This window comes from Corynebacterium sp. USCH3, from assembly GCF_037619475.1.
GTDB lineage: Bacteria > Actinomycetota > Actinomycetes > Mycobacteriales > Mycobacteriaceae > Corynebacterium.
The window spans coordinates 230,687-344,677 of the sequence record NZ_JAQPZT010000005.1; the positions used below are offsets into that span (position 1 = coordinate 230,687).

The 113,991-nt window shown below is 67.7% G+C and carries 104 protein-coding genes and 1 pseudogene (2 of these 105 only partly in view); 53 read left to right on the forward strand and 52 right to left on the reverse strand.

What is annotated here, in order from left to right:
* Together PQI66_RS12140 and PQI66_RS12145 are read right to left on the reverse strand one after the other, a co-directional pair.
* Positions 1-1,058 carry the 5' portion of a flavin-containing monooxygenase gene (locus tag PQI66_RS12140; protein WP_339998629.1) on the reverse strand. Its footprint begins 385 nt before the window's first position, so only the first 1,058 of its 1,443 coding nucleotides appear in the window; the start codon lies at positions 1,056-1,058; its stop codon lies off the left edge, out of view.
* A 38-nt stretch (positions 1,059-1,096) separates the two neighbouring features.
* Positions 1,097-1,516 (reverse strand): hypothetical protein, encoded by a 420-nt coding sequence (locus PQI66_RS12145; protein WP_339998631.1) that lies wholly within the window; start codon positions 1,514-1,516, stop codon positions 1,097-1,099.
* Positions 1,517-1,728: 212 nt separating this feature from the next.
* Between PQI66_RS12145 and PQI66_RS12150 the strand changes: the two genes are divergently transcribed.
* Positions 1,729-3,012, forward strand: coding sequence for a DUF3500 domain-containing protein (locus PQI66_RS12150; RefSeq protein WP_339998633.1), 1,284 nt, complete (start codon positions 1,729-1,731; stop codon positions 3,010-3,012).
* 304 nt (positions 3,013-3,316) lie between these two features.
* Entirely contained in the window at positions 3,317-4,750 is a 1,434-nt protein-coding gene (locus tag PQI66_RS12155; protein WP_339998635.1) for an MFS transporter, read from the forward strand.
* Positions 4,751-4,898: 148 nt separating this feature from the next.
* Here PQI66_RS12155 and PQI66_RS12160 read toward each other — a convergent pair whose 3' ends face one another.
* From PQI66_RS12160 to PQI66_RS12170, 3 genes are all read right to left on the reverse strand, one after another.
* Positions 4,899-5,471, reverse strand: coding sequence for a PIN domain-containing protein (locus PQI66_RS12160; protein WP_339998636.1), 573 nt, complete (start codon positions 5,469-5,471; stop codon positions 4,899-4,901).
* Positions 5,472-5,572: 101 nt separating this feature from the next.
* Positions 5,573-6,013 (reverse strand): helix-turn-helix domain-containing protein, encoded by a 441-nt coding sequence (locus tag PQI66_RS12165; protein WP_339998638.1) that lies wholly within the window; start codon positions 6,011-6,013, stop codon positions 5,573-5,575.
* Positions 6,014-6,218: 205 nt separating this feature from the next.
* Positions 6,219-7,046, reverse strand: coding sequence for a PhzF family phenazine biosynthesis protein (locus tag PQI66_RS12170; protein ID WP_339998640.1), 828 nt, complete (start codon positions 7,044-7,046; stop codon positions 6,219-6,221).
* Positions 7,047-7,207: 161 nt separating this feature from the next.
* Between PQI66_RS12170 and PQI66_RS12175 the strand changes: the two genes are divergently transcribed.
* A complete protein-coding gene (locus PQI66_RS12175; RefSeq protein ID WP_339998641.1) occupies positions 7,208-8,476 on the forward strand; it encodes a glutaminase in 1,269 nt (422 codons plus the stop codon).
* Between the two features lie 62 nt (positions 8,477-8,538).
* Here PQI66_RS12175 and PQI66_RS12180 read toward each other — a convergent pair whose 3' ends face one another.
* The 5 genes from PQI66_RS12180 to PQI66_RS12200 form a co-directional block, all read right to left on the reverse strand.
* Positions 8,539-8,886: a hypothetical protein gene (locus tag PQI66_RS12180; RefSeq protein WP_339998643.1), complete on the reverse strand. Its 348-nt coding sequence runs from the start codon at positions 8,884-8,886 to the stop codon at positions 8,539-8,541.
* Positions 8,887-9,131: 245 nt separating this feature from the next.
* Complete coding sequence (locus PQI66_RS12185) at positions 9,132-9,716, reverse strand: nitroreductase family protein (RefSeq protein WP_339998645.1); 585 nt, start codon at positions 9,714-9,716, stop codon at positions 9,132-9,134.
* Between the two features lie 50 nt (positions 9,717-9,766).
* On the reverse strand, positions 9,767-12,832 hold the full coding sequence (locus tag PQI66_RS12190) for an FAD/NAD(P)-binding protein (RefSeq protein ID WP_339998647.1): 3,066 nt from the start codon (positions 12,830-12,832) through the stop codon (positions 9,767-9,769).
* The gene (locus tag PQI66_RS12195; protein ID WP_339998648.1) at positions 12,823-13,818 is read right to left on the reverse strand and encodes a pyridoxal-phosphate dependent enzyme; all 996 of its coding nucleotides are present in this window, start codon (positions 13,816-13,818) and stop codon (positions 12,823-12,825) included. Before PQI66_RS12195 ends, PQI66_RS12190 begins: the two co-directional genes overlap by 10 nt.
* A 27-nt stretch (positions 13,819-13,845) precedes the next feature.
* The gene (locus PQI66_RS12200) at positions 13,846-15,246 is read right to left on the reverse strand and encodes a glutamate decarboxylase (RefSeq protein ID WP_339998649.1); all 1,401 of its coding nucleotides are present in this window, start codon (positions 15,244-15,246) and stop codon (positions 13,846-13,848) included.
* A 106-nt stretch (positions 15,247-15,352) separates the two neighbouring features.
* Here PQI66_RS12200 and PQI66_RS12205 point away from each other — a divergent pair, with 106 nt between their 5' ends.
* The 4 genes from PQI66_RS12205 to trhA all read left to right on the forward strand — a co-directional run bounded on the left by PQI66_RS12205 (position 15,353) and on the right by trhA (position 17,605).
* Positions 15,353-15,766: a YidH family protein gene (locus tag PQI66_RS12205; RefSeq protein ID WP_339998650.1), complete on the forward strand. Its 414-nt coding sequence runs from the start codon at positions 15,353-15,355 to the stop codon at positions 15,764-15,766.
* The gene (locus PQI66_RS12210) at positions 15,763-16,140 is read left to right on the forward strand and encodes a DUF202 domain-containing protein (protein WP_339998651.1); all 378 of its coding nucleotides are present in this window, start codon (positions 15,763-15,765) and stop codon (positions 16,138-16,140) included. The genes PQI66_RS12205 and PQI66_RS12210 overlap by 4 nt, the downstream gene beginning before the upstream one ends.
* A 195-nt stretch (positions 16,141-16,335) precedes the next feature.
* A complete protein-coding gene (locus PQI66_RS12215; RefSeq protein ID WP_339998653.1) occupies positions 16,336-16,911 on the forward strand; it encodes a 1-acyl-sn-glycerol-3-phosphate acyltransferase in 576 nt (191 codons plus the stop codon).
* Positions 16,904-17,605: a PAQR family membrane homeostasis protein TrhA gene (trhA, locus tag PQI66_RS12220; RefSeq protein WP_339998654.1), complete on the forward strand. Its 702-nt coding sequence runs from the start codon at positions 16,904-16,906 to the stop codon at positions 17,603-17,605. Before PQI66_RS12215 ends, trhA begins: the two co-directional genes overlap by 8 nt.
* 97 nt (positions 17,606-17,702) lie before the next feature.
* On the opposite strand, the gene PQI66_RS12225 is transcribed toward trhA, so the two are convergent.
* The 6 genes from PQI66_RS12225 to PQI66_RS12250 form a co-directional block, all read right to left on the reverse strand.
* Positions 17,703-17,906, reverse strand: coding sequence for a cold-shock protein (locus PQI66_RS12225; RefSeq protein ID WP_244803188.1), 204 nt, complete (start codon positions 17,904-17,906; stop codon positions 17,703-17,705).
* A 228-nt stretch (positions 17,907-18,134) separates the two neighbouring features.
* Positions 18,135-18,743, reverse strand: coding sequence for a methylated-DNA--[protein]-cysteine S-methyltransferase (locus tag PQI66_RS12230; protein ID WP_339998657.1), 609 nt, complete (start codon positions 18,741-18,743; stop codon positions 18,135-18,137).
* Entirely contained in the window at positions 18,740-19,225 is a 486-nt protein-coding gene (locus PQI66_RS12235; protein WP_339998659.1) for an RNA polymerase sigma factor, read from the reverse strand. The genes PQI66_RS12230 and PQI66_RS12235 overlap by 4 nt, the downstream gene beginning before the upstream one ends.
* Before the next feature lie 61 nt (positions 19,226-19,286).
* The gene (locus PQI66_RS12240) at positions 19,287-20,585 is read right to left on the reverse strand and encodes a replication-associated recombination protein A (protein ID WP_339998660.1); all 1,299 of its coding nucleotides are present in this window, start codon (positions 20,583-20,585) and stop codon (positions 19,287-19,289) included.
* A 39-nt stretch (positions 20,586-20,624) separates the two neighbouring features.
* Positions 20,625-21,662 carry an alcohol dehydrogenase catalytic domain-containing protein gene (locus tag PQI66_RS12245; RefSeq protein ID WP_339998662.1) on the reverse strand — a complete coding sequence of 346 codons (1,038 nt, stop codon included), beginning with the start codon at positions 21,660-21,662 and terminating at the stop codon, positions 20,625-20,627.
* An 80-nt stretch (positions 21,663-21,742) separates the two neighbouring features.
* Positions 21,743-22,255 carry a methylated-DNA--[protein]-cysteine S-methyltransferase gene (locus tag PQI66_RS12250; protein ID WP_339998664.1) on the reverse strand — a complete coding sequence of 171 codons (513 nt, stop codon included), beginning with the start codon at positions 22,253-22,255 and terminating at the stop codon, positions 21,743-21,745.
* Positions 22,256-22,394: 139 nt separating this feature from the next.
* Between PQI66_RS12250 and PQI66_RS12255 the strand changes: the two genes are divergently transcribed.
* From PQI66_RS12255 to PQI66_RS12270, 4 genes are all read left to right on the forward strand, one after another.
* The gene (locus PQI66_RS12255; RefSeq protein ID WP_339998665.1) at positions 22,395-23,105 is read left to right on the forward strand and encodes a YoaK family protein; all 711 of its coding nucleotides are present in this window, start codon (positions 22,395-22,397) and stop codon (positions 23,103-23,105) included.
* A 148-nt stretch (positions 23,106-23,253) separates the two neighbouring features.
* A complete protein-coding gene (locus PQI66_RS12260) occupies positions 23,254-24,804 on the forward strand; it encodes a hypothetical protein (protein WP_339998666.1) in 1,551 nt (516 codons plus the stop codon).
* Between the two features lie 15 nt (positions 24,805-24,819).
* Positions 24,820-26,187, forward strand: coding sequence for a hypothetical protein (locus PQI66_RS12265; RefSeq protein WP_339998667.1), 1,368 nt, complete (start codon positions 24,820-24,822; stop codon positions 26,185-26,187).
* A gap of 152 nt (positions 26,188-26,339) precedes the next feature.
* A complete protein-coding gene (locus PQI66_RS12270; protein ID WP_339998668.1) occupies positions 26,340-26,924 on the forward strand; it encodes an AAA family ATPase in 585 nt (194 codons plus the stop codon).
* 135 nt (positions 26,925-27,059) lie between these two features.
* Here the strand turns inward: PQI66_RS12270 and PQI66_RS12275 are convergent, their stop codons facing one another.
* The 3 genes from PQI66_RS12275 to PQI66_RS12285 form a co-directional block, all read right to left on the reverse strand.
* Positions 27,060-28,319, reverse strand: coding sequence for a hypothetical protein (locus tag PQI66_RS12275; protein ID WP_339998669.1), 1,260 nt, complete (start codon positions 28,317-28,319; stop codon positions 27,060-27,062).
* A gap of 5 nt (positions 28,320-28,324) precedes the next feature.
* Positions 28,325-29,725: a condensation domain-containing protein gene (locus tag PQI66_RS12280; protein ID WP_339998670.1), complete on the reverse strand. Its 1,401-nt coding sequence runs from the start codon at positions 29,723-29,725 to the stop codon at positions 28,325-28,327.
* Between the two features lie 74 nt (positions 29,726-29,799).
* Positions 29,800-30,291 (reverse strand): GNAT family N-acetyltransferase, encoded by a 492-nt coding sequence (locus tag PQI66_RS12285; protein ID WP_339998671.1) that lies wholly within the window; start codon positions 30,289-30,291, stop codon positions 29,800-29,802.
* Positions 30,292-30,329: 38 nt separating this feature from the next.
* Between PQI66_RS12285 and PQI66_RS12290 the strand changes: the two genes are divergently transcribed.
* Together PQI66_RS12290 and PQI66_RS12295 are read left to right on the forward strand one after the other, a co-directional pair.
* Entirely contained in the window at positions 30,330-30,914 is a 585-nt protein-coding gene (locus PQI66_RS12290; protein WP_339998672.1) for a TetR/AcrR family transcriptional regulator, read from the forward strand.
* Positions 30,915-31,144: 230 nt separating this feature from the next.
* A complete protein-coding gene (locus PQI66_RS12295) occupies positions 31,145-31,855 on the forward strand; it encodes a type 1 glutamine amidotransferase domain-containing protein (RefSeq protein ID WP_339998674.1) in 711 nt (236 codons plus the stop codon).
* Positions 31,856-32,058: 203 nt separating this feature from the next.
* Here PQI66_RS12295 and PQI66_RS12300 read toward each other — a convergent pair whose 3' ends face one another.
* From PQI66_RS12300 to PQI66_RS12340, 9 genes are all read right to left on the reverse strand, one after another.
* Entirely contained in the window at positions 32,059-32,880 is an 822-nt protein-coding gene (locus PQI66_RS12300) for an SDR family NAD(P)-dependent oxidoreductase (RefSeq protein ID WP_339998675.1), read from the reverse strand.
* Between the two features lie 2 nt (positions 32,881-32,882).
* A complete protein-coding gene (locus PQI66_RS12305; RefSeq protein WP_339998677.1) occupies positions 32,883-34,463 on the reverse strand; it encodes a succinic semialdehyde dehydrogenase in 1,581 nt (526 codons plus the stop codon).
* 15 nt (positions 34,464-34,478) lie between these two features.
* Positions 34,479-35,420: an acetoacetate decarboxylase family protein gene (locus PQI66_RS12310; protein ID WP_339998679.1), complete on the reverse strand. Its 942-nt coding sequence runs from the start codon at positions 35,418-35,420 to the stop codon at positions 34,479-34,481.
* Positions 35,421-35,592: 172 nt separating this feature from the next.
* The gene (locus PQI66_RS12315; protein WP_339998680.1) at positions 35,593-36,390 is read right to left on the reverse strand and encodes an isocitrate lyase/PEP mutase family protein; all 798 of its coding nucleotides are present in this window, start codon (positions 36,388-36,390) and stop codon (positions 35,593-35,595) included.
* 121 nt (positions 36,391-36,511) lie between these two features.
* On the reverse strand, positions 36,512-37,441 hold the full coding sequence (locus PQI66_RS12320) for a hypothetical protein (protein WP_339998681.1): 930 nt from the start codon (positions 37,439-37,441) through the stop codon (positions 36,512-36,514).
* Positions 37,442-37,482: 41 nt separating this feature from the next.
* On the reverse strand, positions 37,483-37,845 hold the full coding sequence (locus tag PQI66_RS12325; protein ID WP_339998682.1) for a hypothetical protein: 363 nt from the start codon (positions 37,843-37,845) through the stop codon (positions 37,483-37,485).
* A gap of 10 nt (positions 37,846-37,855) precedes the next feature.
* Complete coding sequence (locus PQI66_RS12330) at positions 37,856-38,317, reverse strand: hypothetical protein (RefSeq protein ID WP_339998683.1); 462 nt, start codon at positions 38,315-38,317, stop codon at positions 37,856-37,858.
* Positions 38,318-38,322: 5 nt separating this feature from the next.
* Positions 38,323-38,664, reverse strand: coding sequence for a hypothetical protein (locus PQI66_RS12335; protein ID WP_339998684.1), 342 nt, complete (start codon positions 38,662-38,664; stop codon positions 38,323-38,325).
* Positions 38,665-38,823: 159 nt separating this feature from the next.
* On the reverse strand, positions 38,824-39,270 hold the full coding sequence (locus PQI66_RS12340) for a MarR family winged helix-turn-helix transcriptional regulator (RefSeq protein WP_339998685.1): 447 nt from the start codon (positions 39,268-39,270) through the stop codon (positions 38,824-38,826).
* Between the two features lie 117 nt (positions 39,271-39,387).
* Between PQI66_RS12340 and PQI66_RS12345 the strand changes: the two genes are divergently transcribed.
* Genes PQI66_RS12345 through PQI66_RS12360 form a run of 4 tightly spaced genes read left to right on the forward strand, consistent with a single transcriptional unit; the run spans position 39,388 to position 44,763 of the window.
* Positions 39,388-40,581 (forward strand): MFS transporter, encoded by a 1,194-nt coding sequence (locus PQI66_RS12345; protein WP_339998686.1) that lies wholly within the window; start codon positions 39,388-39,390, stop codon positions 40,579-40,581.
* Positions 40,582-40,627: 46 nt separating this feature from the next.
* Complete coding sequence (locus PQI66_RS12350; protein ID WP_339998688.1) at positions 40,628-41,449, forward strand: aldo/keto reductase; 822 nt, start codon at positions 40,628-40,630, stop codon at positions 41,447-41,449.
* A gap of 36 nt (positions 41,450-41,485) precedes the next feature.
* A complete protein-coding gene (locus tag PQI66_RS12355; RefSeq protein WP_339998689.1) occupies positions 41,486-43,939 on the forward strand; it encodes an alpha/beta fold hydrolase in 2,454 nt (817 codons plus the stop codon).
* Positions 43,940-43,941: 2 nt separating this feature from the next.
* The gene (locus PQI66_RS12360; RefSeq protein WP_339998691.1) at positions 43,942-44,763 is read left to right on the forward strand and encodes an SDR family NAD(P)-dependent oxidoreductase; all 822 of its coding nucleotides are present in this window, start codon (positions 43,942-43,944) and stop codon (positions 44,761-44,763) included.
* 12 nt (positions 44,764-44,775) lie between these two features.
* Here the strand turns inward: PQI66_RS12360 and PQI66_RS12365 are convergent, their stop codons facing one another.
* The 3 genes from PQI66_RS12365 to PQI66_RS12375 all read right to left on the reverse strand — a co-directional run bounded on the left by PQI66_RS12365 (position 44,776) and on the right by PQI66_RS12375 (position 47,551).
* Entirely contained in the window at positions 44,776-46,275 is a 1,500-nt protein-coding gene (locus PQI66_RS12365) for an amidohydrolase family protein (RefSeq protein WP_339998694.1), read from the reverse strand.
* 111 nt (positions 46,276-46,386) lie between these two features.
* Positions 46,387-47,223 carry a MurR/RpiR family transcriptional regulator gene (locus tag PQI66_RS12370; protein ID WP_339998696.1) on the reverse strand — a complete coding sequence of 279 codons (837 nt, stop codon included), beginning with the start codon at positions 47,221-47,223 and terminating at the stop codon, positions 46,387-46,389.
* A gap of 10 nt (positions 47,224-47,233) precedes the next feature.
* Positions 47,234-47,551: a putative quinol monooxygenase gene (locus PQI66_RS12375; protein ID WP_339998697.1), complete on the reverse strand. Its 318-nt coding sequence runs from the start codon at positions 47,549-47,551 to the stop codon at positions 47,234-47,236.
* 367 nt (positions 47,552-47,918) lie between these two features.
* On the opposite strand from PQI66_RS12375, the gene PQI66_RS12380 reads away from it, so the two are divergent.
* The 7 genes from PQI66_RS12380 to PQI66_RS12410 all read left to right on the forward strand — a co-directional run bounded on the left by PQI66_RS12380 (position 47,919) and on the right by PQI66_RS12410 (position 58,625).
* Positions 47,919-49,349, forward strand: coding sequence for an MFS transporter (locus tag PQI66_RS12380; protein ID WP_339998699.1), 1,431 nt, complete (start codon positions 47,919-47,921; stop codon positions 49,347-49,349).
* 51 nt (positions 49,350-49,400) lie between these two features.
* On the forward strand, positions 49,401-50,639 hold the full coding sequence (locus tag PQI66_RS12385; RefSeq protein ID WP_075816252.1) for a metal-dependent hydrolase family protein: 1,239 nt from the start codon (positions 49,401-49,403) through the stop codon (positions 50,637-50,639).
* A 116-nt stretch (positions 50,640-50,755) separates the two neighbouring features.
* Entirely contained in the window at positions 50,756-51,511 is a 756-nt protein-coding gene (locus PQI66_RS12390; RefSeq protein WP_339998700.1) for an ABC transporter ATP-binding protein, read from the forward strand.
* 5 nt (positions 51,512-51,516) lie between these two features.
* Positions 51,517-54,117, forward strand: a complete 2,601-nt coding sequence (locus PQI66_RS12395; RefSeq protein WP_339998702.1) for an ABC transporter permease — start codon at positions 51,517-51,519, stop codon at positions 54,115-54,117.
* Between the two features lie 106 nt (positions 54,118-54,223).
* On the forward strand, positions 54,224-55,816 hold the full coding sequence (locus PQI66_RS12400; protein WP_339998704.1) for an MFS transporter: 1,593 nt from the start codon (positions 54,224-54,226) through the stop codon (positions 55,814-55,816).
* A 129-nt stretch (positions 55,817-55,945) separates the two neighbouring features.
* Positions 55,946-57,976 (forward strand): OPT family oligopeptide transporter, encoded by a 2,031-nt coding sequence (locus tag PQI66_RS12405; RefSeq protein WP_339998706.1) that lies wholly within the window; start codon positions 55,946-55,948, stop codon positions 57,974-57,976.
* Positions 57,977-58,049: 73 nt separating this feature from the next.
* Positions 58,050-58,625 (forward strand): NADPH-dependent FMN reductase, encoded by a 576-nt coding sequence (locus PQI66_RS12410; protein WP_339998708.1) that lies wholly within the window; start codon positions 58,050-58,052, stop codon positions 58,623-58,625.
* Positions 58,626-58,647: 22 nt separating this feature from the next.
* Here PQI66_RS12410 and PQI66_RS12415 read toward each other — a convergent pair whose 3' ends face one another.
* Positions 58,648-60,570 (reverse strand): acyltransferase family protein, encoded by a 1,923-nt coding sequence (locus tag PQI66_RS12415; protein WP_339998710.1) that lies wholly within the window; start codon positions 60,568-60,570, stop codon positions 58,648-58,650.
* Positions 60,571-61,059: 489 nt separating this feature from the next.
* On the opposite strand from PQI66_RS12415, the gene deoC reads away from it, so the two are divergent.
* From deoC to PQI66_RS12430, 3 genes are all read left to right on the forward strand, one after another.
* Positions 61,060-61,716, forward strand: a complete 657-nt coding sequence (gene deoC, locus PQI66_RS12420) for a deoxyribose-phosphate aldolase (protein ID WP_339998712.1) — start codon at positions 61,060-61,062, stop codon at positions 61,714-61,716.
* Between the two features lie 77 nt (positions 61,717-61,793).
* On the forward strand, positions 61,794-63,551 hold the full coding sequence (locus tag PQI66_RS12425) for an ABC transporter ATP-binding protein (RefSeq protein WP_339998714.1): 1,758 nt from the start codon (positions 61,794-61,796) through the stop codon (positions 63,549-63,551).
* Positions 63,548-65,380, forward strand: a complete 1,833-nt coding sequence (locus PQI66_RS12430; protein WP_339998716.1) for an ABC transporter ATP-binding protein — start codon at positions 63,548-63,550, stop codon at positions 65,378-65,380. The genes PQI66_RS12425 and PQI66_RS12430 overlap by 4 nt, the downstream gene beginning before the upstream one ends.
* A 4-nt stretch (positions 65,381-65,384) precedes the next feature.
* Here PQI66_RS12430 and PQI66_RS12435 read toward each other — a convergent pair whose 3' ends face one another.
* Positions 65,385-65,705 (reverse strand): hypothetical protein, encoded by a 321-nt coding sequence (locus tag PQI66_RS12435; protein WP_339998718.1) that lies wholly within the window; start codon positions 65,703-65,705, stop codon positions 65,385-65,387.
* A gap of 163 nt (positions 65,706-65,868) precedes the next feature.
* On the opposite strand from PQI66_RS12435, the gene PQI66_RS12440 reads away from it, so the two are divergent.
* From PQI66_RS12440 to PQI66_RS12450, 3 genes are all read left to right on the forward strand, one after another.
* Complete coding sequence (locus tag PQI66_RS12440; protein WP_339998720.1) at positions 65,869-66,333, forward strand: SRPBCC family protein; 465 nt, start codon at positions 65,869-65,871, stop codon at positions 66,331-66,333.
* Positions 66,334-66,422: 89 nt separating this feature from the next.
* Positions 66,423-67,304, forward strand: coding sequence for an AraC family transcriptional regulator (locus tag PQI66_RS12445; RefSeq protein WP_339998722.1), 882 nt, complete (start codon positions 66,423-66,425; stop codon positions 67,302-67,304).
* Positions 67,305-67,470: 166 nt separating this feature from the next.
* Positions 67,471-69,120: an ABC-F family ATP-binding cassette domain-containing protein gene (locus PQI66_RS12450; protein WP_339998723.1), complete on the forward strand. Its 1,650-nt coding sequence runs from the start codon at positions 67,471-67,473 to the stop codon at positions 69,118-69,120.
* 1 nt (position 69,121) lies between these two features.
* Here the strand turns inward: PQI66_RS12450 and PQI66_RS12455 are convergent, their stop codons facing one another.
* Positions 69,122-69,739, reverse strand: a complete 618-nt coding sequence (locus PQI66_RS12455) for a hypothetical protein (RefSeq protein WP_339998724.1) — start codon at positions 69,737-69,739, stop codon at positions 69,122-69,124.
* 139 nt (positions 69,740-69,878) lie between these two features.
* On the opposite strand from PQI66_RS12455, the gene PQI66_RS12460 reads away from it, so the two are divergent.
* The gene (locus PQI66_RS12460; protein ID WP_339998725.1) at positions 69,879-70,259 is read left to right on the forward strand and encodes a hypothetical protein; all 381 of its coding nucleotides are present in this window, start codon (positions 69,879-69,881) and stop codon (positions 70,257-70,259) included.
* On the opposite strand, the pseudogene PQI66_RS12465 reads toward PQI66_RS12460, so the two are convergent.
* A pseudogene (locus PQI66_RS12465) lies at positions 70,241-70,927 on the reverse strand (response regulator). The gene PQI66_RS12460 and the pseudogene PQI66_RS12465 overlap by 19 nt on opposite strands.
* Complete coding sequence (locus PQI66_RS12470; protein ID WP_339998726.1) at positions 70,920-71,843, reverse strand: sensor histidine kinase; 924 nt, start codon at positions 71,841-71,843, stop codon at positions 70,920-70,922. Before PQI66_RS12470 ends, PQI66_RS12465 begins: the two are co-directional and overlap by 8 nt.
* On the opposite strand from PQI66_RS12470, the gene PQI66_RS12475 reads away from it, so the two are divergent.
* Both PQI66_RS12475 and PQI66_RS12480 read left to right on the forward strand, forming a co-directional pair.
* Entirely contained in the window at positions 71,819-72,028 is a 210-nt protein-coding gene (locus tag PQI66_RS12475) for a hypothetical protein (protein WP_339998727.1), read from the forward strand. The genes PQI66_RS12470 and PQI66_RS12475 overlap by 25 nt on opposite strands.
* The gene (locus PQI66_RS12480) at positions 72,025-73,776 is read left to right on the forward strand and encodes an FtsX-like permease family protein (RefSeq protein ID WP_339998729.1); all 1,752 of its coding nucleotides are present in this window, start codon (positions 72,025-72,027) and stop codon (positions 73,774-73,776) included. The genes PQI66_RS12475 and PQI66_RS12480 overlap by 4 nt, the downstream gene beginning before the upstream one ends.
* Before the next feature lie 10 nt (positions 73,777-73,786).
* Here the strand turns inward: PQI66_RS12480 and PQI66_RS12485 are convergent, their stop codons facing one another.
* Positions 73,787-74,125, reverse strand: a complete 339-nt coding sequence (locus tag PQI66_RS12485) for a hypothetical protein (RefSeq protein ID WP_339998731.1) — start codon at positions 74,123-74,125, stop codon at positions 73,787-73,789.
* Positions 74,126-74,148: 23 nt separating this feature from the next.
* Between PQI66_RS12485 and PQI66_RS12490 the strand changes: the two genes are divergently transcribed.
* Positions 74,149-74,706, forward strand: coding sequence for a cysteine hydrolase family protein (locus tag PQI66_RS12490; RefSeq protein ID WP_339998733.1), 558 nt, complete (start codon positions 74,149-74,151; stop codon positions 74,704-74,706).
* On the opposite strand, the gene PQI66_RS12495 is transcribed toward PQI66_RS12490, so the two are convergent.
* A complete protein-coding gene (locus tag PQI66_RS12495; RefSeq protein WP_339998734.1) occupies positions 74,703-75,959 on the reverse strand; it encodes a DUF418 domain-containing protein in 1,257 nt (418 codons plus the stop codon). The genes PQI66_RS12490 and PQI66_RS12495 overlap by 4 nt on opposite strands.
* 111 nt (positions 75,960-76,070) lie before the next feature.
* Here PQI66_RS12495 and PQI66_RS12500 point away from each other — a divergent pair, with 111 nt between their 5' ends.
* The 5 genes from PQI66_RS12500 (at position 76,071) to ggt (ending at position 81,799) form a co-directional block, all read left to right on the forward strand.
* Positions 76,071-76,841 (forward strand): class I SAM-dependent methyltransferase, encoded by a 771-nt coding sequence (locus PQI66_RS12500; protein WP_339998736.1) that lies wholly within the window; start codon positions 76,071-76,073, stop codon positions 76,839-76,841.
* A gap of 105 nt (positions 76,842-76,946) precedes the next feature.
* On the forward strand, positions 76,947-77,372 hold the full coding sequence (locus tag PQI66_RS12505; RefSeq protein ID WP_339998737.1) for a DoxX family protein: 426 nt from the start codon (positions 76,947-76,949) through the stop codon (positions 77,370-77,372).
* A 113-nt stretch (positions 77,373-77,485) separates the two neighbouring features.
* Positions 77,486-79,027: an acetaldehyde dehydrogenase ExaC gene (exaC, locus tag PQI66_RS12510; protein ID WP_339998739.1), complete on the forward strand. Its 1,542-nt coding sequence runs from the start codon at positions 77,486-77,488 to the stop codon at positions 79,025-79,027.
* A 67-nt stretch (positions 79,028-79,094) separates the two neighbouring features.
* Complete coding sequence (locus PQI66_RS12515) at positions 79,095-79,646, forward strand: type 1 glutamine amidotransferase domain-containing protein (protein ID WP_339998741.1); 552 nt, start codon at positions 79,095-79,097, stop codon at positions 79,644-79,646.
* A gap of 74 nt (positions 79,647-79,720) precedes the next feature.
* Positions 79,721-81,799: a gamma-glutamyltransferase gene (ggt, locus tag PQI66_RS12520; protein ID WP_339998851.1), complete on the forward strand. Its 2,079-nt coding sequence runs from the start codon at positions 79,721-79,723 to the stop codon at positions 81,797-81,799.
* A 26-nt stretch (positions 81,800-81,825) separates the two neighbouring features.
* Here the strand turns inward: ggt and mgrA are convergent, their stop codons facing one another.
* Positions 81,826-82,872 (reverse strand): L-glyceraldehyde 3-phosphate reductase, encoded by a 1,047-nt coding sequence (gene mgrA, locus PQI66_RS12525; protein ID WP_339998743.1) that lies wholly within the window; start codon positions 82,870-82,872, stop codon positions 81,826-81,828.
* Positions 82,873-83,034: 162 nt separating this feature from the next.
* On the opposite strand from mgrA, the gene PQI66_RS12530 reads away from it, so the two are divergent.
* Both PQI66_RS12530 and PQI66_RS12535 read left to right on the forward strand, forming a co-directional pair.
* On the forward strand, positions 83,035-84,414 hold the full coding sequence (locus tag PQI66_RS12530) for a hemolysin family protein (RefSeq protein ID WP_339998745.1): 1,380 nt from the start codon (positions 83,035-83,037) through the stop codon (positions 84,412-84,414).
* Positions 84,407-85,510, forward strand: a complete 1,104-nt coding sequence (locus PQI66_RS12535; protein WP_339998746.1) for a hemolysin family protein — start codon at positions 84,407-84,409, stop codon at positions 85,508-85,510. Before PQI66_RS12530 ends, PQI66_RS12535 begins: the two co-directional genes overlap by 8 nt.
* Before the next feature lie 119 nt (positions 85,511-85,629).
* On the opposite strand, the gene PQI66_RS12540 is transcribed toward PQI66_RS12535, so the two are convergent.
* Positions 85,630-86,490 carry a PaaI family thioesterase gene (locus PQI66_RS12540; protein WP_339998747.1) on the reverse strand — a complete coding sequence of 287 codons (861 nt, stop codon included), beginning with the start codon at positions 86,488-86,490 and terminating at the stop codon, positions 85,630-85,632.
* Positions 86,487-87,347 (reverse strand): PaaI family thioesterase, encoded by an 861-nt coding sequence (locus tag PQI66_RS12545; RefSeq protein ID WP_339998748.1) that lies wholly within the window; start codon positions 87,345-87,347, stop codon positions 86,487-86,489. The genes PQI66_RS12540 and PQI66_RS12545 overlap by 4 nt, the downstream gene beginning before the upstream one ends.
* A gap of 110 nt (positions 87,348-87,457) precedes the next feature.
* On the opposite strand from PQI66_RS12545, the gene dps reads away from it, so the two are divergent.
* The 3 genes from dps (at position 87,458) to PQI66_RS12560 (ending at position 90,526) form a co-directional block, all read left to right on the forward strand.
* Complete coding sequence (gene dps, locus PQI66_RS12550; protein ID WP_339998749.1) at positions 87,458-87,961, forward strand: DNA starvation/stationary phase protection protein Dps; 504 nt, start codon at positions 87,458-87,460, stop codon at positions 87,959-87,961.
* Between the two features lie 216 nt (positions 87,962-88,177).
* A complete protein-coding gene (locus PQI66_RS12555; RefSeq protein WP_339998750.1) occupies positions 88,178-89,428 on the forward strand; it encodes a glycosyltransferase 87 family protein in 1,251 nt (416 codons plus the stop codon).
* Between the two features lie 63 nt (positions 89,429-89,491).
* On the forward strand, positions 89,492-90,526 hold the full coding sequence (locus PQI66_RS12560; RefSeq protein ID WP_339998751.1) for a GmrSD restriction endonuclease domain-containing protein: 1,035 nt from the start codon (positions 89,492-89,494) through the stop codon (positions 90,524-90,526).
* A 40-nt stretch (positions 90,527-90,566) separates the two neighbouring features.
* Here the strand turns inward: PQI66_RS12560 and PQI66_RS12565 are convergent, their stop codons facing one another.
* Positions 90,567-91,382 carry a CPBP family intramembrane glutamic endopeptidase gene (locus tag PQI66_RS12565; protein ID WP_339998752.1) on the reverse strand — a complete coding sequence of 272 codons (816 nt, stop codon included), beginning with the start codon at positions 91,380-91,382 and terminating at the stop codon, positions 90,567-90,569.
* A 302-nt stretch (positions 91,383-91,684) separates the two neighbouring features.
* Here PQI66_RS12565 and PQI66_RS12570 point away from each other — a divergent pair, with 302 nt between their 5' ends.
* Positions 91,685-93,139, forward strand: coding sequence for a dicarboxylate/amino acid:cation symporter (locus PQI66_RS12570; protein ID WP_339998753.1), 1,455 nt, complete (start codon positions 91,685-91,687; stop codon positions 93,137-93,139).
* A 12-nt stretch (positions 93,140-93,151) separates the two neighbouring features.
* Here PQI66_RS12570 and PQI66_RS12575 read toward each other — a convergent pair whose 3' ends face one another.
* From PQI66_RS12575 to PQI66_RS12600, 6 genes are read right to left on the reverse strand one after another with little or no spacing between them, the layout of a single operon-like run.
* Positions 93,152-94,678, reverse strand: a complete 1,527-nt coding sequence (locus PQI66_RS12575; protein ID WP_339998754.1) for a carboxylesterase family protein — start codon at positions 94,676-94,678, stop codon at positions 93,152-93,154.
* A 17-nt stretch (positions 94,679-94,695) separates the two neighbouring features.
* A complete protein-coding gene (locus PQI66_RS12580) occupies positions 94,696-95,973 on the reverse strand; it encodes an NAD(P)/FAD-dependent oxidoreductase (protein ID WP_339998756.1) in 1,278 nt (425 codons plus the stop codon).
* Between the two features lie 60 nt (positions 95,974-96,033).
* The gene (locus tag PQI66_RS12585; RefSeq protein ID WP_038545341.1) at positions 96,034-96,216 is read right to left on the reverse strand and encodes a rubredoxin; all 183 of its coding nucleotides are present in this window, start codon (positions 96,214-96,216) and stop codon (positions 96,034-96,036) included.
* A 51-nt stretch (positions 96,217-96,267) separates the two neighbouring features.
* Positions 96,268-96,435, reverse strand: a complete 168-nt coding sequence (locus PQI66_RS12590; protein ID WP_339998761.1) for a rubredoxin — start codon at positions 96,433-96,435, stop codon at positions 96,268-96,270.
* A gap of 53 nt (positions 96,436-96,488) precedes the next feature.
* Positions 96,489-96,875 carry a hypothetical protein gene (locus tag PQI66_RS12595; RefSeq protein WP_339998763.1) on the reverse strand — a complete coding sequence of 129 codons (387 nt, stop codon included), beginning with the start codon at positions 96,873-96,875 and terminating at the stop codon, positions 96,489-96,491.
* 3 nt (positions 96,876-96,878) lie between these two features.
* Positions 96,879-98,141, reverse strand: coding sequence for an alkane 1-monooxygenase (locus PQI66_RS12600; protein ID WP_339998765.1), 1,263 nt, complete (start codon positions 98,139-98,141; stop codon positions 96,879-96,881).
* A 531-nt stretch (positions 98,142-98,672) separates the two neighbouring features.
* Here PQI66_RS12600 and PQI66_RS12605 point away from each other — a divergent pair.
* The 5 genes from PQI66_RS12605 to PQI66_RS12625 all read left to right on the forward strand — a co-directional run bounded on the left by PQI66_RS12605 (position 98,673) and on the right by PQI66_RS12625 (position 105,553).
* Complete coding sequence (locus PQI66_RS12605) at positions 98,673-100,646, forward strand: hypothetical protein (protein WP_339998766.1); 1,974 nt, start codon at positions 98,673-98,675, stop codon at positions 100,644-100,646.
* Between the two features lies 1 nt (position 100,647).
* A complete protein-coding gene (locus tag PQI66_RS12610; RefSeq protein WP_339998768.1) occupies positions 100,648-102,729 on the forward strand; it encodes a hypothetical protein in 2,082 nt (693 codons plus the stop codon).
* Between the two features lie 11 nt (positions 102,730-102,740).
* The gene (locus PQI66_RS12615) at positions 102,741-103,532 is read left to right on the forward strand and encodes an ABC transporter ATP-binding protein (RefSeq protein WP_339998770.1); all 792 of its coding nucleotides are present in this window, start codon (positions 102,741-102,743) and stop codon (positions 103,530-103,532) included.
* Between the two features lie 10 nt (positions 103,533-103,542).
* Positions 103,543-104,262, forward strand: coding sequence for a signal peptidase I (lepB, locus tag PQI66_RS12620; protein WP_339998772.1), 720 nt, complete (start codon positions 103,543-103,545; stop codon positions 104,260-104,262).
* A gap of 172 nt (positions 104,263-104,434) precedes the next feature.
* Positions 104,435-105,553, forward strand: a complete 1,119-nt coding sequence (locus PQI66_RS12625; protein ID WP_339998773.1) for a hypothetical protein — start codon at positions 104,435-104,437, stop codon at positions 105,551-105,553.
* Positions 105,554-105,625: 72 nt separating this feature from the next.
* Here PQI66_RS12625 and PQI66_RS12630 read toward each other — a convergent pair whose 3' ends face one another.
* The 4 genes from PQI66_RS12630 to PQI66_RS12645 form a co-directional block, all read right to left on the reverse strand.
* Complete coding sequence (locus PQI66_RS12630) at positions 105,626-106,858, reverse strand: dicarboxylate/amino acid:cation symporter (protein ID WP_339998775.1); 1,233 nt, start codon at positions 106,856-106,858, stop codon at positions 105,626-105,628.
* 94 nt (positions 106,859-106,952) lie between these two features.
* Complete coding sequence (phoA, locus tag PQI66_RS12635; RefSeq protein ID WP_339998777.1) at positions 106,953-108,512, reverse strand: alkaline phosphatase; 1,560 nt, start codon at positions 108,510-108,512, stop codon at positions 106,953-106,955.
* Between the two features lie 310 nt (positions 108,513-108,822).
* The gene (locus PQI66_RS12640; protein WP_339998779.1) at positions 108,823-110,769 is read right to left on the reverse strand and encodes a hypothetical protein; all 1,947 of its coding nucleotides are present in this window, start codon (positions 110,767-110,769) and stop codon (positions 108,823-108,825) included.
* 164 nt (positions 110,770-110,933) lie between these two features.
* Positions 110,934-111,536, reverse strand: coding sequence for a sugar O-acetyltransferase (locus PQI66_RS12645; RefSeq protein ID WP_339998781.1), 603 nt, complete (start codon positions 111,534-111,536; stop codon positions 110,934-110,936).
* 119 nt (positions 111,537-111,655) lie between these two features.
* Between PQI66_RS12645 and PQI66_RS12650 the strand changes: the two genes are divergently transcribed.
* From PQI66_RS12650 to PQI66_RS12660, 3 genes are all read left to right on the forward strand, one after another.
* Positions 111,656-112,930 carry a cystathionine gamma-synthase gene (locus tag PQI66_RS12650; RefSeq protein ID WP_339998783.1) on the forward strand — a complete coding sequence of 425 codons (1,275 nt, stop codon included), beginning with the start codon at positions 111,656-111,658 and terminating at the stop codon, positions 112,928-112,930.
* The gene (locus PQI66_RS12655) at positions 112,927-113,676 is read left to right on the forward strand and encodes a hypothetical protein (RefSeq protein ID WP_339998785.1); all 750 of its coding nucleotides are present in this window, start codon (positions 112,927-112,929) and stop codon (positions 113,674-113,676) included. Before PQI66_RS12650 ends, PQI66_RS12655 begins: the two co-directional genes overlap by 4 nt.
* A gap of 141 nt (positions 113,677-113,817) precedes the next feature.
* On the forward strand, positions 113,818-113,991 hold the 5' portion of the coding sequence (locus PQI66_RS12660; RefSeq protein ID WP_339998787.1) for a YdeI/OmpD-associated family protein. It continues 147 nt past the right edge of the window; 174 of the gene's 321 nt are visible here — the first part of the coding sequence; its start codon is at positions 113,818-113,820; its stop codon lies beyond the right edge, outside the window.

Here is a 113,991-nt window from a genome sequence, read left to right on the forward strand (position 1 = left end):
AAGGCCTGCAGGTCCAGGCCCGTGGCGGTGACGATGATGTCGGCGGGGATCTCCTCACCCGAGCTCACCCGGATCCCGTCGGCGGTGATGCGGTCGATGGTGTCGGTGACCATGCGGGCGTTGCCGGCCAGGGCGGTGAAGATGTCACCGTCCGGCGCCTTGCACACCCGCTTCTCCGAGGGCTTGTGGTGCGGTGTGAAATGCTGCTCGAGCAGCTCCGCGTCCAGGTAGGGGCGCTGCATGCGTCGCAGTGCCCGGGTGAACAGCCAGGGGGCGCGCCGGCCGACGAGGTGCTGGGTCATGTCACGGACCGCGTGGTGGAGTCGTGCGACGGGGTAGGCCGTGTTGTCCGGCAGCACCTTCTTCCAGAACCTGCTGATGGTGTCTACCGCCGCCATCGGCGCCACGTAGGTGGGGCTGCGCTGGAGCATCGTCACCTGCGCCCCGCGCCGCTCCAGAGCAGGGACCAGCGTCACGGCGGTCGCGCCGGAGCCGATGACGGTGATTCTGCGCCCCGCGCAGTCAAGACTGTCGGGCCACTCCTGCGGGTGGATGATCGTCCCGGCGAAGTCCTCCTCGCCGGGGAAGTCGGGGCGGTAACCCCGGCCGTGCACGAAGTACCCGGAGGCGTAGTGGACTCGCCGGGCGTGGATGGTGCGCTCGCCGTCGGCCGTCAGGGCGGTGACCGCGTACATCCGCAGGTCCGTCCGCCAGTCCGCATCGCGGATCCACGACCCCGTCCGGAGTCGCTCGAGGGCCCCGCACTTCTCCGCGACGCCACGGATGTACTCCTTGATGTCCGCGCCCTGGCCCAGGGTGCCGTCGTGGGGCCATGGGGCGAACGGGAACCCGTAGGTGGCCATGTCGGAGTCCGACCGGATGCCCGGGTAGGTGAAGGTGTGCCATGTCCCACCGAGGTCGTCGTTGGCGTCGTGGATCTCCCACGTCCACTCCGGGAAGTCGTGTGCGACATGGTGCGCGAGGTCGACACCGGAGAGTCCGGCACCGACGATCAGCAGGTCGAGGGGGTTGTCCGGGGAGCCGGCGGGTGTGCCCATGCACACAGCGTACAAGCGGAGGAGACGCTACGGAGGGCTCACGGTGAATCAAGTGAACCGAGTGAGCCCGGCGATCCTCCCGGCACCACCAGCGCGCCGGGCTCCCAGACCGGGTACACCAGGCGCGGCGGCACGGTCTGCCATGACTGCGACAGTTCCGCCGTCGTGCGGATGTCGGTCATCGTCTGCCACTGGCCGTCGGGACGTTGCTGCCAGCAGTCTGTGGTCTGCCAGTGGAAGCCGTCGCACACGACCTTCCCCCGGTACGGCGAGTACACCGTGGCGATGGCGGTGACATCCTCCCGCCAGATCGGGCTGGGTTGTTCGTGCTCAGGGAGCTGGGGGAGGGTCGCTGCGCCGACGGTGGGTGCGAGCCCGGCACCCAGACCGCCCAGGGCGAGCGTGGTGACGGCGAGGGTGACGATCTTCCTCCGGATGGTCGTGACTGTTCCGGACATGACGGGGACACTTCCTTCAGCCGCGGAGCGGCGGTAGTGAATGGTTCATGTAGTTGAGACATCGAACAGACCCCCGTCGGGGTTAGCAGGAGGCCACATACCGCGACGGCGGTAGTCGAGGTGTCTGCGACAGGGGGACGCGGTCGGCACCTCGGTCGACGAGGCTGAAAGGCACCACGGAATCCCCGTCGTCCGACACCAAGGAGTGCCCCATGACTGCGCCCGACACCAGCCCCGACACCACCCGCGACACCAGCCCTCGCCGCAGGATCCTGCGTCGCCACACCGCCTGGATCCCCACTGCGCTGGTGACCACCGGCCTCGTGCTCGGCGGCTGCTCCTCCGAAACGGACACCGCCGCTGCGGCCTCGAGTGCGACGTCGGCTGTATCGGCGTCCGTCAACGAGGCGTCCACCAGCTCCGGTACGGACGCGAGTACGACCGACACCACCTCGGCAACGATCTCCGCCACCGCGACCGCCGCGCAGGCGTTCCTCGACATGCTGTCCGACGAGCAGCGCGAGGCCGTCCTGTACGACTACGACGACGAGACGAAGACGACGTCCTGGTCGAACTTCCCGGTGACCTTCGTCGACCGCGCCGGGCTGAACCTCGCCGACCTCACCGAGGAGCAGAAGACCGCGGCGCTCGCGGTCCTGGAGAACCTGCTCAGCGACGAGGCGTACGAGACCGTCGCCGGCATTATGGGCGGCGATGAGTACCTGCTGGAGAACAGCGACTCCACCGAGGACTCCCTGGGTCAGTACTACATCGCCTTCTTCGGCGACCCGTCCGACACTACCGCGTTCGAGGTGCAGTTCGGCGGCCACCACCTGGGAATCAACGCCACCCTGGACGGCGCGTCCGGTTCGCTCACCTTCGCCCCGACCCACCTCGGCGTGCAGCCCGCCGTCTACAAGGACGAGGACGGCAACGAGGACCAGCCCTTCGACGGCATCTACACCGACGCCTTCGCCTTCTACGACAGCCTCACCGAGGAGCAGCAGGAGACGCTGACCTCCGGCGACGTGAGCATGTGTGCTCCCGGCGACACCTGCGACTTCGAGTCCGGCGACGGGCTGACGGGCTCTGACCTGAACGATGAGCAGCGGGAGCTGCTGCTCGATCTCATCGCCAACTGGTCCGAGATGGCCGACGACGAGAGCAACGCCGCCACCCGCGCCGAGATTGCCGCTACCCTCGATGCCACCGTGATCGCCTGGTCCGGTGAAACCACCTACGACATGAGCACCGGCGACGGGATCTCGTTCTCGATCTCGGGACCGAACGTCTACGTCGCCTTCCAGGCGCAGCAGGGCTCTGCGGGCGCTGACGTCGACGGGGTGACCACCTCCGGGTGGGGTCACGTCCACACCATCTACCGGGACCCGACCAACGACTACGCGGGGAGCGTGGAACAGCAGGAGGCCAGCGGGATGAGCGGCGGCCCCGGCGGCGACGGCGATGGTCTCGGTGGGGGACCGGACGCCTTGTGAGCTGACGAGGCATCACGGTAGAGTCCGTTGACGTCGTTCACCGAGAATTCCTTGTAGTGAGGTGTCTTTTTTGACCCAGGCCAACTAGCCATCCGCGTCCCCACGTCGGGTTACCCGACTGTGTTCAGGGGCGGATGTTGCATTGGCCTGAGCCTTGTCACTCGCCCCACCGTGTCGTGTTTTTGTCCCCGGGTGCAGCTCTGCCGACTGCCCCGGGGTCTGTTGTATCGTCCGTGAACGTCCACGATCCCTGGCGCAGGCTCTCGGCAGGCTCCCCGATTCAACGAATCAGGAGTTCTTTCCCGTGTCATCCCCGCCGTCCCCGTCATCGGGCGCATTGCGTTCGGCACCGCTGGCGGCCCGCATTGCGCTGGCCGTCGTACTCGTCGCCGAGATGATGAATGCCCTCGATCATACGATCGTGCTCAACGCGATTCCCACCCTACGAGACAGCCTGGGCGCGGGTCCCGCCGCAGTGCAGTGGCTCACCGTCGGCTACTCACTGGCTCTGGCTGTCGGGCTGGTCACCGGCGGACGCCTCGGCGATGCGTACGGTCGCCGTCGGGTCTTTCTCATCGGCACCGCCGTGTTCACCGTCGCGTCCCTGTCGTGTGGCATCGCACCGACCCCCGAAACCCTGGTGGCGTCCAGAATCCTGCAGGGTGCCGGTGCCGCGATCATGCTGCCGCAGGCGTTGGCGACCATCCACGTGACATTCAGTGGTGACGCCCGGAGCAGGGCGTTCGGCCTCTACGGTGCGATCCTCGCCGTCGGTGACCTGCTCGGCCCGGTGCTCAGCGGAGTACTGCTGCAGCTTGACCTGTTCGGTTGGGGCTGGCGGTCGATCTTCCTGGTCAATCTGCCGATCTGCATTGCCGTGCTGGTGTTCGGTCGCCGGTTCATCACCGAGTCCACCTCGGACAAGCCGGCACGCCTCGACGTGCTCGGCATGCTCCTGTCCGCCGTCGCCGTGACTCTTATCGTCTTTCCGTTGACTCAGGGAGCTGAACACGGCTGGCCACTGTGGGCCGTCCTGCTTCCGGTCGCCGGGCTGCTGACGGTGGGCGTGTTCATTGCCCAACAGCGGACCCGGCAGGGAAGCGCCCCGACCATCGTGTTGTCGATGTTCTCTGACCGGGGGTTCTCGGCGGGGTTGTCCGCACAGCTGGTGTTCGGGCTGTCGTCGGGTTTGTTCTTCGTGACCATGACGATCTTCCTGCAGACCGGTCTGGGTATGAGCGCCTTGCAGGCCTCCATGGCATTCGTCCTGGTCACCGCCGGCTCATTCATAGGTGTGGCCGTCGCGGTGCGTAGTGCCGGTCGTTTCGGGCGGCGACTGCCGCAGGCCGCAGCACTGTTCGCTCTCGCCGGGGTAGTGGCGTTCCTCCTGGTGATCACACAGTGGCAGGCCGAGCTGACGATGGTCGTCATGGCGGTCCCGCTGATGATTCTGGGCTGTTTTATCGGTGCGATCGGTGGGCCGCTGGCGGATCTGTCGTTGCGGAACGTGGAGCACGCCCATGCCGGGTCGGCCTCCGGTCTGTTCAATACCGCCATTCATCTGGGCATGGCCCTGGGGACGGCGTTGACCGGTGCGGTGTTCTTCTCGGTCACCGGCGGTTCGGCCGACGGTGCGCTCAACCGGGAGGCGTTCACCGGGGTGTTGTGGACGGTCGGGGCAGCGTTCGTGGTGATCTGGGCGTTGATGTTCCTGATCCCGCGGCGCGCCGAGGAATGACGGGGTAGTTTCCCGTGCCGGTCGGGGCATCCGTCGGTGACCTGGTCTCGCAACAATGGGGCCTCGACACCGTCTCTGCGCCATCTGGCTCAGCGCAGCATGCTAGTGAGGGGCCGCCATGGCGAGGCAGCAACAAGACGCGTGACTTTTACTCCAGGGCAATAGCCTGGAGTGCTCCACGTACTTGTTCGGCAAACTGGCTGCATCCGGCAGATTGAAGCGCATCAACCAGGGGTTTGCTGTTGGGGCGATTCTTCCAGTAGTTGAACTGGCTTCGTGTTGCAGGTAGCAAGCACTCGGGATGTGATCCGATGACCAGCATAAAGAAATCATCCGCCGTATATACCTCGTATGGCTCGTCCTCTGGATGAGTAGTAAAGTCGCTTTCCTTATTATTGGTGAGGATAATGTCGGCCCGCAGTGTCACAGCTGCCGCGTGAACGTGATAGTCGCTATCGTGAGTCCCGGTGAAGGGTACGGTACTGGGGAAGTGTTCCAGGATCTCATCGATGCAATCTTTGATCATCTCCAACCTGCGGTCTACTAGATCGCCCGACGCTCTGGGATTGTTCTTGCGAACGTTTCTGAGTGCTTCAACAAAGACATCTTTCGTCGAGTGGAGTTGAAACATTCCGTCGTTAAGGCACCTGAGATGAAAGAGCCAATCAAATATTGTCTTACTGACAATGATGTTGGCATCCACGAATACCCGCTGCGTCATGTTTTGCAGCATACCGGCCCTGCCGCATCGACTACGCGCCCGGGTGCGAATCCTCTGGAGAAGGATGTGCGCTTGCGGTGCACATCCCTGCTGGTGAACAGTTAGTCGTCGAAGACGTCGTCGTTCTCCACCTCGAATGTGAGGAGACGATCGAGAACCTTCTTGCGGTCGTGTACCCGCTGCTGGCGTACCCTCTGGACTTCTTCGCGGGTGAAGCGTGTGTGAGATCCGACTTTGTAGGAGCCGATTTTTCCCTGCCGGGCCCACTTCATCAAGGTGGTTCGAGAGACGCCCAACATATCGGCGGCAACAGTGCTGGTCAGCTCATCGGGAATCCTGCCGATCGAGACTTCCCCATGATCGGAGATGCTGGCCAGTGCTTGCAAGAGCATTTGCTGCACGCCTGCGGGAAGGGTGATCTCCTGACCGCCGCTTGTTTTCAGCGAGAGCGTGACACCTGGGGAGACGGGAGTGGTCTTTGCTTCTTCAATGATCGTTTCGTCGATTGAGATGTGTTGATCGACGGGCATCGTTGCAGTCATGATGTCTCCTTTCCGTGCATCATGGACGCCACCGTGTTGCACGGTGTATCACGGTGTTGCACCGTGTGGAAACCACCCTAGACCGGTGTCACATACAAGTGCAACCCCTGCGGAGTGCTTCTTCCGTCGTCTCCGGGCCCTCCAACGGGAGTTGGCGACGCAGTGCTGGCTATCTGGGATCCCGACACTCTGAGGTGGAAGTGAGTCATTCCGCCACGGTGACCGTGCCCTCCAGATACCGGACGCACCGTCCGGAGAGCAGAACGCGATCGTCACGCAGGCGGACGTGGACCGTTCCTCCGCGCGGCGACATCTGCCGTGCGGTCAACTCCACCGTGCCCAGTCGGTCTGCCCAGAGGGGAGCGAGCTGGCAGTGCGCAGAGCCGGTGACCGGATCCTCGGGCACACCGGCCTGCGCGCCGAACCACCGGGAAACCACGTCGAACTCCGTCCCGTCCCCCGGGGCGGTGACCGCGATCCCGCGTACCGGTAGGGAGGCGAGGAACGTCAGGTCGGGGGACAGGGTGCGGACTGTCTCCGCGTCCTTCACCGTGTAGATCAGGTCGGTTGCCCGGTGCGCCTCCAGAACCTCGACGCCGAGTGCCTCGGTGATCCGGGGGTCCACCTTCGTCGGGACGGGTACCTCGGCGGGGAAGTCCATGGTGAGCAGGCCCTCCGGACTCCGGGTCACGGTCAACCAGCCGCTACGGGTGGAGAACCGGAGTGCATCGGCGTCGGGGTGGACGTCGTCGAACAGGTAGGAGGACGCCGCCAGAGTGGCATGGCCGCACAGGGCGACCTCGATGGCCGGGGTGAACCAGCGCAGGTCGTAGGTCGGCTGCGTGGGCTCCCCGTCCGGGGCCGTCCCGGTTGCGCGGGGCACCAGGAACGCGGTTTCGGAGAGGTTGTTCTCCAGGGCGAGGGACTGCAGCACCTCGTCGGACGGCCATGTCGCCAGGGGCATGACGGCTGCGGGGTTGCCCTCGAACAGCGTCTCGGCGAACGCGTCGATCTGTACCAGTGGGATCTGCACCCTGACCTCCGGAATCGTGTGTGGCGGAACAGTGACGAGCCTACGTGGCGATGGCCGCTGCGTGTTCCTCACGTCAGACATGGGCGGTGATCCGCGGCTAACGTGTGGTTGTCACCCCTGGCATACGTGCCTCACCGCCGAACGCAGAGTAGGTCGTACCAATGAAGTCACCGATTCCGGACTACCTCCACGAGATGCTGGAGAACGAACGGCCCGATGAAGCAGGTGAACTGGCCGGCTACATCCGGGAGTTGGCCTCCGCCGACCCGGACCAGCTGGGAGCTGCGCTCGCCACGCTGGACGGCGAGACCTACTGTGCCGGGGACACCGACATCGAGTTCTCGATCCAGTCGATCTCGAAGCCGTTCGCCTACGCCCTGGCACTGGCCGACCGGGGAGCCGACCGGGTGCTCGAGAAGGTCGACGTCGAACCCTCGGGAGAGGCCTTCAACGAGATCTCCCTGGACAAGGACGGTCGCCCTCTGAACCCGATGATCAACGCCGGTGCGATCACCACCCATTCCCTCATCGGGCCACCGGGGTGCACGGCCGAGGACCGCGTGGAGCGGATGGTCGAGGGGCTCTCCATCTTCGCCGGACGGCGGCTCAGCGTCGACGAGGGGGTGTACAGGTCCGAGCTCGACGACGCGCACCGGAACCTGGCGATCGCCCACATGCTGCGCAGCTACGATGTGCTCACCGAGGATCCCCGGACCGTTGTCGACGGGTACACACGGCAGTGCTCGCTGATGGTGACCGTCCACGACCTCGCCATGATGGCGGCCACGCTGGCGAACCAGGGGGTCAATCCGGTCACGGGGGAGCGCGCCGTGCCCGTCGCGGTGATCCGCCAGGTTCTCAGTGTCATGTCGACCTGCGGGATGTACGACGCGGCCGGGGACTGGACGACCCAGGTCGGGATACCGGCGAAGAGCGGGGTGTCCGGCGGCGTGATCGGAGCACTGCCGGGCCAGATGGGGATCGCGACATTCTCCCCGCGTCTCGACAAGCACGGAAACAGTGTCCGGGGTGTGGCGCTGTTCGAGCGGTTCTCCTCGGACATGGGGCTGCACCTGATGGAGGTGCCGGCCGCGGCGCGCTCGGTGCTCCGGGAACACGCACCCTCCGGGACGGAGACCGTGCGCATCTTCGACCTGCAGGGCAGTATCCGGTTCGCCGGGGCCGAGCGCGTCGTCCGCGAGATCGTCAGGACGGACATCGCCGAGGACCGGGTGGCACTGGACCTCACGGCGGTGCATTCGCTCGATGATGTCGCCCGCCGGATGCTGCTGGAAGTGACCCGGCGCCTGAGTATGGAGGGTAAGGAGGTGTTTCTCGTCGATCCGGACACCGTCATCCCGGACCCGGACCCGGGGACCGACGGTTCGCTCACCGTCGTCACCGCGAGGGATGAGCTGCACGGACAATAGCTACGGACAACAGTTGGTGCCCGTCCCAGTCACCTGTGACGGCGGCTCCTCGGCGTACCCCCTTACTCGGCGGGATCAGCTGACCGCTGTGGTGAGGTCGGACGGCTCATCCGTTGACGGATGTCACGTGCCTGCGATCCGGTGACCACGACCGCGATCCCGGAGCGAAGCAGTTCCTCGAGGACACAGGGGTCGAGGGTGCCCAGGTAGGCGGCGGTGAGCGCCTCGCCGTGGATGTCCGTCAGGATCGTGTCCGGGTCCAGCGTGTACACCTCGGTCGCCGTGCGGAGCACCGTCGGCTCCGGCAGGAGGAGTCCGGACGCCTCGAGGGCGGCGACGGCGAGATGCCGCTCGTACTCGAACCGGAGGTATCCCTCCAGGGCTTTGTGGGCCCGCCTGTCGTCACGCACGGGTCACAGGTCCTGACCTCGTGTCCCTCCGGTTGCCACGGAGGCCCCTGCCGCTGCTTCGCCGGTCTCCGGGAACCTCGCCTCCGGAGCACGCCCTGATCCCGCCCAAGAACACATGCATAACGGGATCATCGTAATTCCGCCCGTGAGCCCGGGCACCACCCCTAGGGACCCTTTTGCCGGGCCTCGTGGCCTACCCCCGATGTGCGGGACACGACACAGACCTCATGGATCGTAGGTCGACCTCAGTCGTCGACCATGACGGACTCGGCGAGCGGGCGCCGGGTACGGGGCGCGTTCTCCCGGGCGAGGACGTCGTCGGCGGCACCGGCGGTGTCCCCCAGTACGCCGACGGCGATGACGGTGAGCGGGACCAGGTTCTCCCCGAGACTGAACGCCTGTGCCACCGCGGCCTGGTCGAAGCCGCTCATCTGGTGCACCAGCAGGTCGTTCGCATGGGCCTGGATGGTGAAGAAGGCCGCTGCCTGACCTGCGTCGTACCGGGCCTCCGGCAGCGGACGACCGTCGTCACCGACGGTCTCGGTGAGGACCACCACCAACGCGCCGGCGTCCTTCGCCCACCCCTGGTTGAACTCGATCAGCGCGTCCAGGACGGCCCGGTGGGCGGCACTCCCGCGACGGGTCACCAGGAAGCGCCACGGCTGCCGGTTGTACGCCGAGGGTGCCCAGCGGGCGGCCTCCAGCGCACTGCGTAGCGCGTCCTCGTCGACGGGGGAGGTGCCGTCGTAGATGCGTGGGCTCCACCGTTCGGAGACGATGTCGAGGACGGGGGCGTCGGTGCGGGCGGTGCGGTCTGTGATCACTGTCATGCCTGAAGTCAACCATTCAGGCGTGGGACTTGTTCCCCTTCCGGTCATCGCTAGCGGAAATCCGTGGCCTGCGGCTCGTCGATGCCGTCGATGCCGTCGATGCCGTCGACCCGTGCCGCCCCGTCCGCGTCGAGGACCACGTTCACCGCCAGCGGGATCTGGTGTGAGGCGCTTTCCAGGATGTGCATGAAGTACCCGGCGGTGTTGGGGATGGCGATGACGTCGCCGGTGGATATTCCGTCCGGGAACCGCAGACGGCGGCGGATGATCACTTCGTCCTCGATGCAGTAGGCGCCCACCAGGAAGCCTTCCGCACCGGGGGCACGTTCGGGTGTGGTGTCGTGTCCGTCGTGGACCCGCACCAGGAGAGGGTCGACGAGGATGTCGTCCGAGGTGGTGCGGCACTGTGTCCGGTTCATCTCCACACCGACCAACGGCACCCCGTCGCTGCGGTCCTTCAGGAACGCCACCCGCGCCAGGATCACGCCGCACCCGTCGAGGACGGAACGCCCGGGCTCCAGGTGCAGCCGCAGGCCTCTGCGGACCAGTGCAGACGCCGCCGTCTCCTGCTGACGCCGCCGACCGACCTGACCTCGGAGAAGCTCCCGTAACCAGTCGCCCCGCACCGGGGCCTGGTGGAACGGGTACGTCGAGGTCAACGGGTCCGACTTCCACGTGAACGGCTCACCGGTCCCGTCGACCATCGCCTGCCGGGCACGCCGGAAGTCCTCCCACTGTTCCTCGTCGTCGAGGTAGCTCATCGGCACGCCACCTCCCAGGTCCACGAACGTCGGTCGGTGACCGAGCTCCACCACCGTGTCGATGAGGCCCAGGGCGTCCTCCAGCGCGGTCAGACGGTCGGCGGCGGAGTACCCGTGCAGGTGGAGGTGTACGCCCACCACGTCGACGGTGTCCACGGTGTCCACGGTGTCCACGGTGCTGCTCAGCGTGTCTGCCCACACGTGGACACGCTCCCCGAAACGCGTCGGGGGCAGCCGTGAAGGGTCGGGGGCGATGCGCGGGGCGACACGCGGTCGACGGCCTCCGGCGCCTGAGCCTGGCTCACCCGGCTCACCCAACTTACGCAGTCTGGTCAGTTCGGCGACCGTGTCCACCGATATGGTCACTCCATGGTCGACGGCCAGGCGCAACAGACGGTCGGGCTTCACGGCCGCGCTGAGAATGACCCTGTCCCCGGGGACGCCCCGGTCCAGGACCTGCTGCAGTTCCCGTTCACTGGCGACGTCGACTCCGTGTCCTGCCTGGACGGCGGTGTCCACGAAGCACAGTGCCTTGTTCGCTTTGCGGGCGTAGAACACGCGGGTATCCACGCCCGCGTCGGCACCGGCGTCACGCAACTCCGCCATGTTCCGCACCATGGGCGCGGTCCGCAGGACGTTGACCGGCGAGCCGTGGTCCTCGACGAGAGACCGGCAGCGGCCCCCGTCGGAGAGCAGGCTGACCGCCCACGGCTCCAGGCGTGCGGTCAACGGCACCGTGCCCTCGGCCCCGGGCTTGTCGAGATGTCGACGACGGTGGTGGGCCACGACCCGCCGGGCCCACCGGGGGATGACAGCGTCTCCAGAACCCACAGCATCTCCAGTACCTCCGGAGCGGTCGAGCGAGTCTGCACCGATGAGCACGCCCTCGGCGTCCCGGCCGATCACCGCCAACTGTTCCACTCCCCGGACGTGTCCGTCCTCGTCGACCCACCCGGTGGCGGCGGTGTCGCCAGTGTCTCCGGTGTCGCCGGCGTCTCCGGCGCGGGCACCGGGGGAGAGTTCGGGGATGTTCGCGGCCAGCGTGCCCGGGCCCAGACCGGCAGGTGGGATCACCGCGTCCACGACCACGTCGGCCGGAGGGTCGAGCGTCCCGACCGCGGCACGCACCGGCGGGTGCACGATCCCGGCGTCGAGGAGGGCGAGCAGGCGGGCGGCGTTCGGCGGGGTCATGCCGAACGCGACCCGCTCCAGCGTGCGGGCCAGTGCGTCGAACCCGGCCAGTGGGCGACGTCGACCGTAGGACGTACGCCAGACGACCGCAGGGTAGAGGATCCTCCAGGCGTGGCCGACCGCCCACGCTGCGTCGGGGGCGGCGCGGCCCGTGGCCACGGCCCAGGACTGCCGGAGCTCGGCCACCGGGTCGGAGACCACGGGCCAGTCGGTGCCGGAGATGATCGTCCGTACCTGCTCCGGGGCAGGTCGTCCTCCCGCGGTAGTCAGGAGGCGGTCCGCGGCGCACGCGAGCGCCTCCTGCAGTTCCCCGGTGGTGCGGCTCGTGCGCACCCGTCGGTCCCCGACACTGAGCACCTCCGCAGGGCGAAGGTCGGCCAGGGGACTGGCCGGGTCGGGTTTCACGGTCATGAAACGACCGCTCCGGCTGACCGGACGAATCACCGAGGGCTCCGTGCCGCTGGGACGGTAGGTCACCCCGTCTTCGGTGGGGAGGAAGGTGCCGTGACGTCCTGCCGTGAGCTCCAGAACCGCGTCGACGAAGGTCAGCGCCGCGCCGCGGACGTCCACGACCGCGCCGGGGGCGACGGTGCGCAGTCCGTCGGCCGGGTAGACGCCGACGACCGGCACCGGGCCGGATGCACCGGTCACGGTGGCGGGCAGGGCGCCGGGCCAGCACGGGGCGTGACCGGTGGTCAGCAGGACGTGGTCGTAACCTCTGTCATTGACCGTCCATCGTGTGGCGTCCTCCCCGTCGGCCCGGTGCACCGCGGTGACCCGTTCGGACACCATACGGACCGTGCACCCGGAGTCCGCCCGGCGGCGGGTGCTGAGGAGCAGCGACTCCCAGGACTCCGCGAAGAAGCGTCCCACCAGTGACCGCGGGGGGAACGGCCCCTGCTCCGTGCCGGCGATGCCGCGCCGCCAGTCATCGAAGCTGCCCAGGCCACTGCTGACGATGCGCGAGGACACGTTCAGCGTCCAGTGGTCCGGCTGCTCCGGCCCGTACGCGGCGCCGGCACCGGGTTTCCGGTCGTCCCAGACATCCACGGCGACGCGTACCCCGTGGTCCCACGCCTGGCCGAGGAGTTCCTCGGCGGCCCAGAGTCCCCGCGGACCGGCACCGACGACCGCGACCCTCACGTCCACCTGGCTCACGTCCATTCCGGAACCTCCCCGATGTTCTCCGCGACCCACTGGTCGTTGTAGAGCGTGTCCATGTACGCGGTGCCGAAATCGTGGAGGATCAGCACTGTGTCCGTCTCAGGGCCTGCCGCCACCCCGGACGCGGCGGCGACCACCGCCCCGCCGGAGGCCCCGGGGAGGATCCCCTCCCGCCGGGCCAGGGCCCGTGCACCGCAGACCGTCTCACCGGCGGTGACACGCACCACGTCAGAGACCGGGGTGAGGGTGGCGAGTTCCGGAACGATACCCGCACCGAACCCCGGCAGCAGCCGCTCCCCGCGGCGCCCGCCGAACAACACCGAGCCCTCCGCGTCCACGGCGGTCACCCGGGTACCGGCACCCGTCTCCCGGAGATGGCGCACGCACCCGCCGATCGTCCCGGTTGTACTGACCGCGACGAAGAGACGGTCGGGCGGATGACCCAGCTGCTCGACGATTTCACGCATGGTTCCGGAGGAATGGGCGTCGAACGCGGCCTGGTTGGAGTACTGGTCAAGGTTCACCGCACCCGGCAGGCTGGTCAGGAGCTCGGCCACCCGTGCCCTGCGCGCGGCGAGCCAGTCACCTGTCTCCGGATCCGGTGACGTCACGTGGTGCACGGTGGCACCCAGGGCCGCCATCACCGCGACGGTCTGCCGGTTCGCCCGGGGATCGACGACACAGTGGAAGTCGATGCCGTGCAGGGCGCAGTCCCGGGCCAGCGCGACGCCGAGGTTCCCGGAGCTGGACTCCACCACGCACCCGCCCGGTTCCAGGGCTCCCGAGGCCAGCGCGGAGTCGAGGAGGGCGGCGGCCGTCCGGTCTTTGGCGCTGCCACTGGGGTTGAAGCCCTCGAGCTTCGCCCATACCCGGCCTGGGCCGGGGAAGAGTCGTTCCAGCCGGACCATCGGGGTCTCTCCGATGGTGCTGCGAATACCTGTACTGATCGTGATGCCTCTCCGTGGCCGTGTCTGTGCCTGCTGCACCACTACGACGGTACGCGGAGACGTCGTTCAGTGATGGAAGCCTGAACGTTCCCCGTCCGGTGGGGTGCCGTCCGCCTGGTTGAGATGTTCGACGCAGGCGCGGAGGTCGCGCACCAGGAAGGAGGCCAGGTCACGGCTCATGCCGTTGCGCACCACGATGCGCTGCACGGTGACGTCGGCGAGGTCGTCCGGCATCGGGTACGCCGGGACCAGCCAGCCCTTCATCCGCAGACGGTCGGAGAGGTCGTAGAGCGACCACGGTCGTCCGGAGGCCGCTGGGGACGCTGTGGATGCCGTGGCCGGTGCGAGACGCCAGGCGAACACCGGGATGTCCTGCGTCTCACTCCACAGGTCGAACTCCGGCATCCCGCCGATCTCCGTGGCCAGGTAGTTCGCCACGTCCATGGTGTTGCGCTGCACGCGCCGGTAGCCGTCCATCCCGAGCTGAAGGAACAGGTAGTACTGCAGCAGCACCTGCGCGCCGGGACGGGAGAAGTTCAGGGCGAAGGTCGGCATGTCGCCGCCCAGGTAACTCACCCGGGAGACCAGGTCCTCCGGAAGGTCCCCGGTCTGGCGCCACACGATCCAGCCGAGTCCCGGGTACACCAGGCCGTACTTGTGTCCGGACACGTTGATCGACGCCACCCGCGGCAGCCGGAAATCCCACTCCAGCTCCGGCTGCAGGAACGGCGCGACCATCCCGCCGGACGCGGCGTCCACGTGGATGCGGACGTCCAGACCGGTGCGCTCCTGGATCCGGTCGAGCGCGGCGGAGATGTCCTTCACCGGCTCGTACATGCCGGTGTAGGTGACACCCAGGATCGCGACGACGCCGATGGTGTTCTCGTCGACGTAGTTCTCCAGGTCATGGCCGTCGAAGACCTTGTGTTCCTCGGTGACCGGCACGTAGCGGGGTTCGACGTCGAAGAAGTTGCAGAACTTCTCCCAGCAGACCTGCACCGCCGAGGACATCACGAGGTTGGGACGCTCCGTGGAGGCACCGTCCTGCCGCCGACGGTGCTGCCAGCGGCGCTTCAGCGCCAGCCCGCCCATCATGCAGGCCTCGGACGAGCCCATCGTGGACGTCCCCACGGCCTGGTCGGGGTCCGGTGCGTTCCACAGGGCGGCGATCATCCGCCAGCACCGGTCCTCGATGTCCGCGGTGGCGGGGTACTCGTCCTTGTCCACCATGTTCTTGTCGAAGGCCTCGCGGTAGAGGCGGTCGGCGTAGCCGTCCATCCAGGTACCGACGAAGGTGGCCAGGTTCATCCGGGCGTTGCCGTCCAGCATCGCCTCGTCATGGATGACCTGGTACGCGGTCTCCGGGAGCGACTCCGCCTCGGGGATGCGGTTGCGGGGGAAGCTCGTGGCCTCACCGACGCGGGCGAACAGTGGATTGAGCTCAACGTTGCGGCGATCGTCACCCATGGCTGCATAGCCCTCTCGTGCGCTGGATCCCTGACCGGCAGGGCCTCTCACAGGCGACACTACCGCGCTGTTCCGGCCGGGGTGCCGCCGTTTAGACTGGAGCACTGTGAATGGAACCGCAGATGGAACCCCGGCCTCCCGTCCGGCTCCCGGCGACGGTGACCGTTCTGGCCTGGCGAGGGCGCTGTTTCCCACCGGCGACGAGCCGGATCCGCGGTTCACCCTGGCCAATGAGCGGACCTTCCTGGCGTGGATGCGCACGGCCCTGGCGTTCATCGCCGGCGGTGTGGCACTGGAGGCCCTGCCGATGGACACCGTCCCGGTCGAGCTGCGCAATGCCGGGGCACTGGTGGCCCTCTGCCTGGGCATCCTGCTGGCCGCCGGTGCCGCCTTCCGGTGGCTGCGGGTCGAGCGTGCCATGCGCGAGCAACGTCCGCTCCCGGCCCCGGCGATCGTCCCGGTGCTGTCGGTCGGGGCCCTTCTTGTCGCGGTGGTGCTCCTGGTGCTGGTGCTGCTGTGACAGCGGGGTCGGTGCCGGGGCCGGTGTCGGGGTCACCGCCGGGCGCGGACCGGATCCCGCTGGCTGACCCGGGGCTGCAGCCGGAGCGGACGAGCATGGCCTGGGCCCGTACCTCCCTGGCGTATCTCGTGGCGGCCGCGATGACGCTCCGGTGGGTTCCGCACCACGGTGCGGCGGTCGGCATCGTCACCGCCGGACTGACACTGGTGGCCCTGGGGATCTACGCCGGCCAACGGCGCCGGTACCGTGACGCGGCCGTCGGTGTCGCCACTGACCGGTTGCAGGCGTCCGCCGGTGCGGTCATCGCGCTGACCCTGTGCACGGTGGCTCTGGGTGTGGTCAGCGTGCTGCTGGTCGCCGCCGGGGGCGCCTGAGGGGCCGGCGCCCCGCACTCCACCGCCGCGGTGCCCGTGCCCCGAGGTCTGGGACAACCACGTCAGGGCGGTGACGGGCCGGTATTCCGCCCTCACGTGGTCGTGTCAGGGCAGCGTCGTCCACGGGGTCGGCGGTGAGGCTGCAGGCGGCCTCGACCGGGGCAGGTTGAGCGCCGTGCCATGTAACATGGGCAGATGATGAAAAGGCTCATTGCCAGCGCATTCTGGTCCATCAGTCGATGGCGCCTGGCCTCCGAGCCTGCACCGCGGCGTCCCACGATCCTCATCGGTGCCCCGCACACCTCCAACTGGGACTTCATCCTGATGCTCGGCATCGCGTGGAAGTTGGGCATCAGGATCCGGTGGCTCGGTAAGTCCAGTCTCTTCGACGGATGGCGCGGTCCCGTGATGCGTGGCCTCGGGGGGATCGCCGTCGACCGGGAGTCGCCGGGCGAGGTGGTGAGCGATCTCGTGCGACACGTCAGTGAGGACAAGGTGACCGCGATCGTCATCACGCCGGACGGGACCCGCGGCCCGCACACGCACTGGAAGTCCGGTTTCTACCGGCTCGCCGAGCAGACAGGGTTGCCGGTCACGTTGGGCTACGTGGACCGTCCGACGATGACCACGGGTCTCGGCCCCACCATCGACATCACCGGTGACATCGCCGCCGACATGGACCGCATCCGTGACTTCTACCGGGACAAGTCAGGTCTGCGTCCGGCGGCACGTGTTGAGCCGCGCCTGCGGAATGAACCGGGCCGTGGCTGAGGGGCACGACATGCCGTCCGCACGCCGCACCGTCTTCTACCGCGGCCCCCGTCCCGTGCTGCGGGGGTACCTGCACCTGTTCGCGTTCTGGTTCTTCCTCGGCACGGGAACGAGCCTGACCGTCCTGTCGTTCTCCAACACCGGGTTCTCCGGTCTCGCGGTGTCGACGGCCGTCTACGCCTTGTGCCTGGCCGGGATGCTGGGGGTATCCGCCCTGTACCACCGCGTCCCCTGGAAGAGCGAGGGCTCCGTGCAGTGGTGGCGTCGAGCCGACCATGCCATGATCGCGATTTTCATCGCCGGCACCTACGGGCCGGTCTTCGTCGGTGCCGACGCGCCGGGGAACAGGGCGCCGATCCTCGTCCTGTGCTGGGTGACCGCGCTTCTCGCGGTCGCGGTCAACATCCTGTGGATCAACCACCCGCGGTGGTTGTCCGTGTCGATCTACCTGTGCCTGGGATGGATCGCCCTGCTCGGCATGAAGATCCTGTGGGCCGGGCTGACGGTGCCGGAACTCGTCCTCATCATCACCGGCGGTGCCATCTACAGTCTCGGTGCCCTGGTGTACGCACTGAAGTGGCCGACAATCAGCGAGCACTGGTTCGGCTTCCACGAGGTCTTCCACGCCGGGACCATCATCGCCGCAGGTCTGCACCATATCGCCATCTGGATGATCGTCCTGGGGGCCGGATAACGGCAGTGACGGCAGTAACGGCAGCGACGACAGTAACGGCACAGGAAAACCCCTGCTCCGTCGCAGTCGACGGGGCAGGGGTTTCGAGAAACCTCGTTTAGACGACGGTCACGCCGACCGCGGCCGGGCCCTTGCGGCCGTCCTCGGTCTCGAAGGTGACCTTCTGGTTCTCCTCGAGGCTGCGGAAACCGCCGCCCTGGATCTCCGAGTAGTGGACGAAGACGTCGGCCGAGCCGTCCTCGGGGGAGATGAAACCGAAACCCTTTTCGGCGTTGAACCATTTGACTGTGCCGTTGATCATGCGATCGTCCCTTCTTCAGTGTCAGTGCCCGGATCGTTCCGTTCACTGGGTCGACCGAATGTTCCTTGGGGAATCAGTTCGCGTCCTAAGACAACTTCCGTGAACTTGATTCCTCCCGGAACCCGGAAGGGAAAAACAACTCAGAAACTGTAACCGCCGTTCACACTACACGTGATCCGGGACGAAGCCAATGAAGCCAATGGCGGAACGACGCGGCGCCGCCGACGGTCACGAGCCTGACGGGCGCTCCAGGTCCAGCAACAGCGTCTTCGCCTCCAGCCCGCCGAGGTAGCCGCCCAGGCTGCCGTCGGACCGCAGGACCCGGTGGCAGGGGACCACGACGGGCAGGGGGTTCGTCGCGCAGGCGGTGCCCACCGCCCGTACGGCCTTCGGGTTTCCGACGCCCTCGGCGACCTGCTTGTAGGACTGTGTCTGCCCGTAACCGATGTGGGGGAGGTAACGCTGCACGTCCTGCCGGAAGCCGGAGGACATCGTGAAGTCCAGGGGCAGGTCGAACTCCTGCCGACGCCCCGAGAAGTACTCGTCGAGTTCGGTGGCCACGGCGTCCAGACGGGGTCGGGATTCCAGCACCCGTGGGCTGACCCTGTCGGCCAGCGCCGTCAGCACGGTGTCGAAGTCCTCCCGGCCGAATGCCACACGGACCAGCCCTTTCGGTGTGGCGGCGAGGAGCAGCGGACCGATCGGGGAGTCGACAGTGCGGTACGCGACGTCGAGGATGCCCGAGGCCTCGGCGTCGTCGGCGAGACGGGACCGCAGGCGCGCCAGGTCGGAGGCTGTCACCGGGAAGTCGGTCAGGTCGTTCGTCACGTCGGTCATGGCTGTTCTCCTTCGGTGAGGTACGTCCGTCGTAGCGTCCGGATGCCGTCCGCGCTGGCCCGGCGGACCGCAGCGGCAGTGCCGCCGATCAGGGCGGCGGTCTCGGCATGGGGCAGCCCGCCGAGGTAGTGGTAGGCCACGGCGAGGCGTTGGCGCTCGGGCAGTGCCGCCACCGCCTCCCAGACGGCCGTGTCGTCGGCACCGGGGTTGCCGAGCCGAGAGGCCTGCTCGGGGAGCTCACCGGTGGGGACGGCCTGGCGTCCGCGCCGGCGGGTGACGTCGACGGCCTTGCGGTGGGCGACGCGCACCAGCCAGGCCTCCACGTTCGTCCCGTCCTCCAGGTCCGGCCACGCGCGCAGCAGGGCGAGGAAGGCCTCGGACCAGGCGTCGTCGGCGTCGTGTCCGGGCCCCAGGACGGCACGGCAGACCCGCAGCACGGTGGCTCCGTGCCGCGTGACGGCCTGCTCGAACGGTGTTGTCATTGTCATCACACGGTAGTCGCACCGGACGGGCCGGATGTGAGGTCCGGGCGCCCCCGCGAACTCATCCACCGCCGTTTCGCAGGTGCTCCCATCCTGAAAGCCGGTCACGGATCGTCTTCTCGTGCCCGTTCCCCGTCGGCTCGTAGAGCGTCTGCCGGTCCAGGCCGTCCGGGAAGTAGTCGGCGCCGGAGAATCCGTCCTCGGTGTCGGGATCGTAGCGGTAGCCGTCGCCGTAGCCGAGGTCCTTCATCAGACGGGTCGGGGCGTTGAGGATGTGCGCCGGTGGCATCAGGGAGCCGGTACGTCCCGCCAGCCGGGTCGCGGCGGTGAATCCGCGGTAGACCGCGACCGATTTCGGCGCCGTCGCCAGGTACGCCACCGCCTGTGCGATGGCGAGTTCTCCCTCGGGGGAACCGAGCCTCTCGTAGACGTCCCAGGCGGCCAGGGCCTGGTGGACGGCCTCCGGGTCGGCGGTACCGACGTCCTCGGTGGCGAACCTGACCAGGCGCCGGGCGACGAACAATGGGTCCTCGCCACCGTCGAGCATGCGCGCCAGCCAGTACAGGGCGGCGTCCGGGTCGGAGCCACGCATGGACTTGTGCAGCGCGGAGATCAGGTTGTAGTGGGCCTCCTGCGACTTGTCGTAGACCGGTGCACGCTGCTGCACGAGCCGCATCAGACCGTCCACGTCCAGGGTGTCGGGGACGGCCTGGACCTGCTCGATGAGGTTCAGCAGGTAGCGGCCGTCGCCGTCGGCCAGTGCCAGCAGAGCCTGGCGGGCCTGGTCGTCCAGCGGCAGGGGCCGTCCGGACACCTCCTCTGCGGTGCCCGCCAGCGTGGCCAACGCCGTGGCGTCCAACCGGTGGAGGACGTACACCTGGCACCGTGAGAGCAACGCCGCATTGAGTTCGAAGCTGGGGTTCTCCGTGGTCGCGCCCACGAGGACGATCGTGCCGTCCTCCACGTAGGGGAGGAACGAGTCCTGCTGGGCGCGGTTGAAACGGTGGATCTCGTCGACGAACAGCAGTGTGCCCTGCCCGATCTCCCTGCGCTTCTGTGCGGACTGGAAGGCCTTGCGCAGTTCGGAGACACCCGAGAACGTCGCCGAGAGTGCAACGAAGTGGAGGCCCGTCGCGTCGGCGAGCAGTCGGGCGATCGTGGTCTTGCCGCACCCGGGTGGCCCCCACAGCACCATCGACACCAGGCGGTGCGCCGAAACCATCCGTCCGACGGGCCCCTCGGGGCCCAGGAGATGGTCCTGTCCCACGACCTCCGGCAACGACCGTGGACGCAACCTGTCGGCCAGGGGCCGTGCGCTGTCGTCCGGTTCAAACAGGGAGGGCGGATCGTGGGATGTCATGGGGAAAGGGATTCAGGGGACTCAGGGGACTCAGGGGACTCAGGGTACGAGGACGATACGTCCGCTGACCTTGCCGTCCCGCAGGTCGTCGAAGGCCCGCACGGCGTCGTCGAGGGGGTACGTCGTGGTCTCCACGTGCAGCCTGCCCTGCTGGACGAGTGCGACGGCCTGGCGCATGTCGGCGCGGGTGCCGCCGTAGGAGCGCTCGATGTTCACGCCCCACGGCAGGGCGGAGCTGTCGGCGTCGTAGGTGAACTTCCCGCCGCCGAGACCGACGAACCGGATCGCCCCACCGACGCCGATGACGGACAGCGCGAGGTCGACGGTGGGCTGCACACCCACGAAGTCGAGGACGACGTCCGCGCCGCGTCCGTCGGTCTCCTCCATGATGCGGGAGGCGGCGTCGGCGTCGCTCACCAACGCGACATCCGCACCGTGGGACGCGGCGTAGTCGACCTTGTCCTTGTCGGTGTCCAGCGCGATGATGCGCGCCCCGGTGGTGGCGGACAGGATCTGCAGGCCGATGTGGCCGAGACCGCCGATGCCGATGGTCACCACGGTCGCTCCACCGACGAGACGGTCACGGACACTGTTGACCGCGTGCATCGGTGTCAGTGCGGCGTCCGCCAACGGTGCGGATGTGGTGGGATCCAGGTCACCGAGCGGGTCGAGGTGGTGTGTCTTCACCGCGAGGTACTCGGCCATGCCGCCCGGGGAGCCGATGCCGGGGGACAGCGGTGCCGCCGAGCCGCGCGGGCTGGCGACCTCACACTCGTTGTCACGGCCGGCCAGGCACTTGTCGCACTCCCCGCAGCTGAGGACGAGCGCCACCAGGGCGCTGTCGCCGACGTTCCACCCGGTCACCGCGTCGCCGGTCTTCTCCACCACACCGGCGACCTCGTGGCCCAGCGTGGACCCGACCAGGGGGCTGTCGTCGCCCCCGCCGATGATGTGCAGGTCCGAGTGACACAGGCCGGCACCGGAGACCTTCAGCAGGACCTCGTCGGCCTCGATCTCCGGAACGGGCTTCTCCTGCACCTCGACGGTGTTGTTCCGGACGTAGGACACTGCTCGCATTGCTGCTCCTTCTTCGAGAACTGAACGCGGGGTTGTCGCCCCGTTCACCTCCCCACGCTACGCCTGGTGCCGGACGTGGTTCAGAACAGCCGGGAGGCGGTGACGTCCGCCGGTTCCTCCAGTTCCAGCAGCCGACGTTTGCGCTCGATCCCGCCCGCGAAGCCGGTCAGGGAACCGTCGGCACCGACCACCCGGTGGCACGGGACGATGATGCTGACCGGGTTGTGGCCCACGGCCTGGCCGACGCGCTGGGCCAGGTGCGGGTTCCCGAGTCGGGCGGCGAGCGCCCCGTAGGTGGTGGTCTCGCCGTACGGGATCTGCCGGAGCATCGCCCACACCCTCTCGGAGAAGTCGTCGCCGTGGGTGGTGACCGCGACGTCGAAGGACGTCCGGCGTCCGGAGAAGTACTCGGCGAGCTGGGCGGCGGCGGTGTCCAGGAGGGCGTCCTGCGGCGCCTCGACGGCCTCACCGAACATCGCCTCGTCGGGCAGGTAGGTGTGCCCGGGGAAGTACAGGCCGGACACCCCGTCGTCCTCGGCGACCACCGTGAGTTCGCCCAACGGTGTCTCCACCTGTGTGTGTCGTGTCGTCATGCCAACCACCACCTTGTCCGGTCATCCTGTCGATGTACCGGGTAGACGCCCCAGTGTGCCGGAACGTGAGGTCCGGTGTGGGGGAGACACCGTCCCGGTAGTATCGCGCTTCCTGTCCCCCTCACCGAAAGCTCTCCACATGTCCCCACGGCACCCTGCCCTCGGCCCGTACTACGACCGACGCGAGATGTACCTCGGCATCGTCCTCGCCGGACTCGCCGGAGCGATGGGAGCGGCCGCCTGGCTGCACACCTCCGGCTGGTACGTGACCTTCATGACCGGCAACACCGAGCGCATGATCCTCGAGCATTTCAAGGGCAACCACATTCTCGGACTCGGTGCCCTGGCCACCGTGGCCGCGTTCGTGGTGGGCGTCATGGCCGCCACGCTGGCGCGTATCCACTGGTGGAAGAAGTCCCGGCACGGAGCCACACTGGTCACGATGGCCGCCGCCTACGTCGCCTGGCTGGTCGACGTGCTAACCAACGACTCCGACGCCCCGCTCGGCGTCGTCCCGATCCTGTCGCTCGCCTTCGGGCTCGGGGCGCTGAACACCTCGATCAGCCGTCAGAACCAGGTCGCCATGCCGTTGTCCTATGTCACCGGCACCCTGGTGAAGATGGGGCAGGGGTTCGCCCTGCACCTGTCCGGGGTGCGGCGGTGGGTGTGGGTCGCGCAGGTCGTGACCTACGCCGGCTTCCTCGCCGGGATCGTGCTCGGCGGCACCGTCTTCCACTCCATCGGCACGCACAACTCCCTGGCCGCCCTGGCCCTGATGTCCACCGTGATCGCCGTGATCACCTGGAAACTCGACCATCCCCGCTTCGCCGACAAGGACGCGGGTGAATAGAACGTCCTGCCTGGCCGGTCTGTGTCTTCAGTCACGAAGCGGTCTCCACCGGCTGCGCCCGGCGCCGGAGCGTGTTATCACAGAGCCCTGACGTTCCCGCCCGTTCCCGCTTCACCTCACCCCTGATCCAGGAAAGGACCTCTCGTCCATGGAATACACCGAACTCTCGGCCTACCGGCTGCACGCCGGCCACGTCACGACCTGGACCCCCACCGCCACCGACCGCTGGGCCGTCGACCCGCGCCCGTTGTCCTGCAACCACGAAGCCCACGTCCGGGAATCGCTGACCTCCCCGTCGACAGGTGAGCAGACCGCACAGGCCGGTGCACCGCGCGGCGACAACTGGATCGGCACGGCCTTCCGCATCCACCACCCCTTCGACGCCGAGGCGTTCAGCGCGACCCTGCGACTGTGGATGGTGCGGCACGAGGCCTACCGCACGACCGCGGTCGCCGGCGCCGCCGGGGACACCGGCGTGGAGGGTGCCGCACTGCACCGTCAGACGCTCCCGGCCGACGCCGTCGACGTCACCGCACAGACGGTCGGCCATCTGCCGGACGCCGCCGGCGTCCACGAGTTCCTGGAGCGGCACTTCGCCACCGGGGTCTCCGCACTGAGCTGGCCGCACCTCACCGTCGCCACCGTCGGCCCGGACGAGGAGGCGGCGGCAGACCCCGCCGTCGCCCTCGGCAGCCGGGACGGTGCGTGGTTCACCGTCGTCTTCGCCGCCGACCACGCGGTGATGGACGCCTACACGCAGATCGTCTCCATCGCCGAACTGCGGGAGATCTACGCCGCACAGGTGGCCGGACGGAACCCGGAGCTGCCGTTGGCCGGGTCCCACGTGGACTACAGCCGGGTGGAGCGCGACCTCGCCGACAGCCTGACCGTGGACCACCCCGTGGTCCAGCGGTGGCGCGACTTCCTGGTCGGGGCCGGCGCCGGTGCCGCCGAGACCGCCTCCGCCACCCCGCGTCTGCCCCTGGCCGGTGCCCACGCCGACGAGGAGCGGGACGTGCGGCAGGTCAGTACGTCGATGTGGCTGCTCGGCGAGGTGGACGCCACCGTCTTCGGCCAGCTCAGCAAGCGCTACGGCGGCAGTCAGGTCACCGGCCTGCTGGCGGCGCTCAAGGTCGCCGCCGCTCGCGCCGACCGTGACGGCCTGTGCGGGGACACCTTCCGCTACGTCATGCCGATGCACACCCGGACCTCCGCGGAGTTCGCGTTGTCCGCCGGCTGGTTCGTCGGGCTGATGCCGGTGGAGGACCCCATGCCGCGCGGCGGGGCGTTCTCGGAGGCGGTGTCCGCGACGACGGCGGCGGTGAAGGAGAACCGTGACCTCGTCGCCTACCCGTACCCGAAGGTCGCGGAGCTGCTCGGTGTCGCTGAGCCGCCGCGGTTCGTGGTGTCCTACGTCGACACCCGGTTCATCCCCGGCGCCGATGACTGGACTCCGCACGACCGGACGCTGCGCGGGGTCGCCTACAGCTCCACCGACGTCTACATCTGGATCGTCCGGACCACGGGTGGGGTGAACATCTCGATGCGCTACCCCGACGCCCCCTGCACCCGCAGTTCGGTGCGGGCCCTGGTCGCCGAGTACTTCGCCGTCCTGCACAGTGTGGTGGACACCGGTGACGCATCGTCGGCACCCTTCGGTACACCGGTGGGCGCGACCTCGACCGTGCACGAGGCCTGAGCCGGTGACTGACCGGTGACCGAGCTGCGTTCCGGGCAACGGCTCACGTCCGACGACCACCTGTTCGTCGTCATGGAACAGGTGACGGGTATCCCGGTCGTCCCCCAGGTGATCTGGCGGACGGCAGGAGGACAGGAGGCGCTCGACCACGTCGCCGAGGTGGGACGGCGCCTCACCGGCGGACGACTGTCGCGCCTGGTCCGGCGCACACGCGGACCCGTCCGCGACCGGTGGACGTACACCCCGCGTGCCGGCCGGATCCGGATCGACCGTGAGCCGGTGGCCCCGGAGGAGGTCACGGACTGGCTCCACGACCGGCTCGAGGCCGACATCGACAGTGTGCGGGGACCGGCCTGGGAGCTCAGCGCCGTGCCCACCACCGACGGCCACGTCACCGTCTCCCTGGTGCGCAGCCACGTCGTCGCCGACGGTGCCGCGATGATCCGGGCTGTCACCGAGGCTGTCACCGGGCAGGTGAGGACACCACGCCGCCGGGAACGCCCCGGCGACAGCATGCGGGACGCGCTGTCCCTGATCACCGCGTCCGGACGGGCGGCACTGTCGCTGCTGAGGTCCACGGCCGGCGGGACGCCCGTCCCGGACGGTGACAGACCTGCGTCCGACGGCCCGGCGGTGGTGCCCACGGTGGCGGTGCGGATCGACGCCGCACGCTTCGATGCCGTGGCGTCCTCCCGCGGTGGTACGGCCAACACGCTGTTCCAGGCCGTCACGCTGGGGGTTCTCGTCGGCTCGGGTCGAGTCCGCGAGGGGGACACCGTGCCTCTCGCCGTACCGATGTCGGTCCGGGACGACGACGGTGAAGGTGATCTGGACCTGCGTGCCAACGCCACCACCGGTGCCACGGTCCGTGTCCGCCTCGACCCGGGACGCTACAACGACCTCGGGGAACTGAGGGCTGCAGCGAAAGCGGCGTACCGGGAGGTCGCCACCCGTACGGGCCCGGACACGGTCGCCGCGATGGCGCAGATCGCCCAGGTGCTGCCCGACGTCGTGGTCCGTCGCGTCGCCGCCGGGTCCACCACACCGTTGTGCCTGGCCTCGAACTTGGGGGAACCGTCGGGCGCCTTCACCGCGCTCGGGCTGGACGGCAGGCCGGATCACGGGACGGAGCATGGGACGGGGCAGACTGGCTGTGATGTCGCCCTGCGGTCGGTGATCCGCGCCGGGTCCGCCCGCGACCTCGCGGCCAGGAAGGGAGGGGTCAGTGCGTGGGCGGTGCGGACGGGCGAATCGCTGTCGTTGTCCTTCACCTCGCTCGACCCCGCCCACGTGCGCGATGCGACGCACCTGCTGGGGCTGGTCAGGGATGAGCTGGAACGGTGGGGGCTGGAGTGGGGGCGCGACGTCACGCGGTGGCTGTAGGCCCCGATCCGGGGAAAAGGACCGCCGGAAAAGTCTGTTGCCGTGTCGGTTCTGGGGACTCGCAGGGACACGGGAACAGACTTTTCCGCCTTGTCTGCCTCATGTGCTCAGTAACAGTCCGGCGCTCCGGGTGCGCAGGTTACGCTACGCACATGCATCCCCAACGGAACCACGTCATCTGGCTCAACGGCGCCTTCGGTACGGGGAAGACGACCGCCGCGAGGCTGCTGGCCGAACAGACCCCGGGCGCGGTCATCGTCGACCCCGAGGAGGTCGGTGCCCTGCTGCGCCCGGTCCTTCAGCCGGTGGCCCCGGTGCGTGACTTCCAGGAGTGGCCCGCGTGGCGACACCTCGTCGCCGCCACACTCAACGCTGTGCTCCGGGAACTGCCGGACGACGGCCCGTCCCTCGTCATCGTCCCCCAGACCATTACCGTCGAGGAGTACTGGTCAGAGATCATGACTGGCCTTGACCCGACGGTGCACCTCACACCCGTGGCGTTGCACATCGATCCGGGGGAGCACCGCCGTCGCGTCGTCGACGACACCGAGGAACCCGACGCGCACCGGTGGCGGCTGAGCAGATTCCCTGACTTCCGCGAGGCAGAGTGGATCCGGAGTGAATTCACCGGTGTCGATGTCTCCGGGCTCAGCCGGGACGAGACTGTTGCGGCGGTCCGTGTTGCGTCCCAGGTTGCGTCAGAGCCCCGGTCGACCAGGCCGGTGAACCACCCCTGACCCGCCGTGGCAGAGGCAATGGCCCGGTGGCAGAAGCACCGGTCGGTGTCGGGGGTCCAGAACGACCGTCGCCTCTGCCGCCGGGCCGTCAGGTCTGCCACCCGTCGTCGGACACGGATGCCGGCGGTCCCCGGTCTATTTCTGGTCACGGTGCAACGCCGCCTCCAGACGGTCCAGCACCCCACCGATGACCTGGCAGGACACCGGCGTGTCCGGGTACTTCGCGCGGACGGCCAGGCCGTCGCGGGTACGGGAGAACCACAGCTGGGCGGTGTCGGTGGGCGACGTCGACGAGATGTACCGTGCCTGCGGCAACGGGTCGCCACGGTGACGGAAGTCCATGTAGGAGACCATCGGCACTACACCGTCCGGCAGTACCGGTCGGCATTCCCGGATCATCGTCTCCAGCGGGAGGCCGGCCACGGTCACCGCGTCGCGCAACCAGCCCGCCGTCGTCTCGACGTCGCCGGCCCGGGCGACGACGGGAGCGTTGCTGACCATCCAGCCGACGACGTTGTGGCGCGGATCGTCCCGCCGCCCGCGGGTGTGCACCGGGATGACCGTGGCGAACTCCGGGGAGCCGGTCACCGGCTCCACCGCCTCCGCCAGCGCGGTGAGGATCGTGGCGAAGGTCCTGCGGTCCAGGTCGCCCGTGATCGCCGGAGCGCGGGTGAGGGGCCGGACGTCGTGCACCGGCTCGGTCATCCCCGTGCTGAGCTGCACCGGGAAGGCGGGGACGTGGCCGTCGGTGAGGGTGAAGAACCTCCGCCAGACATCCAGCGCGGGATCCAGCCAGACATCCAGCGCGACATCCAGCGCGGTATCACTGCCGGGGACGACGGCGGGTACAGGTGACGTGGTGTCGGGCTCGGCCACCGAACGGCCGTGAAGCGCATCCCACAGCCGCCGCAGCACCAGGTCGATGCTGAGCATGTCGCCGTGCACGTGGTCCACCGCGAACAGCAGGGCCGTCCCGGCCCGGGCAGCGTAGACACCCGGCACCGCGCCGGGCAGACAGGCCGTCGCGATCCGTGCCGCCAACTCCACCGGAGGGGCAGGACGGACCGGACCGACCACGACCGTCAGCGCGTCCGGCGGGAACGGGACGTGGGCATCGCCCGAGGCGACGCGGCGCAGGGAGGGTGCACCGGCGACGACGCTGCGCACCGCATCGGCCAGTTCGGTGTCCGACCATGCGGGGGCACCGTCGGGCCCGCCGATGTCGACCGTCCCGCCGATCCAGGTCGACCGGCCCGACGCGGCGACGGCGGCGAGATGGTTGCGCTGGTTGAAGCCCAGCGGTGGGCCGTCGTCCTGCGGGACCCCGTGCCAGTGCGGCTCCAGCTCCACGAACGGCCCGGCCAGGTGGACATGGTCGAGGTAGGTGACGTCCACGGCGGTCAGTCGGTGCCGGGATCGGCGACGGTTCCGGCGAGGATGTCGTGGACCGTGGCGATGTAGGTCGCCACCGACTCCCGCGCCGTCGGGTTGTCCGGGGCCTGCGACCCGATGCCGAGTCCGTCGGCGTTGCGGTGGACCCACAGGTTGGCGTTGGCGGTCCTGCCGAAACCGGTGAACAGGCGGATGTCGGCGCCCTCCGGCTCCTCGAACCAGCCGAGGTCGAGGTAGGTCACCATCTGCGGGCTGCCCATCACCGACGGGTCCACCTGACCGCTGAGGATCAGGTGTCCCAGTGAGGCGTGCACCGGCTCGTCCAGCGCCGCCTTCAGTCGCGCCTGGGCGCTCACGACCTCGGGCAGGACTTCCTGCACCGTGGTGCCGGTGACGGGGAAGTACAGCGGGGTGAAGTTGCAGAACCACCCCTGGGAGAGGGCGTACCGTCGGCCACGGGTGGCGGCGACCACCACGGTGGCGTAGTGGTCCTCGCCGGTGAGCCGCGCGTGCGCCAGACCGAGGGCGGCGTACACCACGGTGCTGAAACTCACGCCGTGGTCGCGGGCGAGGGTGCGCAACCGGTCGGTGAGGTCCCGGTCAGCCAGCTCGCCGTTGATGCCGACGACCGGCTGCGGTTCGCCGTCGACGATGCCGGTGGGCAGCGGGAAACCGGGCACCCGCCCGCCGGTGACCTCGAACAGGCCGCGCCAGGCCTGCACGCCGGGGGAGTCGTCCCCCACGGTCGCCGCCCGGGTGTACTCCTCGCGGACGTAGTCGAGGAAGCTCGGGTGCGCCGCGGCGGTCAGCGCCTGTGCGGCGTCCCCCGTGGCGCCGGTGTAGCGGGCGACGAGTTCCAGCAGCCCGGTCATCTGGGAGATCCCGTCGCCGGAGGCGTGGTCCAGGGCGAGCAGCAGGTCGAAGGACCGGCCGTCCTCCCGTGCCACCGTGACGACCGCGAGAGCGGGCACGTGGTCGAAGACGGCGGTGGTGGCGAGCAGGTCGGTGATCGTCGTGGGGGACGACCCGGTGACCGGCGTCGGCACGAGGTCGACGGCACCCGCCGGCAGTGTCCGACGGCGGATCGAACCGTCCGGTGCATCGCCGTCCACCGACAGCGTGGACCGCAGACCCTCGTGCGCGGCGACGACGTCGTTGACCGCGCGGGTCAGGCGTTCCTTGTCGGGGACGCCGGGCAGTGTCGCCACCGAACAGGTGTAGGCGTGGTGGCGACGCCCCTGTGCCCGTCCCGCCAGCACGCCGCGGACATGGTCGGTCTGCAGGAAGGACGCCGGGGTGGGGTCGTCCGTGCGGTCTGCTACGGCGTCGGCGGCGGTCATGGCGTCGGACGGCAGCCAGGTGGTCACGGTGCCTTCAGGCGACCAGTCGCGCCCGTCGATGATTCTCATTCGTGGATCCGCTCGTGAGGGGTGGAACAGGACATGTCAGGCCCTGACTATAGGTCGGCGCGGTGGCCGCCGCATCACAGGATCAGCTTGAACCCCTGGTGGCTGGCGGTGTAGCCCAGCCGCCCGTTGAAGCGGTGGGCGTCGGTGCGCGTGACGTCCGAGGTCAGCTGGGCCAGGGTCGCGCCACGGGTGCGGCCGTAGTCGTGCGCCCAGTCGAACAGTGCTGACCCGAGCCCGGTGCCACGGGTGCCGGCGGCGACGCGGACGGCCTCGATCTGCAGCCGCTTCGCCCCACCCCTCGACATCCCCGGCACGATGGTGAGCTGCATCGTGGCGACCGCAGGGCCGCCGTCCCGGTCGTCCCGGCCCTCACGCACGATCAGCAGGAAGTGGGCCGGATCTGCGTCGATCTCCGTGAGCGCCACCATGTACGGGTCGAGTGAGGACGACTCGCGGGTCTGACCGAGGACATCATCGGTGAGCAGCGCGACGATGTCGGCGGGCCGGCGAGGGGTGCGCCGGAAGCGGGTGTGGATGTGGCATGATTTTCCTTGCTGACGGGGCATGTGTACGCTGCTTACATAAAGACAGGAGGACGTTAGCGATGTCAACTTCCGGGTCGGCGGCAGCGCAGAGCTACCACCACGGCAATCTCCGGCAGGCCTTGATAGACGCCGCCGTCGAGATGCTCGAGCAGGGGGAGAACTTCTCACTGCGGGCCGTCGCGCGGTGGGCGGGTGTGTCTCAGACCGCTCCCTACCGGCACTTCTCCGACCGGGCCAGTCTGGAGTCGGCGGTCGCCGCCCAGGGGTTCCTGGCGCTCGGTGAGCATCTCTTCGCCGGCCGTGGAGCGCCGACCACGCCCGAGGAACTCCCGGAGTTCGCCGTCGCCTACGTCCGGTTCGCGGTGGAGCGTCCCCGCATGTTCCGGCTGATGTTCGGTACGGAGTGTGACGATCAGGACGATGACCGGGTGCGGGCGGCCGGGCTGCTGCGGTACGCACTGTCGGAGAACCTCCGGACCGTGTACCCCGGGGCCGCGGTCGAGGACCTGGCCACCGGCCTGTGGAGCACCGCCCACGGCCTCGCCTCGCTCCACCTGGACGGCAAGCTGTCGCAGGAGCCGGCGGAGGAGATGTACGAGCGGGTCCGGGGGGCGTTCCGCGCGGTTCTGGGTCTCGTCGGGTAGGGGTCCTCGCGGTTCCGGTATCCCGCGGCGGAATTGTTCTAGCTCCGGGCACGTTTTTCGGGGGCTGGCGTGCACGACGCTAGAACTTTTCTGCGGCCGCGAGGTGTTGACAGCGCTCACATCTGGTTTTACCCTGGACCGTGCCCCGGCCTCGCGTGCCGGGACGCCACTGACCACCGTGCCGCGGCAGAGTCTCCTGCCCCACGTGCGACCACGAGAGGTACATCTCCATGATCAACGTCCTGATGGCAGTCACCGCGGCACGGCACTGGACCCTGACCGACGGAACCGAACATCCCACCGGCTTCTGGGCCGAGGAATTCCTCGTCCCCTACGAGATCTTCACCGGCGCCGGATTCGACGTCACCGTCGCCACCCCGGGCGCGGCCACACCGGTCGTGGACGAGCTCAGCCTGGGGCTCACCGGCGGCGTCCTTCCCCACACGGTCAAGAAGTTCCGGGCGAAGCTCGGGGAGCTCGCCCCGGTCCTGGAGAACACCGCCGACCTGCACGCGATCACCGCGGACGAGCTCGACGGCTACGACCTGGTGTTCTACCCCGGTGGGCACGGTCCCATGGAGGATCTGGCGTTCGACAAGATCTCGGGCAAACTCCTCACCGACCGCCTCGCGTCCGGCAAACCCCTGGCGTTGCTCTGCCACGCCCCCGCGGCGCTGCTCGCCACCGTCGACGAGGAGGGAAGGACCCCCTTCGCCGGACGCCACGTCACCGGGCTCTCCAACCGTGAGGAGCTCATCAACTCCTTCGCGAAGAAGGCCCCCTGGCTGCTGGAGGACAAGCTCACGGAGATCGGCACCGACTACGACAAGGCGCTGATCCCGTTCCGTCCCCACGTGGTCCAGGACGGCAACCTCTTCACCGGCCAGAACCCGCAGTCCTCCAAGAAGCTCGCAGAAACGCTCGTCTCCACCCTCAGCTAGAGAACCTCTGGAAAGGACGACCCATGAACGCGAACCCGGAGAACATCTCCCTCGAACCCGTCACCCAGGCCGTCGCGCACCTGCGGGACGTCCTGGAGATCGAGGAGTAGGTGGGCGGGCGGGGGGTGCCCCACCACCCCGGTCCTGTCGTCTGAGCCACCGCTCAGGTCAGATTTTCGCTGTTGCGTGACCTGTACGGTGGCTCAGACGACAGGTGGGTCCGCCGTTACCGTCCCTACTGCGTGATCCGTCCCGCGATCGCCAGGGTGATCCTGCGGGGGGGCGAGCCGTGCCGCGGCAGCGACGAGTGCGTTCTTCCGTCCCGACACCACGCTCGGCCGCGGCCTGCGCCGGTCGAGCTCCCGGAGTGTGAGGGAGACGACCTGTTCGGGCGTCTGGACCATGCCGGCGGCGGAGGCGCTGTTCTCGAGCCCGCCGCCACCGCCGAGGACCTCGAAGAACTCGGTCTTCGTGGCGCCGGGGCTCAGCGCCAGGACGCGCAGCGGCGTCGTCCGTGTCTCGTAGGCGATCGCCTCGGTGAGGGAGAGGACGTAGGCCTTCGTCGCACCGTAGGCGGCCATGCCGGGTGTCGGCTGGTAGGCCGCGGTACTGGCGACGTTGACCAGAATGCCGTGGGGGGATGCGGTGAGCTGCGGAAGCAGCAGGCGCGTCAGGTCGGTGAGCAGACCGACGTTGAGGTCGATCATCTGCCGCAGGCGTCGCGGATCCTCCTCGACGAACTGGCCGCCCATGCCGAAACCGGCGTTGTTGATCAGCGAGTCGACGTGCAGGTCGCGGCGGTCGAGCTCGTCGACGAGGGACGCCGCGGCGTCCGGTGCCGACAGGTCCGCGGCGATCACGGAGACCGTGGTGCCGTGCCGTGCCGAGAGCCGGGCGGCCAGGTCGTTCAGGCGGCCCTCGCGTCGGGCGACGAGGACGAGGTCGACGCCACGGGCGGCGAACTGTGTGGCGAACTCGGCGCCCAGCCCGGAGCTTGCGCCGGTGATCAGGATGGTGTGTGCCACGGTCACTTCACCCCCGGGAGGTTCTTGAGCAGGCGTAGACCAGCGGTCATGATCCGCGCGTAGATTCCGGCGTTCACCCAGTCCGGTGCACCGACCGGGAGCAGCCGCTCCACGGCGATGCTCTGGGGTTCGGTGTACTTCATGATGCCGTGTTCGCCGTGGCGGCGTCCCACCCCGGAGGCCTTCATCCCGCCCATCGGCGCGTCGACGGATCCCCAGGCGGGGGCGTAGGCATCGTTGACGTTCACGGTGCCGGCCTCGAGTCGCTCGGCGACGCGCAGTCCGTGCTTCCGGTCGCGTGACCAGACGCTGAAGTTCAGCCCGTACTCGGAGTCGTTGGCCAGTCGGATCGCCTCCTCCTCGTCGCGGACACGGTACAGGGAGACGACGGGGCCGAAGGTCTCCTCGGCGAAGACGGTCATGTCCTCGGTGACGTCGGTGAGGATCGTCGGCTCGTAGAACAGCGGGCCGAGGTCCGGGCGGGCCCGTCCTCCGGCGAGGACGGTGGCACCTTTGTCCCGGGCGTCCTGCACGTGCCCGCTGACCGTCGCGAGTTGTTTCTCGGACACCAGGGAGCCCATGTTCGCGGAGTAGTCCAGGTTCGGCGACAGCGTCATCTTCCGGGTGGCGGCGACGAACCGGGTGGTGAACTCGTCCCAGAGCGCGTCGGGCACGAAGATGCGCTCGATGGAGATGCACAACTGGCCGGTGTTGGAGAAGGCCGCACGTACGGCGCCGCTGACGGCCTGGCGGAGGTCGGCGTCGTCCAGCAGGAGCATGGCGTTCTTGCCGCCGAGCTCCATGGAGTAGGCGATGAGGTGCTCCGCGGCCTGGGCGGCGACCGTGCGCCCCACGGCGGTGGAACCGGTGAACATGAGGAAGTCGGAGTTGGCGATGATCGACTCGCCGAGCTCCGAGCCCCGGCCGGTGACGACCTGCACCAGCCCCTCCGGCAGCCCGGCCTCCTCGAGGAGCTGGACAGCCCACAGGGCGGCGAAGGGGGTCTGCTGGTCGGGCTTGGCCAGGACGGCGTTGCCGGCGACGAGGGCCGGCAGCGCGTCGCTGATGCCCAGGGTGAGCGGGTAGTTCCACGGGGAGATCACCCCGACCAGCCCCTTGGGGTGGTGCACCTCGACGACCTTGGTCAGTGCGAGCTGTGCTCCCTGACGCTTCCGCGGCTTGAGGTAGCCGGCCGCGGTGTGGGCGTAGTAGCGGGAGGTCATGGCGACGTCCATGATCTCCTCGAAGGCGTGGCGCCGGGCCTTGCCGTTCTCCTGCTGGATCAGGTCGAGCGCCTCGTCCTGGCGCTCCAGGACCAGGTCGTGGAAGCGCATCAGGACGGCCGCCCGCTCCGTGACCGGACGGGCCGCCCACGCGGCCTGACGTTCGCGGGCACGCGCCGCGGCGGCGGCGACGTCCTCCGGGGTGGACGCGGGGACGGTGCCCATGGGCTCACCGGTCATCGCGTTGGTCACCTCGATGACACGGTCCGGGTCGGCGACCTGCACGCGGCGGGTCAGCTGCTCGAGGAATTCCGGGGACGACGGGCCGGCTCCTGGGCGGGTGGTCTGTGCGGTTGTCATGGTGGTGTTCCTTTCTCAGCGTGCGGCGACGGAGATCGGCGTCGGCATGTGCAGGGCGAGCTGGGACTCGGTGGCGACCTCGAACTGGACGGGGCGGAGGAACCCGAGCGAACGGACGTCGTCTGACACGCGCCCGGCACCGAGCGTGAGGTCGATGCCGCGGGGCAGTGTCGTCACCCCGCCGGACAGCATGTTGGTCTGGGTGAGGGTGGAGTGCCAGTTGCCGTCGATCCGTGTGTAGGACGTCAGGGACCCGACGTGCTCCCCGGAGCGGTACCGCCGCTGCCGGGGAGTGGGGGCGTTCAGGGACAGGTCGTTGCCGCCGTTGTCGTTGAGGACCTGTGCGGCGACGCGGTTCTCGTCGATGTCCACGTCGATGTCGGTGACCCACTTGGGGAACCCGTAGCCGTCGTGGCCGCGGACCTGGGCGATGTCGGTGGTGACCGGCAGGGACAGGACGTGGGCGTGCAGGTGGTTGTTGCCCAGTCCGGTGGCGAGGTCGGCGACGCCGACCTTGCCGTGGCGGGCGGGGCGCACGGCGACTCCGACGGCCGTCTCGCAGTAGAAGTCGATGTCGGCGACGTCGTAGCGGAAGAACATCACGAACCCGAGGGCCAGGCCGGGGGCGACCTCGAGTGGGTCGAGTTCGGCGGGGAGTCTCCTGCGGGCGGCGCTGGTCTTTCCCAGGAAACCGATCCGGGCCGTGGAGATCCGGTAGTAGAAGTTCGGTGTCCAGGTCTCGCCGATGGGGGAGTCCACCCTGGTCTTGGTGAGGTCCCGGAAGAAGTCGACGCTGCTGACCCGGGGGTCCTTGGCGATCTCGTCGAGGTCGGGGTTCATCCGGTAGCGGTCGTACAGGCCGCCGGCGGGGACCCGGACGGTGCGCTCGCCGAGGGTGACGGAAACCGTGTCTGCGTTGGTCGCGGTGGTCGCGGTGGTGTTCGGCTGGGAGGCCATGGGGATGACCTTTCACTAGTTGACGGTGCTTACATCTGTGTACGGTAGTGCCCCGCGTGAGCAGTGTCAACATATGTCAGTCCAGCGAGAAGCGCCGGACGGTGAGGTCGACCCAGCGGTCCAGCAGTTCGACGCCGTGGTCGCTGACGTCCGTGCCGAGGTCGGCCGCAGACTAGGCGTCGCCGCCGGAGACGTCCTTCCAGTCGCCGAGCAGTTCACGGGTGGTGTCCGCCAGGGCCGCCTGCAGCAGCGGGCCGAAGGAGATCCGGCCGACTCCGGCACGGGCGGCGTCGGCAAGGTTCATCGACCCAGGAATTGCCCCGGAGCGCGGGTGCGCGGTGACGTTCACGGGCGTCGACACCTCGTCGAGGATGCGCTGCAGTACCTCGGTGGAGGGGATCAGCACGGGGTACAGGGAGTCCGCCCCCGCCTCCTCGAGCAGGCGAAGCCGCGTGAGGGCGTCCTCAAGTTTCGCCTCCTCCTCGCCGTCCTTGGTGAAGGCGTCGGTCCGTCCGTTGATGACCAGGTGCACCTCCTGTGCCTCGGCGGAGGCGCGGACGGCGGCGATGTAGGCGGCGTGTTCCTCGGGGCTGCGGTAACGGTCCTCGGTGTGGACGGTGTCCTCGATGTTCACGCCGACGGCGCCGGCCTCCAGGACGTGCTGGACGAGTTCGGCGGGCGGGAGTCCGAGGCCGGACTCGACGTCCACCGACACCGGGACGCTGACCGCGGAGGTGATGCGTGCGACGACCTGGAAGTACAGCTCGACCGGGGTGTTCTCCCCGTCCGGGTAGCCGAGCGAGTCGGCGACGGGGTGCGAGCCGACGGTGAGCCCGTCGAAGCCGGCGTCCTCGGCGAGCCGGGCGCTCCACGCGTCCCACACGGTGGGCAGGACGAGGGGCGCGCTGCGGTGGTGGAGGTCCAGGAGTAGTTGGGCCTTCTGGCTGAGTTCTGCGGTGGTGTGCGACATGACGCCACGGTACGCGCGATGACGGGGTGCGGTGGTGAGGTCGGTACGGTTTCCGAGTCTGGATGCGCCGAGTCGGCCAACTCGGCGCATCCAGACTCGGAAACCGTCCGCGCTGCGACGTTCACCCGCTGTCCGGCGGGGTCAACTGCCCGATCCGGGCACGGAACACGTGGGTCGCTCTGGTTGCCGGGGCCTGCAGCGTCGTCACGACGTCGGCGCGGGCGGCATCGGTTCGCGCGGCCTGCGTCTCCTCCCACTCCCTCTTCGTCCGTTCCGAACGGCGGTGGTTCCGGATCGCGACGATACCGATACCGACGCCGATGAGGACGGGCACCCACACCTTGGAGTACTCGGCCAGGAATCCCACCCACCACGGCGCGTCCCAGTTCGGCAGGGTGAGGTCGGGCCAGGGGATCGACGGGAGACTGATGGACGGGAGGGTGATGTCCGGCCACGGAATCGACGGGAGGTTGATCTCCCAGTCCGGAAGATACTCCGACAGCCACTGCCATAGCCGACGCAGCAGCCCCACGACCAGCGGTCCGAGGATGATGATGCCCAGTGCCCAGCCGCCCTTGCCTATACCTCCGAGAAGTGGGTAGAGCCAGCGCTTGAACGCGGAGCGCTCCATCGCCTCCTGTCGCTTCGCGGCGCGTGAGCCCGCAGGGGCGTCGAGCAGGACGACGCTGTCCCGGACGCGGACGGTGACGGTGCGGATCCAGGAGTCGGCCCAGTTGGATTCGATCTCCAGGAAAGGCTTGAGGACGGCCTCCTGGTGGCCGAACTCACCGGCGTCGGGCCGCTTCCCCGGGTCGTCGAGCGTCTTCTCCGAGAGGTCGATCTTGGTGTTGCTCAGCGACTTCTTCCGTGCGACGACGGTGCCCTCGACGCGGACGAGGAGACGGGGCGAGGCTGAGCTCTGCTTACCCTGCCTGTCCTTTCGGTCTCGGGGGAAGTCCGGGTCCAGCGCCCGCAACTCGTCCCCGGTGCCGGTGGACACCTCGATGCGGCCGAGGGACGGGTGTGTGATGGTCCAGGTCTCTGCGGTCATCGGCCGCTGACTGTGCCGCGGACGGTTACGCCCCTCCGGGGTCAAAGCAACCCCGCGTTTCTCCTGTCCTCTTCGAACTTGGCGTTCGACGGGAGCCAGGTCACTGTAGCGATCGCGTCCTCGCAGATGAACATGGAGACATGGTGGTCATCGAGTTCGAGGGAGTCGACCTCGAGTGTCGCCGAGTATCCCGCACGGTGAAGATCCTCGTGCACCTTTTCCGGGGGCTGGCAGAGATCGACGCCGCAGAAAGTGTCGCCCGGGAGAATCGAGGTCAGCTCTACATCGGGGACGTCATTCCCGTAGTACGCGTAACTGATGCTCCGTAAGGTGTCCCCGACCTGTACTTCTTCGGTGGTGCTCGTGGGCCGTATCGGCAGGTTGCACTCGAGGGTGAAGTCCATGGTCCGGACCTTACGGCATCGCGACAGCGGACTCGAGGAAGCCGTCGCGGCCCCAGTAGTTGGGGTCCCACCAGGTGATGGAGTCCCCGGGATCCACAACCACGAAATGGTCGGGGAGCGCGACGCCGTTGTATTGCGAGACAGCCTTTATTCCCCTGGCCTCCAGACCCGTCATGAGGAGGTCGGTCGTCAGACTGTCGATGTCGAGGCCGAGGAAAGTCCATCCGCTTGCGTCAGGACCGTCCAACCGCACGGTGACGCACCGTCCGTCGCGGATCATGGCGGTGATCCTCTCCGGCTCTTGGTCCAGGTCGCCGTTGCCATCGGCCCCGACCACGTCGATGAACGCCTCAAAATCGGAACCGAAACTCTTCTCGTTGATGTTGATGAAGTGGTCGACGCAGCGGGCAGCATTCTCATCGATGGTTCCGCCGAGGACGAAGGGAAGGGTGAATTCTGTGCTGAGGTCCACGGTGTTTACCCCTCCGAGTTGTGTGGCGCTGGCCAGGCCCAGCAGATTGAGGCGATCTCGTCCTCGAAGATGTACATCGAGATCGGGTGATCGTTGAGGGACAGGCCCGACAACTCGAGGGTGGAGGCGTAGCCGGCCCGGTGCAGGTCCTTCTGGACTTTAATTGGGGTCGAAGACAGGTCCACACCGCACAGGCTGTCGCCCGGCAGAAGCACGTGGAGCTCGACCTCGAGCTCGCCAGTTCGGTAGTGCTGATAACTGATCTGCCGCAATGTTTCCCCGACCTGCACCTCTTCGGTGGTGCTGGTGGGCCGGATCGGTAGGTTGCACTCGAGGGTGAAGTCCATGGTCCGGACCTTACGGCATGGTCACGGCTTGGTGCCGTGGTGTCGGTGACGAATTGCCACCCCGTCCGATTGTCAGCTGAGGTGGCACTCGTTGCTCCCGTCGCGCAGCGTACTCAGGTCCCCGCACCCCGCGTGCGCCGCCGGACGCCTCGCGCGCGCCTACCGGAAGTTCCCGGCGTGCAGTGCGTCGGCCAGCGGGGCCAGCTCCGGGACGGTGGACGCCTCGTCCAACGCGTCCTCGAGCGTGCGGTCGTGGGTGGGGCGGGCCGCGTTCAGCAGGTCCCGGCCCTCGTCGGTGAGTTCGGTGTAGATGCCGCGGCGGTCGTCGTCGCAGAGGATGCGGCGCAAAAGGCCACGGTTCTCCAGGCGGCTGACCAGGCGCGTCGTCGCGCTGGGGGAGAGGGCGGCGGCGCGGGCGAGCTGGGCCATGCGCATGTGCCAGCCGTCCTGCCGGTCGAGGGAGTCCATCACGGCGAACTCGACGACGGACAGGTCGTGACTCTCCTTCAGCGCCCGTTCCAGGGCGGTGTCGATGGCGCCGTGCAGTGCGGCGAGGGTGCGCCAGCCGCGGGTGCGGACCTCGACCGCGTCGTCCGAAATGCTCATGGGCACCACTATAGCCGACTTGCGCGCATATCCCGCGTGTGCAACTATCTTCAACGTTGCACGTGCAACTACTGCACATGCAACTGATGCATACGCAAGGAAAGGACCTCACCCACCATGCCCGCTGCCCTCTACGCGCTGGCCCTCGGAGGATTCGGCATCGGCCTCACCGAATTCGTGATCATGGGCCTGTTGCCCGAGGTCGCCGCCGACTTCGGCGTCACCGACACCACCGCCGGCTACCTGATCTCCGGCTACGCACTCTCCGTCGCCGTCGGCGGCATCATCCTTACCGTCGCCCTGCGCGGCCTCGAGCGGCGCAAGGCGCTGCTGGGTCTGCTGGTGCTCTTCATCGTTGGCAACATGATGTCCGCCCTCGCCCCCACCTACGAACTCATGCTGGCCGGACGCATTGTCGCCGCACTGTGCCACGGTGCCTTCTTCGGCATCGGCGCGGTCGTCGCCGCGGACCTGGTTGACCCCGCCCGACGCGCCGGGGCGATCTCGGTCATGTTCGCCGGGCTGACCATCGCCAACGTCGCCGGTGTGCCGTTGGGTACCTTCATCGGCCAGGCCTTCGGCTGGCGCGCGACGTTCTGGGCGATCACCGCCATCGGCCTCGTCGCCTTCGTCGCGATCACCGCGCTCGTGCCGTCCACACCCGCGTCCGCGGGGTCCGTCCGCCAGGAGTTCGCGCTGTTCCGTTCCCGCCAGGTCTGGTTGTCCATGGCCGTTACTGTGCTCGGCTACGGCGGCATGTTCGGCGCCTTCACCTACATCGCCTTCACACTGACCGAGGTCTCCGGCTTCGCGTCCTCCACGGTCCCGTGGCTGCTGGTCATCTTCGGTGTCGGCCTGTTCATCGGCAACCTCGCCGGAGGACGCGCCGCCGACCGCAACCTGGGCGCCACGCTGGTCGTCCTGCTCAGCGTGCTGACGGTCATCCTCGTCGCCTTCGCGCTGACCGCGACGAACCAGGTCGCCACCGTCGTCGCCCTGGGCCTGATGGGTGGGGTCGGCTTCGCCACCGTGCCCGGCCTGCAGATGCGCATCATGAACTACGCGTCGGACGCCCCGACGTTGGCGTCCGGGGCGAACATCGCCGCCTTCAACGTCGGCAACGCCGTCGGTGCGTGGCTCTCCGGGATCGCGCTCGCCGCGGGCCTCGGTTACACCTCCCCGCTCTGGGTCGGTGCGGTCGTCACCGTCCTCGGCCTCGCCCTGCTCCTCGTGGCGACACGGATCCGGGGCGGCGAGTTCGCCCGACGTGCCGCCGTCACCGACGTCCCGTCCGTCCCCGAATACGTCTGACCAGCTCTGACCAGCTCTGACCAGCTCCGAGAAAGAAGAAGAAACCATGATCCCCACCGTCACCCTCAACGACGACACCTCCATGCCCCAGCTCGGCTTCGGCGTCTTCCAGGTTCCCGACGACGATGCCCACCGCGCCGTCGCCACCGCCCTGGAGGCCGGCTACCGCAGCATCGACACCGCCGCGATCTACGGTAACGAGGCCGGTGTCGGCCGCGCCGTCGCCGAATCGGGCATCGAGCGCGACGACCTGTTCATCACCACCAAGCTCTGGGTGGACGGTCTGTCGCGGGACGGGGCCCGTCCCGGCCTGGAGGCCAGCCTCGACAGGCTCGGTCTCGACTCCGTCGACCTCTACCTCATCCACTGGCCCGCCCCCACCACCGACAACTACCTCGTCGCCTGGGAGGGGATGGAGGAGGTCCGTGACCTCGGCCTGGCCCGGTCGATCGGCGTCTCCAACTTCCTGCCGGAGCACCTCCAGCGCATCGTCGACCTCGGCGGTACCGTCCCGGCGGTCAACCAGGTCGAACTCCATCCGTCACTGCAGAACCGCGAGACCGTCGCCGCGAACACCCGGCACGGTGTCGCCACCGAGGCGTGGAGTCCGCTCGGGCAGGGTGCCGCGCTGACCGATCCCGTGGTCGCGGACATCGCCGCAGCGCACGGCGCGACCCCGGCGCAGGCCGTCCTCGCCTGGCACCTGCAGCAGGGCAGGATCGTGATCCCGAAGTCGGTCACCCCGGCACGGATCGCGGAGAACCTCGGCGCCACCGGACTTGAACTGCGGGAACAGGACCTCGCGGCCCTGGACGCGCTGGACCGGGGAGTCCGTACCGGCCCGGACCCGGAAAACTTCAACGGATAACAGGTATCATTCCCGAGATATAACTATGGTGTAGCCATGACTACAGAATCTGGCACACTGGACCAGCCCCTCGATCTGTTGATCGTGGGCGCGGGCCTCTCCGGGATCGACCTCGCCCACCACGTCGCCCAGAACTTCCCCCACTGGTCGTGGGAGATCCACGACGTCCACGACGACCTCGGTGGAACCTGGCACACCTTCACCTACCCGGGCATCCGCTCCGACTCGGACATGGCCACCTTCGGTTTCCCGTTCCGCCCCTGGCCGCACAAGGGCACGCTGGGGCAGGGCGCGGACATCAAGGAGTACATCCGGGACGTCGCCCGCGACTGCGGGGCCCTGGAACGTCTGCGGACCGGTTCCTGGATCAAGGACGCCGACTGGCGGACCGACAGGAAGCTCTACGCCGTCACCGCCGTGACCGACGAGGGTGAGCGCACGATCTACACGCGCCGGGTGCACTACGCCTCCGGCTACTACTCCCACGGCAAGGGGTTCCGTCCTGAATTCCCCGGTGAACAGGACTTCACCGGTCAGATCATCCACCCGCAGGAGTGGCCGGACGACCTGAACGTCGACGGGTCGAAAATCGTCGTCATCGGCTCCGGCGCCACCGCCATCACGCTGATCCCGGCGCTGGAGAAGGCCGGTGCGGACGTCACCATGCTGCAGCGCAGCCCCAGTTACGTCGCTCCGCTGCCGGAGGTCGACATCATCAGCAGCATCTGGAAGAGGCTCCTTCCTGCCGGACCCGCCTACCGGGCCGCACGGTTCAACCACGCCGCCCGGGACATGGCGCAGTTCGTCGTCGCCCAGCGGACCCCGTGGCTGTTCAAGAACGCGCTACGTCTGATGCAGCGTCCGTACCTGTCCAAGGACCAGATCGACGAGCACTTCACGCCCCGGTACAACCCCTGGGACCAGCGGGTCTGCAAGGCGCCCAACGGCGACATCTTCTCGGCGCTGAAGCGCAACGCCCACGTCGTCACCGACACCATCGACCGGTTCACCGCCGACGGTATCCGTCTGGCCTCGGGGAAGGAGCTGGACGCCGACATCATCGTCACCGCCACCGGACTGGAGATCGAGGTCTTCGGCGGCGGGACGCTCAGCATCGACGGCGAGCCTCTCGACAACCACCAGCAGGTCTTCTACCGCGGCATCATGCTCGCCGGCCTGCCGAACTTCAGCTTCACCGTCGGCTACGTGAACGCCTCGTGGACGCTGCGGTCCGACATGGTGTCGCGCTACATGGTCAAGCTGTGGAAGACCGGCGAGGAGTTCTACAGCCCCGCCCTGCCGCCCGGTCGGAACGACCGTCCGTTGCTCGACTTCGCCGCCGGGTACATCCAGCGCGGCGAACACCGCCTTCCCACCCAGGGAGACGGGTCACCCTGGCAGTACACGCAGAACTACCTCACGGAGCTTCCGGAACTCGCCTACGGTGACCAGCGTCGCGACATGGTCTTCGGCGACCGGTGCCTGGAGCTCGCGGGCAGTGCCCGTCCCGGGCCGGACGTCCAGACCGTCCATACCGACAGTCCGTTCGTCGAGACCGACACCCGCGCGCTCCCGCCCACCGAGACCGTCACCGTGGACGGTCGCACGGTACGCGTGCGCCGCGGCGGGCCCGCTGCCCGGCAGGACGGGCGGGAGAGCCGGGACGCCGTCGTGATGATCCACGGCATCGGGCGGTCCCTGGAGGACTGGGACGACCAGGCGGCCCTCATCGGGGAGAACAGCCGCTACATCGCCCTGGACATCCCCGGCTTCGGCTTCAGCGACCCCGCGGCCCGCGTCACACTCGCCGACACCGCCGCGCTGCTGTGGAAGGTGCTTGACGAGCTCGGGGAGACCGGCGTCAACCTGGTCGGCAACTCGCTCGGTGGCGCGCTCTCGATGGAGATGACCGCGCAACGTCCGGACGCCGTGTCCAGCGTCTCCCTCGTGGACCCGGCAGGTTTCGGTGCCAGCACCACCCCGCTGCTGCGGTTGATCGCCATCCCCGGTCTCGGCCGGATCAACGCCGCGACCACCCGCCTGCGGGCCATGTACCAGCCGGTCGAGCACCTCATCCTGCGTCGACCTGGTTCGGCGACGCCCGGTCGGGTGAAGGTGCAGGGGAGAATCGCCCGCCATCCGCACCGCAACGCGACCTTCTACTCCTTCGTCCGGCACCTGGGTTCCCCGCTGGGGATCCGGGAAGGATGGCGCCGTGACCTGGTCGCCCGGTTCAACCAGGCCACCTCCGGGACGACCCCGGTCATGCTGTCCTGGGGCAGGAAGGACGCCATCCTGCCGTACTCGGACTTCCGGGCAGGGCTGGAGCAGATCGACGTCCGCGACGCCGTGGTCTTCGACAACTGCGGGCACATGCCCCAACTCGAGTACCCCCGTGAGTTCGCCGAACAGTACCAACGCTTCCTGTTCGGTGTCTGGGCGACACACGACGACTCCGAGCACGCCACCCAGGAAGAGACGGTGAACTGACCATGACCAGAACACAGCACCCCGGCGCCCGTACGGTGTTGGTGACCGGCGCAGCCTCTGGCCTGGGGCTGGAGATCTCCAAGCAGTTCCTGGGCAAGGGCGACCGGGTGATCCTGACCGACCTCCACGAGGAGACCCCGGCGAGCGTCCGGTCGCTGGGCGGAGACTGGAAGTACCGGAAACTCAACGTGACCAGCGACGAGGACTGGCAGGCCGCGGCGGATGACGTCGACTCCCTCGACATCCTCGTCAGCAACGCCGGTATCGCCATCGGTGGGCGGATCACCGAGACGACGATGGACACCTGGCAGAAGGCCCTGGACATCAACGTCCTCGGTTCTGTCCGGGGCCTCCGGGCCTTCGTCCCCAAGATCGGACCGGGCGGGCGGATCGTGCTCACGGCGTCAGCGGCCGGCCTCGTCCATGCGCCCGCCATGGCGACGTACAACGCCACCAAGGCGGCGACCGTTGCCCTCGGGGAGACCGTGGACGCCGAACTGAGGCACCGGAAGATCAGCACGACGGTGATCTGCCCCCAGTTCTTCAAGTCCGGGCTCGCAGACTCCCTGGTCGGTGACGACGACGCGATGGACGCCGTGGCACGGGTCCTGCTCAGCAGGACCTGGCTCACCTCGGAGATCATCGCGCGCCGGGCGGTGAAAGGCATCGAGGCCCGGCGCACGGTCGTCACCCCTGACGGCTTCGCCACATTCTCGTGGTACTCCAAGCGCTTCACCCGGATCCCCTACCTCTTCCTGCTCCGCACCATCGGGTGGGGAGTGGCGCGTCAGGTCCGGCGCTCGGAAGGGCAGGCCAAGCGCTGACCGAGACGCCGGTCAGCGCACCCCGAGTTTCTCCTTCTCCTCAGCCACGATGCCGCGAACATCATCACGGAGCTGTTCGGCGTCGAAGAGTGACCCGCCCTTGATCGTGTACCTGATCGCGGAGTGCCGACGTGCGACACCGTCGGTGTACCGGAGGGCACCGTGCCCGTACATGACCTTGAGGTTCGACAGCGGGTTCTCGTCCAGCACGATCAGATCGGCGTCCTTGCCGACCTCCACGGAGCCGGTCTGCGCATCCAGGCCCATGAGGCTCGCGGTGTCGAGGGTCGCCGCCCTCACGATGTCGAGGGGGTGGAAGCCGGCTTCACGAAGCAGCTCAAGTTCTTCGATGATCCCGAATCCGAAGGTCTTGTAGATGAACCCGGAATCGGAACCTGCAGTTACCCGGCCCCCTCGGTTCTTGAAGTCGAGGGTGAACTTCATCCAGCGGGTGTACGCCTGACGCCACGGTGCCTCCTGTTCCGAGCCCCAGTCGCCGTAAACGGAGCCGTGGCTGTCCGGGTCCGGTTCGAAGAAGTCCCAGAGCTGTGGGGCGGTGAAGTCTGCGTGCCATTCCGAGTTCCTGACCCGGGCGGCATCGCGGTGACCGATGTAGATGTTGAAGGTCGGACTCAAGGTGACACCGAGTGACAGGAATTCGTCGAGAGTCTCATCCCATGCGGCGGAACCCGGCTCCGCGGACTGCATCCAGAGCGGACCGCCACTGGCGTATCGCGCGGGTTCGTCACTGTAGTTGTAGCCGGCCGGGAAGTTCTGCACCGTTCTGTCACGGAACATCGCCTCCGGAAGGCCGTACCAGTGTTCGATGCTGCGGAGCCCCCACCGTGCCGTGGTCATGGCGTTGATCTGGCGGACCCTGCGCTGTTCATGGTGGCATGCGCTGTCCAGTCCGAGTGCCGTCGTCTCCTTGAGGGCGCCCTCGAACGCCTCCGGGGCGGCCCCCATGAACTTCACTCCCCGCGCACCACGGTCCGCCATCTTCTGCACCCACTGCGCCGCGGTCCGGGCATCGGTGATCGGACCGCCGTGTTCCGTGCCGAAAAAGGGGTAGGGGACGATACGCGGGGCCGCGATGTCGTGCTCGGCGCTCCGAGCGGACTCGCTGAGGCTGAAGTCCAGACCATTGAGGCAACCGACCTCGCGCACTGTGGTGACACCGTGGGCGAGCCACAACTTGTAGACGTAGTCGGCGCTGGGAGCCTGGTCGGGGTTCCCGATATGGACGTGCGAATCGACGAGGCCAGGCATGACGAAATGCCCGTCGAGGGCGATGACACGGGCATCGGGATGGGCCGTCGGAAGATCGATGTCGCCGACGATGGCTTTCGCGATCGGATCGGTCTTGTCCATGATGCTCTCGATACGTCCGTCCCGGAGGAGGATGTCCGCCGGACCGTAGGGAGGGGCACCCGTACCGTCGATGATGAAGACCGACTGCAGAATGACCGGCTCGCCGGGGGACGTCCCCCGGTTCCTGGGAGAGCCGGGCACCTGGAGCGCTGCCCCAGGGTTGTCGGATGGACCGGGCAGTCCGTTCTCGTGGTTCTGGCACATGGCAATCTGGGCCTTTCCTGTCAGTGGTGGGGCAGTGCGTACATCGGGTCAGGCCTCGTCGTCCATGAGGTCGAGGTCGTTCCAGGCACGTTCAATGGCGGAACTCGTCCGGTAGTCCGACGCCGACACGAGCTCCGAGAGAATGGCCTGGACCACCGCCATGGGAGCAGTGACCGACGGCATCCTGTCGATGCTCTCGACGGGGGCGACGATGAGGTGGTCGGCGTCCTTCCCGAGGGGGGAGGACGCGAGATCGGTGAGCACGGCCACGGTGGCACCTCGTTCGCGTGCGAGATGCGTGACGGTGCGGAGCGACCTGGTGAGACGCCAGATGTTGATCGTGAGGACGCAGTCCCCGTCCCGTAGCTGCGAGACCTCGACGACCTGGCTCGTCGCCGGGCCATCGGCGACGTGTACATCGAACCCGGCTATCCTCGCCTGGTACCCGAGCACACGGGCGGGGCCGGACCCTGTTCCTGTGGCGACCACGACCGTCCGGTTGGCCGCCCGAATGGATGCTGCGGTCGCGCGGATGGCGGCGACGTTCTCCGGGGTCTCCAGAGAGGCAAGATTCGACGCGTCCTTGTGGATCGTCAACATCGCGGCGTTGCCCGTGGAGAGTGACACGCCGGGGCCGGGGAGCGAGGAACCGTGGTAGACGTTGCGTAGAGCCAGGCGCAGATCGGGCCAACCGTTGAACCCGACCTGCTGCGCGGTGCGCACGACCGTGGAGACGTTGGCGCCGGCACGCTCGGCGACCTCGCGGCCGGAGGCGTACGAGGCGAACTGCGGGGAGTGGGCGAGTACGCTGACCACACGCTCGGCCTGGCTGCCCAGTGAAATGTCCCGTGTGAGCTCTGCGAGCCATTGGTCGGGTGCTGTCATCGGTGTCTCCTCACGATGTCTGTCCGTCTGTGTGAGTGGCGTGGGCGACGCGGAACTCATGGTTCGAGGCGGTGAGGTCCGGGCCAGCGGCCTCGGCGACGCCCGCGCTGAATTCGGTACGCACGGGGGAGTGCAGCCAGTTGTCGTAGCCGGCCTGGTCCTCCCACCATGCGGTCACCAGGATCCTGGTGGGATCCGCCGGATCCACGAGGAGCTGCGCGGAGACGGCCCCTGAGCTCTCCAGAACCTGCGCCTCCCGGTAGTAGGCGACCACGGCGTCGACGTTCTCGGCAGGGACGCGGAGTTCAAGGAGACTCATCGAGTGCATGCAATGAGTATTGCATAACGTAATGACGTGCACTAGCGCCGAGTGGTGGTCCGTAGAGGAGGAGGCAGGAGAAAGACCTGCAAGAGACGTGTTTATGTGCTGATTTCACATCTTTGTGCGGGTGGCCGGACGGGGAGGAGCGTGTTGCATCAGTGCATCACCGCGCTGTGGTCCGAGTTCTTGGACAGTGCCCTGAGGGGTGCTGCTTCTCCGGGCGGAGTGCTGTGACCTGCCCTGATGCAGGAATGTCGGGCGACGTGACGGACGGAACAAACATTGCAGAAAAAGAAAATCTGCAAAAAGTGTTGCAAGACACACCCCGCACCTCTACTGTTTCATTTCACATCGAAAGTGAATGGAGGTCGTGATGACCACATCAACAGGCGCAACGGGCGCACAGCAGGAAGAACTACTCGCACGTCTCGACAGGTTGGAGCCGGGGAAGCCGCACCGTCGGCTGATGGTGATGGGTGGTCTCGGCTACACCTTCGACTCATTCGACGGCCAGTTGATGGGCTACGCCCTCTCGGCCCTCATCGTCATCTGGGCCATCCCGTCGTCCGTCTCCGGATGGCTCCTCTCGTCGATCTTCTTCGGCTACCTCGTCGGGGCACTGATCTCCGGTGTGCTCGCCGACAGGTTCGGTCGCCGGAAACTCATGATGACGGCCCTCCTGATCTTCTCCGCGTGCAGTCTGCTGATGGGCACAGCGAACTCGGTGCCGGAGCTGTTCATCTGGCGTGCGCTCGCCGGCATCGGTATCGGTGCCGAGACGGCGCTGATCGCTCCCTACATCTCCGAATTCCTGCCTGCACGTGTCCGCGGTAAGTTCGTCTCCCGGACCGTCGGATTCCTGGCATTCGGGTACATCATCGCCGGTGTCCTCGCCCCGGTGATCATCTCCCCGAATCCGGAGACCGGCTGGCGGATCGCCGCAGTCGTCGCTGCCCTGCCTGTGGTGCTGCTGCTCTGGTGGCGGCGGTCGCTGCCTGAATCCCCCCGTTTCCTGCTGTCCAAGGGGCGTATCGACGAAGCCACCGCCGTCATCGAGGAGTTTGAACGCCGCAGTGGTGTCGATCCCGCCGAGAATGCCGCGGTCGCTGCCGAAACGCCGGCACCGAAGGCTGTCGGAGGGGACAACCTGGAGTCTGAAGCCACCGTGTCCAAGCGGGGACCGTTCTCCACCCTCGCCGCCCTGTGGCGGGGACCGCTGTTCCGGACGACGATGGTCATCTGGGTCCTCTGGTTCATCCTCACCGGCGTGAACTACGGGTTCGCCAGCTGGCTGCCCGCACTGCTCGTCACGGCAAAGGGATTCACGCTGACAGGCTCCTTCCTGTTCGCCTTCGTGACGGCGTTGGCGCAGCTCCCCGGCTACTACGTGGCCAGCCTGCTGATCGACAGGATGGAGCGCAAGTGGTTGATCGCGATCTACGCCACCGGTGCCACGGTCTCCGCCGTGATCGTCGCCCTGGCCGGCAATGCGGGAATCCTTCTGCTGGGATCGTCCTTGCTCGCCGCCTTCACCAACGGTGTCGCCGCCGTCTACTACACCTACACCTCCGAGCTCTACCCGACGTCTATCCGTGCGACCGGTATGGGGGTCGCCTCCGCCGTCGGTCGAGTCGGGGCGATCACCGCACCCATCGCCATCGGCTACATGTACGCCTCGATCGGCTTCACCAACGTCTTCCTCGTCCTGGTGGGTGCCCTGGTCGTGGCAGTCATCTTCATCGTGATCTTCGGTGAGAAGACGTCTGGTCGTGCTCTCAACGAGGACGTTCCAGACCACGCCTAGCGACAACGTCCCTGAAAACGTCTCTGAAAACGTCTCTGAAAAGGAGCTTCCATGCTTACCCGCATCATCAACGCACACACTCTGGAACCTGCGACAGGTGAACGTCAGCAGGGCGCCTGGATCGAGATCGAGGACGGGCGGATCACCGCCAGCGGTACAGGAGAACCGCCGAGTTCCGGGAACCGTGACGACGGTATCTCCGTGATCGATGCCGCCGGAGCCACGGTGATGCCGGGCCTGGTCGATGCCCATGTACACATCATGGTGACCAGCACTGACAACGCCGAGCGGGCGAACTGGTCCCCGGGGTACACCACCGTGCGCGCGTTGACGTCCGCCGGAGCTATGCTGCGACGCGGTTTCACCACCGTCCGGGACGTGGGAGGCGCCGACTACGGCATGGCCCGGGCACTGGACGAGGGGCTCATGCCCGGTCCGCGACTGATCTTCGGTGGTAAAGCCCTCTCCCAGACGGGTGGGCACGGCGACTTCAGTCCCCTGACCGATGATTCCTGCGGGTGCTGCCAGCTCAAACCAGATTTCGCCCGGGTGGTCGACGGGGTAGATGCCGTCCGACATGCTGCCCGCGATGAGTTCCGCAAGGGCGCCCACCACCTGAAGGTTCTGGTGTCCGGCGGCGTCGCCTCGCCCTCCGACGAGATCTCGGCTGTCCAGTACACCAGGGAGGAGGTTCGGGCCGCGGTCGTCGAGGCGGAGAACCACAACCGCTACGTCACCGTGCACGCCTACCATCCGCGGGCGGTGAATCAGGCGCTCGAAGAGGGTGTGCGCTGTGTGGAGCACGGCAACCTCATCGACGACGAGTCGATTCGCCTGCTCGTGGAGAACGACGCCTACCTGGTGCCCACCATCATCACCTATCAGGCGATGTACGAGGCAGGCGACGCATCCGGACTGTCACCGGTATCGCTGAAGAAGCTCGATGAAGTCCGTGAGGCGGCAGTCGACAACCTCGAGAAGGCCTACCGGGCCGGCGTCAACATCGTCTACGGCAGTGACCTTCTCGGTGACCTCCAGTACCGTCAGCTCGACGAGTTCAGCATCCGTGCCCAAGTTATCCCGACGATCGACGTCATCCGTAGCGCGACCAGCACAGCGGCCCGGCTGTTGAAGCTGGACGGCGAGATCGGCACACTCGCGGACGGTGCGCACGCCGACCTGCTCATCGTCGACGGTGACCCGGTCCAGGATATCTCCGTCCTGACCAACCCGGACCGCCACCTACGTCATGTCATCAAGGGTGGTGCCGTCGTCGAGGGTGGCCGCTGAGGATCAGGGACACATCTCAGGGTCTTCCCGGAGGTGCAACCGGGGTCCAGGCTCTACCCTCAGGAGGTAGAGATTGGGGAGAACCGTTCTCCCCACCGTGAGAGAGGACCAGACCAGTGGATTCCCGGCCGTCCCCGACAACAGCACGCTCCGCCGCCCGTGCCGAGGGCCTGACCAAGACCTACGGCGCGGGTGACACCCGCGTCACCGCGCTCGACGACGTGACCGTCGACTTCACCGCAGGTGAGTTCACCGCCATCATGGGGCCGTCGGGTTCCGGCAAATCCACCCTGATGCACTGCATGGCCGGTCTGGACAGCCCGACGTCCGGCTCCGCCTTCCTCGGTGACACCGACATCTCCGGTCTCGGCGACAAGGCGCTGACGACGCTGCGCCGCGACCGGCTCGGCTTCATCTTCCAGTCGTTCAACCTGGTGCCCACCCTCACCGCCGCGGAGAACATCACCCTGCCCATCGACATCGCCGGGGACAACGTCGACAAGGAATGGTTCGGGGAGATCACCTCCCGACTGGGTCTCACCGACCGGCTGGGCCACCGGCCCTCCGAACTCTCCGGTGGACAGCAGCAGCGCGTCGCCTGTGCCCGGGCCCTGGTGGCACGTCCCGAGATCATCGTCGGTGACGAGCCCACCGGCAACCTGGACTCCAACTCCTCGGCGGAGGTCCTGGACATCCTGCGTACCGCGGTCGACCGGGACAACCAGACCGTCGTCATCGTCACCCACGACGCCAAGGCCGCCGCCTACGCCGACCGTGTCGTCTTCCTCGCTGACGGGCGGATCGTCCACGAACTCCGTGACCCGGACGTGGAACAGATCCTCACCACGATGACCGGCATCGAAGGGCTGTAGGAACCATGTCCGCTGCATCCTCCGCATCCACCATGCGGCGCGTGTCGCTCCGCAATCTCGCCGCACACAAGATCCGCCTTGTACTGACCGTCCTGGCCGTTGTCCTGGGCACCGCCTTCATCGCCGGTTCACTGATGTTCACCTCATCGCTGCAGAAGACCTTCGACACGCTCACCGAGTCCACCACCAGGGGCATCGACGTCGTCGTCTCCGCCCCGCAGTCCGGCTCGTCCCTGCCACTTGATCTCGGCGACGACCTTGCCGAGATCCCCGGTGTGGAGAGGGTCAACCTCAGTGACCAGGTGACCGTCGTCGTGGCCACCGAGAAGGACGGCACCCGGGAGACCCTGCAGACCGGCGGGGCACCCGCTTTCGCCATGCCCTGGTACGAGCCGGGCGACGCCGTCGGTCCCGACACCGGCATCGTCGACGGCACATCGCCCCGTGGTCCCGACGAAGTCGCCGTCAACAGCACCGCCGCGGAGTCCCATGACCTCGCTGTCGGGCAGAAACTCACCGTCGTGGACACCTCGGGCAGTCACCCCGTCACCATCTCCGGCATCTACGACATCGACATCGACGGTGGTGGATTCCTCGGCGTGATGATGGACGAACCCGCTTTCGTCGACACCTTCACCGACGGCACCACGGGCAACGAGTTCTCCCTGGCTGCAGCCCCGGGGACCAGCCCCGAGGCTCTCGCATCCCAGGTCAGTGACAGTCTCGCCGCCGACCATCCCGAGTTGGGGGACGTTGACGTCAAGACCGGTGCCCAGGTCGGTGAGGAGCAGGCGGCGCAGATCGACGAGGCACTCAGCTTCGTCAACTACTTCCTCATCGCCTTCGGCCTCATCGCGCTGGTTGTCGGCACGTTCATCATCGCCAACACCTTCTCCATGATCGTCGCCCAGCGGATGCGTGAGTTCGCCCTGCTGCGCTCGCTGGGGGTCGCCTCGAAGCAGCTCACCGTCTCGGTGGTCTTCGAGGCGGTCATCGTCGGCGTCATCGGCTCCCTGCTCGGTGTCCTCGCCGGCATCGGGTTGACCCAGGTCATCTACGCCGTCATCGGGTCCACCGGGGCGGGGCTGCCGAACACCGGCGTCGAGGTCACCGTCGGTTCCGTCCTGTTGCCGCTGGTCCTCGGTGTGATCGTCACCGTCCTCTCGGCGTGGGCCCCGGCCCGGCGTGCCGGTGCAGTCCGTCCGGTCGAGGCGATGCGCTCCGGCGACCAGTCGTCCGGGTCCCCGTTGCGGGGGCGCACCACCGTCGGTGTCGTCCTCTTCCTCGCCGGTGTGGCGGCCGCGCTGGTCGGAGTCCTGCTCAGCGGGTCCGACACCGGGCCGCGCGCGGCACTGGTCGGGGTCGGTGCACTCGGTGTGGTCCTGGGGACGTTCCTGCTGTCGCCGGCCCTCTCGATCCCCGTGGTGCGTGGGATCGGGGGAGTGGTCGGGGCACCCTTCGGGCAGGTCGGACGGCTTGCCGCCACCAACTCGGGACGCAACCCCCGGCGTACGGCGACCACCGCGTTCGCCCTGACCCTCGGTGTGGCACTGGTGGCGTGCATCGGGATGCTCGGCGCATCCATGAAGGCGTCCATCAGCGGTTTCATCGGCGATTCCGTGCAGTCCGACTACGTCCTCTCCGGGCCGTCCAACGGTGCCTTCCCGGTGCCGCAGTCAGCCCTGGACGCTGTGCGCGACACCGACGGGGTCGAGGCGGCCGCCGGCTTCGGTTTCCTGCCGGTCACGGTCGGCGGATTCAGTGGCGGCACCGGCGTCATCGAGGGCGACCCGACCGTGTCCGGCGGGCTGGTGGCCGCCGACGGCGACATCTCCCTGGACACCCCCGGTGTCATCGCGGACGAGGAGGTCGCCGCGTCCGAAGGGTGGCGGGTCGGCGACGAGCTGCCCCTCACCGTCCGCATGCCCGACGGCGCCGAGCGCGAGATCGGTGAGGCGCCACTGCAGGGCACCTACGAACCCAACGAGCTCTTCGGTCAGCATCTTGTGTCCTGGTCGGCACTCGAGCCGCTGGCTGCGCAGCTCGGCACCGGCGCCTCGGCGAACCTCTACGCCGTCTTCGTCAACGGTGACGGGTCGATCGACACCGACACGCTGCGCGACAGGTTGGAGGCCGCCACCGCCGACCAGATCGTCGTCCAGGTGCTGACCCCGGAGGAGTACGCCGGCGAGCAGGCCGTCCTCATCGACCAGATGCTCAATGTCCTCTACGCGCTGCTGGCCCTGGCGGTGATCGTGGCGGTGCTCGGCATCATCAACACCCTCGCGCTGAACGTCATCGAGCGGCGTCAGGAGATCGGGATGCTGCGCGCCGTGGGCACACTGCGCGGCCAGGTGCGACGCATGATCACCCTGGAAGCCGTCCAGATCTCGCTCTACGGTGCGCTGGTGGGCGTGGTCGTCGGCCTGGGACTGGGCTGGGCGTTCCTCGAGGTGCTGGCCGGCGAGGGCCTCACCGAGACCGCCGTGCCGTGGGGTCAGGTCGTCGGCATGGTCGTGGCCTCGGGGGTGGTCGGCGTGGTCGCTGCAGCCTGGCCCGCGGTGAAGGCGTCGCGGGTGAAGCCGTTGGAGGCGATCGCCGACTGAACGGTGGGCGGGGTGTCGCGGGTCACGGAATACCCGGCACTGCTGTCGGGTTAAGGATTAGTTCCTAATTCTTATTCAGTGACATCAGTGACAGGAGTGGCCCACCGTGCACGACAGCACCGAGCGACAGTCCCGGCGGGACGCCCGCCGGGACGCCAGACAGACCCGCAGCGCTGAACGCAAGGCGCTGCGGGCGGGCCCACCGCCACCGAAGGCAGGCCCGCCGAACCGTCGTTTCTGGGCGGCGGTGACCGTCCTGTCCCTGGGCGGGCTGCTTTTCGGTTACGACACCGGGGTGATCAACGGCGCGCTCCCGTCGATGACCGCGGACCTGGGGCTCGAGGAACGCTACGAGGGGATCGTCACCTCCGCGCTCCAGTTCGGTGCGATCTTCGGTGCGATCTTCGGCGGCCGCGTCGCCGACCGGATCGGTCGCCACCGCACCATCGCGATCGTCGCGGTGGTCTTCATCCTCGGCTCCCTGGGATCGGTCCTCTCGCCGTCCTGGGTGGTCCTGATGTTGTGCCGCATGGTCCTGGGTGTCGCCGTGGGGTCCGCCTCCGGCATCATCCCGATCTACCTTGCCGAGCTCGCCCCCACCCACCTGCGCGGACGCGTGGTGAACCAGAACGAGTTCATGGTCGTCTTCGGCCAGTTCCTCGCCTTCAGCTTCAACGCGCTCATCGCGCGTGCCGGGGGTGCGGAGGAGAGCGGGACGTGGCGCTGGATGCTGGCGATCTGCCTGGTCCCGGCCATCGCGTTGTGGGTCGGCATGACGATCGTCCCTGAGTCCCCGCGCTGGCTCGCCGGTCACGGTCGCATCGAGGACATGCTCAACGCCCTGCGCACCATCCGTGAGAAGGTCTACGGCTCACCGGACTACGAGACCTCACGCTACGGCGGGGACGCGCCCCGTCCCGACAGTGACGAGATCACCCACCCGGTCTCCGGTGACGTCGAGGGCGTGCGCACCCTCGCCGACCACGATGCCGGGGCGTCGTCCCGCCGGTTCCGCGACCTCTTCGCCGAACCGTGGATGCGGCGGGTGATGCTCATCGGTTTCGGCATGGCGGTGATCAACCAGATCTCCGGGATCAACGTCATCCAGTACTACGGGGTGACGATCCTGACGCAGGCCGGCTTCGAGGGCAACACCGCCTTCACCGTGAACCTGCTGATCGGCATTGCGGGCGTGATCGGCATGGTGCTGTCGATGGTTCTGAACTCCCGGGTGCGCCGGCGTCGGATGCTGATGAGCGGCCTGACCGGGACAGTCATCACACTGACCCTCATGGGGACGGTGTCGATGCTCGTGCCGGACGACGTCGAGGCGAAGAAGTGGATCATTCTGGCCGCCATCGTGGCTTTCGTTGGCATCATGCAGTGCGCTGTCGGCGCCATGACCTGGCTCTTCATGTCGGAGATCTTCCCGATGCGCGTCCGCGGCGAGGCCATGGGCCTGGCGGCGGGGGTGCAGTGGTCGGTCAACTTCTGCGTCGCCCTGTTCTTCCCGTACCTCATGGACGCCATCGGGTTCGGTCCCACGGTGTTCATCTTCGTCGGTCTGCAGCTCATCGCCCTGGTGTGGGTCTACCGCCTGGTCCCGGAGACCAAGGACAAGACCCTGGAAACCATCGAGCAGGAGTTCCGTGACACGGTGTCGGCTGGTGTCGGCTTAGGTCAGCGAAAGAATACATAGCCCGCTGTTGTATCTGTCGGGCCGGCGACTAGAGTTTCACAGGTCCCACAACTGAACCTATGACGTCCACGGTGCCGGGCCCACGGCGAAAACCCGGCGCTGTCACGTCCGTGAAAGCGAGCCAACGACATGGCCGACACCAACACTGTCTCCCCGATCCGCGAACTTACCGTCCGCGCAGTCATCCTCGGTGGCCTGATCACCCTGGTGTTCACCGCCGCGAACGTGTACCTGGGGCTGAAGGTCGGTCTGACCTTCGCCACCTCGATCCCGGCCGCGGTGATCTCGATGGCGGTGCTGCGCCGACTGCAGAACCACAGCATCACCGAGAACAACATCGTGCAGACCATCGCGTCCGCCGCCGGCACCCTGTCGGCGATCATCTTCGTGCTGCCCGGCCTGATCATGATCGGTTGGTGGACCGGATTCCCGTACTGGACGACGATGCTGGTCTGCCTCATCGGCGGCATCCTCGGAGTCCTGTACTCGATCCCGCTGCGTCGGGCCCTGGTCACCGGTTCTGACCTGCCGTTCCCGGAGGGTGTCGCGGCGGCCGAGGTGCTCAAGGTCGGTGATGACGACCCCTCCGACGCCTCAGGCTCCTCCAACCAGGACAACCGGGACGGGCTGCGCGCCATCGTCGTCGGTGGCCTGGCGTCCGCCGGTATGTCGCTGCTGTCAGCACTGAAGGTCACCGCCGGTGAACTGGCCGCGACCTTCCGCGTCGGCGCCGGCGGCACCATGGTCGGGTCCAGCCTGTCGCTGGCGTTGATCGGTGTCGGCCACCTCGTCGGCCCGACGGTGGGTATCGCGATGATCGTCGGTCTGCTGATCTCCTTCGGGGTCCTGCTGCCGACCTTCACCAGCGGTGCGGTGCCGTCGGTCGGGGACATCTCCGAGGTGGTCTCGACCACCTTCGCCGGCGACGTCCGTTTCGTCGGCGCCGGGGCGATGGCGATCGCCGCCGTCTGGACCCTGCTGAAGATCATCGGCCCGGTCGTCCGCGGGATCGCCGCGTCGCTGGCGGCGTCCCGCGCCCGTAGACAGGGCGAGCAGGTCGCGCTGACCGAACGCGACATCCCGGTGAAGGTGCTCGTGATCGGCGTCCTGGTGCTGATGCTGCCCATCGGCTGGCTGCTGTGGTCCTTCCTCAGCGGTACCGGGGTCAGCCACCACACCGGATCGCTGATCACGCTGAGCATCCTGTTCGTGCTGCTGCTCGGTCTGATCATCGCCGCGGTGTGTGGCTACATGGCCGGCCTGATCGGCTCGTCCAACAGCCCGATCTCCGGTGTCGGTGTCATCGTGGTGCTGCTCGCGGCCCTGCTGATCAAGCTAGTGACCGGCAACGACGACGGTGGGCACCCCACCGCCCTGGTGGCCTACACCCTGTTCACCGCGACGGTGGTCTTCGGTGTCGCGACGATCTCGAACGACAACCTGCAGGACCTCAAGACCGGTCAGCTGGTCGGGGCCACGCCCTGGAAGCAGCAGACGGCCCTGATCATCGGTGTGGTCTTCGGTTCGCTGATCATCCCGCCGGTGATGGGCCTGATGGCGACCGCCTTCGGTTTCGCCGGCACCCCGGGTGCCGGGCCGGACGCGCTGGCCGCGCCGCAGGCGGGTCTGCTGTCCTCGGTGGCCGAAGGAATCTTCGGCGACTCGCTGGACTGGGGTCTCATCGGTCTGGGCGCGTTGATCGGCATCGGTGTCATCGTCGTCGACGAGGTGGTACGGCAGGTGTCCGGCAAGCGTTTCGGACTGCCGCCACTGGCCGTGGGCATGGGCATGTACCTGCCGATCAGCCTCACGCTGATCATCCCGCTGGGTGCGTTCCTCGGCTGGTTCTACAACCGGTGGGCGGACGGACGGGCCAACGCCACCTCGGCGAAGCGCCTCGGCGTGCTCGGGGCGACGGGCCTGATCGTCGGTGAGAGTCTGTTCGGTGTGCTGAACGCCGGCATCATCGCCGGTACCGGTGACTCCGACGCCCTGGCGATCATGCCCGAGGGGTGGGCAGGCCCCTCCCAGTGGGTCGGTGCGCTGGTGTTCGTCGGCATCATCCTGGGCGTGTACCGCTGGGTGCAGGCACGCTCGTCCCGGTCCTCCCGCGCGGCCGAGGCGGACGAGTCGGCTACGGGCGTCCCCTCGGCGAAGTAGTTGACGTGTCAACTATGGTAGCGTCGTAGCGGTAGAGCAACAGAGAACCCCTTTCTCACCAAGGAGACCAGTCATGACCAGCATCGGCATCATCGCAGGTTCCACCCGTCCCGGCGCCTTCAACCCCCAGGTGGTCGCCTGGGTCAAGGAGCAGCTCGACGCCGCCGACGTCGACAGCACCGTGGTCAATTTCGCCGAGTACGATCTCCCCGTACTCGACGAGGAAATCCCCGGCGGCGCCCACAAGTACGCCAACGAGCACACCAAGGCCTGGGGCGCGGCACTGGAGCCCTTCGACGGTTACATCGTGGTGACCCCGGAGTACAACCACAGTGTGCCCGGCCCGTTGAAGAACGCGATCGACTTCGTCGGCTCCGAGTTCGCCCACAAGCCGGTCGCCTTCGTCTCCTACGGCGCGGACAAGGGCGTACGGGCCGTCGAGGCCTGGCGTTCGGTGTTCGCCAACTTCCGCGCCGCGACGGTGCGCGACACCGCGTCCTTCTCGATCTTCACCGACGTCGTCGACGGCGAGTTCGCCCCGCAGGACACGTCCACGGCACCGTTCACGGGACTTCTCAAGGACCTGCTCGCCTGGGCCGAGGGTTTCGCGGTCGTCCGTGACCGCCTGACCTCGCAGATGGTCGGCTAGCAGGGGTTCTCCCGCAGGACGTCTACATCGCGCAGCTGATCGAGGCGTCCTGCTTCTCGGCGACGGCCTGCCGCAGCCCCTTCTCGACCGCGTCGGCGTAGTAGGACTGGCCGGCGTCGGCGGGGTGGACACCGTCGCCGATGAGGGAGTCCGGATGGTCGAGCGCCATCTGGCACCACGGGGCGAGGTAGATGTCGGGGTGGGACGCGGCGTAGTCGAGGGTCTGCTGCGCGGCCGGCGCGATACCGTCGACGTAGCCGTAGGGCACCACGAGGACGATCTTGTGCCCCGGGCCGATGGTCTCGACGATGCGGTCGAGCTGGCCGTCGAACGCCTGCCCGTTCGTCCCGAAGCCGAGGACGACGTACTCACCCAGGGACCCGTTCGCCGCCATCGTGCCGATCGGCCCCTCGCCGCCGGTGTAGTGGCGCGACGTCTCGGCGTCGATGGTGATCCCCGGGAAGCGCTGCTGCAGGGACAGGGTCGACGCGAGCATCACCGAGTCGCCGATCGCGGTGATCTCGGAGCCGGCGGGCAGCCCTGCTGCTCGTGGCGGGGATGGCGGTACCGGGCCGTCCTGTGCCGGGGCAGGTGAGTCCTGCAACTCCGCCATCTCCTCCAGCTGGGTCTCCAGCTCCGACTTCGCCGGACTCTGACCCAGTGCCGACCCCGCCAGCAGGGTCACTGCCAGCACGGCGACCGGTACGGCCAGCAGTTTCGTTGTGCCCAGCGACTGCAGCGTCCTGCGGTAGCCGTTGCGCCGCAGCGGCGTCTCGACCCACCGGTAGGACGCTTCGGTGAGCGCCAGGCTCACGACCACGGCGACAGCACCGACGGCCCAGTCCGGGACGTCCGACCCCGGCTCCTGCATGAGGGTGCCGGCGAACACGACGACCGGCCAGTGCCACAGGTACAGGCTGAAGGACCGCTCGCCGAACCACCGCAGGGGACGCCACCGCAGCAGTCCCGCCACCGGGCCGGCCTCCCGCAGTGACGTCGCGATCAACGCCACGGACAGCAGTGAGGCCAGGAACAGCCCACCACGGTAGGTCAACGGGTCGGTGTCCGGCAGCAGCAGGAACATCACGGCCAGCGCCACCAGTGCCAGCGTCCCGCCGGCCCACGCCAGTGCGGCGGACCGTCGCGACCCGGTCGCAGGGGAGAAGGCGGGCCAGGAGTCCGTGGACGAACTGCTGGCCGACGTCGTCACCAGCGCCAGCACCACCCCGGCGAGCATGCCGAAGGCGTGGGTGTCGGTGCCGAAGTAGACCCGGGACGGGTCGGTGTCCGGGTCGTGCAGGATGATCATCGCGACCAGCGAGGAGATGCCCAGCACCGTCGCCACGACGGTCGCGACACGGAACGGGCCGGCGGTGCGTCCGATGCGGTTCCTGCGCACGACATGCCGCGAGAACCACAGGCAGGCGAGCAGCAGCAGCGGCCACAGCACGTAGAACTGCTCCTCGATCGCCAGGGACCAGTAGTGCATGAAGATCTGCGGCGTCGTCCCGGCGAAGTAGCTGTTCGACTCGGCGATCTGCACCCAGTTGTTGACCGAGAACAGCGACCCGAGGAACTGCGGCACCAGGGCGACGGCGACATCTCCGCCGATGATCCCGGCCACCGCCGTGGATACCAGCAGGACGGTGACCGCCGCGGGCAGGATGCGTCGGGCACGTCGACGCCAGAACTCCTTGAGGTTGATGCCGCCGGTTGCGCCGATCTCGCGGACGAGCAGCGAGGTGATGAGGAAGCCGGAGAGGACGAAGAACACGTCCACGCCGAGGAAGCCGCCGGGTAGGACGTCACCGAAGAAGTGGTACACGACGACGGCGAGCACCGCGATGCCACGTAGACCGTCGAGCCCGGTGACCCGCCGGATGCGCCCGGGTTTCAGGGGAGCGGCGGCGGGGACTGTCGTGGCCGGCGGTGGCGGGGCGATCACCGGGGCTGGTGTCGGCTCTGGTGATGGCTCTGGTGATGTCTCTGGCTCGGGGGAGGGTTCCGGCGGAGCGGGTATGTCCGCGAATGCGGGCGCCGGGGGCGGGGCGGTGGGTGCGGCAAGGACGATGGGCTCGACCCGTCGACAGGGCTCGGGAGTCGTCACGGACGACGGGGGAGCCGGGTGGATCCCGGGCGCCGGTGGTGCACCGCCCGGGGCAGTGAGGACGATGGACGGGCGGAAGCTGGTGGTCATTGCGCGAGAAGGGGACTTTCCGGTGACGACGGTGGTGACGTCATAACGGTAGTCGGCACTCCAGTACGACCCAAAGCCTGTGGGGAGTGCTCCCGATACCCCCGGCTGTATTCTCCGCGACCTGCGGATTGTTAATTTAGACGACCTCTAATCTCACAAGGTTTCGTCAGAAGCGGGGATCCTTGTGAGATTAGGACGTCCGCGTCGGGCGCTGGAACGGACGGTAAGCTGCACACCATGCAGCGCACCGAACTCGCCCGCCTGATCGACCACACCCTGCTCAAGCCGGAGTCCACGTCCGCCGACGTGGTAGGCCTCGTCGCGGAGGCAGGTGAACTTGGTGTCTACGCGATCTGCGTCTCGCCGTCGCAGTTGCCGGTGGACGCGCCCTCGGGTGTGCATGTCGCGACGGTGGTCGGTTTCCCGTCCGGCGCGGTGAAGCCCGACGTGAAGGCGACCGAGGCAGCACGCGCGGTGGCGGACGGTGCCGACGAGGTCGACATGGTCATCAACCTGGCCCTGGTGAAAGAAGGACGGTTCGATGAACTGACCAGGGAGATCGCGGTTGTGCGTGCCGCGGTCCCGGCGCCGGGGGTGCTCAAGGTGATCATCGAGTCTGCCGCACTCGATGACGAGGAGATCGTCGCCGCCTGCCGGTGCGCGGAGGCGGCGGACGCGGACTTCGTGAAGACCTCCACCGGATTCCACCCGGCCGGAGGGGCGTCGGTGGAGGCGGTACGGGTGATGCACGAAACCGTCGGCGGGCGTCTCGGCATCAAGGCCTCCGGGGGGATCCGCTCGCTCGAGGCGGCCGAGGCGATGGTCGCCGCGGGGGCGACGCGACTGGGACTGTCGGCCTCCACCGCGATCCTCGACGAGGCCGGGTTGTTCTGACCCTCGGTCTCTGGTCGCTGGCCCGCTGAGGGCATGCTTCCTGGCAGGTCAGCCATATAATCGCCTACACTGTCCGGGTGCAATTACTCCGGCTCGTGGGCAGATACGCCCGACAGTACCCGGGGCTGCTGGTGGCAGTCCTCATCCTCCAGACCGTCTCCACCTTCGCGACGCTCTACCTTCCCCGACTCAACGCCGACATCATCGACAAGGGTGTGTCCCTCGGAGACATCGGCTACATCTGGTCCACCGGCGGCATCATGGTCGCCGTGGCGTTCGTCCAGGTCATCACCGCCGTCGCCGCGACGTGGTGCGCCGCGCGCCTGGCGATGTCGGTGGGCCGGGACATCCGGCGCGACGTCTACCGCAGCGTCGACCGGTTCAGTTCCCAGGACATGGGCACCTTCGGTGTGCCGACGCTGATCACCCGCGGCACCAATGACGTGCAGCAGGTGCAGATGGTGTTCGTCATGTTCCTCAGCTTCATGGTGACCATGCCGATCACGTGTGTCGGCGGCATCGTCATGGCCCTGCGTGAGGACGCCGGGATGTCGTGGCTGGTGTGGGTGTCTGTCGTGGTGCTGCTGGTCATCGTCGGTGCGATGGTGGCCCGGCTGGTGCCGTTGTTCGGGTCGATGCAGGAGCGGATCGACGCGATCAACGGTGTCATGCGTGAGCAGATCACGGGTATCCGCGTGATCCGGGCATTCGTCCGCGAGAAGTTCGAGACGAAGCGGTTCGAGGACGCCAACCATGCCGTCGCCTGGGTGTCCGAGCGTGTCGGCCGGGTGTTCGTGCTGATGGGGCCGGTGATCATGCTGGTGCTGCACGCGGCGACGGCGGCGGTGCTGTGGTTCGGCGGTCACCGGGTGGCCGACGGCGCGATCGAGGTCGGTTCCCTCACCGCGTTCATGCAGTACCTGCTGCAGATCCTCGTCGCGGTGATGATGGGCTCGTTCATGGCGATGATGCTGCCGCGCGCGATCGTGTGTGCCGGACGTATCCAGGACGTGCTCGTCCACGAACCGTCCATCGTCGAGCCGGAGGCGGACCCGTCGGTGAGGACGGAGTCGCCGGCGACGGTGCGCGGCGAACTGGAGTTCCGTGACGTGTCCTTCACCTACCCGGGTGCGGACGCCCCGGTGCTCACCGACATCAGTTTCACCGTGCGTCCCGGTGAGACCACCGCGGTGATCGGAGCGACCGGCTCAGGCAAGACCACGCTGGTCAACCTGATTCCGCGCCTGTTCGCGCCGACCTCGGGCGAGGTGGTCGTGGACGGCGTGCCGGTCGCGTCGATGCCGCGCAAGGACCTGGCCCGCTATGTCGGGCTGGTGCCGCAGAAGGCGTACCTGTTCTCCGGGACGGTGGCGTCCAACCTGCGTTTCGGACGTACAGGTGCCACCGACGAGGAGCTGTGGGAGGCGTTGCGCGTCGCCCAGGCCGACGGGTTCGTGCGCAGCCGCGGTGACGGGGAGGCGGCGGGGCTGGCCTCGCCGATCGCGCAGGGCGGCACGGACGTGTCCGGTGGGCAGCGCCAACGGTTGTGTATCGCCCGTGCTCTGGTCGCGGCGCCGAAGGTGTATGTCTTCGACGACTCCTTCTCGGCGCTGGACGTGCGCACCGATGCTGCGCTGCGCTCGGCGCTGCACCCGATGACCCGCGATGCCGCGGTGGTGACGGTGGCGCAGCGGGTGTCGACGGTGCGTGAGGCCGACCAGATCCTGGTGCTGGACAAGGGGCGCATCGTTGCCCGGGGAACCCATGACGACCTGCTGGAGTCGAGTGCGACCTACCGGGAGATCGTCGAGTCGCAGATGGAGGCGCAGCGATGAGTGACACAGAAGTGGCTGACCGTGGCGGAGAATCCGCGCCGCGCTCGGCGAAGGCGTTCTGGCCGTCCGCCCTGCGGATGGTGGCGCTCATGGCGCCGCGCAAGATCGCGCTGACGTGGGTGTTCGTCCTGCTGGTGGTCTGTGTGGTGCTGACCGTCTACGCGCCGAAGGTGCTCGGCGACGCGGTCGACGTGATCTACAACGGTGTGCTCTCGGTGTGGAACAACGAGCCGGGGGCCGGCATCGACTTCACCGAGCTCGGACGGTTGATCGGCATCGTGCTGGGCATGTACCTCGTCGCCGGCGTGTTCAACTGGGCGCAGGGCTACATCCTCAACAAGATCGTCGTGGCGGTGATCGTGGAGCTGCGTACCGACGTGGAGCGCAAGGTTCACCGGCTGCCGTTGAGTTTCTACGACTCCCGGCAGACCGGTGACCTGCTGTCGCGCACCACCAATGACGTCGACAACGTCCAGCAGGCACTGCAGCAGGCGCTCAGCCAGTTCGCCTACTCGGCGATGATGATCATCGGTGTGACGGTGATGATGTTCCGGGTGTCGTGGCAGCTGGCGATCATCGCGCTGCTGGCCCTGCCGTTGACCGCGATCGTCGTGGGCATCGTCGGTACCCGGGCGCAGAAGCAGTACGGCGCGCAGTGGGCCGGCACGGGCAAGGTCAACGGCCATGTCGAGGAGTCCTTCACCGGCCATGACCTGGTCGTCGCCTACGGTCGCCAGGACGAGATGTCCGTGACTTACGACGAGCGCAACGAGGAGCTCTACCAGGCCAGCGCGAAGGCCCAGTTCCTGTCGGGCATGATGATGCCGCTGATGCAGTTCCTGAACTACCTCAGCTACGTGGTCATCGCCGTCTTCGGCGGGCTGCGGGTGGCGAACGGGCAGATGACCCTGGGCGCGGCGACCGCGTTCATCCAGTACTCCCGTGAGTTCAACCAACCTCTCGGCGAGCTTGCCGGGATGATGACGATGGTGCAGTCCGGTGTGGCGTCGGCCGAGCGGGTCTTCGAGCTCCTGGACGCCGAGGAGCAGGACCCGGACGCCGAGGGCGACTCGTCGCCCACCGGGGAGCGTGGCCGCGTGGAGTTCCGTGAGGTGTCCTTCGGTTACTCGCCGGAGACCCCGTTGATCGAGGACCTCAACCTCGAGGTCGATCCGGGGCAGACCATCGCGATCGTGGGGCCCACCGGTGCGGGCAAGACCACGATGGTGAACCTGATCATGCGGTTCTACGAGGTCACCTCGGGTGCGATCCTCGTCGACGGGGTGGACACCCGGACCATGAGCCGGGCCGAGCTACGCTCACGCACCGGCATGGTGCTGCAGGACGCCGTCCTGTTCGACGGCACGATCCTGGAGAACATCCGTTACGGGCGTCTGGACGCCACCGACGACGAGGTCAAGGCTGCGGCGAAGGCCGCGTACGTCGACCGGTTCGTCCACGCGTTGCCGGAGGGCTACGACACCGTCATCGACCAGGACGGCGGGTCGGTGTCCGCCGGTGAGCGCCAGCTGATCACGATTGCGCGTGCGTTCCTGGCGGAGCCGGAGATTCTGATCCTGGACGAGGCCACCTCGTCGGTGGACACCCGCACCGAGGTGTTGGTCCAGAAGGCGATGAACGCGATCCGTGCGCAGCGCACGTCCTTCGTGATCGCGCACCGGTTGTCGACGATCCGCGACGCCGACCGCATCCTGGTGATGGTCGACGGCTCGATCGTGGAGCAGGGGTCGCACGACCAGCTCCTCGAGGCCGACGGTGCCTACGCCGAGCTGTACCGCAGCCAGTTCGCCGCCGGTGGTGCGGTGTAGGTCCTCAACGACCTGCGACGCTGGTCTCCCAGTAGTCCAGGTCGACGATGTCTTCGGGTAAGGCGGCGACGACCTGCGCGTGCAGGCGTCGCCCCTCCTCCTCGTGGGCGCGGGCGATGTCGCCGGACGGCCAGCCGGTCTCCCAGCTGAAGTAGTCATTGAACTGACGCGCCCACCGGCGGATCTCCTGCGACAGTTCGTCCGGAAGATACGGCAGTGGCGGGTCCTCCTCCGCGCAGAGGTAGGGGTGTTCGTTTGTCGTGGCCCAGACGTTCCAGAACGGCCAGTCGACGGTGTACTCGTTCATCATCTTGTAGTGCATCACGGGTGGTCTCCTGTCGTCAGATTCTGTGCGTAGCCGTACATTCAGCCCTACCGCGCTGCAGTGGGTGACACAATCCGGCATGTCGTGGCACGACGACCCGGATTGTGTCACGCACACCAGGACTTCGGTAGCAGGTGTGGGCGGGAGAGCTACGCTGAGACCCATGGCCTATGAGATCAGCGACTCCGTCACCGTCCACGCCGCCCCGTCGGAGGTCTTCGACCTCGTCAGCGACGTCACGCGCACAGGAGAGTGGAGCGCCCAGTGCTACCGCGCCGAATGGGACTCGGATGACAGAGGTGAAGGGGCGAGGTTCACCGGGCACAACCGCAGAGGGGAGCGGGAGTGGTCGACGGTCTCCGAGGTTGCCTCCGCCCGTCCGGGGCAGGAGTTCTCCTGGCGGGTCACCTCCAGCGGAACGAGGTGGGGCTTCCGGATGGAACCGGTGAACCGTCGGGAGGATGCCACGGTGCTCACGGAGTTCACCACCTTCACGAAGGAGGGCGAGGCGTACTTCCGCCAGAAGTTCGGTGATGACGCCCCTGCCCAGGAAGCGGACCGTCGCGACGCCGCCACCTACGGCATCACCGAGACCCTGCAGAGCATCAAGGAGATCCTCGAGGGGTGACCTCGGTCCACATCTGACGACAACGGTCCGCAGAAGTCGGGCGCAGACTGGTCCCCGAGCGGCAGCATGAGAGTCGAAGGAGGTCAACCGTGATCAATGACCTGAACCGGCTCGTCGACTACGTCGAAGGAAACTTGTGCGGGAATGTCGACATCACCGTCGTCGCCCGTTCGTCCGGTGTCACCGGGTACCACCTACGGCGCATGTTTTCGTCGCTGGCCGGGATGCCGTTGTCGGAGTACGTTCGTCGGCGTCGCATGACGGTTGCCGCAGGTGACGTCCTCGGTGGTGATGATCTGCTGTCGATCGCCGTGCGGTACGGCTACGGTTCGGCGGAAGCATTCGGGAGAGCGTTCCGCGCTGTCCACGGCATCGGCCCTACCGAGGTACGTCGCACGGGCGGCCCCCTTCGCACACAACAGCAACTCAGGTTCCGCCTGACCGTCGAAGGGAGCAGTCGTATGGACGCCCGAATAATCAACCGACCCACCATCCGTCTCGTGGGGCATGCCACGCGGGTCCCGCTGATCTACGAAGGTGTGAATCCGCACATCGCGGAGTTCACGGAGTCACTGTCGGCAGAGACCCACAGTCGTCTCCATGCACTCGGTGACACCCATGGAGAGGGGCCCACCGGCCTTCTCGCTGTCAACGACGACGTCGCACCGGGTTCGGCCGAAGGAACGGAACTGACGTACATGCACGGCGTGGCCGTCACCGGAGACGCGGCCCTGCCGGACGATCTGGACCTCATCACGGTGCCTGCGGGGGACTGGGTGGTGTTCCGTTCTTCTGGAGCGTTCCCTGAGTCGCTGCAGACGATGTGGGCCGCGACCGCAACGGACTGGTTCCCCTCGAACCCGTGGCAACTGCGCCCGGGGCCGTCCCTGGTGTCGACGCTGGGGCACGACGAGGATTTCACTACCGCAACCTGCGAACTCTGGTTCCCTGTGGCACCGCGGGAGGTGTGAACGTCGTGAACGGACGGTGGTCGTCGATGCACGAGTCTCTTGCAGGTGCGCGCCACCGCTGCTAGGTTCGAGGACATGCGGAAGTAGAACCCCTGAATCGTCCTGCGCCTGAGGCGTCGTCACCTGCCCGGCGGGACACACCTTTTCTCCACTCAGGGAGTTCCTCATGTTTACGCCATCCCCCGTCTCATCGGTGTCCCCGCTCTGCGTGGACGGCCTGTCCGTCCAGATCGCCGGAACCCGTGTTCTCACCGATATCTCCTTCACTGTGTCGCCCGGGCAACGTGTCGGCCTGATCGGCGAAAACGGGTCGGGGAAATCCACCGTGCTGCACGCAGTTCACGGCTCTTTGCCGACCGGTGCGACAACGGCCGGGACGGTTGACGTCGGGCAGTCGCGTGTCGGACTCCTGCACCAGCAGGCCCCGTTCCGGGACGACGAGACCGTCCGCGATTCACTGGAGACCGCCGTCGCGGCTGAGCGGCGGGCTGCAACCGCGCTGGAACAGGCGGCGGACCCTTACGATGCGGAGGCTTACGCAGCGGCCCTGGACGTCGCCGAACGTCTCGACGTGTGGGAGACGGACGCCCGTATCTCGGCTACGCTCGCCGGCCTCGGCCTGGCCGCGGTGCCGCAGGAACGCCGTACCGGGGAGTTGTCCGGCGGCCAACGTGCCCGCCTGTCGCTGGCGTGGCTGCTGCTGAACCGTCCGGACATCCTGTTGCTGGACGAACCGACGAACCACCTGGACGACGCTGCGACACGGTACCTGGCCGGTGTCCTGAACACCTGGAAAGGGCCGGTCCTGTTCGCCAGCCACGACCGCGCGTTCCTCGACCATGCGGCGTCCTCGTTGATCGACCTGGACCCCGCGCCCTCGCAGGTCGGTGTGGACGGTGGCGTCACCCGGTACACCGGCAACTACACCGACTACCTCGCCACCCGGCGGGACGTCCGGGGGCGGTGGGAACGCCAGTACCGCGATGAACAGGCGGAGCTGAAGCGCCTGCGCGCGGGAGTGCGGGACAACCACCAGGTCGGGCACGTGAACTTCAAGCCCCGGACAGAAACGCGCATGGCACAGAAGTTCTACGGCGACCGGAACGCGAAGGTCGTGTCGCGCCGGGTCAACGATTCGCGCTCCAGGCTGGAGAAGCTGGAGGAGTCGCAGGTCCGCAAACCACCGGAGGAGCTGACCTTCACCGGGCTCACGGCGGCGGGCCGCAAGGGCACCGAGGAGCGGACGGGACCTGTTCTCGTTGCCTCGGAAGTGGCTGTCGCCGGTCGTCTGGGGCAGACCTCCCTTACGGTCAACGGTGACGAGAAGTTGCTGGTGACCGGCCCCAACGGCTCCGGGAAGTCGACGTTGCTGGAAGTGCTGGCCGGGGCGCTGCCCCCGTCCTCCGGGACGGTGGGTGCCGCCGGGGTGAGCGTGGGCCACCTGACGCAGGAGGTGGAACTGCCTGACCCCGCCGGACGTGGCCCGGGCAGGACGGTGGAGCGCACCTACCGTGACCTGCTCGGCGACGAACTCGCGGAGACGGTGCCGTTGTCGACCTTCGGACTGATTCACCCGAGGGACGAGTCGAGGCCGCTCGGGGAACTCAGTCTGGGGCAGCAGCGCCGTGTCGCGCTGGCGGTGCTCCTCGCCGCACCGCCGGACGTCCTGCTGCTGGACGAACCCGACAACCACCTGTCGTTGTCCCTGGTCACCGCTCTGGAGGAAGCGATCCCCGCCTACCCGGGTGCCGTGGTCGTGGCCTCCCACGACGCATGGCTGCGGCAGCGGTGGCGCGGGGAGCGGCTGGAGTTGTAGGTCAGCCGATCGGTGGGAAGTTCGGCTCCGGGACCCAGTCAGGACGGGGCGTCCAGAACCTGGTGACGTGCTGTACCGCGACGAAGAAGTCGCCTCCTCCCTTGCCGCCGAAGCCGTACTCGTCCTCGGTCTCCACGGTGATCCGGAAGCCGCCGACCGTGAGCTCGGACTGCGGACCGAGAACCTCGGCGTCAGACCCGGAGAACTCCTGCTGGAGCTGCGGATCCGCCAGCGCGGCACTCGGGGCGAACATGGTGTCCCGGTACTCGAGCCCGGAGGTGGGTTCGCCGTCTTCGGTCTCCATCGGCTCCTCCAGTGTGAGCAGGCAGGCGAAGTCAGACCCGATCTCGTCATTGAGAGCACCGTCGATGGAGCAGACCCCACCGTCGGGAAGCGTGAACATGTAGCCACCGTTGTCGACGGCATAGTGTTCCGGATCCTCCGTCGTCGGATACGCAGGCGGTTGAGATGTGGCAGCGGCGGATTCCGACGCCGATGCTCCCTGTGCGCGCGGCGCGGCGGACGACTCCTCGGCCTCGCCGCTCCCACCGCACGCACTCAGGATCAGTGCCGCACCGGTGGCCAGCGCGAGGGCAGTAGATTTCCTTCTGACTTTCACAGGGCACTCTCCAGTGTCGCGGATTCATCCAGAATAAGTTTCCTCAGCAACACTACTCCTGATCGTAGGGCTACCCCTACCGGCAATAGACAGTGTCAGTGGATGGAGACTCGTGGCCAGGCACGATGAACTGTGAAGCATGAAGAAAACACTCTGCACGGCATTCGCACTCGTCCCTCTGGTCGGCACTCTCGCCCTGGTGGGGTGTGGGGCATCCGAACATTCGGAGCAGGAGTCCTTCCCCTTCACCGGCTCAGAGCTCTGGGTGGTCCACGGCAACAAGAATCAGCCCGTCAATGTCGTCGAATCGACGGATGCGGACGGGGAAGTCACCGTCGACGTCAGCAGTCGGACAATGGGGCAGAAACCGGAGACCCCGGCATGGTCACTCTCCGATGACGAGCTGACCCTGGACACCCCCTGCGGTGGGAGCGTCATCGGCTACTGCGAGGCCAACTGGTCCATCACCGTGCCCGACGGCGTCGAGGTCATGGTCGACGGTCAGCGGACCGCTCCCTGAAGATAGGCGAGCACCGCGGCCACGCGGCGGTTGCGCCCGTCGTCCGGCGGAAGGTCCAGCTTCATCAGGATATTGCCGATATGTTTGACGACCGCGGCGTCCGAGATGAACAGGCGCTGCGCGATCGAGGCGTTGGAGTGCCCCTCCGCCATCACACCGAGGACCTCCCGTTCCCGGGGGGTCAGCCGCTCCAGTGGGTTCTGTCGTCGATTGATCAGCTGGCTGATGACGGCCGGGTCGACCGCTGTGCCCCCGGCAGCGACGCGGCGCACGGTGTCGGCGAACTCTGCGACATCGCTGACCCGGTCCTTCAGGAGATACCCGACGCCGGCACCGCGACTACCGCCGGGGCCTCCGGGGCTGTCCAGCAGGTCGGCGACGTAGCTCTGTTCGATGTACTAACTGAGCACGACGACCGGCAGGCCCGGCTGTTCTCTGCGCAGGTGGACTGCTGCGGTAAGCCCTTCGCACCGGAAGTCCGGTGGCATACGGACATCCGTGATGACCACGTCGGGCGAACACCGGTGGACCGCTTCGAGGAGCTCCCCGGCGTCGCCGACCGCGTCGGCCACGGTGAACCCGTTGCGCTCCAGCAGGATCTGGAGGCCCTCCCGCAGCAGCGTGTTGTCCTCCGCGACAACGACCCGGTACGGCGTGGCCTCAGACATGATCTTCTCCCTCCGTGGTGACGGTGACGGTGATGAGTGTCGGGCCTCCCGGGGGCGAGTCGATGACGACGTCCCCGTCGAATGCGGCGGCACGGTCGGCGATGCCGTCGAGCCCGCTGCCACCGTGGCGCCGTGCCCCGGCACCACCCGTCCCGTCGTCCCGGACGCTGACCTGGATACGGTCCCCGTCCGCACGGCGGAGCCTGACGGCGACCTGGTCGGCACCGCTGTGCTTGGCGACGTTGGCCAGCAGTTCTGCGACACAGAAGTACAGGTTCGACTCCACGTCCGCCGACGGCCGTGGACCGAGTTCGTCCTCGGTGGTGACCGTCAGGGTGAAGGAGTCCGCGAGCTCCTTGACCGCGGCACCGAGCCCGTGGTCGGTGAGCACCTGGGGGTGGATGTTCCTCACGAAACCTCTCATCGTCTCCAGCGTCCTGCCCGCCTGCTCCTTCGCGCGCAGCACGTCCTCCCGCCCCGGCGCGCCGGGCGGCATCTCGTCCAGCGCGAGTCCGAGGGCCATGCTCACCGACATGAGTTCTGGCTGCACCCCGTCGTGAAGGTCCCGCTCGATGCGTCGGCGTTCGACGTCGAAGGCGCGCACCAGCCGTGAGCGCGACCTGCTCGTGGTGGAGAGGTCACGGTGCAGGCGTTGCTCTGGCCGGGTCAGGATCTGGACGGCGAAGGACGCGTGGGCGTGGGCGAGTCGGGGAGCGACGACGCCGAGTGCGGTGAACAGCACCGCCGCGAGTGCGGTAGCCGTGAGCGACTGGGGGATCGTCGTGACCGTGAACGGTCCGATGACCGCCGCGACGGTCGCATCATCAGCACCCTGAACGGTGCCGACGCCGGTCAGATCGCCGCCACACTCGCAGACCTGGAGACGGGACGATGACCGGGCTCGCGGCACGGACATTCGCCGACCGGTGGCAGCTCTTCATCGGGACGGTGCTCGCGGTGACGATCGGTGTGGCGATCATTCACGCAGGGATGACGATCATTCTCGGCGTGGAGGGCGCGGCGGTCCCGGAGACCGTTCCTCCGGAGCAGGTGGAGGACTTTCACCAGGCCGCGGAAGGTGCCAGCACGCTGACCGGATGACGGTCATGCTCGGCGCTTTCCTGACGGTCTTCGTGGTCGGGTCCACCGTGACCTTTGCCGTCGACCAGCGCCGGGGAGACCTCGCCCTCCTGCGGCTCGGGGGAGTGACCGGTCGGCAGATACGGCGGCTCCTCCTGGCCGAGGCCCTGCTCACCGCCGTGCCGGGAGCTGTCCTCGGCGCGATTGTCGGTCTCGGGCTGACGGTCGTCCAGAGCAGGATTCTTGCGGGACTGGGTACCTTCCCCGACTGGCTGGAGACGCCGGTGCGGCCTGGGGTGCTGGTGCTCGGCCTCGTTGCTGCGGTGGCCGTCTGCCTGGTGGGAGCGTGGGGAGCGGCGCGCCGGGCGACACGGATCAGTCTACTGGATGCACTCCGCCGTAGTCCGGCCGATCAGCGGGTCATGACGGTCCGGCGATGGATGGTCGCGGTGCTCGCGGCCGTGTTGACCGGTGTGCAGGTCGCCTTCTCGGTCGTCGTCGGTGGGGTGTTGATCCCTCTGCTCCTGGGGCTGGGGATCGTCGTGACCGCGTCGGTCGCGATGAGCCAGTTGGCACCGCTGCTGGTCCCGGCGGTGGCGCGCCTGCTTCTGCTGCTGCCGGGGCTGAGTGGCTCTGTGCTCGCCGGTCTCGCCGTCGCGAATCTCCGGGATGCCGTCCGCCGGACAGCATCGTGCGCCGCTCCGATGATTGTGCTGGTCAGTCTCGTCATGGGGCTCCAGGGAATCCTCGACACGCAGACCGAGGCCGCAGAGACGGAAGCCTCCCGCCTCCTCGATGCCGACCTCCTGGGTACCGTACCCGGGGCGGAAGGCAGCCGGGACGTCGTCACTGAGGTGAGGGGCATCGACGGTGTGTCACTGGCTGCCCCGGAGACCGTGGTTCCCCTCAACGTCCAGCTGACCGACGGTGGCGTGACGACGTATGGGCCCGGGACGGTCGTCGCCGTCGATCCGGACGCCTTCAGGGAAACCCACCGCCAGCACCCCGACACCGGCGACGTCGCTGACTTCGGTCCCGACAGTGTGGTGCTCGGACCGGGGCTTGAGGGAATTGCTGTCCGGGGACATCCGGACCAGATCACCGTCGACATCGCGGGTGAGCCCGTCGTCCTGCGGGAGGCTGCCCGCATGGCGGAGACCCTGGCGGGGACGGACGGCTTCTACATTGACCGGGCGCTGTTGTCGCTCACGGAACCGGAGCTCCTGGACAGGGAGACCACCCTGCTCATCCAGGTGGAGCCGGGGGCGGACACAGATGCGGTCACGGCGGCGTTGGAGAACGCCGGGGTTTCCGGGGTTCAGGCGCCTGCGGATCTGGCGTCAGAGGAGGGGAGTACGTCGGACAGCGAGAACCGGGCGGTGATGCTCGCGATCGTGGGACTCGGCAGTATCTACGCCCTGATCAGTGTGTTGAGCACCCTGGCGATCTCGATCAGTCAGCGGCGGCCGGAACTGGCGGCACTGCGACTCTCTGGATTCACCCGAGCGCAGGTTCAGGGTGTGACGGTGGTGGAGGCGTTGGCGGCGACCACGATCGGACTCGTCCTGGGTGCGGTAGCGGCGGTGTTGTCCCTGGTCGGCCTGTGGGGTGCGACCGCCCGGATATACGGGACGCCCGTCATCGCCATCCCCTGGACACTGTTGGCGGGTATCACCGTGCTGGCGTTCGTCCTGACGGCGGTCACCGCGGTGGTGGCGACGCGACGGGCCATCGCACCACCTCCGGTGCAGGTGGTCGCCGGTGATTGACGGACGGGCGTCACGGTTCGAACCCGGACATGTCGACCGCGAACAGTGCGAGGAAGACGGTGATAGCGATAGTGAAGGCGATGTATCCGCACGCCATACTGACCACCAGGACTGTCTTCCATGCGACCTGTCGTCGACGACGACGCAGGGCACCGACGGTGACAGCGACGGCCGCGAAGAAGGAGACGACCGTCAGGACCTCGTAGCTGTAGTGCAGGGCACCGATCCCCGCGGCCGAGAGTGCGCTGCCGGCGATCCCCACTCCCCAGGACAGGTAGCCGCCGGCGATGACACCCAGCACGGAGAGGGCGAACCAGTGGAGCGCCTTCTTGACCATCGTCACAGACATGTGACGCAGGCTACACTGTGGGCATGTCTGCTTTCCAGGACCGTCCCCACACCGCGCTGCTGGTCATCGACCTGCAGAACCTCGTCGTCGACGGTGCGTTCCGTCGGGACGAGGTCGTCGGCACCGTGAAGAACCTGGCCGACCGGGCGCGCGAGGAGGGCGTTCCCGTGGTCTGGGTCCAGCATCAGGCGGAGCATCTCCCGCCAGACACCCACGACTGGGAGTTCGTCCCCGAACTCCAGCAGCAGGACGGGGACAGGCTCGTCCCGAAGACCTACGGAGACGCGTTCGAAGGCACGATTCTCGAGGATGTCCTGAGTGATCTCGGCGTCGGACACATCGTCGTCACCGGTGCGGAGACCGACGCGTGCATCCGGTCCACCATCCACGGCGGTTTCGCCCGTGGTTACGACGTCACCCTCGTGGCTGACGCGCACACCGCCGGTGACAAGACGCAGTGGGGTGCACCGCCCGTGGAGCAGGTCATCGACCACACGAACCTCTACTGGAGCCACCAGGCTGCGCCCGGGAAGACTGCCGCCGTCGAGACGTCCGACCAGGTGTCGTTCACGACCGGTTAGTGCGTTGACGCCGGCGTCGTCTCTGCGGGTTCCGCGGTGGTCCCGGATTCGGCGGACGCAGGGGACTCCTCGGGTGCCGCGGCCGACGGACGGCGCTGCCAGGTTGACGCCGTATGCATCGCCTGCTCCAGTGGGCCACGTCGGAAGTAGCGCTTCCACACCATGCAGAACACGAGGGAGATGCCGAGGTAGCAGGCCAGCGGCAGCAGTGAGGCGCCCGGTTCGTCGTGGACGTCAGGCAGCCAGTGGTTGATCGCGGCAGAGACCGACGCCTGGCCGACGTAGACGGTGAATGCGCACGACCCCAGGGCGGCGAGCGGGAACGCCCACCGGCCGAGGTAGTCGCCGGCCCACAGGCACAGGGTCACCAGGACCAGGCTGATCCCGGTATTGAGCAGCAGGTCGGGGGTGGAACCGGAGTGGGCACCGCTGAGAAGGAGGTCCCCGGCGGAGGATGTGCTCCCCATCGAGGTGCTGAAGAGGCGCCATGCCCCGAACACCGTCGTGTCCGTGGCGTCCGCCAGGTCTCGCAAGGGCAGATCCATGAGCTGCATCATCATCGGCCTGACATCGAAGACCGTCACCATGACCCAGGTGAAGACGCCGGAGGTCACGGCGGCGACAGCGCCGACGAACAGCCAGATGGCGCGTTTCGTGCCGTCCACGCCCACCGTCATCACGCCCATGCCGAGCACGATCACCGGCAGCCAGGTCAGCGTGGGGTACATGCCGTCCAGCAGCAGGGCCCGTACCGCCACACCGATCCCCTCCAGTGAGGTGAAGTGGTCCAGGCGGGGGACGACGGCGAGTTCGTCGCCGGTCATCGGGAAGACGTTCTGCCGCAGCCAGTAGGACAGTAGCGGCAGGACGACCGTGCCTGCCGTGCCGAGAGCGATCAGCGTCGGGCCGCTGAGGGAGACCAGTGCGGTGCAGAGCAGGAAGGACGCGCCGAGGGTCGACAGGACGATGATCATGTCCGGCCCGGCGGAGGCGAGCAGGATGCCGATGACGAGGAGGATCAGGCCGCGGACGGCGATGCGTCGGCGGATCTGCGGGACCGGGACGCCGGTCGCGAGACCACGGCTGGTCATCAGCGCCATGGACATGCCGGAGAGGAAGGCGAAGAGGATGGACGGCCAGCCCGTCATCCAGGGCGCCCAGGATGCGGGACCGAAGTGGTCTGCGGTCATGCCGACGATGGCGACGGCCCGGGCGAGGTCCAGGCCGATGATGCGGCTTTTCTGTGTGTTCATGGTGGTCACGGACTCTGAGAATGCCAGCTGCGGCGCCGGCGGTCGTCAGCCCCGGGTATGACTCTGTCGTCGGCGGGGTATGACCTTGTGCGCTCCCGTACGCTGAACCACATGACTGACAAGCGGGAGGCCCCCAGCAGCAACTGGTTCACCGGCGGCGCGGAGTACGCGACGTTCCGCCCGTCCTACCCCACGCAGGTGTCCGGCTTCCTCGCGGGGCGTACCCCGTCGACGGGGCTGGCGGTGGACGTCGGCTGTGGGACGGGGCAGCTGTCGGTGCAGTTGGCCGACTACTTCGACCGGGTGCGTGCATTCGATCCGAGTACGTCCCAGATCGGTTCGGCGACGGAACACCCGAACGTCTCCTACGAGGTGGCGTCCGCCGAGTCGTTGCCGGTGGCGGACGGGACGGCTGACCTGGTCACTGCAGCGCAGGCCGCGCACTGGTTCACCTTGCCGGACTTCTACGCCGAGGCGCGTCGGATCGGACGTCCCGGCGCGCTGATCGCGTTGGTCAGTTACGGGGTCCTGAGGATTTCGGACCAGGACGTCCAGGAGCGTTTCGGGCGGTTCTACTACGACGAGATCGGCCCGTACTGGGATCCGGAGCGTCGGTACGTCGACGAGGGTTACCGGACGATGCCGTTCCCCTTCGACGAGCTCGAGGCCCCGGAACTCAGTATCGACGCCGACCTGGACCGTGAGGAGTTCCTGGGCTACATCGGGACCTGGTCGGCGGTGCGGAAGGCAGAACAGCAGGGTCGGTCCGACCTGTTCCAGAACTTCTCGTCGGACATCGTGGACGTCTGGGGCGACAACGGTCGCCCGCGCCAGGTGTCGTGGCCGGTGACGGTGCGGGTCGGGCGGCTCGGGGAGGCCTGAGCGGAGGCCTGAGCGGTAGGTCACAATCGCGTTGACATGTCAACTACCTCCGATATGGTGGACACGTCAACTACTCTCCGTATGAAAGGCCGCGAGGTCCCCGCTATGTCTTCGACCGTCAGTAACGTCGTCATTCTCCTGGCGCGCATCGCCCTCGGTGTCACGCTCTTCGCCCACGGCTGGCAGAAGTTCTTCACCAACGGCATCGACGCCACAGTCCAGGGTTTTGAGTCCATGGGTGTCCCTGCGGCCACGGCGTCGGCGGTCTTCGCCGCCGTCGTTGAACTGGTCGGCGGTGCGCTGCTGGTCATCGGGCTGCTGACCCCGCTGGTTGCGCTCCTGGTCGTTGTCGACATGGCCGGTGCCTTCTGGTACGCCCACCGTGCGGCCGGCACCATCTTCGTCGGCGACGGCGGCTACGAACTGGTTCTGGTGCTCGCTGCCGGGGCGGCCCTGGTCGGCGCCGTCGCCGGAGGACGGTACGGAGTGGACGGGCTGCTGCGTCGGCGCCGGCGTGCGGTCGCACGGTGAGTGGTCCAGATAACACTATGTAAAAATAGTGGTCGTCATCACTGGTGAAAAGAGTTACGTTGGTCCGTGGCAACGGAAGTACCGACGAACCACTGCCCGGGAGGCACTACACCATGACCACCACAGCAACCACCAGCAACGCCTACGCCGCTCCGGGGACCGACGGGTCCCTCGTGTCCTTCAAGCCCCGGTACGAGAACTTCATCGGCGGGCAGTGGGTCCCCCCGGTCGACGGTCAGTACATCGAGAACATCAGCCCGGTCGACGGCAAGGTGTTCACCGAGGTCGCCCGGTCGCAGGCCGCTGACGTCGACAAGGCGGTGGACGCCGCCCACGTCGCTGCCCCTGCCTGGGGCAAGACCAGTGTTCAGGAGCGTTCGCGGGTCCTGCTGAAGATCGCCGACATCATCGAGGAGAATCTCGAGATGCTCGCCGTCGCCGAGACCTGGGACAACGGCAAGTCCGTGCGCGAGACGCTCGCCGCCGACCTGCCCCTGGCCGTCGACCACTTCCGCTACTACGCCGGGGCGCTGCGCGCCCAGGAGGGCACGCTCTCGCAGATCGACGAGAACACCGTGGCCTACCACTTCCATGAGCCCCTCGGCGTGGTCGGCCAGATCATCCCGTGGAACTTCCCGATCCTCATGGCCGCGTGGAAGATCTGTCCGGCACTCGCGGCCGGCAACGCCATCGTGCTCAAGCCCGCCGAGCAGACCCCCGCGTCGATCCTGCTGGTCGCCGAGCTCATCTCGGACGTCCTCCCGGACGGTGTCCTCAACATCGTCAACGGCCTCGGCGAGGAGGCCGGTGCCGCGCTGACGGCCAATGACCGGATCGCCAAGATCGCCTTCACCGGGTCCACCGAGGTCGGCAAGATCATCAACAAGTCGGTGGCGGACAAGCTCATCCCGGTCACCCTGGAGCTCGGCGGGAAGTCGCCGAACGTCTTCTTCGGCGACATCATGGACGCCGACGACTCGTTCCGGGAGAAGACCCTCGAGGGCCTGGCGATGTTCGCCCTGAACCAGGGCGAGGTGTGCACCTGTCCCTCGCGTGCGCTGATCCAGGAGGACATCGCCGACGAGTTCCTCGATCTCGCCGTCGAGCGTGTGCGCTCCATCAAGGCCGGCAACCCGTTGGATCCGTCGACGATGATCGGTGCGCAGGCGTCGCTGGAGCAGATGGACAAGATCACGGGTTACCTCAAGTCCGGCCCCGAGGAGGGCGCCGAGGTGCTCATCGGCGGTGGCGTGCGCACCGTCGAGGGCCTGGAGAACGGTCTGTACGTGGAGCCCACGATCCTCAAGGGCAACAACGCCATGCGCTGCTTCCAGGAGGAGATCTTCGGCCCGGTGCTTGCCGTGACCACGTTCAAGGACTTCGACGAGGCCATCGAGATCGCCAACGACACCGACTACGGTCTCGGTGCCGGTGTCTGGGCCCGCGACGGCCGCACCGCCTACCGTGCCGGGCGTGCCATCGAGTCCGGCCGGGTGTGGGTGAACAACTACCACTCCTACCCGGCGCACGCCGCGTTCGGCGGCTACAAGAAGTCCGGCATCGGCCGGGAGACCCACCTGATGATGCTGGACCACTACCAGCAGACGAAGAACCTGCTGTGGTCCTACGACGAGAACCCGAACGGCCTGTTCTGATCCACCCGGTTCATGGCGCGTACCCTTGTGGGCGGACGAGTAGTCGACCACACAGGAGGTACCACCCATGTCTGACCAGAAGAAGCTCACCGGACGCACCGTCGTCGTCCTGGCCACCGACGGTTTCGAGGACTCCGAACTGACCTCCCCGCGTGATGCGGTGTCGGACGCCGGAGCCGACATCGTCATCGCCACCCCCGGTGGAGAGACGATCACCGGCAAGAACGGTACCGAGGTGCCCGCCGACGCCAGGACCGCCGATGTCGAGGCGGCGACCGTCGACGCCCTCCTGTTGCCCGGGGGAACCTCCAACGCGGATGCGCTGCGTCTCGACAAGGACGCTGTCGCGCTGGTCCGCGGTGTCGTCACCGCCGGTAAACCTGTCGGCGTCATCTGCCACGGTGCCTGGATCCTCACCGACGCGGACGTGCTGAAGGGCAGGACGCTGACCTCCTTCCCCAGCCTGAAGACCGACCTGGTCAACGCGGGTGCCACCTGGGTGGACGAGGAAGCGCACACCTGCGAAGGGCCCGCGGGCGCCGGCACGATCGTCTCGTCCCGGACACCGGACGACCTGCCGGCATTCGACGACGCCGTCGTCGCAGCATTCTCCGCCTGACATCCCGTCCGGGGGCTCCTTTCCTGGGGCTACACACCTGAGCCCGGTGTGGTTAGGATCGGGGAATGAGTGGAATGCGACGCAGCAGACACAGCACGTGGAAGCCGGTCCTGGCCCTCGGGGCCGCGGCTGCACTGGTCCTGGCGGGATGCCAGATGCCGGATGATGATTCCGGCGGGGAGGGGGACACCACCGGCGGTGCTGCAGGAGCCGCCGGTTCCACGGGTTCTCCCGAGCCTTCGGCCACGTCCATTGCGCCGGCGACACCGGACACCTGTGAGGAAGCGGACACCATGACCGAGGACGGGGCTGACGCTGCACCGGCAGAGCCCTCCGCTTCCTCGTCCGCACCGGCCACGGCGGCGGAAGAACGCGACATCTCCACCAACCCGGAGATCCCCACGGGGTACCGGCAGGGCATGACCCCGGTCCAGACCGACAACTTCTCCGTCTCGACCGCGAACCCCCTCGCCACCGAGGCGGCGTGTGAGGTGCTCCGTGACGGGGGAGACGCCGCGGATGCGCTGGTCACCGCGCAGTTCGTCCTGGGACTTGTCGAGCCGCAGTCCTCCGGGATCGGAGGAGGCGGCTACATCCTCTACAACGACGCCGAGTCGGGGGAGCTGACCGCCATCGACGGGCGCGAAACGGCACCGATCGCCGCCACGGGCACCTATCTCAGCCAGGTGTCCCGCGAGGACACGAGTTCCCCCACCCCGGACGCACGTAGTTCGGGGCGCTCCATCGGGGTCCCCGGGATCGTCGCCGCCCTCGGCGAGCTGCATGAGGACCACGGGTCGACTGACTGGGCGGACCTGCTGGCACCTGCGGAAAGTATGGCCACAGACGGCTTCCGCATCAGCGAGCGGATGTCGGCGTCGATCAAGGGGTCCGAGGAAAGCCTGAGCCGTGACCGGGACGCCAGGGCCTACTTCCTGGACGGTAACGGGGACGCCAAGAAAGCCGGGGACCTGCTGAAGAACCCGGAGTACGCCGCAACGGTCTCGACCCTCGCCGACGGCGGCGCCGACGCCCTCTACACCGGCGATCTCGCCCGCCGCATCGTCGAACGCGTCAACAGTCGTGACGGTGGCACCACTCCGGGAAAGATGAGTACCGCCGACCTCGCCGCCTACTCGCCGGAGACCCACGACGCGGTATGCGGACCCTACCGTGACACGGTGGTCTGCGGGATGCCGCCGTCGAGCTCGGGAGGGATCACCGTTCTCAGCGCCCTGGGCATCCTGGAGAACGCCGACCTGGGGCAGTACACCCCGTCGGACGTCACCGCCGACGGTGCGGTCCCCGACGCCGAGGCTGTCCACCTCATCAGTGAAGCGGAGCGACTGGCGTACGCCGACCGCGACACCTATGTCGCAGACACCGCCTTCACACCGTTGCCCGGAGACTCACCCGATGCCCTGCTCGACGCGGACTACCTGCGCAGCCGGTACGAGAGCATCGATCCGGAGGTCTCGATGGGGGAGGCCGACCCAGGCGAACTCGAGATGGCGGTGGCGAAGGGTGCGGACCAGCCGGAACACGGCACCAGTCACGTCAGCGTCATCGACGGTGACGGCAACGCGGCATCGATGACCACCAGCGTGGAGGCCGCGTTCGGGTCCTTCCACATGGTCGGCGGCTTCATGCTGAACAACCAGCTCACGGACTTCTCCGAGGACGCCGTCGACGAGGACGGCAACCCGGTGGCCAACCGGGTGGAGGGGGCGAAACGGCCCCGGTCCTCGATGGCGCCGACGATCATCTTCGACCGTGAGGACGGCGACGGTGGCGCCGACGGCGGTCGCGGCGACGTCCGGATGGTGCTCGGCTCCCCCGGGGGAGCCGTGATCCCGCAGTTCGTGGTGAGGACGATCGTCGCGCTCGTCGACTGGGGCATGGACCCCCAGCAGGCCGTCGGCTCACCCAACGTCGGCGCACGGAACAACGACGAGACCGGTGTCGGGGGCGAGCACCCCCTGATCGGCGGTGGAGAGGCCGCCGACCGGCTCACCTCCGGTCTCGAGGACCGCGGGCATGACGTCACCACCGAGGAGCAGTCCAGTGGACTCTCCGCCATCGTCCGGCAGGAGGACGGCACGCTCGTCGGAGGGGCAGACCCCCGCCGCGAAGGCATCGTACTGGGTGGCTGAGCAGCGCCGGGAGGCCGGTGCGACGGCTACTCGGTCGATTCCGTGGCACCGGCCCACTGGTTGATGCCGCGGTCCACCGCCCACCGGTCGATCTCGGTGAGTTCCCCGTCGGTGAAGGACAGGTTGTCCAGGGCGTCCAGCGAGTCGTCCAGCTGATGCACCGAGGACGCGCCGATCAGGGCACTGGTGACCTCCGGCCGGCGCAGCACCCAGGCGATCGCCATCTGCGCCAGGGACTGCCCGCGCTGCTCCGCGACGGCGTTCAACGCACGGATCGCCTCGAGGGTCTCGTCGTTGAGGAAGGACTCCGACATCTTGTGGTCGCCCAGGCGTGACCCCTCCGGAACCCCGTCGAGGTACTTCCCGGTCAGGAGGCCCTGTGCCAGGGCGGAGAAGGCGATCACGCCGAGGCCCTCGTCGGCGCAGGTGGCCAGCAGCTCGTCCTCGACCCACCGGTTGAACATGGAGTAGGACGGCTGGTGGATCGTCAGCGGGGTCCCCAGCTCACGTGCCACCTCCGCAGCCTGCCGGGTGAGGGCGGGGGAGTAGGAGCTGATGCCCACGTAGAGTGCCCGACCTGACCGCACCAGATGGTCCAGGGCGCTGACCGTCTCCTCGACGGGCGTCTCGGGATCGGGGCGGTGGTGGTAGAAGATGTCGACGTAGTCCAGGCCCATCCGTTTCAGGGAGGCGTCGCAGCTGGCCACGAGGTACTTCCGGGAACCACCGAAACCGTACGGGCCGTCCTGCATGTACCACCCGGCCTTGGAGCTGATGACCAGCTCGTCGCGGTAGGGCCGGAAGTCGGAGGCGAGGATCCGGCCGAAATTCTCCTCCGCCGAGCCCGCGGGCGGGCCGTAGTTGTTCGCCAGGTCGAAATGGGTCACGCCCCGGTCGAAGGCGCGCCGGAGGATTGCCCGCTGGGTGTCGAGGGTGCGGTCGGCTCCGAAGTTGTGCCACAGGCCGAGGGTGATCGCCGGGAGCTTCAGCCCGGAGCTGCCGCTGCGGTTGTAGGGCATGGCAGCGTAGCGGTCGTCGTCGGCACGGTAGATGTCGGGGAAGGAGTCGCTCATGCACTCCGAGAGTACGCGCGATCGTGTATCCTGCGTATCACTTACATTCGCTACCTGAAGGAGTTGAGCGTCCACCATGGACGATGGTCCTTGTCCGAGTATGAAGGGCGGCCACAGCCGCCCGCCCCGTGCAACGTCCGCACCGGCCTCAGGGGGTGACCGGTGAGCCCGTTGCTGATGCTGCTGCTCGGCATCGTCCTCATCCTGGCCCTCATCGTTGCCAACGGTTACTTCGTGGCCCAGGAGTTCGCCTACATGTCGGTCGACCGGGCCCGGCTCCGCGCACTGTCCGCCGACGGTGACGCCTCCGCCGCGCGTGCCCTCGCCGTGACCAGACGGACGAGCTTCATGCTCTCCGGGGCACAGCTGGGTATCACCGTCACCGGCCTGCTCGTCGGCGAATTCGCGGAACCGCTGATCGGCGGTTCCGTCGGGGAGATGATCGGTGGCGCGGGCACCGCCGCCGTCGCGGCCACCGTCACCCTGCTCGTCGCCACGGTCGTGCAGATGATCTTCGCCGAGCTGTACCCGAAGAACCTCGCCATCGCCTCCCCGGAACCGCTGGCACGCGCACTCGCCCGGTCGACGCAGGCCTACCTGTTCCTCTTCGGCTGGCTCATCGCCTTCTTCGACTGGTCGAGCAACGCCCTGCTGCGGCTCGTGGGGGTCACCCCCGTCGAGGACGTGGACTCCACCGCCGACCGGAAGGACCTGGGGCGCATCGTCGCCGATTCCCGTGCATCCGGTGACCTGCCCCGGGAGTTGTCGATGCTCATCGACCGCATCCTGGACTTCCCGGAGCGCACCGTGGAGCACGCGATGGTGCCGCGCGCGCGGCTGGGGGAGATGGATCCGGGCACGACCGTCGCCGAGGCGCGGGCGCGCATGGCGGGCGGGCACACCCGCTACCCGGTGCTGGGGTCGGTGGAGGACGCGGAGACCCACGAAGAGGAGGAGCGCCTCTACGGGGTCCTGCACCTCGAGGACGTCCTCGACCCCGACCTTGACCCGACGACCACCGTGGACCTGCTGGTCCGCGAATCCGTGGTGGTGCCCGAGGTGATGGCGTTGCCGGATGCGCTGGTCGCGCTGGAGGAGTCGGACAACCGCCTGGCCTGCGTGGTCGACGAGTACGGCGGTGTGTCCGGCGTGCTCACCGCGGAGGACCTGGCGGAGGAGCTCGTCGGTGAACTCACCGACGAGCATGACGCCCCGGAGCACCACATCAGCCGGGAGGCCGCCGCTCCCGGCGATGTCGAGACCTGGCGTGTCGCCGGGGACGAGCACCTCGACGAAGTCTCCCGCGTCCTGGACGTCCGACTTCCCGACGGTGAGTACGAGACGCTGGCCGGCCTGGTCATCGAGGAGCTCGGATCGCTGCCCGAGGTCGGCGACGTCATCCCCGTCCCGTTGCCGCGGGACCCGAGGGAAGTGGTCGACGACCGGCCGCAGAACCGTGTCCTGGTCGCTGAGGTGACCGAGATCGGCAACCACGTACCCACCGAACTACTCGTCCGTCTGGAGGTGACCGAGGATGAATGACCTGACCGTGATCCTGGTGACACTGCTGCTCCTGGTCGGCAGCGCCTTCTTCGTGATGATCGAGTTCGCGTTGCTCGGTGCACGCCGCCACCGGCTCGAGGAGGCCGCCGACAAGAGCGTGGCCGCCAGGGCCGCGCTCCGCGGCGTCAACGAACTGACCGTGATGCTGGCGGTCGCCCAGCTGGGCATCACCGCCTGCACCTTCGCCCTCGGCGCCGTGACGAAACCCGCGGTGTCCGGTTGGCTGAACCCCCTGTTCTCCGCGTGGGGGATCCCGGACGGCGCTGCCTACACCGTGTCCTTCCTCGTCGCCCTGCTGATCGTCACGTTCCTGCATCTGGTGATCGGTGAGATGGCGCCGAAGTCGTGGGCGATCGCCTTCCCGGAACGGGCGGCGCGGCTGGTGGCGGTACCGGCCCGCGGGTTGGCGTGGATCCTCCGTCCGCTGCTGCTGTGGATGAACCGGGTCGCCAACCGCCTGGTGAAGATCTCCGGGGTGGAACCCGTCGACCGCGCCGCAGCGGCGGGGCATGACGCGGCCACCCTGCGTCACCTCGTCGAGCACTCCGCAGAGGAGGGCGCGCTGGAGGCGGAGTTCCAGTCCCAGATCGCCGGTGCACTCGACCTGCAGCAGCGCACCCTCGGGGAACTGCCGGGGACCAGGGTTCCGCATCTGGCGTCCTCGGCGACGGTGGCCCAGGTGCAGGACGCCGCCCGGGAGACCGCGCAGATGCGCGTCCTGCTGGAGGTTCCCGAGGTCGGCACGACGGCACGTGTGCTCCACGTGCGGGACACCTTGCTGGAGGCGAGGACGTCACCTGCAGCTCCGTTGGCGCGGGACCTGCTGGTGCTCCCGGCGTCGATGCCGGTCCACGAAGCATTCCGCCGTATGCGTGAGGAGAGCGAACAGCTCGTCGGGGTCCGTGACGACAGCCGTGCCGGTGGCGGCGACGATGACGGTGGCGACGGTGGCAGCAGGCGCGACGGCGACGACCTGCTGCTCCCCCGGGTGGTCACGCTGCCCGAGATCCTGGCGTTCGTCCTTCCCCGGGACCCGGGTGCCGACCGGGGGACACCTCCGCAGCCGGTGGCCTGACCGCAGGCGGTGCCGTCGGGTCGTCGACGGGGAAAAGGCACCGTTCTGTGCCCGGGTTTCGTAGTGAACCCGGGCACAGGACGGTGCCTTTTCCGCAGAGCACAGCCCGCGGCCCGCGGTCACACCTCGGGAACCAGGTGCTCCGGGATGCGCATCGTGATGATCTCGTCCCGCGTCAACGCACCGTCTGCCAGCACCTCGGCGCTCACGTAGCGGGCGCGGTCCTCCGGCAGGGGAATCCTACGGACGTGGCTGAGGACGGAGTTCAGCCGCCCGTCGCCGGCCGCGGCGTTCTCCGGCGAACCCCAGGCGCGCCAGGCCAGTGCCGTCACCAGGGACGCCAGGGTCACCCCGGTGGGTTCGTACGGCGGGGCGGCCTCGGAGGCTGACCGGGGTGTTGTCGAACCGTCGGCGGAGAAGGCGCGGCTCGCCTCGCGGCCCTTCCGGGGTCGCACGTGCAGGTCCTGCTGGCCGATTCCCACGACCGTGCCGTCGGGGTTGCGGATGACCGAGGTGCAGCTGACGTTGAAGTACCCGTCGGCGGCGACCCGGTCGCGGATGGTCGCCACCAGATCATCGTCCACATCCACGGACAGCAGGGCGCCGTCCTGTCCCGGGTTGAGGAACTGGAAGGTTCCGGTCCGGGTCCAGGCCTCGTAGTCGAGGCCCATCCGCCGGGCCACGAGAGTGCCGAAGAGGATGTCGGTCATGGCGAACAGTGTGCCGCCGAAGGCCGCGTTGTTCGGGGTGCGGTTCATCGGGCTGAGCCGCAGGACGACCTCCCCGTGGGACCAGTCGTCGGCGATGTTGCGGAACCGGATCCCGGATCCGGCCAGTGGTGGCCAGAACCGGGTGACCTGCTGCAGCCCCCGCGGCGTCGAGAAGACGTACCGGGTGACGTAGTTCTCGACGGAGCGGTAGATGCGTACGGGCAGGGGCCGGCGTCGGTCGGTGCTGCGACGGGTGACCTGAGTCGTCATGGTCGGGTCTCCTGGGTCTCTTCTACGGGGAGGAGTCGTTCAGGGATGTGAAGCTCCAGGATCTGGTCGCGGCTCAACGCCCCGGTCGTGAGTGCTTCGGCGGCGACGTACCGTGCCTGGTCCTCGGGCTGGGGGATGCGTCGGACGTGGCTCAGGACCGAGTTGAGCTGGCCGCCACGGTCCGAGGCGTCGTCTGCGCTGCCCCAGGCACGCCAGGCGACAGCGGTGACCAGTGAGGCGAGGGTGATCCCGCGCGGCTCCAGCGGTGGGGCGGACTCCCCGACGCCACGCGCGGTGGTGGAGCCGTCCGTCGAGGTCGGGCGACTGGCCTCCCGTCCCTTGCGCGGGCGGACGTGCAGGTCCTGCTGTCCGATCCCTACGACGGTGCCGTCGGGGTTGCGGATCACCGAGGTGAAGGCGACGTTGTAGTAGCCGTGCGCATCCACCTTCTCGACGATGTTGTCGATCATGGCGTCGTCGACGTCGACGACGAGTTTCGCGCCGTTGCGGCCCGGGTTCAGGTACTGGAAGCTCCCCGTCCTGGTCCAGGCTTCGTAGTCCTTGCCGAGTCGCTTCATCACCAGCGTCCCGAACAGGATGTCGGTCATGGCGAACAAGGTGCCACCGAAGGCGGCACCGTGCATGTTCCGGTTCAGGGGGCCCAGGCGCAGGATCACGTCGCCCCGGGACCAGTCGTCGGTGATGTTGCGGACCTTCACCCCGGCACCGGCCAACGGCGGCCAGACGTCGAGGGACCGTTCGAAGGCCTGGGGGCCGGAGAACACACGCTTCATGACCTGCCCCTGGGCTTTACGGGCCAGCTGGCGAGCACGGGAGGTGTTTGTTCGAGAAGTCATAATATCTGTAACACTACATTCTGTCTCCGGTGCACGAGAACAATTATGTGAACATGGCAGGCTCAGCGGGAGCGGCGTAGTCTGTGACAGTGAAAGGAGCGATTCACACCATGAGTAACTTCACTGTCCCGGGCCTGTCCGAAGGCGACGCCAAGCAGGTCATCGACATCCTGCAGGAGAGGCTCACCGCCTACAACGACCTGCACCTGATCCTCAAGCACGCACACTGGAACGTCGTCGGACCGACGTTCATCGGTGTCCATGAGATGCTCGACCCGGAGGTTGAGCGCGTCCGTGGCGACGCGGACGACGTCGCCGAGCGCATCGCCGCCCTCGGTGGTGAGCCGGTCGGTACCCCGGACTCCCACGCGCCGGGTCGCGACCCGCTGCAGTACCCGATCAACAAGGGCACCGTCCAGCAGCACCTTGCCGCGTTGAACGAGGTCTACGACAGGGTCATCGTCGACACCCGTGAAGCGGACTCCGCTGTGGACCAGCTCGATCCGGTGACCGAGGACCTCATCGTGGGCCAGGTCCGCGAGATGGAGAAGTTCCAGTGGTTCATCCGCGCCCACCTCGAGGACGGTAACGGCAACATCTCCGGCGGCGCATAGTCGCGACCGTCCGTTTTCCCCGGTTGCCCCTGGCCAGCCTCTGGTCAGGCACCAGTCAGCCGCTGCCGGCCCTGTAGGGTCGGCAGCGGCTTCCCGGTGTCTTGGGGGAGGTCCGGGGCCCGCTCAGCGGGCGGGCCTGCATCGGCCGCCCTGACCCCTGCGCCATTCACTGTGCCAGTCTCTGGCCCCGGCACCTTACGGAGTTGAACCCACCCCATGACCATTGCCGCACCATCGCGTCCCGACGCCTCCCGAGACTCCGCGGACCTGCCGCGGCGTATGCCGCGGACCCGGCGGGGACAGATCATCGCCGGTGCCGCCGTACTGCTGGGGATGGTGTTGCTGGTCTGGCAGGTGGCGGGGGTGGTCGGGCACTTCCGGGAGAATTTCCTCTTGGATGTCGGCGTCTTCCGTGATGCAGGACGGGCCATTGTCGAGGGTGGGGGGCTCTACGGGGACGACTTCGACTCACGCAGCGGTTTCGCCTTCATCTACCCGCCGTTGGCCGCCGCACTGTTCGTCCCGTTGACCTGGTTCGATGAAGGCCTGATGGAGACCCTCTGGACGGTGGCCTCGCTGCTGGCGGCCTGGGGTGTGCTGGCGATGGTGGCCGACCGGCTGCGGCTGCGGTGGGCGCCACTGGTGGCGGTACCCTTGCTGGGCTTCGCCCTGTGTCTGGAGCCGTTGCAGACCCACCTGATGTACGGTCAGATCAACGTCTTCCTGGTGCTGATGGTCACCGCTGACCTGCTGGGGTACACGCCTCGGTGGTTGCGGGGAGCTGGTGTGGGTCTGGCGGCGGGCATCAAGATCACCCCCGCGGCCTATGCACTGGTGTTCCTCGTCTCGCGACGCTGGGGTGACCTGGCACGTTCGGCGGGGACGTTCCTGTTGACCGTCGTCCTCGGCTGGCTGATGCGACCGGCGGAGTCCCTGTTCTACTGGACCGAGGAGTTCTTCAACGGCGACCGTGGTGGCCCGCCGGAGTTCAACGCCAACCAGGCGATCACCGGACTGTTGGCCAAGGGAGGCGTGGACGGTGATCTGGCGCAGACCGTGATGATTCCGGGACTGCTGGTCATCGCCGTGCTGTCCGGTTGGGCCGCGTGGCGGCTGGTCCGGGCGGGGCGCCCCGTGACCACGCTGTTGCTGCTCATCCTGGCGGTGAGCATCTCCGCCCCGGTGGCGGTGACGCACCACTGGACCGGCATCATCGTCGCCGTCGGTCTGCTGGTGTCGCTGGTGCTGGGGGTCGAGGGGCAGCCGCGGGACCGGCTGACCCTGGTGGCCGTGTCGGTCCTGCTGCTGGCCAACCTGCTGCTCGACAACAGCGTGGGGACGCGGGAACCGCTCTACCGCATGTTCGAGGGAAACTGGCTGCTGGAGAACGTGCAGGGGATCGCCGGCGTCGTGTGTTTCGTCCTGTTGCTCGTGGTCGCACGACGCAGCACCCCGGTCGCCGAATAACACCCCTGTCGTTCCGCCCCTTAGTATGTGATCCGTAACTACCACACCAGACTCAGGGGTCACATGAGGTTCTTCGGCCGGCCGGCCGCCGTCGTACTCGCCACCACAGCTGCGCTCGCCCTGTCGTCCTGCGACAACACCGGGGACAGCGCCACCGGGGCAGCCGGTGTGACGACGGGGACCCTGCAACCGACCGGGGCCGGAGCTGCAGAGGCAGGGGAGGCCGACGAGACCGGGGACGTGGGGGACCCAGGCGAGGCCCCCGAGTCTGATGCCCCGTCCGGGCACGCGGACCCGGCGGTGCAGGACGCGGTCACCGCCCTCGGGACGCTGGAGGTCAAGGGGCGAGCCCCGAAGACCGGGTACAGTCGCGACCAGTTCGGACAGCGGTGGAAGGACACCGACCGCAACGGTTGCGACCAGCGTAACGACGTGCTGGCCAGGGACATGGCCGAGGTGCGGCGGGACGGGCCGTGCACGGTCCTCGCCGGCACCCTGGACGACCCCTACACTGCGACGACGATCAATTTCGTGCGGGGCCAGGACACCAGCACGGCCGTGCACATCGACCACATCGTCGCGATGTCCGACGCCTGGCAGAAGGGTGCCCAGCAGCTCACGCCGGAGCGTCGGGAGGAGTTCGCCAACGACCACCTCAACCTCCTCGCCGTCGACGGGCCGGCGAACATGCAGAAGGGCGACGGGGACGCGGCGACGTGGCTGCCGTCGAACCGGCCGTTCCGGTGCAGCTACGTCGCCACCCAGGTTCAGGTCAAGGCGAAGTACGGGCTGTGGGTCACCGCCGCGGAGCGCGACGCCATCGCCCGCGAGCTGGAGAAGTGCGGGGCTGACGGCATCGCGCCGGTCGACGAGGTCCCGCCCCCTGCCCCGGCGGCAGAGCCGGAGCCCGCGCCGGAGCAGCCCGCTCCAGCGCAGCCTGCCGCACCTGCCGGGGAACCGGGTGGGGAATCGGCGGGGGAGGTCTACTACGCGAACTGTGCGGCGGCACGTGCCGCCGGTGCGGCGCCGATCCTGCGCGGTCAGCCCGGGTACCGTGCGCAGATGGACGGCGACAACGACGGCGTCGCGTGTGAGTGAGTAGACGCCGCTCCGGTGGGTGTCTGGCCAGGGGCAGGCTCTACAGCAGCTGCCAGGCCGCCGCGGCGGCGAGTGCGCCGACCGCGTTGAGTGCCCAGTGCAGCCCGATCGGGGCGATCACGCTGCCGGTGTGGTGGCGCAACCAGGTCAGGCCCGCGCCAGCGGCAGCGGTGGCGACCACCGCACCGCCCACTCCCAGCCACTGTGCCGCCGTCCCGGATCCGAGGAAGGCGGTGAGGCCGGCGTTCGTCGCCGTCAGGTTCAGCGAGCTGGCGATGTGCCACAGGCCGAAGAGCAGGGAGCTGCCGAAGAACACCAGTTTCGTGCCGCCCATCCGGGCCAGGGTGCCGTGCAGGACGCCGCGGAAGGCGAGTTCCTCCGGCAGTACGGTCTGCAGCGGGATGATCACCAGGGCGGCGATGAGTGCTGTACGCAGGCTCGCGTAGGACTCGTTGAAGAAGAACTCCCTGGTGAACGGCAGGGCGACGGCGATGCCGACGCCGACGACCACCAGGGCGGCGGCGCCGACCCCGTACAGCAGCCCACGGCCGTGGGTGTGCCGGCCCAGCCCGAGGTCGCGCCAGGTCATGCCGTTGGCGCGTGCGATGACCAGCAGGATCGCCACACCGACCGGCACTGTGGTGGCGACGGCGGCGAGCTGCGAGAAGTGTGCCGTGACGTTGATCACGGCCAGGGCGGCGACGACCGCGACGACGTTGAGGATGTCGCGGGTGCGGATGCGCCGTGACGACACTGCGGCGGTGGCGGCGGTGGCGGTGGCGGCACCGGCGGCCGGGCCGGTGGTGCGGCGGCGCAGGAGGGACGACGGGGTGAAACGTGTGGTGGTCAGGCTCATTGCCGTCCCACGTTATACGGGGATCGGTGGTGGTCGCGAGCCCTCGGAGAGGTACGGCGTCAATCAACATGGACTCCGGACGCGACTGACAGCGAACCGACAGGAAAAGGGTGAGCCACGCAACGTTCCATTCGTGGGGACGGGGCGGGAATGGTTTTCGGCACCTGTGGCGTTACAGTATGGACACAACAGGTAGACAGATAAGTCTGTTCGGCCCCGTCGTCGCGTCACGTCACGTGCCGAGCCGCCGGACAGCATCAGGGCCCTCACCCCGTAGGGCCGGGAGAGACAGGTACACACGCATGTCGACAACACAGGAACACCGGAGCAGCCGCCTTCCCGGCTGGCTCACCGGGTTCGGAGCACAGGTCATCGCCGGCCTGATCATCGGACTCGCGCTCGGCTTCGTCGCCCGTGCCCAGGGCGCGGACCTCCCCGACGACGAACAGGGCTGGCTGGGCACCCTGCTCGACGAGGTCGGGTCAACCTACGTCACGCTGCTGAAGCTGATGATCCCGCCGTTGATCATCGCCGCGGTGATCACCTCGGTGGCGAACCTGCGCAAGGTCGCCAACGCCGCACGGCTGGCCGTGAGCACACTGATCTGGTTCGCGATCACCGCCTTCTTCTCCGTCCTCGTCGGCCTCGGCGTCGGACTGGTGATGAAGCCCGGTGAGGGGACGTCGGTGGACGCCGCCAGCGCCGCCGAACCGTCCAGCTCCGGGTCCTGGCTCGGCTTCCTCGAGTCCATCGTCCCGGACAACATCCTGGGCCTGGCCGCTTCGTCGAACTCGGACGGGGACATCGGACTGAGCTTCAACGTGCTGCAGCTGCTGGTCATCTCCATCGTGCTGGGTGTGGCCGCGGTGAAGGCCGGCAAGTCCGCCGAGCCGTTCCTGGCCGTCACGGAGTCACTGCTCACCGTCGTGCAGAAGGTCCTGTGGTGGATCATCCGCCTCGCGCCGATCGGCACGGGTGCCCTGATCGGCCACGCCGTCTCCGACTACGGGTGGGACGCCCTGGGGTCGCTCGGCAAGTTCGTGCTCGCCATCTACATCGGTCTGGCGATCGTCATGCTGGTCATCTACCCGGCCGTGCTCGCGTTCAACGGGCTGCCCGTCGTCGGGTTCTTCCGCCGCGTCTGGCCGGTGACCTCGCTGGGCTTCATCACCCGCTCCTCGATGGGCGTGATGCCCGTGACCCAGCGCGTCACCGAGCGGTCGATGGGTGTGCCCACCGAGTACGCGTCCTTCGCCGTGCCGCTGGGTGCCACGACGAAGATGGACGGTTGTGCCGCGGTCTACCCGGCGATTGCCGCCCTGTTCGTCGCCCAGTTCTACGGGATCGACCTGGGGGTCACCGACTACCTGCTGATCATCTTCGTGTCCGTGATCGGTTCGGCGGCCACCGCCGGCACCACCGGCGCCACCGTGATGCTCACGCTGACGTTGTCGACCCTGGGGCTGCCGCTCGCCGGTGTGGGCCTGCTGCTGGCCATCGAGCCGATCATCGACATGGGCCGCACCGCGGTGAACGTCACCGGCCAGTCGCTGGCCGCCACGGTGGTCGCCAAGCGGGCCGGGATCTGGGAACGTGGGATCTGGGACGCCGCCCAGGAAGGCGGGTTCGAAGGTGCTGCCGGGGAGGACAGCCACCGGGCCCACGTCGACCAGGAGGCAGTCGATGCCACTGAGGTGACTGAGGCCGCAGAGGTGAGCGCCGACGCGGACAAGGCCGGTTCTTCAGTGCGGGGTTGACGCCAACGGCGGCTACCCGGTCAGCCGGACGTGAGACCAGGCGTCGCGCAGCTCCGGGACGGGATCGGAGACGGTCTTCTCCCCGGCGTCGAAGATCTGTGTGGCGAAGTCGTCCCGGTAGGGACGCCACCCGGGGTCACCGTGGTGGATGAACTGCCGCCACCGTCGCTGCATCACCGTTGTCGTCGCCGCCATCCGGTCGCGCCCGCCGAGTGCGAGGGCGCCGGGACCACGCCCGGCGTCATAGCGTCCGAAGAGAATCGGCAGGTCGAGCGCGTGTGTCGCCCCGATGCCGGAGACGTCCAGTGACGGGGTCGACAGATCGAGCCGGTACATCCAGGCGCGACCGGACGGGTGCTGGGCGGCCAGCCGCATGGACGGGGCCGTGAACAGGGCGTCGCCCACGAACCTCCCGGCCTCGCCCCGGCGCCGGCCGTCGCCGTACAGCGAGGACAACACGGCGGGGCCGCGGTCGGCGTCGACGAGTGACGCGAACCCCTGTACCTGTCCCTGGAGTTCCCGTCGTGACATCCGGTTCCACCGCATCAGCACGTACTCGTCGAGGTTGGTGCCGATGAGCAGGGGGACGTCCAGCGGTGCGCCGGGTTCCAGTGGGTGGCGGGGCAGCAGATCGTCGAGGACGGGGGCAAAGGCACCGGCGATACCTGAGCCTCCCCAGGAGGCGGTGTTGAGCTTCTCGGTCAGCCAGGCGAGTTCCTGGTGCGGGGCCGTCAGGAGGTTGCTGTCCGGACGGTCGGCAAACAACTCCAGGGCCGTGTTGCTGAGGTTCCGTGCCTGTTCAGGGGAGTGGACCATTGCTGCGGCGGGGGACTGGGCGATGAATCCGGCGACGAGTCCGTCCATTCGGGGTGATGCGCTCAGTGCAGTCACCATTGCGCCGCCGCTCGACTCGCCCATGACGGTGATGCGGGACGGGTCGCCGCCGAAGACCCGGGCGTTGTCGCGGACCCACTCGACGGCGGTGATGATGTCGGACAGTCCGGTGTTGGTGTCGTACCGGTCGCTGTCCAGGGCATCGGCATGGCCGAGGGCGAGTTGGCCGACGATGCCGACCCGGTAGTTCACCGCGACGTAGACGGCGTCGGTGGCGGCGGCGAAGTACTCGCCGGAGAGCAGGGGTTCACGGGCGGAGCCGTGGATGTTGGATCCGCCGTGGAGGTAGACGACGACGGGTCGGTTCACGTGCCCGTCACTGAGTCCGCCGGTGCCCGGTGTGGTTCCGCTGCGAGGGACGACGACGTTGAGCCAGAGGCAGTCCTCGGATCCGACCCATCCGTGGCGGGCGTCGCGCCACTGGCTGCAGTATTCGCCGGGTCGGTCGGCGACGAATGTGCCGTCCCAGGGGGCCTTCGGCACGGCACGGCGGAACCGCAGTTCGCCGACGGGCGGCTCGGCGTAGGGAACACCACGAAAGGCCACGCCGTGGTTCACGGCGTGGCCTCGGAGGTCACCGGTGGTCGTGGTCACGGTCCACCGGTCGGCGACGGTAGTGCGGAGCGTCTGCGGTCCCTGGTGCATGGGGACCAGCCTAACCCTCAAGAGGTGGAGGGGATGAGTGCCCCGTCGGTGAAGAACTCCGACTCGATCTCGCTCACGGTCATCCCCAGCGCATTCTTCGCTTTGCGCACGACCGGGCTGCGCCCGACGGTGGTGACACCGGAGACGACGGACTCGCCGCCGGACCGGGACTCCAGGCTGAAGACCACGAGGTCCTCGTCCTCGCTGACCAGGACGAGCTCATGGTCGGAGGGATGGCTCGAGGGGCCGGGCTGGCCGCTCTGCACCGGCCGGCCGGTCGCGCCAGCGAGGTTCAGCATGAGCCCGTACTGCCGTGACCACCCCTTCGGGGGGCTGAGGAGGAAGCGGTCGGTGTCCTGTCCTGCCATCGTCAGCCCGACGATACCGCCGAGCAGACGGGCGGACCCTTCGTCCTCGGGGAGTGTGACGGTGCCGTCCTCGGCGTGGATCTCGACGCAGTCGCCTGCGGCCCAGACCCCGGGGACGGTCGTGCGACCGTACTCGTCGACGACGATTCCGCGGCCGACGTCCAGCCCTGCGGAACGGGCCAGCGACACGTCCCGGTCAAGGCCGACAGAGACCACCATGACGGCCGGATCCAGGTCGGCGACGGCGGCGCTGAGGTCGTCGTCGGAGAGCCCGCACCGGATGTCGATGCCGTGGGCGGTGTGCTTGTCGCGCAACCACCGGGCTGCGGCGGCGGGCAGGATGCGACGGCAGATGTCGTCCTGCGCCTCCAACACAGTGATGGTGGCGTCGGTCAGTGTCGACGCTCCCGCCGCTGCCTCGAGCCCCAGGATGCCGGCGCCGATGACGACCACGTTGTCGTCTGCGGTCAAGGACGTGAGCGTCTCCCGCAGGGACGTCGAGTGCTCCGGGGTGCGGATGTAGTGCACGTTCCGGCCCTCGAGCCAGGGGGTGTCGAGGTGGCGCGGCGAGGCGCCGGTGGCGAAGATCAGCTGGTCCCAGGCGTACTGCTCTCCGTTGACCGTGACGGTGCGGCCCGTGGTGTCCACGGCGTCGACCTCGCTGGACAGGTGCAGCGAGACGTCGACGTTCTCCGCCCCGTCGAAGACAGCGCCGGGGAGGGCGACGTCGTCGGCGCTCTTGCCGTCGATGAGGATGTCCTTGTTCACGGACGGGCGACGGTACGGGCGGTGGGATTCCCTGGTGAAGACATCCACGGTCGTCGGGCCGACAGTGTCCCCGGCCGCAGCGAGGAAGGCCTTGAGTGCCGAGTGGGCGGCCACACCACCGCCGATGACGGCGATGCGCTGGTGGTCGGGTTGAGTCATGAGCTGATCCTGTCTGTTTCTGTCTGCCTGGGGTGGTTCTGTGTGGTCGGGGAACGCCGTCTACTTGCGGCTGATCTGGACCATCTCGAAGTCGGCTTTCGCCGCTCCGCAGTCCGGGCACTCCCAGTCGTCGGGGATGTCGGCCCAGAGGGTGCCCGGGGGGAAGCCCTCTGCAGGGTCGCCTTCAGCCTCGTCGTAGATGTACCCGCACTGCAGGCATTCGTAGACTTTGTAGTCGTCCATGGTGAGCTCCTTTCCTGAGCTGGTAGACGGTGCAGCAGTCGCGGCAGTCATCTAGCTGACCTTGTCGAAGTCGACTTTGTCGCGGACGCCGCAGTCAGGGCAGAACCAGTCTTCAGGGACCTCGTTCTCCCAGTCGAACCCGGGGGCGAACCCTTCGGCCTGGTCTCCGGCCTCGGTGTCGACACGATAATCACACAGGGGGCACTGGTACACAGCCACGGTGGGCACCTGTCCTTTCTCTTCTCAGAATGCAGTTGGTGGGGAGGGGCTGGTCAGGCCGTGGGTGCGGGGCCGGCGGCTCCGCCGGCGCCGGCAGCGTAATCAATGGGCTTGCGGTTCTTCGGCCGCGGGATCACGTGGGTGGAGGGAACCCCGGGGCCGCGGTAGATGCCGACGATGCCGGGCAGCAGGAAGAACAGGGAGATCAGGATCAGCCAGGGGGCCACGGCGTGAAGGTAGGGCGTGCCGTAGGCGCCGAAGATGCCCAGTACGAGGGCGCCGGCACCGAACAGGCCGGACACCGTGCAGAAGAAGTAGTGCTTCTTCGGGTTCGTCATCTTCTGCGGCGGTGCCTGGTTCTCAGGGATGTCAGCGCCGCCGGTGGAGCGCAGTGAGTCGAGGTCGGGTGACTGGTTGCCGGGGTTGGCTGTGGCGGTCATGGCTCAGGACTCCTTTGCCGCAGCGGCGACGGGTGCCTTCTTGGCCCACTTGGCACGCAGCTTGGCGGCCTTGCGCGGGTAGAGGTTGGCGCGCTCGGTGTCGTAGTTGTAGTACTGCATCAGCCGCTTGTCCATGATGGCGAACCACAGGGGCGGGAACGACGCCACAGCGATCATCGTCGCGTAGCCCTGCGGAAGCTCCGGGGCGTAGACATCAGAGCGCAGTGACTGGTACCGGCGGGTCGGGTTCGCATGGTGGTCGGAGTGACGCTGCAGCTGGTACAGGAAGATGTTGGTGGTCAGGTTGTCGGAGTTCCAGGAGTGCTCCGGGGAGCAGCGCTCGTAGCGACCGTCCTCGAGCTTCTGGCGCAGCAGGCCGTAGTGCTCCAGGTAGTTGACGAACTCCAGCAGTGCGATACCGATGACTGCCTGGATCAGCAGGTAGGGCAGGATCCCGATACCGAAGCCGATGAGCAGGCCGCCCCAGATCAGGACGGTGATCAACCAGGCATTGAGCACATCGTTGTCGAGGTTGAACTGTCCCTTGCCACCGCGGGCGAGACGCTTCTTCTCGATGTCCCACGCGCGGGGGATCTGACGGGGGATGGACCGGATCAGGTAGGAGTACACGTTCTCGCCCATACGGGAGCTGACCGGGTCCTCCGGGGTGGCGACCTTCACGTGGTGGCCCTTGTTGTGCTCAACGTAGAAGTGACCGTAGGCGGGGACCGCCAGGACGATCTTGCCGAGCCAGCGCTCGAAGCTGCCCTTCTTGTGGCCGAGCTCGTGGGCGGCGACGATGCCGATACCGGACGTCATGCCCATGGTCCAGGCCAGGCCGGCCTTCTCGTACCATTCGAGGCCGCCGTAGGTCCACTGCCAGCAGCACATGATCAGGCTGGCGAGCATGAGCGGGAAGTACAGGTAGGAGATGACCCGGTAGTACTTGGTCTCCTCCAGCCACGGGACGAACTCCTCCGGCGCATTCTCGCCGTCGCGTCCGAGGATCGCGTCCCCGAACGGCACAATGATGAACACGGCGATGGGGCCGAGGAACCAGGAGGCGGAGATGAGAGCCTCAGGAGCGCTGATCGCCCGCATCCACTCGACGACGCCCCAGATGATCAGGGGCATGGCGGCGGGCACCATGCTGAGGATCCAGGCGTACTTCTTCTTGTCCACCCACTGCTGTTCCTCAGCAGTGAATCCGTTGTCTGTTGTGACGCCACCCGTGGTGGGTGACGTCTTCTTGTCTGTTGTCGTCATGGCTAGGCGACCTCCATCTGACTGGCGCGAAGTGTGTTGTGGAACACACACTATGTAAAGTGTGGTTCACAGTACAATATGTATTCGCGGAACACAATGTTTCTCGGAAAAAATCCGGATGGCTCACTACAGAACGCTGTGACCTGTGGTTATGTGACCATGAAGGGGTGGTGGCGAAAGATCTCGCGCCTAGCAGGGGGATCCGGAAGTTATGTACACGGGGGCGTTCTAGCGTGTGTCTGCGCCGGGTGCAGCGCCGCGGTTCCCGGGGCGAGGGGTGGGGTGTGTTCCCCGAGGAATGCACGTGGACGAGGACACTGTATCGTGATCGCCATGCCGGCATGGTCTGAACTGCGAGAACTCATCGAGTACGGTTCTGCTGCCCCGATTCGGGCAACGATGACACTGTGGGGTGAACCGGACGGCTCCCAGTACGGATGGGTGATGGGTGGGGAGAGAATCGCGTCTCTCGTTCTCGGCCCTGGGACGTACTGCTTTACCCGCCATCACCGAGCTCGCGCCGTCAGAGAGGTGAACGGGACGCCGCGTCTGGTCGACGACGGTGAGCGTGCCGTGGTCATGCAGGAGGCATCCCCGCTCGAGGCCACAGGGTGTCTCGCGCTGACCAGCTCTGCAGGAGCGCTGTTCAGCAGGGATCGCCTGAATATGGTGTTGGATAGGGTGTATCCGGCGGGACCCGCCGAGCAGGTGACGCACGACGGCCGGGCGGCCTGGCTTGTCCCCGGACTACCGACCCGGCACTACAGGCTGCCCGAGATGCCGCGGACCATGGTTATCGACGCCGAGACCGGAGTTGTGGTCAGGGTCGACAACGGTGACGGCGGTGGAGAACTGACCGACCTCGAGTGTCCAGCGTCGCTCCCGCTCGGCGATGCCACTTGGCGGCCTGAGGACTCAGCGAAGTACGGGATCCCCGTCGCGCCTGAACCATGGCGGCCACGTAGCTCTGACGCGCAAGGCGATGCGCTGCAGGAGGACGCTGCCCGGGCGACGGAGCCGCCTGTCGGGGAGTTCACCCGGTTCCTGGAGAGTTACTCCCAGCCTGCCCCCGCTCCTGTTCCAGAAGGGCACAGGTCGTTGCTTATCGTCGGAAGTCCGCCAGAAGATCCGTCCGACCGGCTTCCCGCGTGGCACCGTGGCACCACAGTCGGCTTACGTCTCCGTTTCGAGGAATCGGACGGTTCCGGCGGGGGCACCTATCCGACGTTCGTCGAGCCGTGCACGGTCAGGGCGTGGGCGGAACCTGTGCAGGACGGGGAGCCCGTGGACCAGAGGATGAACCGGAGAGGGTTCAGATGGCAGACCGTCCTCCGGGGTGACGGATGGACGGCGCAGTGGGACGCGGACCGTCCGGTCATCGGGTATGTCGAGGTGACCGGCGTGTTCCATGCGGGTGCGGACTACGGGCATCCGTATTCCCCGACGAGGGGGAAACTCACCAGGGTCCGGCTCGGGTGCGACCTGCGGCACCAGGATGCCGCGACGTCTGCTGTGCCCCTACCGCCCGTCGATGTCATGGACGTGCGTGATCTGCCGTTCTGGGACAACGAACCCTGGTTCGGTGGTGTGGACCATTTCCTGCTCTCCATGGACCTCGACGCTGCGGCACCTCCCGTGGTGAAAGAGACGCACGAACCGCAGGGGGTGCACCATTTCGCGGTGTCCCGGGACGGGGACACCACGACACTGTGGCGCCCGGAGGGCGGCGCGCTGCCTGCACTATGGCGCACTGACCTGGGCACCGGTGACACCGGACGGGTGCTCCTGCCCGTGGTGGTGCACCCGTACGGACATACCCCGTACTGGGAGTTTCCTACGCATGACGGAACATCGCTGCGCGTCCGGTGCGCTGGCAGGGAGTTCCTCGTCGACCGGGACGGCGATGTCCGGGATGCCCCTCCGGAGTCGCCGGCCTTTCCCGGGATCACTGGTATCGACGACACACCGAGCCACGTCCGCCGGCATCCCGACGGTGGATGGATCGTCGTGTATGTCGAATGGGACGTGGCCCCGGACGGCGGGTGCATCCAACACCTCGGTCGGCTCAGCGACGACGGTGAGGTCACCTGGGTCGAGAGCCTCCTCAACGTCCCCAACGTGTCATTGGTGACCGCCGGCGGCCGGATCTTCACCGGCATGGAGAACCTGCTGACCGTGCGGGACAGTGATCTCGGCGTGGTGGTGCGCCGCCGACTGCCCTGGCATGTCGAGAGCCTGGTGGAACTGGGGCCGTGGTTGGGGATCGACCGTCGCGGTCGACGCCCCGGGATCGTAGGCGCGGATGACCCGGGAGACTGCTACAGCCTGCTTGACCCGCAGACATTCGATTCTGTTCTCGATATCGATATCAATCCCGACCTGTCTTTCAGGACGTATGCACGGTGGTTCGACGGCGAACTGTGGTTCGCGGACGGTCGTCTGCGCGTCTTCACCCCGCAGCAGGACGGAACGTGGACGTCCAGGGACATTGAGCCGCCAAGGTAGCGTGGTAGGGATTCCGCACTATTCTGAACTGCGAGAACTCATCGAGCACGGCAACGGCCTGGACGGCCCACCGGTCCGCGCCGTCCTCCGGCTGCCCGGTGATCCCGGCAGTCTGGACCTGACCGTGCAGGCCGGGGAGCCCGTAGAGGTCCTTCACCTTCCCGCCGGCGACTACCGTTTCCTCTGGGCGGACGGACGACGGTCCCTCACCATGGAGGACGGCACCCCGTTGTTGCTGGAGGACGGTTCCCGGACGCTCATACGCGCCGGGGACGGAGCGGTCGTCGATGCGACGGGCGGACGGGTCGACGTCCACTGCGTGGAATCCGCACTCATCACGCGCCGCCAGTACGTCCCTGATCGCACAGGAGAGGTTCATCCCGCACAACGTGACGGTCGGGAGTCGTGGTCGATCACCGACAGCGGCTCCGAGTGCATCGTCGATGCGGAGACCGGTGTGGTGGTGTCTCTCTCCGCGACGTGGCAGGGCGGTAAGCACGCAGAGTTCATCGACGTCGAGTTCCCCGAGAGTATCGGTGACGAGGAGTTCCGGTGGGCCGGTGAACCGGCCGACAGTATCCACGTCGACCGTCTGGCGCGTCCCGTTGACGAGGCCCGGGCACGGGCGATCGTCGCCGGGGAACTCGGCCGGATCGCCGTACCCGAGCCGCCTGCCGCGCCCGCGGACCATAGGGTCCTGCCGGTCACCGTTGAATGGTGGGTCTACATGGACCTGAATCGTCCGACGTATGACGTGGGGAGCACAGTCGACATGTTCCTCTGGTTCAAGGAAATCGATGCGGGCGACACAGATGACACAGATGACACAGACGGCACAGTGGTCACGGTCGACGCCTACGCCGAGGAAAGGACGGTGGAGCGTCCCGTGGGCCTGACCAACGGGCGGTGGTCAATGATCCTGCGTGGTGACGGATGGTCGGCCTTGTGGGAGGCGCCGCGGCCTGTTCTGGGACAGGTGCGGTTGACCGGCCGCTTCCACCAGAGCTCTGACAGGGCGGCGGAGACACCACTTACCCCGACCCGCGGTCGAGTGACCAGACTGCGGTACAGGTCCGGATACACGGCCGTCGACGTCCCTCACACCCGACATTCGCTTCCGAAGGTGTGGGTTCGGGGAGGGAGCCGGATCGGCGTCGACCCCGTCCTCGTCACGCTGGACCTGGACGCGGCCACCCCGCCGGAACCGGCGCAGCTGGAGCGTCCGACAGCACTGCACGGGTTCGCCGTCACTGGTGGCGCCGACGCCCCCGTCCTGTGGCGCGGGGACATGCGCCTGCCGATCGTCTGGCGGACCGACGTGACCTCGGGTGAGTCGACGGCGGTGGCGTTGCCGCTGAGTATCAACGCCGCGGAGATGTACATCGCGCGGGTGCGTGGGAAGGCGGGTGACGGATGCCGCGTGGACGCGGCCGGACACACGTTCCTGGTGGGGGACGACGGCAGCGTCGTCGAGGAGGAACGTCCCGCAGTGCTGGAAGACTTCCCCGGTGCCGTCCGGCATCCACACGGCGGATGGGTGGTGAGCAGGTACGACATCGAGGAATCCTGGACGCATATGGTGAAGGGCGGAATGTACGGCTTCCCCGTGGACCGGGGCGTCCAACGGCTCGGCCGACTCGCCGACAACGGCACCGTGGACTGGACACGGGAACTGCCAGTCGGGCCGTTCGAGTCCCCGGCGGCGCTGCTCGTCGCCCGCGGCGTGCTGATGACCTGGCAGGGGACGACTGTGAGCTATCTCGACGATGACCTGCAGGAGATCCGCACCGCGAAGATCGAGAGCGCCGACGGCCACGACATCCACCATGTGACCGCGTCCGACGGCTGCCTTCTGGTGAGCAGTGACACCTATGACGGACAGAGCGAACTCCGGCGCCTCGACCCCGAGACACTGGAGGTGCTGCTCCTGGTGGACGGTCCCGGACGGCCCCGCCACCTGCAGGTCGACGACGCCGCGACAGCCTGGTCCGCCGACGGGACCTCGTTGCGCCTCCACACCCGCGGTGCGGACGGCGAATGGGCCTCGAGGGAGATTGACGTGCACCACTCCGGCGGGGAGTAGCCTGACCCCGTATGAACGAGCGCAACGCACTGCAGATCACCGATGTCACCGTCCGCCGCGGGGAGAACCGTCTCGTCGAGGACGTCAGCCTCACGATTCCGGCCGGGAGTCACTGGGCAGTGCTGGGGCCGAACGGGGCCGGCAAGTCCACGATCCTCAAACTGGCCGGCGGACGGTTGTACCCCACCACCGGCAGCGTGCAGATCCTCGGTGAGCAGATCGGACGCACCGACGTCCGCGAACTGCAGAAACGCATCGGCTACGTCGACCCGAAACAACGCCTCGACGACATCCCCGCCTACGAGGCCGTGCTCTCCGGGGTGTCGGCGTCCAACGGGTACATCCAACGCTTCGACTACACCCCGCACCAGGGGCACGCTACCGGGATGCTGGAACTGGTGGGGATGGACGACAAGTCCGACCGGCTGTGGAGCCAGATGAGCCAGGGGGAGAAAGCCCGGACACTCATTGCCCGTGCACTGGTCACAGACCCGCAGATGCTGCTGCTCGACGAGCCGTCCACCGGGCTGGACCTGCCGGGGCGCGAGACGTTGCTGCGGGTCGTCGACGACCTCCGGGCGTCCCACCCGCAGTTGACGACCGTGCTGATCACCCACCACGTCGAGGAGGTCGCCGCCTCCACCACCGACGTGCTGATGGTCCGCGACGGTGGTATCCAGGCGTCCGGGCCGGTCGACGAGGTGATGACCGCGGAGAACCTGGGGGTGCTCTACGGCATGGATGTCCAGCTCCAGCGGGTCGAGGGGCGATGGTTCGCCTTCAGCACTCCGGCGGTGGGATAGGCTCTCAAGGGTGACTGACACCAGCGAGCCCGTGACAGAGAAGAAGAAGCGCCCGGCGTGGGTGGAGTACCTCGTCACCTTCGTGGTGGCGATACTGCTGCTCGGCCTGTTCAACACGTTCATCGGACGGCTGTACCAGATCCCGTCGGAGTCGATGGAGCCCACGCTCGTCGGGTGTGAAGGCTGCACCGACGACCGCATCTTCGTGGACAAGGTGTCCTACCGCTTCGGTGACGTCGATCCGGGCGATGTCGTGGTGTTCACCGGTACCGAGGCATGGTCCGAGGACTATGTGTCGACCCGGTCGTCGCAGCCGCTGGTCAAGGGGCTGCAGACCGGGCTGGAGAAGATCGGGATTCTTGCCCCTGACGAGTTCACCTTGGTCAAGCGCGTGATCGCCACCGGTGGTCAGACCGTGCAGTGCCAGGAGGGCGACCCCGGCATCATGGTGGACGGGGAGAAGGTCGACGACTCGTACACCCTGGACCCCAAGGCCTACCCCGTCGACCCGACCACCGGGTCCGACGCCTGCCAGGGAGAGTACTTCGGTCCCGTCACCGTGCCGGACGACAAGGTGTGGCTGATGGGCGACAACCGGACGAACTCGAAGGATTCGCGCTACTACAACCTCGCCGGTGATCCGGAGCAGGGCATGATCCCGCTGGACGACGTCGTGGGCAAGGTGCAGTTCAAGGTCTGGCCGCTGAGCCGGATCGGTGGGGTCGACTAGGTACCTCTGGCCCCCGGGCGCGGGGAAGTGGCGGTGTGTGCCGAGAATAGTTCTAGCCGGGGGCACGCTTCATGCCGGGAACCGTGCCCCCGGCTAGAACTATTTTCCTGTGGGGTCTCCGGCGGCGTGACTACCCTTGCGCCGGAGCTACTGCAGCGGACAGAATGCCTGCATGGGGGAATTCAGGGGCGAACTGTGGCAGTCGGCGGAACGGGCGGGGCGTATTCCGCCGGGCCGGGGTCCGCTCTACACGCGACGCGTCCTGCCGACGCGCCTGCCTGAGAAACGGGTCGGCCTGATGGCGTCCGGGGTTCCGCGGCGTTCGATCGACAGGACGTACGAGCGGGTCATCCGGGGTGTCTGTCTTCCGCCTCCGCCGGACCGCCATCTCCGGCATGCACGGCTCGGTCCGGAAGGGCACCACGGCAGCACCGGGATCTTCCGGCACGATGTCGTCACCCGTGCCCGTGCACACTCACTGTGTCATCCGCGGGCGGTCGTGGGGTACTGGGCGGCGGCCGCGTGCCACGGCCTGGTGCACTGGGCGGACGAAGCGCCGGTGGTCCTGTTCACGGGGACATCGAAACAGGGGAGTATGGCCTCGGTGGGGCGGGCCGGACCGCCTGCGGACAGTAACCGCCCGGTGTTGCGGCCCCTGCCTCCCGGTCTACGCACGGTGCGGCCGGACCTCGCGTTCCCTGACCTGCGGGTCGTGGACGCCCCGACGGCGGCGGTGCAGTGTCTGACCACCATCCTCTCCGGTAAGCAGAGCTGGAGTGTCCCGTACGTCGAGGGACTGTCTCCGGAACATGTCCGCGCCGTCCAGTTCATCGACGCCTTCCTCCAGTGCACCTGGGTGACCGTCCGGCAGATCATCGAAGCGGCGCGCGGCAAGGTTGACGCGACCACGGCGAGGAGGCTGTGCGCGCTCGCAGACCCGGGGTTCGGTGCTGAATCGCCGCGGGAGACCGTCTTGCGACTGATCGTCCGCAATGAACTGCCGGACGGTGTCGCCTGGAGGACGCAGGTCACGGTGGACCTGGGGACGACGTCGACGCATCCGGACATCGCCTGCCCGGAGTTGAAGATCGCGTTGTACTACGACGGCGCCCACCACGCGGCGGAGAAGACGACCGACACCGACTTCCGGTTGTTCCAGAAGCTCCGGGACATCGGGTGGGAGGCGGTGCGGGTCAACAGTGCTGCGCTGGAGGAACGTACCGAGATGATGGAGAGCATCCGCAACGCCATCGCCCGGGCGGAGAGGCGCTGGGGGCGGCAGCTGGAATAGTTCTAGCCCGGGGCGCGCTCCCGGGTAAGAAGCGTGCCCCGGGCTAGAACTATTCCCGGGAGGGCCTCACCGTCACGCCTCGCGCGTGTTCAGCACACCCTCGGTCTCGATCGTGTCGTCGTCGTTCTCCGTGCCGAGGCGTCCCTTGGACAGCTTGTTGACGACCAGGGCGATCGCACCGTCGCCGGTGACGTTCGCGGCGGTACCGAAGGAGTCGATCGCGATGTAGGCGGCGATCATCAGGGCGACCTGGTCGGCGTCGAAACCGAGGTTGGACTGCAGCACACCGACGGCGGCCATGATCGCGCCACCGGGCACGCCGGGGGCGGCGATCATCATGATGCCGAGCAGCAGGATGAAGCCGATGATCTGGCCGGTGCTGACGTCCATGTCGAACATGTGGACCACCGCGAGCGCGAACAGGGCGATCTTCATCATCGATCCGGCGAGGTGGATCGTCGCGCACAGCGGGACGACGAAGCCGGCGACGTTGTCGGGCACACCGTTCTTCTTCGCGCTCGCCAGGGTCACGGGGATCGTCGCCGCGGAAGAGGACGTGCCCAGCGCGGTGGCGTAGGCGGGGAGCATGTTGCCCAGCGCCTTGACGGGGTTACGTCCGGTGACGGCGCCGGCGACGAGGTACTGGGCGATGACCAGCAGGATCGTCATCACCACGGCGAGGACGAGGACCTTCGCGAAGGAGGAGATGACGTCCATGAGGTTGCCGTTCATGCCCATGGACAGGAACACACCGAAGACGAACACCGGCAGCAGGGGGATCACGAAGGTGGTGATGACCTTCATGACGACGCCCTCGAGCTCACGGGCGGCATCGTGCAGGATGTCCGACTTCACCGCGGTCATCGCCAGGCCCACGCAGAATGCGAGGATGAGGGCGGTCATGACCTCGAAGGGTGCGGGCATCTCGATCTCGAAGAAGGGGCTCAGTGCGCCTTCGTCGATGTCGACGAGGGTGTTGATCTTCTCGTCCCCGAGGAGCCAGCCGTAGGTGGCGGTGGCGACGCCGAAGGCGATGAGCCCGGAGATGATGGTGGAGGCGTAGGCGATGCCGGCGGTGAGGCCGAGCCATTTCCCCGCCCCGCGTCCGATCCCCGAGATCGCCGGGGTGATCAACGCGAAGATCAGGACGGGGATGAACAGGTCCAGGAAGTTGCTGAACAGACCGTTGAAGGTCACGAACACCCGGGCCAGCCACTCCGGGAAGAAGAGACTGAAGACGATACCGAGGATGATCGCGACGACGATCCGGAACAGCAGGGAGCCCGTCAGCTTCTTGAAAGTCATGGTGGTGACGATATGCCACCGCGCGCCTTCCGGCATAGCGGGGGTAGTACTTTTGCCCTCTGTAGTGCCCGGCTACTTCTTGCCTACTCCTTGTCTACTTCTTGTCGAGGCCGAGTGCGTCGGCGATGGTGAAATGCAGGTCCGTCTGGTCGGTGAGTCCGGCGACGTTCGCTGCGGACGGGCCGTAACCGGCGACGCGCAACTGGGTGCCGGTGTGACCCTGCGCTTCGGTGTCGACGTTGTCCGAGGTGGCGTAGGCGATCGTCATCTCGGAGCCTTCGCGGGTGACCAGGTTGCGCGACAGCCCGGGGTACACGGTGGCGCGGGCTTCCTCGACGCTGATGCCCTTGTCGTCGGCGATGGCCTTGATGTCGTCCTCGCTCATGCCGCCGACGATCTGGCTGGTGTGCGCGTGATCGGCGGTGACGAGGACGAGGGTCTCGCCGTCCTTCTCGGCGAAGGCGAGCGCCTCCTGGACGGCTTCGTCGAGGTCGACGGTCTCCCCGATCTGGCCGCAGGGGTTGGCGGCGTGGTCCTCCTTGTCGATGGAGGCCCCCTCGACCTGCAGGAAGAAGCCGTTCTCCTTGCCGGCGTCGTTGTTGCTGAGCAGGTCGATGGCCTTGGAGGTCATCGAGACGAGCTTCGGGATGTCGTCGGTGCGCTCGGGGTTGTCGGTGCACTCCTGCGCGGGCTTGAGGTAGCCCTCCTTCTCGGCGATGTCGCCTTCCCAGCGCACGGGCATGTTGCCCTCCGAGAACAGTCCTAGGACGGGGGAGTCCTGGTTGGCCTCGGTGAGCGCGTCGAGCTCCGAGGCGTTGGTGGGCAGCTGGTAGCCGCGGTCCTTCGCCTGGTCCAGGAGGGTCTTGCCCTCCCACTCGCCGGCCTTGGCCTTCTGCGTGAAGCTCTCGGCGCCGCCGCCGAGGGTCACGTCCGCACGCGACTCGAGGTACTGCTCGGAGATGGAGCCCTTGCCGCCCTTGTCCAGCAGGTCGTCGCCGCAGGCTTCGGCGTCCTCGGGACCGTAGCATTTGCGCTGGTCGACGTGGGCGGCCTGGACGGCGGGCGTGGCGTCCTGGATCTCGGCGGTGGAGACATTGCCGGTGGCCAGGCCCGCGGCCTTCGCCTTCTCGATGAGGTTCTGCTGTGCCTCGCCGTGGATGTCCACGCCGATCGCACCGTTGTAGGACTTCGTCCCGGTCGCCCACGCGGTGCCGGACGCGGCGCTGTCGGTGACGTAGTCCGGTGTGCCGTCCTTGTGCAGGGAGTAGTGGGTGTACTGGCCGGTGACGGGGAGGGCGTCGATGCCCTTGAAGCTGCCGGCGGCGCCCTCGGCGTAGTTGCGGGCGGCGGTGATCTCGGAGTCTCCCATGCCGTCGCCGATCAGCAGGATGACGTTCTTGGCGCCGGTGGCGGCGACGGCGTCGCGCACGTAGTCGCCCTGGTCGCCGTCGAGGCGTCGGGCGCCGCCGTTCTCGGAGAGGTCGCCGTCGGCCTCACGGTGCTGGAGGGTGGGGACGCCGGAGCCGTCGGCACTGTCTGAGCTGTTGTCGGCGCTGCTGTCACTGCAGGCGGTGGCGGCGGCGAGGAGGGATACGGTGCCGACAAGTCCGAGCCCGGTCTTCAGGACGGCAACGGCGGTGCGGGAGTGGTTCACGGTCTACTCTCTGTGGGAACTCTTGGGTGGAGACAACGTCTTTGAACAGACTGTGACGCTACGGAGCCAAGGTGAACCTGCGGTGAGCGTTGTTGACCTGAGAGATGAACACACCGTGAATCTACGAAGAGATATACGGCTCCGGTAATGACGTGACGGTCATCGACAGGACCGAGTCGTTGGTCGAGGGCGGCGTGTAGGGCCTGCATTCAGCCCGGCCGAGCGGAAAAGTCTGTGCCCGTGCAGTTTCAGGTCGCTGAAACTGCACGGGCACAGACTTATCTCTCACGCGGTGAGCCACCGCGGTCGGTCAGGGTGCGGGGACGGACTCCTCGCCGGCACCTGCACTGCTGCCGCTGTTGCTTCCCTCGCCGCCGCCGACGAGCTCGCTGAGCCAGATGATGTCGTCGACTAGGGTCACGCTGTCGAGCCAGTTGGCGAAGATGACGTCCGGACGGGACAGGTCGTCCAGGGCGATGGTGCCCAGGCCGAAGGCATTGTCCCAGGTGACCAGGCTGACCTTGGGGAGCAGGCCGGCGTCGGCGTCGTCGGCGACGGCCTCGATCTCCGGAAGGCTGAGGTAGTTGGGGCGCTCGTCGCCGTTGACCTCGACGGCGGGGAAGAAGACGACACGCTGCCCGAGCCATTCGACGGTGATCGGGTCGCGGAACCCGTAGTCACTGGTCAGCCAGGCGGCCGTGGTGGTGCGGGTGGTTGTCTCCGTGACCGGGTTCCCGGCATCGTCGAGGACCGGACTACCGTCCTCGCCAACCACGGGTGTCTCGACCTCGTCGGTGTAGGTGTCGGAGGTGAGGCGGACGAAGTCCTTGGCGAACTTCAGGCGGTCGTCTTCGGACGTGACGTTGTGCATCAGGTCGTCGAGGAACGGCGTGTTTTCAGCGTCCCCGGTGAACTGCTTGAGCAGGGCGTCGTTGCCGAGGACGAGGGACGTGACGTCGGTGATGCCGACCTGCGTCTGGCGGTGCTCGCCGGGCTCGGGGTTGCGCAGGTCCTGGTAGGTGTCGATGGTGCCGAGGATGTTGGTGCACTTGCCGAGGCCCTCGGCGGTAGCGCGGGAGTTCAGGCCGAAGCAGCTGACTTCCTTGAGCGCAGGGACGTCGAGGTTGTCTACGGTGTCGATCATGTCCTCGACCTCCTCGCCGGCAAAGTCGACGATGCCGTCCTCGCGGAGCCGGTCGAAGTCGAGCGCCCCGCCGAACCAGGTCAGGCCGATTTCGTCGGTGTCCATGTTCATCGCGGAGGCGAAGCCGAGGCGTGTGTAGGAGATGGAGCTGCGGTCTTCGTCGGCGGCGGCGAGCGCGATGCCGGGCAGGCCGAAGAGTTCGTGGGCCTCGGCGGTGGCGTCCCCGCCGCGCATGGAGGCGGCAACCTGGGTCCCGTCACCGATGATGGTGGAGGTACCGCGGGGTGCCGGGCGATCGGGGAGATCGGTGGGCGTGGCGTAGTTGTACTTCTCGCCGGTGAGGTACTCGGCGATCTTCAGGGCCTCGGTGCGCTTGGCGAGGTTGGCGTCGTATTCGACTTGAATCTTCTCGTATTCGATGCAGACGCCGAGGAACTTTCTGAGGCACTTGCCGTTCTCTGTACGGAACGCAGCCTTGTACGGCAACGCAGCATCCTGCTGAACTTGCGCGTACGTGCTGTAGGCGCCCAGGCGTCGGGGCTCGATGCTGGGGTAGCCGAGAGCTTTGGCCGCCGATCGCACCGCCGGGCTCAGCCCGTCCTTGTCCAGGACGACGGCGCTGAGGATCTCGATGAGGTTGCGTTCCCCGAGGCGGAACGTTCCGATCAGGGGAATCGTGATGTCATCGCCGAGGTCGATGGTCATCTCTTCCGCGGCAGCGCCGACCTCGATGTTTTCGGGCAGGACGACGGCGATGCCGTCGCCGGTGGACTGGCTGCAGTCGGCCACCGCGGTGACCTCAGGACTGTCGTCCGACTCCCCGTCGGTGGCTGCCACGTCCAGGGGGAGGTTGCTGAGGTCGCCGGACTGGCAGAGCTCGACGTAGTCGAGGATGAGCTCATTCTCGAGGAGGTCGCCGATCTGGCCGAGGTCGATGTCGGCAGGGTTGGACGCGGGACGTGCCTCTGGTCCGGCGAGCGGCTCCTCATCCGCGACGGCGGTGGGGAGCATCGTGGCGCTGAGGGCGACAGCGGTCACGGCGGCGGTGGCGGTGGTGGCGAAGCGGCGGCGTCTGTTGCTGCGGCTGCGGCGGGGGCGGCGGAAGATAGTCACGGGTTGAGGCTTTCGGTGCTACGGCGAACGGGACAGGTGTGACTGGAGAGAAAGTTTCACACAAGTAACATACGTCACTTCAGTCACATTAGTAACACCAGTAACATTCTTACCCCCGCAGGTACCCCACGGCCGCGGGATTCAGGCCAGTCTCAGTTCGGTGTTCACAGCTCCCGCACGACGCGCGCCGGAGTCCCCACGGCCAGGACCTTCGACGGCAGATCGCGGGTCACCACGGACCCGGCGCCGACCACCACGTCGTCGCCGATGGTCACCCCGGCGCAGACCGTCACCGACCCGCCGAACCACACGTTGCGGCCCACCGTGATCGGCGCACCGTACTCCCAGCCGGAAGCCCGCAGCGCGTGGTCCTCCAGTGGGTGCAACGGTGTGAGGAACTTCGCGCCGGGGCCGATCTGGCAGCCGTCGCCGAGCGTGACGGGGCAGACGTCCAGGATCGTCGCGTCCACGTTGATGAACACGTTGTCACCGAGGTGCACGTTCGTCCCGTAGTCGACGCGCAACCCCTGCCATACTGCGCAGTCCCGTCCGACGGTCCCCAGCAGGTCGTGGATCTGCCCGTCCCACGACTCCTCATCCGCGGGGTCGGTCTGCGACAGCCGGAAGCAGGCGGAGCGGGCCGCGACCGAGGCTGCGGCGATCTCCGGGTCGGAGGCGAGGTAGTAGTCGCCGGCGACCATGCGTTCCCACATGCTGCGGGAGTCGGCGTCGGCGGCGTCGGCGAGTCTGGCGGCGGAGTCAGTCATGCCGACCAGCCTGCCAGACCGTCGTGCGGGGAGGGGTGCGTCCCGAGGTAGACCGCTTGGTCCGGTAGGATGGCCCCGATTAGTTCCCGATGAGCCCCGAGGATTCCAGGAGTGCACACATGAGCAGCGACGACCAGTCCAGCCAGACCGGACAGGCCGGTGAGCATGAGTCACGTGCGGACGCCGGTACCGCCGCCCGCCGTGCCGCTGCACTTCAGGCGGGTCAGCGTCTGACCGACGCCGCGGGCCGTCCGTTCGGCTTCGACACGAACGCCATCCACTCCGGCTACGAACCCGACGGCCAGACCGGTGCGATCAACGCCCCGATCTACGCGTCCACGACGTACGCGCAGGACGGTGTCGCCCAGCTCCGCGGTGGTTTCGAGTACTCCCGCTGCGGAAACCCGACGGTCACCGCACTGGAGGAGACCGTCGCCGCCCTGGAGGGCGCCAAGTTCGGGCGGGCGTTCGCCTCCGGCATGGCCGCCACGGACACCGTCCTGCGCGCCCTGCTGCACCCCGGCGCCCACGTCATCCTCGGTAACGACGCCTACGGCGGGACGTTCCGCCTGCTCGACACCACCTACCGGGACTGGGGTGTGGAGGTGTCCGTCGTCGACACGGCCGACACCGCGCAGGTCGCCGCGGCGCTGCGTCCGGAGACGAAGCTGGTCTGGCTGGAGACGCCCACCAACCCGCTGCTGGGCATCACCGACATCGCCGCCACCGCCGAGGCGATGGCCGACCACCCGGCGAAACTCATCGTCGACAACACCTTCGCCAGCCCGTACCTGCAGCGCCCCCTGTCACTTGGCGCGGACGTCGTGATGCACTCGACCACGAAGTACCTCGGCGGACACTCGGACGTCGTGGGCGGCGTGATCGTCACCGACGACGAGGACCTCGACGGCGAGCTGCTCTTCCTGCAGGGTGGGGTCGGTGCGGTGCCCAGTCCCTTCGACGCCTACCTCACCTACCGCGGCATCAAGACCCTCGGCGTGCGCATGGACCGCCACTGCACCAACGCCCAGGCCGTCGCCGAGTTCCTGGAGGGACGCCCCGAGATCTCCCGCGTGCTGTACCCGGGATTGCCCGGACATGTCGGCCACGACATCGCCGCCCGGCAGATGGACGGGTTCGGTGCGATGGTCTCGGTACGCTTCGCCGGCGGCGAGGCCCCGGCCCTGCAGTTCTGCGAGAACACCCGGCTGATCTGCCTGGCGGAGTCGCTCGGTGGCGTGGAGTCGCTGCTGGAGCACCCGGCGAAGATGACACACCAGTCCGCCGCCGGCTCCGCCCTCGAGGTCCCCGATGACCTGGTGCGCATCTCCATCGGCATCGAGAACATCGAGGACCTGCTCGCCGACCTCGAGCAGGCGCTGGACGCCCTGTGATTCCTGACCCCGCCGCATGCCGTATCGGGATCACCGCCGGTCACACCGTGGTGAACCTGGAGGTGTGGCACCCGGACTGGGGTTCGGCGGCGACGGAGGCCCTGCGCCGCAGTCTGTTCGGTGCGCAGGGACCGTCCGGCGACAGTGTGCCCGACGAGCAGGCGGCTACCGCCATGCTTGAGTCCGCGCTCGGTGTGGAGCGGTCGGACGCCTGGCTGGGCGAGGTGACCGTCACCGACCGCAGCCCGGGTAACGCCGTGAGCATGGCCGACCTGCGGGAGCGGGTGGACCGCATGGCCAGCGAGGCAGTCGACCCGGACGGTCGTCCGACACGGACGGAACTGCACGTCGATCACGACGGGGTCCCCGCCACGGCGCAGGTGGTCCTGCCGTTGTCCCCGGTGGCGGCCCCGGGCTGTGACCTGCACGTGTCGGTTGCCCTGCAGACGGATCCGGTGGCGTCCTCCGACCTGACGATGGCACAGATCGAGGACCGCTCCGGTGCTGTCCGCGAGGCACTCGCCGATACTGTCAGCGAGAACAACGCCGGGATCCTCGCCGTCACCGAGACCCGACCCGGGTCGGACACGCTGCACTTCTACCTGGACTCGGCATCCCCGGCCGTCGCAGACAGGTCGGTGCTGAACACGCTGCGCACCGTGGCGTCGGCGTGGCAGTACGGCGACACGGTCGTCGACGAGGAGAACGACCCCGCGTGGGACGCCGTCCGCACCTACCGTGTGTGAATCATTCACTCCTGGTGAACCGCCGTGCACGAAGGTGTGGATCGGTGTGAATGTTTGCGAATGCGGTGTGAATGACGGGCTCGGCGCCGGTACGTCCGGGAGCTCTGGTGGCACCGGACTCTGCGGTGTAGCTTCAGGTTCATGACCACATCATCATCCTCAGGCGCCTCCTCCGCCACAGCTGCGGTGTCGGGCGGTGTCGTCCATGAACTGCCCGACGACCTGCGTGCCGCAGTGCTCGGTGGCCCACGGGGAGACGGTGACGACGGCAGCCCGTCGGTGAGCAGAAGCGTCCTGGAGCTGTGGGAGGACATC

Excerpts from the sequence above, each read along its gene's own strand:
- PQI66_RS12145 (WP_339998631.1), bottom strand. The coding sequence starts at position 1,516 with ATGTCCGGAACAGTCACGACCATCCGGAGGAAGATCGTCACCCTCGCC.
- PQI66_RS12150 (WP_339998633.1), top strand. The coding sequence starts at position 1,729 with ATGACTGCGCCCGACACCAGCCCCGACACCACCCGCGACACCAGCCCT.
- PQI66_RS12160 (WP_339998636.1), bottom strand. The coding sequence starts at position 5,471 with ATGACGCAGCGGGTATTCGTGGATGCCAACATCATTGTCAGTAAGACA.
- PQI66_RS12165 (WP_339998638.1), bottom strand. The coding sequence starts at position 6,013 with ATGACTGCAACGATGCCCGTCGATCAACACATCTCAATCGACGAAACG.
- PQI66_RS12175 (WP_339998641.1), top strand. The coding sequence starts at position 7,208 with ATGAAGTCACCGATTCCGGACTACCTCCACGAGATGCTGGAGAACGAA.
- PQI66_RS12185 (WP_339998645.1), bottom strand. The coding sequence starts at position 9,716 with ATGACAGTGATCACAGACCGCACCGCCCGCACCGACGCCCCCGTCCTC.
- PQI66_RS12190 (WP_339998647.1), bottom strand. The coding sequence starts at position 12,832 with ATGGACGTGAGCCAGGTGGACGTGAGGGTCGCGGTCGTCGGTGCCGGT.
- PQI66_RS12200 (WP_339998649.1), bottom strand. The coding sequence starts at position 15,246 with ATGGGTGACGATCGCCGCAACGTTGAGCTCAATCCACTGTTCGCCCGC.
- PQI66_RS12215 (WP_339998653.1), top strand. The coding sequence starts at position 16,336 with ATGATGAAAAGGCTCATTGCCAGCGCATTCTGGTCCATCAGTCGATGG.
- PQI66_RS12225 (WP_244803188.1), bottom strand. The coding sequence starts at position 17,906 with ATGATCAACGGCACAGTCAAATGGTTCAACGCCGAAAAGGGTTTCGGT.
- PQI66_RS12230 (WP_339998657.1), bottom strand. The coding sequence starts at position 18,743 with ATGACCGACGTGACGAACGACCTGACCGACTTCCCGGTGACAGCCTCC.
- PQI66_RS12235 (WP_339998659.1), bottom strand. The coding sequence starts at position 19,225 with ATGACAACACCGTTCGAGCAGGCCGTCACGCGGCACGGAGCCACCGTG.
- PQI66_RS12240 (WP_339998660.1), bottom strand. The coding sequence starts at position 20,585 with ATGACATCCCACGATCCGCCCTCCCTGTTTGAACCGGACGACAGCGCA.
- PQI66_RS12245 (WP_339998662.1), bottom strand. The coding sequence starts at position 21,662 with ATGCGAGCAGTGTCCTACGTCCGGAACAACACCGTCGAGGTGCAGGAG.
- PQI66_RS12250 (WP_339998664.1), bottom strand. The coding sequence starts at position 22,255 with ATGACGACACGACACACACAGGTGGAGACACCGTTGGGCGAACTCACG.
- PQI66_RS12255 (WP_339998665.1), top strand. The coding sequence starts at position 22,395 with ATGTCCCCACGGCACCCTGCCCTCGGCCCGTACTACGACCGACGCGAG.
- PQI66_RS12260 (WP_339998666.1), top strand. The coding sequence starts at position 23,254 with ATGGAATACACCGAACTCTCGGCCTACCGGCTGCACGCCGGCCACGTC.
- PQI66_RS12270 (WP_339998668.1), top strand. The coding sequence starts at position 26,340 with ATGCATCCCCAACGGAACCACGTCATCTGGCTCAACGGCGCCTTCGGT.
- PQI66_RS12280 (WP_339998670.1), bottom strand. The coding sequence starts at position 29,725 with ATGAGAATCATCGACGGGCGCGACTGGTCGCCTGAAGGCACCGTGACC.
- PQI66_RS12285 (WP_339998671.1), bottom strand. The coding sequence starts at position 30,291 with ATGCCCCGTCAGCAAGGAAAATCATGCCACATCCACACCCGCTTCCGG.
- PQI66_RS12290 (WP_339998672.1), top strand. The coding sequence starts at position 30,330 with ATGTCAACTTCCGGGTCGGCGGCAGCGCAGAGCTACCACCACGGCAAT.
- PQI66_RS12295 (WP_339998674.1), top strand. The coding sequence starts at position 31,145 with ATGATCAACGTCCTGATGGCAGTCACCGCGGCACGGCACTGGACCCTG.
- PQI66_RS12305 (WP_339998677.1), bottom strand. The coding sequence starts at position 34,463 with ATGACAACCGCACAGACCACCCGCCCAGGAGCCGGCCCGTCGTCCCCG.
- PQI66_RS12310 (WP_339998679.1), bottom strand. The coding sequence starts at position 35,420 with ATGGCCTCCCAGCCGAACACCACCGCGACCACCGCGACCAACGCAGAC.
- PQI66_RS12315 (WP_339998680.1), bottom strand. The coding sequence starts at position 36,390 with ATGTCGCACACCACCGCAGAACTCAGCCAGAAGGCCCAACTACTCCTG.
- PQI66_RS12320 (WP_339998681.1), bottom strand. The coding sequence starts at position 37,441 with ATGACCGCAGAGACCTGGACCATCACACACCCGTCCCTCGGCCGCATC.
- PQI66_RS12325 (WP_339998682.1), bottom strand. The coding sequence starts at position 37,845 with ATGGACTTCACCCTCGAGTGCAACCTGCCGATACGGCCCACGAGCACC.
- PQI66_RS12335 (WP_339998684.1), bottom strand. The coding sequence starts at position 38,664 with ATGGACTTCACCCTCGAGTGCAACCTACCGATCCGGCCCACCAGCACC.
- PQI66_RS12340 (WP_339998685.1), bottom strand. The coding sequence starts at position 39,270 with ATGAGCATTTCGGACGACGCGGTCGAGGTCCGCACCCGCGGCTGGCGC.
- PQI66_RS12345 (WP_339998686.1), top strand. The coding sequence starts at position 39,388 with ATGCCCGCTGCCCTCTACGCGCTGGCCCTCGGAGGATTCGGCATCGGC.
- PQI66_RS12350 (WP_339998688.1), top strand. The coding sequence starts at position 40,628 with ATGATCCCCACCGTCACCCTCAACGACGACACCTCCATGCCCCAGCTC.
- PQI66_RS12355 (WP_339998689.1), top strand. The coding sequence starts at position 41,486 with ATGACTACAGAATCTGGCACACTGGACCAGCCCCTCGATCTGTTGATC.
- PQI66_RS12360 (WP_339998691.1), top strand. The coding sequence starts at position 43,942 with ATGACCAGAACACAGCACCCCGGCGCCCGTACGGTGTTGGTGACCGGC.
- PQI66_RS12370 (WP_339998696.1), bottom strand. The coding sequence starts at position 47,223 with ATGACAGCACCCGACCAATGGCTCGCAGAGCTCACACGGGACATTTCA.
- PQI66_RS12375 (WP_339998697.1), bottom strand. The coding sequence starts at position 47,551 with ATGCACTCGATGAGTCTCCTTGAACTCCGCGTCCCTGCCGAGAACGTC.
- PQI66_RS12380 (WP_339998699.1), top strand. The coding sequence starts at position 47,919 with ATGACCACATCAACAGGCGCAACGGGCGCACAGCAGGAAGAACTACTC.
- PQI66_RS12385 (WP_075816252.1), top strand. The coding sequence starts at position 49,401 with ATGCTTACCCGCATCATCAACGCACACACTCTGGAACCTGCGACAGGT.
- PQI66_RS12395 (WP_339998702.1), top strand. The coding sequence starts at position 51,517 with ATGTCCGCTGCATCCTCCGCATCCACCATGCGGCGCGTGTCGCTCCGC.
- PQI66_RS12405 (WP_339998706.1), top strand. The coding sequence starts at position 55,946 with ATGGCCGACACCAACACTGTCTCCCCGATCCGCGAACTTACCGTCCGC.
- PQI66_RS12410 (WP_339998708.1), top strand. The coding sequence starts at position 58,050 with ATGACCAGCATCGGCATCATCGCAGGTTCCACCCGTCCCGGCGCCTTC.
- deoC (WP_339998712.1), top strand. The coding sequence starts at position 61,060 with ATGCAGCGCACCGAACTCGCCCGCCTGATCGACCACACCCTGCTCAAG.
- PQI66_RS12430 (WP_339998716.1), top strand. The coding sequence starts at position 63,548 with ATGAGTGACACAGAAGTGGCTGACCGTGGCGGAGAATCCGCGCCGCGC.
- PQI66_RS12440 (WP_339998720.1), top strand. The coding sequence starts at position 65,869 with ATGGCCTATGAGATCAGCGACTCCGTCACCGTCCACGCCGCCCCGTCG.
- PQI66_RS12450 (WP_339998723.1), top strand. The coding sequence starts at position 67,471 with ATGTTTACGCCATCCCCCGTCTCATCGGTGTCCCCGCTCTGCGTGGAC.
- PQI66_RS12460 (WP_339998725.1), top strand. The coding sequence starts at position 69,879 with ATGAAGAAAACACTCTGCACGGCATTCGCACTCGTCCCTCTGGTCGGC.
- PQI66_RS12475 (WP_339998727.1), top strand. The coding sequence starts at position 71,819 with ATGACCGGGCTCGCGGCACGGACATTCGCCGACCGGTGGCAGCTCTTC.
- PQI66_RS12470 (WP_339998726.1), bottom strand. The coding sequence starts at position 71,843 with ATGTCCGTGCCGCGAGCCCGGTCATCGTCCCGTCTCCAGGTCTGCGAG.
- PQI66_RS12480 (WP_339998729.1), top strand. The coding sequence starts at position 72,025 with ATGACGGTCATGCTCGGCGCTTTCCTGACGGTCTTCGTGGTCGGGTCC.
- PQI66_RS12485 (WP_339998731.1), bottom strand. The coding sequence starts at position 74,125 with ATGTCTGTGACGATGGTCAAGAAGGCGCTCCACTGGTTCGCCCTCTCC.
- PQI66_RS12490 (WP_339998733.1), top strand. The coding sequence starts at position 74,149 with ATGTCTGCTTTCCAGGACCGTCCCCACACCGCGCTGCTGGTCATCGAC.
- PQI66_RS12495 (WP_339998734.1), bottom strand. The coding sequence starts at position 75,959 with ATGAACACACAGAAAAGCCGCATCATCGGCCTGGACCTCGCCCGGGCC.
- PQI66_RS12500 (WP_339998736.1), top strand. The coding sequence starts at position 76,071 with ATGACTGACAAGCGGGAGGCCCCCAGCAGCAACTGGTTCACCGGCGGC.
- PQI66_RS12505 (WP_339998737.1), top strand. The coding sequence starts at position 76,947 with ATGTCTTCGACCGTCAGTAACGTCGTCATTCTCCTGGCGCGCATCGCC.
- exaC (WP_339998739.1), top strand. The coding sequence starts at position 77,486 with ATGACCACCACAGCAACCACCAGCAACGCCTACGCCGCTCCGGGGACC.
- PQI66_RS12515 (WP_339998741.1), top strand. The coding sequence starts at position 79,095 with ATGTCTGACCAGAAGAAGCTCACCGGACGCACCGTCGTCGTCCTGGCC.
- ggt (WP_339998851.1), top strand. The coding sequence starts at position 79,721 with ATGCGACGCAGCAGACACAGCACGTGGAAGCCGGTCCTGGCCCTCGGG.
- mgrA (WP_339998743.1), bottom strand. The coding sequence starts at position 82,872 with ATGAGCGACTCCTTCCCCGACATCTACCGTGCCGACGACGACCGCTAC.
- PQI66_RS12535 (WP_339998746.1), top strand. The coding sequence starts at position 84,407 with ATGAATGACCTGACCGTGATCCTGGTGACACTGCTGCTCCTGGTCGGC.
- PQI66_RS12540 (WP_339998747.1), bottom strand. The coding sequence starts at position 86,490 with ATGACGACTCAGGTCACCCGTCGCAGCACCGACCGACGCCGGCCCCTG.
- PQI66_RS12545 (WP_339998748.1), bottom strand. The coding sequence starts at position 87,347 with ATGACTTCTCGAACAAACACCTCCCGTGCTCGCCAGCTGGCCCGTAAA.
- dps (WP_339998749.1), top strand. The coding sequence starts at position 87,458 with ATGAGTAACTTCACTGTCCCGGGCCTGTCCGAAGGCGACGCCAAGCAG.
- PQI66_RS12555 (WP_339998750.1), top strand. The coding sequence starts at position 88,178 with ATGACCATTGCCGCACCATCGCGTCCCGACGCCTCCCGAGACTCCGCG.
- PQI66_RS12560 (WP_339998751.1), top strand. The coding sequence starts at position 89,492 with ATGAGGTTCTTCGGCCGGCCGGCCGCCGTCGTACTCGCCACCACAGCT.
- PQI66_RS12565 (WP_339998752.1), bottom strand. The coding sequence starts at position 91,382 with ATGAGCCTGACCACCACACGTTTCACCCCGTCGTCCCTCCTGCGCCGC.
- PQI66_RS12570 (WP_339998753.1), top strand. The coding sequence starts at position 91,685 with ATGTCGACAACACAGGAACACCGGAGCAGCCGCCTTCCCGGCTGGCTC.
- PQI66_RS12575 (WP_339998754.1), bottom strand. The coding sequence starts at position 94,678 with ATGCACCAGGGACCGCAGACGCTCCGCACTACCGTCGCCGACCGGTGG.
- PQI66_RS12580 (WP_339998756.1), bottom strand. The coding sequence starts at position 95,973 with ATGACTCAACCCGACCACCAGCGCATCGCCGTCATCGGCGGTGGTGTG.
- PQI66_RS12585 (WP_038545341.1), bottom strand. The coding sequence starts at position 96,216 with ATGGACGACTACAAAGTCTACGAATGCCTGCAGTGCGGGTACATCTAC.
- PQI66_RS12595 (WP_339998763.1), bottom strand. The coding sequence starts at position 96,875 with ATGACCGCCACAGCCAACCCCGGCAACCAGTCACCCGACCTCGACTCA.
- PQI66_RS12600 (WP_339998765.1), bottom strand. The coding sequence starts at position 98,141 with ATGACGACAACAGACAAGAAGACGTCACCCACCACGGGTGGCGTCACA.
- PQI66_RS12615 (WP_339998770.1), top strand. The coding sequence starts at position 102,741 with ATGAACGAGCGCAACGCACTGCAGATCACCGATGTCACCGTCCGCCGC.
- PQI66_RS12625 (WP_339998773.1), top strand. The coding sequence starts at position 104,435 with ATGGGGGAATTCAGGGGCGAACTGTGGCAGTCGGCGGAACGGGCGGGG.
- PQI66_RS12630 (WP_339998775.1), bottom strand. The coding sequence starts at position 106,858 with ATGACTTTCAAGAAGCTGACGGGCTCCCTGCTGTTCCGGATCGTCGTC.
- PQI66_RS12645 (WP_339998781.1), bottom strand. The coding sequence starts at position 111,536 with ATGACTGACTCCGCCGCCAGACTCGCCGACGCCGCCGACGCCGACTCC.
- PQI66_RS12650 (WP_339998783.1), top strand. The coding sequence starts at position 111,656 with ATGAGCAGCGACGACCAGTCCAGCCAGACCGGACAGGCCGGTGAGCAT.